Here is a 114,470-nt window from a genome sequence, read left to right on the forward strand (position 1 = left end):
ATCATTTTGGTAATGAAGAAATTCAGGAAGGCGCTGACGAGAAAGGATAGGGCGATAATCCACGTGCAGAGCTTCATGAGGTCATTGAACGAGGCTTTCTTGGCGGGCGTATCAATGCGGGCGTCGATCTTTTCCGCATCGAAGATGTCGGGGTTGTAGAGAAGAGCGTGGATCAGCGGGTTTTTCGTTTTTAGAGACACCACGACAGCAATGCCGATGAGCAGCGGCATGAGGGTTTCCTTAATCGCAAAATAAATTGGCGGCAGTTTGAATAGCCCAATGCTCCCAGTGAGCAAAACGCCCACGATGCCGAGGATGGAAATAAGATTCCGTTTCTTGCGCTTCTTTAGGTCGTAGAGGAAATAGCCGACCGGAAACGCCAAAGCAACCAACAGCACGCTTGTGGGGCTAAGGAAGGGCAGCCATTTGGCACCCTTGTTCAAGATCATAACAGGCAACAACAGATTGAAGCCCAGATTCAAAAAAAGGTTCTCGCGCGGTGGTTGCGACATGGGGGAGGGTGATTGGCCCCTCCGGCAGGCTAGTCAATCCTCAAATAGACGTTGCCTTGCGCCGCCTGACCGCAATCGTAATAAAATCATGAGCAAATTACGGCCTATCCGTTGCCTGATCACTGCCGGCCCGACTCGGGAATGGCTGGACCCTGTGCGCTTCATTACGAATCCCTCCAGCGGTAAAATGGGCTATGCAATTGCCGAGGCGGCGCGAGACATAGGCTGGGCAGTGGAGCTGGTTAGCGGGCCGGTGGCCTTGGCCGCACCAGATGGCGTCACGAGGGAAATGGTTGTAACTGGTGAGGATATGTTGTCGGCTGTGCAGCAGCGTTTCCCTGCGTGCGATGTGCTCATCAAGACTGCGGCGGTGTGCGATATGCGACCTCGACAGCGTGACGATCACAAAGTTAAAAAAAGGGACATGGCTTGGACGGTTGAGTTCGAGCCGACAGCGGACATTTTAAAGACCGTGGCCGCAAGCAAGCGCGCCGATCAGCTAGTCGTTGGCTTTGCCGCAGAAACGCAAGATGTGGAAGCCTATGCCCGTAAAAAACTGACCGAAAAGAATTTGGATTTTATTTGTGCAAATTCCGTTGCAGTTGGTGGCGCTTTTGAGTCGGACTGCAACGAAATCCTGCTCATTGGGGTCAATGGAGAAACCAGCAAACTCGGGCCAGCCAGTAAGATAGAAGTCGCCCGGTTATTGATCAGCCACTTGGCCGACTTTTTAGACCTTGTTTAAGAGGCGAGGCGCTGAATCATCTTCAGCATTTCCTGATAAACCGCATTTTCGTCGCCATTGATAATGGAGACCATCTGGCGGACAGCTTCTTCTTCTTCGGGAGCAATTTCGCCGTCGGAAATAAAGAGCTGATTGATTGCCTGAATGGCAAAACGGCGGTCCTTCTGGTCTATTATCAGGTTGCGCATATCGCGCAGTAGGCGAATGCGCTCGGCCTCGTAAATTGGCTGTTCGAGCATCGGCGAAAGGTCATCCCACGTTTGTTCTTCAATACCCGGCATGCGAGGAATGAAGTCCGTTAAAAATCGTTCTTCTTCGGGTTGAACCACGCCGTCCACCCAAGCTGCTGCTATTAGAACTTTGGCGACCGCTAACGATAGTTCTTTATTAATCATAAATGGGGGGGGAGACTTTTTTAACGCTACTAGGTTGCGGCTAAACTGCAACTGATAAAACTGATCATAAGATGGACGTGATTTAATACTTGGAGCCAAATGCCTCACGGTATTGGGAGAAATCATCACTGCTTTTTCTAAACGCGGCACCAGGCTGTACGGTGGGAGAAAAGCGGACCTCTTCGCTGCCCGTTTCAACGAGCTGCTGGCTCTGTACCGTTTTAGCCTTGGGGGCCGTGGACTCATCAACAGTTGGGAGGGTTTCCGTTAGCCACGTGCCAGCAATGTCGGGGTCTGTGCCGTCCACCATGAGGTACACGTTGTTGTAGAGAGCATGGGATGTGACAGTAGAGATGAGAAGAAGGCCGAAAACTGCGGGTAGGGGGAAGTATCTCGTGAAAGGCATGATTTAATAAATATCTTATTGTGGTGTACAGGCAATGCAAAATGCGTTCCGCCTTGCGCTACTCAGTGCAGTGCTTATTTTCCCGCACATGAACTCGATGACTGGTTATGGCCGCGCTCAAATTGAATGCCTCGGGCGCTTGGTGTCTTTGGAAATTTCTTCCGTCAACCGACGCAATTTGGAGATGACCTCCTCTCTGCCCCGAGAATGGCAAGGCATGGATCGTGTGATCGGTGAGCAGCTGCGTGCGCGATTCCAGCGAGGCAAATTCCATGTGCAATTGCAATTGCGGTCTTTGAGCGGTCCAGAGTCTCAGTGGGACGCCGCTGTCATCCAGCAGCGATTCAAAGAATTGAAGAAAATTGCCGGTCAGGATTTGGTTGCCGACGCCAGCTTCTGGTTGCGCTTGGCAACACACACTCAGGACACCCAGCAGGATATTGATTGGGAGGATGCTTGGAACGCCATTTCGGGAACTTTATCGGAAGCCTTGGACGCCTTGGCCGGTATGCGCGCTACTGAAGGACAGGCCTTGACCGAAGATATTCAGCAGCGTTTGGCTTTACTGGAAGGCTGGCGCACAGAGATTTCCGGGCTGGCGCAGCAATCGGTTATTAATTATCGCGAAGCCCTCATGGAACGCTTGAAAAAAGCCAACCTAGAGCTTCATCTTGACGACGAGCGCGTGCTCAAGGAAATCGCGCTGTTTGCTGATCGTTGCGATGTGGAGGAGGAATTGACCCGTCTGGCCAGCCACCTGATGCAGTTCAATCAAGCCCTGGAAAGTGATGAATCCGTGGGCCGGAAGCTCGACTTTATGTGCCAGGAAATAAACCGCGAGGTGAACACCATTGGCAGCAAGGCCAATAACCTGGAAATCACGCGATTGGTGATCGAATGCAAGAACGAGCTGGAGCGCATCCGCGAGCAGGTCCAAAACATCGAATAAGCGATGGCAGACCCCGTCATTGTTCTGGGCGGTGGGCTGGGCGGCCTGAGCGCCGCGATTCACTTGGCCTGCGCTGGCGAGCGGGTCACACTGCTTGAGCAGAACACGCGTTTTGGCGGCAAGTGCAACCTTCGTCAATGGGAAGGCTTTCAGTTCGATACCGGCCCTTCGCTGCTGACCATGCCCTTCGTTGTCGATGAGCTGTTCGCCCATGCCGGGCGTCGTCGGGAGGACTATTTGGAGTTCACGCGTGTTGCCCCGGCCTGCTGTTATTTTTTCCCTAATGGACGGACCTTCGACGCACCTGGCACACTGGAGGGATTCCGCGAAGCCGTGGCTCGGGATTTTCCGAAAGACCTAGCTGGTTTTGACCGTTTCATGAAATACTGCCGCAACCTCTGGGAGGTCAGTGGACCGTTGTTTTTGTTTAATCGATTGGAGCCCGCCATTGCGCTGAAAATTCGCCCTAAGCACGCCTTGGCTGGCCTTGCAGCCATGCGACCGTGGACGCTGCGTCAGGCGGTGGAACATTATTTTAAGGCCCCTGAGCTGCGTCAGTTGTTTTCGCGCTACGCAACCTACAACGGCTCCGATCCCTGGCGCACACCAGCGACGTTTAATGTGATCAGCTATGTGGAAATGGCCTTTGGCTCGTGGCACATTCAGGGCGGTGTTTATCAACTGGTTGAGGCGCTGGTTCGCTTGGCGGGCGAGCTTGGCGTGGAGCTTCGATCAGAGACCAAGGCGGAAGCGCTGCGTTTTAATACTGACGGGATGGGGGTTGCTGGCGTGGAATTAGCCGATGGGACTTTTCTGCCAGCGAGTCAAGTGGTGGTCAATGCAGACGGCGTTGCCGCGCTGACGGGGTCGCTGTTTGGTGGGCATCCAAAATCGGCCCAATGGCGTCGTCAATGGGAGGCGCGTGAAGCGTCCAGCAGTGGGGGCGTTCAGTTACTGGCGATCAAAGGAAATTGCGATGCGCTGGCGTGCCACAATATTTTCTTTAACGCGGATTATCGCCAGGAGTTCACGGATCTATTTGACCGACCACAGCCGTTGCGTGATCCGACGATTTACTTGTCTGCGCCGTGCAAGATCGATCCAACGCAGGCTCCGGCGGGGCATGAAGCGTGGTTCCTGCTAGTCAATGCGCCAGACTGTGGTCGATCGCCCGAATGGCCGGAAGATTACGATGCTCGCGTGCGCGAATCCTTGGCAAAGCAATTGCCTTGGTTTAACGATGATCGCGTGCTCTGGCGGGAAAGCCTGCCGCCCAGCTTTTTGCGTGATGCCTATGGTGCTTGGCGAGGGGCAATTTATGGGCCTGCTTCCAATGACCGTCGTTCCGCTTTTTTAAGGATTTCTCCGCGAGGGCCTGTTCCGGGAGTGTTCTTTGCGGGCGGGGCAGCACACCCGGGAGGGGGCATTCCGTTGGTGTTAACAAGTGGGCGTTTGGCAGCCGAGTTAGTAGCGAAGTAGGGTAGACCAGTAGTCTTTAATCAACAAAATACATGCTGTTGGCAATGCCTTTGCATTGGGCAAAGAACTGCTTGAATCGGTCTTCGGGTGCCTCAATGCGTAGTAGATAAGTTTCACCCTCCAGCTCTGCCCAGCTGTCTTGCACGATGATGCGCTTGGGCTCGCCATCAATGATGCGCTTGATGGCGTATTCGACCGTGATCGGCTTAGCTCCCAGGAAACGGATTTTTGTAGGGCCTGCATCGGATTCCGGCATGGTGATGATCTCGAAGTATTCCTGTTTACGGGCGGCGTCCTCGCTGCGTGTGCGCAAGTATTTGGATACGGTTTGTTGGCTTATGCCGCCCGATATTGCAGAATTAGGATACACCGACAGCGACATCTTGTTGTCGGGAAGTAGATTTTGCGTGATTAGAAACGATTCCTTATTCGGCTTTGCTAAATCAAAGAAATCGATGTAATCCAGCTGGATATTATGCTTACCCTCTAGCCGGATGCGCGGCATTTGCATGGTTTCCAGCAATTCGGTGACGACTTCCGCCTTAAGGGGATAGGCCGAATTTGGCTGGGTAAAGGCCAATGCAGGCAAGGTGAGGACGGCGCTCAATACGCCCGATAGAATCAGCTGTTTTTTCATTTAGGAACTGGTCAAGTTGGCTTTGATTTCGGCCACTGCGGCCTTGTATTCCTCTTCATTCAGATCGCGATAGTCTCGGCCACGATAGGTGCGAGTGCTGGGCGTTCCGGGGGGGTAGTAACCTTCGCCAAGCTTTTCGTGGAAACCCCAGTTACGGTTAGGCGCATCGTAAACATCGCCTTTACCCCAGCGCTCTTTGGACACTTCACTTTCAAAAAGCGCAACGATGGAGCCGCGAATGCGCAGTGTTTTGCCACTCCATTTTTCCAGAAATCGGGGAAAGTTTTCTACGCCGCCACTGTAGGAATTGGAGCCTGTTTCGCCGGATGGTACGATGCCTGCGAGAATGGCCGCAGAGACTTCTGTGAAGTTGGAGGCGACGCGGTTGCTGTCTTTGCTTTTCGTGCTGTTGGCGTCGTCCCAGTTCGTGCTGAGGAAGGTGATGGCGTCGGCGACCAGAGCAGAGGGTGCTTCCGCACCAGAGGACGCAAAATTACTAGAGGAATCCGGTTCGGTTGGAGAACCCGTATTGGGGTCACCATCAGCATTGTAATGACCGTCAATATACATCGCCTGATTGGTGGCGAAACTGGTACCGTAAATGCCGTTACTCTGCGCAAAGGTTGGGTTCGGGATTTCTTTGGCGTTGGTGATTTTAACTCCCCATCCTTCGATGGCGGGATTCACATTATCTGGGCGATTGGACGTGGCGTTTTGCTCGGGGAATTCGACGTAGACAACGCCGTTCCACCAATCGCTGGGTGCGCCGCCGGAACTCCAGTCATTAACGTCATTTTTATCCAAAATGGTTTTAAGAGCACCTACATCGACATTAACCATGTTGAGGTCCGCGCCTTCGCGTTTGTCATGCATGCCGGAGGTCACGGTTTCATTGCTGCCACTTCCGGTGCTGGCGAAGTTTTCTACCGTGATAAACGACGATTTTGGATGGATGTTGATCTTGTTTGGTTTACCGGTTTCGTCATACTTAATGCTCCCATCGGAATCACGCTCAAAGTAATGCATGCTTACATTTCCAGCAGAGTTTACGGAGACCGTTAAGCCTGCCTTGTAAGCGAACTTCTGTTTTTCAACTTCGTTGCGATCCACGGCGGCTTCATAGGCGGCTTGGCTAACGGACGGGTCCGGGATCGTCAGCTCGGTTTTTGTCAGAGTGGGTTGGATGAGTTGATAGGCGTAATTGAGCGACTCCTGCGCACTGGTGGAATCATCGGTGTCTTCCACGTATTCCATAACGCCCACGGGATTTTGTTGGGAAATGCCGTGTGATTTGTTCAGCAAGTTGCCATCAAAGAGTTGGCTGGCGATAGATTCCCAGTTGTTGGCCGTGCTTTCGAGCCAGTCACCGCTGTGTAGTTCTCTGGCGTCCTGTTCCCAAGTGTTATCCTCTTTCATTGAAATCAAGTCGCCATCACGATTGGTGAATTTGACTGAGCCGTTGCTGGTCGACTGACCGGACTCTGAACGTCGCCCGTGGAAAATGTCGCCGGAGGTCGTCACTTTTTCATGGAACGTGAGATCGCTACCGGCTTGGATAAACATATCACCGTTGGCGTGGACATTGCCGTAGATGTTCATCGAGGGCCCGGGCGCAATCTCCATCGGCAAATTATAAAAGATAGCATGGGCAAAAAGAGGCGCGTCACGCACTTCTAGCAGCTGACGTGTATAGGCGGTGGTGTTCTCGGCCCAGCCTTTGCGGGTGACGGTCGCCTTGGCCAGAATTTCGATACCACGGACAAAAGTCATGGTGCCAGCAAGCGGGTCGTTCTCATTACCAGGAACGTTCGGATCGATGAATCGCCAGTCGCCAGGAGGCACGGGGCCACCAATGATTTCCACGGGCTCACTCTCAAACTGATCCATGCTGGTGTACTTCGTTACGCTTGGGCTGACCAAATTGGTGTTGGCTTTAGCGCCGGATCCAATGTAGCGGGTGATAAACTCCGAAGGCACGCCAAGCGGATTTTTATCTGGCGACAATTCATCTTTGGGAAATGCAACGCTGCTATCGAAACGGTTCTGCAAGTCGGCGAAACTCGCCTGAAGCAAGGTCTCCGACGCCAACCGCGCTTCGTGGTATAGATTCGCTCGCTTATTGAGCGAGGACTCATGACGCACCAGACGTAAGGCGGCAAAAACGACCGCGCCTAAGGCAGTCGCGATGATCAGCACCAGCATGATGCTGTTGCCGTGACGATGATGATTTTTCATGGCTTATCCTCTTGGTGAAATGGATAAATTGTAGGTGTTGGTCACTTCCTTAACGTTGTTTCCGTGGAGGATTTCTCCGTTTACAACGGTGACCTTGCCCTGTTTGTAATTGGTGAAGAGGCGACCGTTAGAGACGCCCCTGGAAAGCTCAATGACTACTGGATAATCGCCGCTATCATCGTCAGCGATTTTAGTTAGCATGTCTTCCAGTGTGTAATTCGCGGTATCTAGAAAATCGCTGGCGCTTGTGGCATTCCACTCGAGGCGGTATACAGGCCCAATACCATCGTTATCTTCATTGGCTTTGCGAAAGTAGATGACTGCGCTGGTGTAGTGTTCGCTGTCATCGCTGTTAGGGTAGGGCTCTGTGTTCACGAGCACGAGGCAGTCTCCGCTCTGATTATCGTCGCGCCGGTCAGCACCCGCATCGCGGTCATCAGTTGCAAAGCTTTTATAGATAATTGCGGCATTCGATGAGCGTGCTTCAGCGGCCAGACGCATGGTGAAAGTACGGACGTCTTCTGAGATCTCAGCCTTTTCCGTGCCCCAAAATACGCCACGTGCGACGTCGACCATAAAGGCCATCATGCCAACGGAAAGCAGTGATACGAGGGTCAGCGCGATCAGCATTTCGGTCAGCGTAAATCCGCTCGCTGATTGCCGTAAACGAGTGTGATGTTGCAAGTTCATACGCCTTTTAGTAAGTTGAAATTTCGCTGCGGAAGCCACGCACCTCACCCGCATAGATGCGGTTGCTCGTGGGGTGTCTCCAAGAATAACCGACCTCCATCCAGTAGCCTTGCAAATCGGTGGCTTCGGTTACGGTGATGTTGACTGTGACGTCCAGCTCTTTCTTTGATTCGCCTTCGGCGTTTGAGATAATCGGCACGTTGATGACCACGTCATCGCCCAGTGGCACGGCCAGTGTCTCCCCAAAGCCGATGATGAACGTGTGATATTCCTTGCCTGTGCCATTAACGGGCGGCGCTTCGAGCGTCAGGTAGTCGATGCTCTTGGCCTGTTCGAGAAAGCTGATGGCGACGTTGAGGGCAGAGGACTCGTAGAGGTTATTCTCCGCGTCCGCTCGAACCGTAAATACGCCCGAAATGATGCCACCAGCCAAAATAACAAAAATGGTCATCGCAATCATCACTTCGGTTAGAGTCAATCCTAGTGACTGATGTCGCGGAAGCGATTGCGAGGCAGGTTGCAACTTGGTTTTCATCGTAAATTGCCAACATAATAGATGTTGACTCGATGTGGTCAATTGACAACTATTCTAGCGGAGTTGGTTTACTCTTTTTTCTCAGACAATATACGAGAAATTCGTTTTTTCCGGGTTCTTTGCCCCATTGCGAGGTCGATGGTTCCTGAGGTTGATCAAGGAACTGCCTTACAGGGACGTGACGATATTGAGAGATTGCTGATTTTTTGCTCAGATCTGTCCGCATTTCCTTCCCCCCCCCCCCCCCTTGGCGCGGAGTGTCGGTCCGTTAGCGCGTCGCGCTGAGGACTTGGAATTTGGCTCCGAATCCTCCAGGATGGAGCAGAGATTGCAATTGTTGGCGGTTGGCCTGATCAGTGTTGACTCGCTCGATTTCCGCCCATGCGCGTTTAACTAAAAACGCCTCCTGCCGTTCGAGCGGTTGCACCTTAAAACCAGCATCGCGTAAAACGCCCTCCAGCCGATCCCAGCAAACATGAGTCGTCAGGTCCTGCTGACCAGGCCGCGCGAGTAAGTCTGACTCTTGCTGATGCCGATAATACGCCCGGGCAGAGCCTTGCGGGGTCGCGGTCAGCAATTCAAGCCAAGGCTTACCGTAGTCAATTAGGATGACGCCCCCCCCCCAGTTCCCCGCGCACCAGCTTCGGAGGAGGGACTCAGCCTCCAGCGAAATATCGAGCCGATAGCCCTCGGGCATTCTGTGGGGCAATTCTGCGGCCAATTGATTTTGCACCGGCTGGCTCAGCGCGGACAACGGAACTTCCGTCAGTTCATCGTCCGTAACGAGGACTCCCCATTCGCGCCAGCTCCCCTCGTGAAACTCCAATCGATGAAAAGGCTGGGCGTCGAGGACTTCGTTTGCCGCAATTACGGTGCAATCGTCCGGGACGAAATCGGACCCGAGCGGAAACGTTTTTACAGTCCCAAAGCCAGTCGCTACGCCATTGAACATACCACCTTCGGGCTCAGCACCGATCTCAGTCAACGTATAGTCCGCTGGGTCTGAAGATGTAATTAACTGCCGTGCCGCTTCGCTGATTAGTCGGCCAAAAACACTGCCAACTGAGACCGAGGTGTAGAAATCGGTCGCTGTGCCTTTGCCAACACGCGGCCGGCTGCGGCGATAATAGCCCTCGGTCTCGTGATAAAGTGCGATGCGAGAGAAATCGGCATAGCTGACGCAGTCTTCTGAATCCGCAGCTGCGCGTAGGGCCATAAAGAGAGGTGAGGGGATTGTTTCACGGGTTGCCACGGCGGAAAAGATTGTGCCTGATAGCGGTTCGCGCAAGCATCTGCGCGGATAATTTTCATGAGATACATTGCGTTTGAAAGTTCCTGTGACGAGTCAGCGTTGGCGCTCTTTGACAGCCGAGAGGGCTTGCTGGGCGAGTGGGTACACTCCCAAATTGCGCTCCACGGCGAATACGGGGGGGTTGTGCCCGATTTGGCCAGCCGCGAGCACGTGTCGAACTTTGGCCCTTTGTTGCAGCGTGCCCGGCAGGAAGTGGCATTGGAGCCCGTGGATCGCATCGCGGTGACGGTTGGCCCCGGATTGGCGGGCTGTCTAGCGGTCGGTATTGCCGCGGCGAAGTCGCTTGCCCTCGCCCTTGGTGCGCCGTTGATCGGGGTTAACCATCTGCGTGGTCATGCCTTTTCACCATTTATCGCTCTGCATGCTGAAGCCCCCGAGGATTTCGAGGCACGCTTCCAGGCGCTGCTGCCTCATGTCGGGCTGCTCGTCTCTGGCGGCAATACCGTGCTCTTTCTGATCGATCGCGATCGGAGGATTTCCCTGCTTGCTCAGACCGTGGACGACGCTGCTGGTGAGGCAATTGACAAGGGAGCCAAACTGCTGGGCATGCCTTACCCGGGGGGGGTACAGATTGAAAATGCCGCCGCCAATGGTGAAACAGGTCAGTTTAATTTTCCAACCGGCATCCCGGATCGCAGCGATTTTCGTTTTAGTTTTTCCGGACTCAAGACCAGTCTGCGCTATCAACTGGAAGCCATGGGCGATGCGGTGCTTGCCGAACAACTCCCGAATATTTGCGCGGATTATCAGGCGGCAGTGGTCCGGCAGCTTGTCAATAAGACCCGCCATGTGCTGGAGGGGGGGGGGGCAGCTAGCCTTGGGTTGTCGGGTGGAGTTGCCAACAACACCTTACTACGAGAGGAGTTTGCGGCGCTGAGCCGTCGAAAAGGGCTCCCCTTGTTTATGGCAGAACGTCGTCATACGGGGGACAACGCGGCGATGATCGCTTTTGCGGCGTGGCTTGATCCCGAAGCGACGGAGCAGTCGTTGGCAACCATGAGCTTTAACCCCGCTGTGACCTTAGCTTAAAAGCAGCAAAAGACGATCCTTTACTTGACTATTTGACCCAAGATACTTAATTTATTGTCAGAATACAAAAATCAGACCTAATTTACACCATGGCCGAAACCATTGCACCGAAGCTTTCGAAAAACGAAACGATTAAGGAAAACAGCGCATTTCTGCGCGGCACGATCCTGGAAGGATTGGCCGATGTCATTACTGGCGCGTTGTCTGATGATGATACCCAGCTGACGAAGTTTCACGGGATCTACCAGCAGGATGATCGCGACGTGCGTAATGAGCGTCGGAAGCAGAAGCTCGACAAAGCATATAGCTTCATGGCCCGTGTTCGCGTGCCCGGCGGTGTTTGCACCAGTCAGCAGTGGCTTGAGATGGATCGCCTCGCGGATACCTATGCCAATGGCACGATCAAGCTCACCACGCGCCAGGCCTTCCAGTTTCACGGCATCATCAAGAGCAACCTCAAGCAGACGATCAAGGAGATCAACGAAGCTTGTCTGGACACCATTGCGGCCTGCGGCGACGTGAATCGTAACGTGATGTGCAACCCGAACCCACACCAGTCGGCAGTCCATGCTCAAGTGCAGAAGCTCGCGGAAGACATCAGTAACCACCTGACGCCCGCTACCCGCGCCTACCACGAAATCTGGCTCGACGGCGATAAAATGGCTTCGAGCGAAGAGGATGTAGAGCCCATTTACGGTAAGACTTACCTGCCGCGTAAATTCAAGATCGTGATCGCCGTTCCGCCAAGCAATGACGTGGACATCTTCGCGCACGACCTTGGCTACATTGCGATCATCGAAGACGGTAAAATTATTGGCTACAATGTCACTGTTGGCGGCGGTATGGGGATGACCCACAATAACTCCGCTACGTATCCACGTGCGGCCGACCATTTAGGCTTCATTCTACCCGAGGACGCGATCAAGATTGCCGAAGCAGTTGTCACCACTCAGCGCGATAATGGCGACCGCGCCGATCGCAAGCACGCCCGCCTAAAATATACCGTTGAAGACATGGGTCTCGATACCTTCCGCGCGGAGGTGGAGAAGCGTTCCGGCGTGAAGATTCAGAAGCTGCGGGATTATACGTTTGAAAGCACCGGCGACCGCTACGGCTGGGTCAAAGGAGTGGACGAAAAGTGGCACCTGACGCTCTTTATCCAAAACGGTCGTGTCTTGGACACCGCCGAATATTCGATGAAGACCGCCCTCCGTGAGGTGGCAAAAATCCACACCGGCGATTTTCGCCTGACTGCGAATCAGAACCTGATCATCGGTGCGGTGTCGGATGCGGCAAAGTCGTCGGTCGAAGCCATTCTGAATGAGCACGGCTTGATGGACCGCTTGAACACCAGCGGACTCCGCTTGAACTCGATGGCCTGCGTTGCTTTACCGACATGTGGTCTGGCGCTGTCTGAAAGTGAGCGCTACCTGCCGGATCTCATCACCGACATTGAATCGATTCTTGATGAAGCGGGTTTGCGTGACGACGAGATCGTCATCCGCATGACTGGTTGCCCCAATGGCTGCGCGCGTCCATTCCTGGCCGAAATCGGTCTGGTGGGTCGCAGCCCTGGCAAATACAATCTCTACTTGGGCGCAAGCTTCACGGGTAATCGCTTAAACAAGCTCTACCGTGATAGCGCGACTCAGGAGCAGATCATTGCCGAATTGCGGGAGATTCTGGTGCGTTACGCGAAAGAGCGCAACGAAGGCGAACACTTCGGAGACTTCACGATCCGCGCGGGATACGTGAAAGCTGTCAATGTGGCCAAGACGGATTTCTGGGCCGAGAATTAATTCTCAGCCTTGGCGAGTTTTTGCCGCTCTTGCTGAATACGCGTGTAAACTTGCGCGAAGTATCCAGCTTTGAGCCGTGCCCACATTACGCCACGTTTTCCGTCGCGCCAACCGCCCATGGCGAACAGACAACCGAGGAAAAATATCGGCGCTAGCAATGGCGTTCCCATCAGACGGTATTTGATCTTTTGCGGGTGGCTCCATTGGTGCTTGGCCGCGGGATCATTTGCCAAGGCCATGTAGCGCTTGGCCTCCCACGAGGCATACTCTGTGTGCTTACGCGCCCAGTGTTCTGGGCCACGCATGTCGCGATGGTCGATCTTCGCGTGGATGACGCCGGTTGAGCCATCGAGTACGGGGTGTTCATGGATTTCCATGTCCAGGGCGCTCCATTGCGCTTCATCAATGCGCTCATACTCACCGCTTCCCACGCGAAAGAGCGCGAGCTTGCGGAGGGGATAGCCGCCTTTCAGCGGTTGTCCTAAAAAATAAATGCTGTAGTTCAACCAGAAGCCAACATGCGGGGTATCAGCGAGTGCGGCGCGGAGTTCGGTTTTAAATTCTTCCGTCAACCATTCGTCGGCATCCAGAAAAAGAACCCATTTGGTTTTCGGTTTATGTTCGCGCAGGAACCAATTGCGCTTTTTGGGGAACTGGCCATTCCATTGAAAATTGATGACGTGTGCGCCGTGCTCTTGGGCAATCTTAACGGTGTCGTCCTCGCTATTGGAATCGACGACAACAATCGCTTGTGCGAGATCAGAACCAATCGACTGTAAGGCGGCACCGAGGTTTTCAGCCTCATTGCGCACGGGTAAAACGATAGTGAGATCTAACAGGCCGCTCATTTGGCGAGGACCTCCAAGAGTTCATTGATGGTCTGATCGAGCGAGAAGCATCGGTCATAGCATTGTCGTGCGGCAATCCGCATTTGGGCGCGGTCTTGCTCGGTGAGTGCGATGAAGCTCTTTAGCAATTTTTCAATGCCGGCAAGGTCGTCATTTTCGACAAGTCCAGCGTGATTGCTTTGTACCTCGCGCCAGATGTTGACCTTGTTAGTCATGAGCACGGGTGTTCCTACGGCGAGGGCTTCCGCCACCACGATGCCGAAGTTTTCCTGATGAGATGGGAGCACCATTGCTAGGGCTTCGGTGAGTGCGCCCCACTTGGCTGCGCCTGTCACCATGCCGGTGAAATGGATGGCATTATCGCCGTCGGCAGCGGTTCGAAGGTGGGCGGTGAAATCGTTGTCTTGTGCAGGGCCAGCCATGACTAAATCGGGCAATGCATGTCCCTCGTGCTTGAGCTTTCGGTAAGCGCGAATCAGCAGGTCGCCGCCTTTCTTTTCGTGCAGGCGCCCGAGGTAGAGCAAGTAAGGTTTTCCCGGTTTTACGGGTGATTGCTTGCGCCACGTCTCGGTGGAATCTTGTACTGTGAAGACCGAGGAGGGGATGCCATAATGGACGACTTTTTCATGGCAACGATAGAGCCAGAATGATTCCCGGGCGAGATTGCGCTCTTCCTCTGCGGTAAAGATTACTGCATCCGCATCACGCAAGACTCGATACTCTGCCCAAGGCCAGTAAAGCCATTTTTTAAGGTGCTTGAGCGGATAGGTTTTTTTGAACCATGGGTCGAGCATACCATGGGTGAAAACATAATAGGGCGGCGCACTATTTCCGAGGCGACGCTTTGCTTTCCAAAGAGAATAACCATGGTACTGCCAAATGCCCTCAATGATCACGCAGTCATATTCCTGCAAATGTTCGTCCAACCAAGCATCAAGCGCTGAGCAATAGCCATAGCTGGTTTTACCCGGCCCGACTGCGATGATTGGAATGGATAACTTGAAGCTGGCCGCTGCGTTAGCATCATCGACCGAAACGACAACAACATCGTGGCCACGCTTCAAGAGAGCCTCAGTGGTGGCGCGGACTCCTTCAAGAACACCGCCGCCCTCTGGATCAGCGGAATGTATGAGTCGTAGAATTTTCATCGGTTTGCGCTGATAATGTCGCAATAGAACTTATAGTAATGAGCGATCATTTGTTCGGCTGTGAAGCGTTCTGCATTCTTGAGGCCATCAGTAGAAAGTTGCTCTAGTCGCGGTTCATCAGCCAATAGCTCCGCCAGTTGCCGACCCGCAAGGGCTTCAGCCTTGGGGTCGATGAAAAGTGCATCCTTACAATTGGACCGCAATGGTTCGATGTCGGAGACGACGATGGGACAACCGCAAGCCTGCGCTTCTATGGGGGGCCATCCATATCCCTCAGCGAGGGACGGAAATAGCAAGCAGATTGCTTTGCGATACAAAGCTTCAAGCAATTCGTTGGATACATCCTGGATGAATGCGATGGAATTCTCCAGACCATGTGCGTTGCGAAGCATCTCCTCAGATGGCGGTTCGCCGACGAAAAGCATATTGAGGTTGTGTTCGCTGCATTCGCTAGCCGCCCGGAATATATTCAAGGCACCCGCGCGGTTTTTATACCAACTGTCATTGCCAACATGAAGCACCCAATTGCCGCTGATGGCGTTTCCAGATAGCGATTTTATTTCCCGGGATTCGACAATGCGTCGATCGGCCTCAGCTTCATCAATGCGTTGAAATGGGTAGTTCAGCCCCATCGGAATTACGCGAGTGTCCGCACTTATGTCGGGGGCCAACCGGCGTAAGTCATCATGGGTTTTTGAGGAGACACAGAGAATTGCAGGAGCTTTCTTGATGCCGCTAAAAATCCATTGCTGCTGAAGGCCGCCGGTTCGCGATTTACACTGTCCCGGAATTTCTCCAAGCCAGACTTTTATCGCTAGCAAATCATGACAGCAGAGCACACTTGGAAACTTCGAAAAGAGGGGGAGATACATCGCATTACTGTGATCGCAAATATGCACGATGTCCGGTTGGAATTCTTTAACGGCTTTCCTGGTTTTTGCCCATGCAAGAATATACTTATCGAGATAGCCCATCCATTTTCCCAAGCCCGATGCAGTGTTTCGGCCACGACCAAAGAAAACTGGTGGCGTTACAGTTGCAACTTCACAGCCTGATTTCGGAAGCGCGCGCTCCAGCATTTGTGCATAGGCTAGCATGCTAAATTGCCGGTCGGGGGCGTAGTTCTTTAACAGCAGAACTTTCATAAGGATAGAACTGCGTCCACGATTCCTTGGCGGTATGACTTCCAGGAAACCGTTGCTGCCTTAATGGGTGCCGCTGTTTTCATTGCTTTGAGTCGCTCGGGGTGCTGTTTCAATAGAAGTAATTTGTCCGCAATTGATTCAGGGGAGCGGATAGGCACTAAGAAGCCAGCTTGCCCATCTTCCACAAGATCAGGTGCGCCTGCATTAGCCGTCACGATAATCGGTAGGCCACAGGCCAGAGCTTCCTGTTGGACTAACGCGCGCCCCTCGACCAGTGATGGCAAGACTAGCACGTCGCATGTCTTCATCAGAGCAAGCACTTGATCGTGCGGGCGGGGGCTATAGTGGATGAAATTCGGGTAAGCTTGGTGATAAAATTCCATCGGTGCCAGCGGACTGCCCATAACATGTAATTCAAACTGTGCAGAATCTAGTAAGGACATTGCCGTCATCAAATCGCCTAGTCCCTTACGCTGGCTCATCGATCCGGCGAAGAGCACGCGAAGCTTATCATTTTCTGACTTAGTGCTCGTATGCGGAATGATTCCTGTTGGCGAACCAAATGGAATTACGCGCACTTGTTTGCCTTTGCGGATTTCCTCTGGGATGGAATCCGCTACGAATGTGCTGGGGCAGACGATGCATTCTGCCAAGCTAAGCTCTTCTTCTTTGCGCAGGTATTTGTCTTTCGAATCCTGAACCCCGCTGAGGGTTGGACGCCAGTTGGGCAATCGCTCTGCTTCCTCTTCCATTATCCGTCGGCTCGCTTGCCAATGTGCAATAGGCAGATCATAAACCCGCCGCAGGTCGCGTTTTTGAGCCACTCGAAAAGTCTCCAGTGCGCCGTCTTCATAAGCATACACGCAACTGATTTTATCATTCTGTTTTAATCGATTCGAGACTTGGCGGTCGAAGTGTTGATAACATGCATCCACGCTCGCCCAACCAAACTCATGTCGCAGCAGGCTTACCCAATGCATTCGTGAGGCGATCAGACGCACAGCTTCGCGCCATGGGTGTAAATGCAAAACCGGGGCGAGCTCCGCTGGATACGTGCGTCGCGCTAGTTCTGAGAATCCAGGCAATTTTGAGATTTTGGCGACGGCATTGTTTCCACATGCAGCAATGCTCAAGTGAAGCTCTTTAAGTAGGCTCGCGTCCTGAAGACCAATGGCTGCCTCGCGGACAAAGTTATTGCCGGTTGGATGTGCGAGCAGAACATTCATGCTTCTAGCAACGTGCGGTATAACTTTGGATAAAACGACATCGGCGTTAAATGTGTTTCCAATGACGTCATCGTGGCATGAGATCGCTCTAGGTATTCGGCAGATGACATTTGCGTTGCTCGCTCGATTTCAGTTGAGAGGCTATCGATATTTCCAGGTTCGCAGAGGAGAGCTTGGTCGCCCGCAGATTCAGGCAAGCCTCCGTCACGACTCGAGATAACTGGGATGCCGTTTGCCCTGGCTTCGAGTGGTGTTAGTCCCATGTCCTCTCGGGTGTTTGGAGGGGCTACTAACCAACGTGCGGCGCGTATTCGCTCGCGCTTAATTCTCTCCGAAACAAAGCCATGTATTGCTATTTTTCCAGGAGATTTCCGGGCAAGCACTTCTAATGAATCACGGAGCGGTCCGTCGCCCAGAATATGGAGAGGCCAGGCATTGTGGTCAATGTTTGCAGCTTGGTATGCCTCAATGAGGGTTTCCGCACCTTTGTTTGGAATCAGTCTTGAAACGAACACAAACCCGCGACGATTTTCGATAGGAGAAAAGTCTATGGCCATCTGCGAGACAGTGGGGATGACCTGACTGTCAGGTCCATCACAGGTGCTCCATGATTGCTGAACAAATTTGGAATTATAGAGGCGATAATGCGCCAAACTCGCACCAAATTTCCAGCTGGCTGTGCGTATACGTCCACGATCGAGCAAATGATTATGAATTGTCTGAACTAGCTTGCCACCGGAAAGCCGCGTCATCAATGCAATGTCTGGCGATGCATTTTGCGCATGGACTAAATCTGCCGTCGCGATTTCATGAAATAAAGCAGGAGACGCTCGCTGAACAACTGAATATGGCAAGCCAGAGGAACGAAGGATTTCTTCGAGGCGTTCATCGATCTTAGCCGACTTTACCAGTTTTAGACATACCTTTACAGAGAAGGATTTTTCTTCGGAGAGGTAGCGTCCGAGCTCGAGGACAAATGCTTCAATGCCTCCATAAGCGCCCTGGGTTGGACTGAGTATCAGCACGTTCTTCACAAATGCATGTCCATAATGGGGGTGAATGACTGCCTATAAATGAGCATGCGAGTTTTTTAGAATGAACGAATACGGAAGCGTCGACCAAATCTCATCAGCTAGCCAGAATCTTTAGTAGTTGCTGAGCAACATGCGGCGTCAAATTTTTGACGGGAAATGATGGAGGATCTCTGAATAACTGAGAATTCAAATCCTTCAGTTGTAGGATCTGGCCAGAGGGAAATAGTTCTGGGGCAATTCCAATTGTATCAGACGAACCATGGGCAATTACTGGTTTGCCGCGTTCGAGTATTGCGATCGAAGTGCTGCTTTTTCCAATGCTTTCCAACGGCGTTGTTGCTAGGCCGAAATCTACTGCCTGAATTAATTTATCGATATTATCTGAGGAGAGTTCGCCTAGACGTAGGTATTCTATTTGTTCTGTTGGTGCCGATTGAAATGCCTCCCAAGCACCCTCACCGCGATCAATTTGACCAGCAGACAGGATGTATGCCCGAAGACCAGCTTGCTTGAGCATTTTATCTAATGTAAGAAGAAACTCATCAGCTGGAAAGTCAGCAGCAATACGGCCAAAGAGTAGAATGAACAAATCCTCAGCTGAAGATTTTGAAGCTAGATTTAGGCGATAATCTGCAATGGTTTTATCACTGATTGGGGCACGCAGGGGAATATTACTGTAAATGGGAAGCAGATGGACGGGGGTGGCGATTATCTTTGAAAGAAGCGTCCGGTAATATGGAATACTGGTGCAGACACTTTTTGCGCCTTTAATGAAATGTCGAAGGAGTGCCTGCTGAGCAATCCCAAGCAATCGTTCCTTGAGTTTACATTCACGGCCTAGACCGCACCAGGTTTCGTGGCACATCCAATGCAATGGTATTGAGCCGATAGACTTTTTGAGCTGGCTAAGTGTCGTCCACGGGAGTCCTTTATAATGATAAGCAAAAGGCACGTATTGAAGAATCAACTGCCGAGGTTGATTGGTATCGAGCCAGGAAGTTAGATGAGCTTTTCGTTCTCCTTTGGTGAGCTTCTCTGGCAGTCTCAGAACCATAATGCCGTCTTGAAGTTCTTCAGTAGGTGTCTCGACGTAAGGGTCAGCCAGGGCCAGTATGATAGTGCTTTCTCCAAGGGTATTCAAAGCTTGAGCTAGGCGACGAGAATAATCTCCAACGCCGTTACGGTTTGGCTCTAACGATCCGCATATTAGGCCGATACTTCTCATCGACGTTTGAGGAATTTGAAATTCAAGTAAGGAGCTAGTAATACCCTCGGGTGAATTATTCCACGTGCAGCATGGCGTATTCTAGTTATTAATGACCTCGGAGCTTGAGGAGCTTCGGGATAATCGGTTCCAAAAATATCCCTCCAGCATTCTCGACTTTCCACTAACCGAACATCATCCATGGTTTCTGATTTAGACAATGGGTGAAATCTGTAATATCCTAAAAATTGATTAATGAGATGGATTGGATATTTTGCATAAATTCGGCAGAAGAAATCTAGATCCAGGGCAAACGAAAGCGATTCATTGAATCCTCCTAGTTCGTCAAATGCCTGACTCTTCCAAAAGGCAGTTTCGGAGTTGATGTTATAGGGTGTCTCATCTGGATTAAAGGGAATGCTATGGCTCCAGCCAGCAACGTTGTCTGAAGCATCAATCAGAATACGTTCGCCGTGCACCAACATGGATTCAGGGTGCTGGGCGAATGTTTTTACAATACGGCTTATTGCGCCTTGAGCTAGCATGTCATCACTATTAAGAAATGACATGATGTCGCCGGTTGCTCTTTGAGCACCTTCATTAACGGCTGCAGATTGACCATTGTCTGAGTGGCTACGAGCATAGGCTAGGGCAGACCTGTAATGCTCAATGATCTCAGCTGAACCATCTTTACTTCCGCCATCAAGCACCAAGCACTCTACATTCGGATAATCCTGACAAAGGACCGACCGAATCGCAGCTTCCAAGTAATCAGCTTGATTGAAACTCGGAATAATAACGGATACCCGTGGAGTCTCTGATTCAATGCCGGTCAGTCGATTGACTCGACATTGAAACGGCCAAGCCTTTCTGGGCTTGAGAATAGGTATGTCAGTTGGCGTTGAAAGACTCATACCAATTTTCATAAAGTGATTCCGTTTGCTGCACGTGATTTTCAAGCTCGAATGTCTTAACTGCAAACTCACGTGCGGCACTTTTTAAGCGAAATAAGAGCGACGGATTTGAAATGAGTCGAGAAATTGCAGCGTGAAATTCCTCGGAAGTTAAGCCCTCAACCAGCAAGCCAGTTGTTTCGTTTTTAACCATGTCAGGAATGCCACCGATTCGATTTGCGATGACTGGCACACCACAAGCCATGCTTTCTTGGATGATCAGTGGCAAGTTATCCCCGCGAGATGAAAAGAGAGTGATGTCCGCTGAACTGTAAGCACGAACTTTTTCGGTATCACTGGCTAGATGGCCTAATGCCGTAACGGGAATTCTGGCATCAATGCTGTTGCGCAAATCGCCGTTGCCGAATGTGAGCACTTGAAGTCGATCAGGATGCTCATGAGCAACAGCGTTGATTGCATGGCAGAGAATGTCTTGTGGTTTTCGGGGATCGCGTAGGTTTGCGCTCGCGAGCAAAATGGTGAAACGCTTTGGCTCTAACGCTAGCTGTTCTTTACACTTGGCTTGATTGCTTGGGGAATAGGTTTGGGTGTCCAGCCCATAGGGCAAAACTGACACCGGTAAATCGCGCCCAATGCCTTCTCGGACGCAATCAGCGAGCCATTGGCTTGGAGTGATGACATGGATGCGTGAGCGGCTGAGCGCCCAGCGTTTAAGCTTCCATTCCGTTGAAGTCCAATCATGGGAAACGCCGGGATAGGCATTTAGATAGGGACACTTGCCGCATCCACTTCTCCATCGCTCACAGTCGATGCTGAATCCACAATGCCCAGTGATTGGCCACATGTCGTGTATTGTCCAGACTACTGGCTTTGCTTTAGATAGACTCGGGAGGGTCAGGAAATTGAAATAATCGGGATGGAGATTATGCAAATGAATGATTTTTGAATCCTTGAACTGTGCCTCCCCCTTTAAAGAAAATGTCTGTGTTCGGAGGGGCGAAATCGTCAGCCGATCTTTACTTGGTAGGGCCAATAATCGATCAAAAAGTCTCGGCTTGATTTGGCTGTAGTCAGAGGGATAGTCCGCAGTCGCTACACCAATATCTTTGACCATCCATGTTACATCATGGCCTTTGGAGCGCAGTCCCGCTGCTAGGCGTTCCGCCGCAATTGTTGCACCGCCACCACCGAACCTTGTGTGATTTATGAAAAGTTGCTTCAAGGGCGACGGCTTGTTTGCTCGATTGCTTCAATGTAACGTGCAGCCATTATTTCATCGGTGTACTCACTGGACTTCATCGATTGGAAGACCTGCTCCTGAAGATTTCTTCGGGTGCTTTTTTCATTAACGAGCTTATGGATAACCTGCGCCATAGATTTCGTGTCACTGATCTCAACAACGAGCTGCTTATCCAACTTTAGAATGAAATCAAGAGGCTCGCCCACTCCGCTGTAGACAATTGGAATGCATCCTCGCCCCATCGCTTCTAAGAGAGCCATGGGGGTGCCTTCATATTCTGATGTCATCAAGATCACATCAGCCGCATCCATTGCCTCCCAGACTTTCGTTCGAGAAATTGATCCCGTCAAAGTAACACGATCACCAGCAACGGAAAAATTCGATCGTAGCTTTTCACGCAACGAGCCTTCCCCGATAATTTGCAAGTGGAAATTAATGTTTAGCGATAGCAGTCGATTGACCAGTGGAACCAAATCAGATGCTCGCTTTTGCTGATCCTCAAGCCTGCCACACCAGATGATTTCAATGGGGCCGTCTTGCGTTTTGCTGGATAGTTGGGAGGGGAGCGTTACGCCATTTGGAATCACTGATACTGAATGGTCTGCATCTAGCTGATCACACATAGCCTTGGCTTCTTTGCTAACCGAAATAACCGGTTGCCAGTAATCGCGATGATTTTTCCAGCGCGTCAGATTATCACTATCGGGTGAATGGACGACGCCGACCTGTTGAATGCCGGGCACATTACAGGGCCGCAAATAAGTTAAATGCCCACAAAAATAGATGGCTGGAGCCAAGGACTTGAGAATTCGTTTACACTGCCGATGCAAGTGAAGTCGCTGGAGGCGGGACCAATCACGTCCTCTTGGTACAAGAACACGCAGGATTTGAGGAAGCGGATGGATACACTGCCGGGGGGTGAACAGTAGTGATTCATTACTCATCCGGGTCTTGCTTTCTAGCGAGAGGAACTCCACTCGATGACCCATTCGTTTAAGCCCTTGAGCTAAGAACCAATGGACGGAATCAACACCGGTAGGATCATCCGGTGAGACTGCAAAGATAAATGTTTTTACGCTCAATTCGTTTAGTATTGGAAGCGCCGCTTCAACTTAAGAATTGGTTTTTCAAACCAATGCCACGAAGTGGTGGCTAATAGAAGCGTGAACACCGTCCATATCGGAATAAAGAGCCACGGATTTGTCATGGAATCGGAAGTGCCCGAAAGTGAAATAAATTTATATACGAAAAATAGAGAGATAAAATGGTATAGATAGATCCCATAGCTTATTTTTCCAAGGTAAACGAGTGGCTTGCAGTCTAGTATTTTCGGAAAGCGGCTCGTGCGCCCTTCGGTCGAAGTTGCCCAAGTGATACAGCCAATAAAGAAGATGCTGGATGCAAGTAGCCCTAAGGTCGGTCCTTGCAATGACCATATGGGTGCATGCATCGATCCGATGTATACAATTGCAGCGATGGCCATCACCCCGATAAATATCTTATTCCACTGCTGCGCAATTCGCTGAAAGTTTCCATTGGATATCTGAGCGAGTATAGATCCACCGATGAGTGCGTCGAGTTGGCTAGTGGGCAAGTTTCTAACCGAGAGGTAGTCCCAGCCTATGGAGAGTAATATGCCCCGAGATAAGACTGATAAGACAATGAGCAAAATGCTGATTTGCAACAGACGATTTGGTGATGGGAGAAGAACGATCCATGGCCAAATGAGGTAAAATTGCTCTTCAATACAGAGGCTCCAAATATGCCCAAGATATGGATAGTCGCCATTTGGCGAAACTGCTTGCTGGATATTGAATACGTACAGTAAGGCGCTGGCAAAAACTGGCAAGGTATACGTGACCCCAAATGCAAGGCACGTGAATAGCATTGCATAGTAAGGTGGGAAAATACGTAAAAATCGCCGTGCGAAGAATGAACGTATTATGGATGAAAAAGAGGATCCTCGCTTCTTGGATTCCAGCAAAATGCCGGTTATTAAATAACCACTGAGAACAAAAAAACATTGGACTCCCAATGCGCCCCATGAAAATAAGTGCACGAAGGATGCTGCTGGTATATAATGTTCTACTAGAACACCAGTGACAGCGAGGGCACGAATCCCATCCAATTTCGGATAGTATTTCATCTTAGAATTGGCCGGATGGAAGCGGCATTAATCTAATTTCTTCAGGCAATCCGTGGAGACTCCGATTCGGCCCAGCATTGCGTCGATGAGCACTTGGTGCCGATCATATTGATGTATGATTGGTATAATCGAGCCATCAAAATTTCTAACGAGGCCTTCTTCGTCCGGGAGGAAATTATCCACTGGTTCGTAGCCAAGAGTTAAGATCGGGCCGGATCCATTTTCCCAAATACGGTAATTCGAGACCTTCTCATTAACGATCATACCATTATGAGCGGCTTGGTCTGTTCCGTCTACATTAGTCATTCGGGCATTGGTGGCAGTGAGTTCGTCCGTCATGCTACGCAAATAATCTAAGATGCCCTCAGTTGTCCCTATCGTTGTGCCCGAACAGGATACGCGCCTCTCTGAATGGCGTTTAAGATCCTCTTCGCCATATAGTCCACGAAACCAGAAGCTGTTGACGGGGCACGAACCAATCCGGGCATTGGGGTGCTCTAGGAAAAAGTTTAGCTCCGAATTCGTTGGGTAGCTGAAGGGATCAGCTTGAAAGAAAACATCACGGACATCAGTCAATAGGACATTGCTGAAGCGGTCCTTATTCGCAGCGATATAGAGGTAGTAATACAAATACCGAGCACTGGTAATTTTCAGGTAATGCACTCCAACAAAGTTGCGGAAGCGCCGTTTTTGATCCTGATTGCCTGGCCAGTATTGAGAAAACGGCACATAGCTATGCAGCGGGATATTAATCCAATGCCGAGTGAAGCGTTTCTCGACAACAAATTGCGGCAAGAACTTCTTGAACTTTTCAACCTCAACTAAATTTATTTGATAGCCGTAATCCTTGGTCTCTAGAGAGGAAAGGCTATCGTTGATTAGAAGGCAGACTTCACCTGAAAAGTTTACTTGCTTGAGGCTTGTCAGAAACGGGCGAACATTCGCCTCAGTCAGATTGGTTGTACAACCAATGATCAGGTTTTTCATTATTTAATCGGTTGAGAGTTTCTCAGTCATGCTGGAAATAACTGTTAATAGCTGATCGACATCAACGACCAGATCTGCCTTTAACTCGCTCACCTCCTCTGGCGGGAAGTGTGGGCAGTAGGTATAGTAGTAATCTAAATCTAGTGAATGCGCTAGGCGGAAGAAACAGGATGCCCAGTCGTTCAATTTTTGTATTTCAAGCACTTTGGCATCTGGTGGCAAAAAGAGCATGTTGGACAAGCCAGCTCCATGGATTCCAACAAAAAGCTCGGCATTCGCACAGAGCTTCATCTGTTCCAGTAGGCTGTAGTCTTCGAAATAGACAGTTTGAAACCCGAGAGGCTTTAATGCCGATTCGACTTCGTCCTCGTTGATTATTTTTCGTTTGGGAGCTTTTTTTCGACTAATGAATAAGCGAGTTCGTTTCTTTGGGTTACGCTTAATGCCCGCCTGTTGAATGAGGTGGTCACGCAAGGCCTTCATGAGTGGCGGGTTAAATTGGTAGCCGCTTCCCATTTGGGAGACCCATCGCATTTTTTTGAATTTACTGCGTGATGCGGGCTTCATCATATCGAACCGAACATCTGGAAAAAAGTTCAATGACTCATGGACGAAGCTTAACGGCTGGAGGCAACCTGGCAGGTAAATATGAGGTTTCTCTTGGAGCAAGCTTGCTAGGTAAATACGCGGTAGCGCCTCGACTAACCAATGATAGAAACCGATAGAGTAGGTGTCGGTGCACCAATAAACCTCGTTGTTAACGCGCTCCAATTTATACAGCAGGAAATCTCTCGCCCAGCGTCTTAGACGATGATCAGCGTAGAGGGCGGTCACGTTTTTCATCTCATCGTGGTCAGGCTGAAAGTAAAATGGATGTGATTCCAGTAGCGGCTGGAAGCGCTTGTAGATTATGCCCGTCGAAGAAACTAGCACATTGTGGAGCGTCTTGAGCTCCATCTGTGGGAGTGGTCGCTCAAAGTATGATTGGTAAATCCCACGGTGCTCATCATCCACATTACGCGGCAGCCAAGGGAGCATTGTACCGTGGCAATCGAAAACATTTTGAACTAAATCAGAACTATGCATCCGTTGATGACTGAGCGTTTTTTATTTGAATGACAGCAGGAACTCCAACAGCAGTAGCTCCAGCTGGAACGTCGCACAACACCACGGCATTTGCGCCAATTTTTGCACCATCTCCAATTGTTATATCACCGAGCACTTTTGCGCCGGCACCAATAAAGACATTATTGCCAATCGTTGGGAGTTGGCCTGGCGCAAGATAGCCAACCGTCACTTGTTGATTAATCCAACAATTCGTGCCGATTTCGCGCGCGGCTATTATCGTGGAGAAAGCATGCTGGAGGAACATTCCGCCGCCAATTTTGTTAGCAGTTATATAGAGAGAGGTCTGTGGCGGTGTCATGCGATTGCACCAAGCCAAGAGGCATTTTTTAACGAAGTTATTTGGCGCTCCAACGCGATAGTAGAACAGACTACGAAATTCCGGGAAGTTGTGGAAACAATTAACGAAAGATTGCCGACTAAAAGTCGCGGAGTTGGTCCAGCGAAAAAGATCTTGGGCAATGACATCACGGCGGCTTGATTTTTGGAAAAGAAGCCAAGCGGGGTAGGCGAACGCTGCCGCTAATCGGCTAGTCGTCGGCGTATGTATTTCAGGCTGCATGACGTGTCACTGGCGAATTGAGCTTCTGGTCATTCATTTTCAATTCAAGAGCGCTCCAATGCGCGGCGTAGTTGGGCGATGCTGTTATTATAGTAGTTGTGGTAGAGCAACCGAGCGGTATTGGCTATCTTCGGTATTTCGTCGTATGAGTTCGCTAGATGGGTAATCTTATTGGCCATTTCTTGAGCGGAATCGACCACCAAATATGCTTCATCTCTGCCAGAATCAGGGAGGCCCTGTGCGCCGATTGTGGTTGTTAAGAGCGGACGAGCGTAGGATAGAGCCTCAACTGATTTGATGCTTAATCCTGATCCAGTCTGCGCGGGATTGATTACCAAATCGCAGGCAGCATACGCTTCCATTAATGAATCAACATGACCTAGGCTCACAACTTGTTCAGCGGGCCTTACATTTTTGCTAATCGAACCGCCAACCTTTAGCAAAATACTTGGGGAAGATTGATGGACTTTAGGCCAGACTCGATTGAGGAACCAATCAAGCGCTTGTCGGTTAATGGAGTTATCTGAGCCGAGAAATAAGATGGAATTAAGTCCTGCGGGTGGGGGGAGTGGATTTGGCTCAGCTAAATGTCCAACGGTGTAGATGGCAGCTTTTCCTTTACCTATTTCGTTTAATTTTTTTGCCTCCCAGCCTTGGATTGCCAGAACTGAATTCGCTCGCCCAATGCCTTTTCGTTCTTCTGTTTTTGTCGTAAAAAACCATTCAGGAATCAGGCCCGCCTTGAGGAATGACTTATGCCGGTCCGAAAAAATGTCGTGTGTGTCGATTACGCGATGAACAGACGAAGGAAATGCAGAAAATGCGCGGGAGAAAAACACGTATTCAATCAGGACGACAGAAGGCTTGAACGAATTGTTAATGCTGCGAATTGAGTCCAGTACATCGTCGTTAAAGAAATAATCAATGTGCATCGAAGCCCAACCACGGGCGGCAAGTTGCCGAGTAAGCCTATCGGGAAGTGGAATGCCAGCGACGCGAATGTGTTTCCAAGGTTTATTGTATGGTAGCACTGTCAGTTTGTCGCCCCAGTATTTGCGCATTGCATCAAGATCGCCTGCTTCGAATGGGATGTAGGCCAAATGGATGTCATAGCCTAATTCGACGAGGAGGCGATGCATGGCAAGAATCCGTTGTGCATTGCCACTGCCTACCGGATGAGTGGGGACCGGAGTGATGATTAAAAGTTTTTTCACTCCTTACCGGTATCGAATCATCGCATAGAGCATTCCAAGGCGCTGGTAGGCTTGCATTGCACGTTCGAGTTGCTCGAAATCGTTAATTTCACGAAAACGAAAATACCGCAAATCCTGCCTGATAATTTGCTTTAGCAGTTGTACGAACCTGCGCATTGATTTCGTCTGGCGATTCAAATGCAATTCTTGGATTTCATAAGAAACACCAGACCAGAAATTTCGCTTGAGCATCCAGTTGGATGAACGTGTACGCTCTTCAAAAACAATATGAGAGACTAGCATCTTGGAGGTATACCAAATCTCATATCCCTTTGCTTCAATTCGTTGGCGTAGTTCATTGCCCTCGTTGGAGAGCAATTGATTTTTTTTCCGGCCGAGTCGGACAGTGAAGCCGCCAAATTCCTTTATCCGCGAAAGCCAATAGGCACAGTTGCCTTCTCCCAACCATTGATTTGAGGATGTCAGTTGAAAATCTCCTTCTCCCCAATGCATGCCGCTGTAGCAGCCGATGAAGCGCGGATGATACCAGGAGGGGGGGGGGGAGTCCCAGTGTAGATTGATCGGCCCACCGAGCAGCCCCATGGTGCGATCGGTGTCAGCTTCAAAACGCTCTCTTAGGCTTGGCATCCATGTTGCATCAACCAGACAATCATCATCTAAGAAGGCTAGCACATCGCTTTTGGCCGCGTTGATTGCGGCATTACGCGCATGGGAGACACCGGCTTGTGGTTCGTAGACATGGATGATGGGGTTGCAACCAAATGACTGGCTTGCCAAACGTTCGGTCTCGAGATCAAGGCCGTTATTAATGATCAATATTTCAACATCTGAGTCATTTCCAAAGTGCTCATGCCATCGCTTCAATGTTCGTTCCAACATCTGTGGGCGTCGATAGGTGCAGATGGCTACTGTGTAGGTGAGGGGCATGGGATATTTAGTCAGTAACTGCTAGTTGAATAGATTCTGCTTTAATCTGCGTAACCAGTTCAGGTCTTTGTGGTCATGGAGCATTAGTCGTAGCTGCGTATAGCGGTCATCCGGCTTGACCATCCATGATATCGCTTGGCGGAAACAGCGGTTGTGGAAAACCGATTTGGTCGAACATTGGCTGCTTTTAGCAATTGTTTGCGCAATTCGTTTGAGGATTGGGTATGCCCGATCTTGTTGCCGACATCGTAATGAGTAGGCATTCTCTGCACTGATGCCATACGCATCCATGGCGTTTTCAGCGAAGTTCCGAATAGCAAAATCCTGATTGCCTGGATCAACGCCATAGGCCTCGCTCGTGCTGGCTGGATGTCGTCGATATTCAACCGTTGATTCTGGCATATTCTTAATGGAGTGGTGGGCCGATATCCGCACTTGCAGATCGTAGTCCTCGCACTTCCTGTCGCGGAAATTTCCAACAGACTGAACCGCTGACTTTTTAAGCATTATGGTATTTTGCGCGTAGGCATTTGCGCGCAATAACGTGCATCGAATATCCAAATCGGTGAGCGGGACGCCAAATGCTTGGTTGATTGGTGTTCCCGTATGATCAATCAAAGACACACTTGAACCGAAAAATGCGAGCTCGGGATATTTTTCCCAGAATGCCAATTGTCGTTCAAATCGATTTGGCAAACAGCGGTCATCGGCATCCATCAGAGCACAAGCTTCGGTTGGAGATTCATCAATGAGCGCTGCGCGACTTAAGCCAAGTGGAAGTGGTTGGTTGAGAAAAACCTTACCTGGTAGTCGATTCGGTATCCAATGCTTCAGGCATTCACGTGTGCCATCGGTCGAGCCGTTATCCCATACGTAAACATTGAAGTTCGTGATGCTTTGTTTCGTGAAGCTGTCCAGACATTCTTCTAGAAAGGGCATGGCATTCAGCACCGGCATGAGCACCGTGAAGGCAGGGGTCATCGAGCGTTTTTATTCGGTTTAATGCCGTAAATCATGCCAGACGTTTGATCGTCCGTCCACTCGGACTTGAGTAAGATGAATCCGGAATCGAGTAATGTTTGGGCGATTTGCTTGGGATGCTGGTCCTTGTCGACGACGTGCCACTCCATCATAATGCAAGCGATCCTGTCCCATGTTGCTGAGTTGCTTAGCTCTTCGAGGATCGCGTATTCACTGCCCTCGGTGTCCAGTTTCATGATCACCGTTCGTTCGGGATGCGCTGAAATTACTTCTTGAATCGCCGTTGATGCCTGCCTGACCTCGATGGTGATTTCTTCGCAATCGTCGGCATGGTCCCGCTCTGTCAGCACCATTGATGAACGACCGCGGCGGGAATGGTTTAGTAAGAATGTATGCTTTCCGTCTTCATGGTAGAGACCAAAATTATGGAGATGAATCTTGGCTTCCACATGTTGATTGAGTGCTAAATTGCATTGCGCTCGTTTATAGGTTTCCGGCGCGGGTTCAAAGCCATGAATGATGACATCATCCAGTTTGTTGGCTAAGTAAATCGATGAATAGCCGACATTGGCACCGACATCAAGGATCAGAGCAGGACCCGCAAGGTCTAGGTCGTAATCCTTGGTCATGAAAACTTCATAGAGGACATAAAATTCTTCGCTGGTGCCGACGTTGAACCGGCAGGCATTCACGGTTGCGATAAATTCATCATTGGCGGAAAGCTGGATTTTTACTCCATTTAGCACTAGCTGGTGGATCCAGTTATAGCCTTCCAATATAATGCTGATGGCAGCCTTAGATTTCAGCTCGAGCCCAAATTCAGGAATGGAGATTCCGTTGTCCTGCACGGAAATGGAACCCAACGGAATATGGTTCTTGAGGATCGTTTCTCGCCAAGGCTCAAGATACGCAGGGAAACGATTTCCCTCGGTTTTGAAAAGCTTCCGGAATAGTTTGCACATCATCTGCTAGGATTGAGGATTGTGGTTTTGGCGAAATTCAAATGGCACCGTTAGCAGTGCATTGAAGCCCGATGAACGGCATTCCGGGTAATCTGCTTGTGCGATTACACTGATGGCTTTGATTCGATCTACCTGTAAAAGCGGGCCGAGCTGTGGGTGATGGACATAAACCGTCGCGAAATAGTCGCCCGGTTTGAGCGGTGAGCATTCTAAGGTGTAGGTAATGCTGACGGGCTTGTCGCCCGTGCATTGGGCAGAATATTGATGGGGCAGACTGACTAGCTGTAGTACGCGGACGTTCTCCTGAGTCTCAAGCGCCATATCGATGTAAAGCTCTGGAGGGGCAGCTTTGGCATCGAGAAGTATCGTAAATTCAATCCGGCAGGTTGAGCGATCAATATACTGATAGGTGGCGTTGAAAGAGGTTAGTTTAAGACGTCCATCGTTAATTATGACACGTCCATCAATTTTCATTTCCTCCGATTGGAGGTAACGGCGCATGACTTGATGAGCTGGCCCGTCGGCAACGATCTTTCCCCTTTCTAAGAGAATAGCGCGGGTGCAGAGGCTTTCGATCGCAGAGCTGTTATGGCTGACAAAGATGATGGTGCGGCCATCCTCTTGGATGCTACGTATCATATTGAGGCACTTCTCTTGGAATCGCGCATCGCCGACGGCTAAGACTTCATCGACAATCAGGATGTCTGCATCCAAGTGGGCAGCGACCGCAAAACCCAAACGGACAGTCATCCCCGATGAGTAGCGTTTAATAGGCGTATTAATGAATTTTCCAATTTCTGAAAACTCAACGATACGGTCGAACTTCTGAGCGATCTCGTCTTTGCTCATCCCCAGGACCGCCCCTGAAAGGAAAATATTATCACGGCCCGAAAGCTCGGGGTGGAAGCCGGTGCCGACCTCAAGGAGCGAAGCCACTCTCCCGCGAAGAGTTGCCTCACCCGATGTGGGTTCGGTGATGCGCGAGAGGATTTTGAGCAGCGTGGATTTACCGGCTCCGTTATGGCCAATGACGCCAAGGATCTCGCCCGTTTTCACCTTAAAACTTACGTCATCCAAGGCGCGTAATTCATTACCGTTCTTATCGGCTGTTTTACGCGAACGACCGCGCAGTGATTGCCATACAGCGCTCAATTCCTCGCGTAAGCTGCCCGCTCCAATTTGACCAAGCCGGTAGCGTTTGGAGATGTGGTTTACCTCAATGATGGGTTCCGTCATTAGACCGTGTCGATGAAAGTTCGCTGGACGCGTTGGAAGAAATAAAGAGCGATGACCAAAATGATCCCGGTCGCAACGGTGGAAAATATGAGCGGTATGCCGGGTGCGCTGCCAGCATCAAGCAGCATCCACTTCGCCGTGCTGATTGGGGCAGCCATAGGATTCAGCCAGACCATCCAGCGCCATTGCTCGGCGATCGATGAAACGGGATAAATGACTGGTGTTGCGTAAAGGCCGAGTTGTACTAGGAAACCGAGAGCATGTTGCAGGTCGCGGTATTTCGCAGTAATCGCGGAGAATCCTAAACTGATGCCTAAGGATAGAGTGATTACTAGGATTAGAAGAAACGGAAACCAGAGCAACCGTTGCCAGTGGAATACCGCGGTCTCGCTTCCTGTGAAATACCAGATGCCGAAGCCTGCATAGATGAGTAGCTGAATGGTAAAAGGAATCAGCTGCGAAATCTGCGTCCCGAGTGAGGGGATGATCCGAGGAAAGTATACCTTGTTGAAGAGTGACGCATTGTTTTGCAGAGAATTACCGCCCGCTAACACTGAGCCGGAAAACAATTGCCAGAAGAGCATTCCAGTCAGGTAAAAGAGGAAGGGGGGGGCACCGTCTGTTGGTATTTTGGCGACTTTTCCAAATATCACGGTGAACACCAAGGAGGTCGCCAAGGGTTGTACAATCGCCCATGCTGGCCCGAGAATGGTTTGCTGATAACGCGCAACGAAGTCGCGGCGTATGATTAGCAAGAGCAGATCTCGGTAGCCGCTCAGTTCCTTCCAATTTAATAGCGTGATCCGGCTAGCTGGTTGGATCTTGATTTCGTAAGATTTATCCATGGCGCGTATTTACTTCGCGAGATTTGATGTTGTTGGTGACACATGCCGATAGCACCAGACCGGCTGAAAGTATGCTAAACCCGAGCGTGGTTTGCTGTCCCCATTGCCCACTGAGAACGAGAAACATGCACGAAGAAAATATGAGCCAGGGCAATATGTTACCCTTTTTGAGAGCTCCCAGCGCGTATATGACGAGCATCACTACGAGCGAGAAACGCAGCATAATGTAGAGATAGCCGAACAGGGGGCCAATTTCCGCCATGATACGCCCCCATTCACTTTCGCCGCCAAGGAACTGGCGTTGGCCCACGGACATTTTGGCACCAACGTTTGTTCCAATGCCTAGGCCCAAGCCGATTGGCGAACTGAAATCCGGATTAATCAATGGCGTGAGCAGCTCGCCGAACGTGCGCTCCATCAGTGCTTCCTCCGCGGTATCTTCACCACCCTTGGCTTGCTCCCAACGCGCCATAAACGTTTCGACTCCATCTGAGAAGTAGGTGAATTGTGAGGCGATTAGGAAAAACACGATCATCGCCAGAGCGACCTTGAAGGTATTGTGGAGTTTACTTCCGTTAATGATCAAGCCGATCACACCGAAGACAAACACAAGTAGTACTGACAGAGCAAGCAGTCGGCTGATTGATCCGTAAATCGCCATCACAAATGAAACTCCAGTCGGGATCAAGAGCCAGAGAGGCAGGGTCCGCCGGCTGATGTACTGTGCCATGAAGAATGCGAAAGTGAGTGTGTAGTACTGGGCCACGCCTGTAATAAAGCTAAACGTACCGGGTGGGCGGAATCGACCTAACGCTCCGGTAAAACCGGCACCTTCGACGCCCCCCACGCTACGATTTACCCATGCGGTTTGTGGCGCATAAAACTGGATGCTGATCAAAACTGTCATCGGTATGACCATGAATAGTAGAAAGCGTCCGATCTTTTCCGTATCGTCATAGTCGAGAACTTTGGGAAAGATAAAGATTAACGGTATGGCGAAATAATTGACCATAGTTCCGTAGATGGCCACGGGTATGCTGCCATGGGCTACGAGGGCCATCGGCATGGTAATGAGCGCCAGTAAAAGCGTTACCATCACGAATCCATTGACCACGAATGCTCGCGCTGGAATTGCTAGCAAATAGATGGCGGCGATGACGGGCATGCGCGAAATCAACAGCACGTCTGACAAACCCGGCAGGAACCATTTGCGCAATGATCCATCGAACATCAGCAGCAGAATATAAAGCCAAATGAGGTATTTGAGCAGTGATATGATGCCTGGCTTACGCGGTTGCCTGGTTGGTTGTTCATCGGCTTGAGGTTTAGCTGGCAAACCAAGCCCGTCCGACCCTTGACGCCGTGGCTTTTTAATCAGGGACATCAGCTCAATCCCCCTTGGATGGCAGGAGACTCTGCGCCGTATCGCTTGAGAAGTCTCCAAAGCCGCCGCGCATTCCAATAGCGTGACACGTAGCGCTTGGGATCATGGAAAATGCGCAATAGCCACCCGAGAAAAAATCGGTCGCCCCAACTCGGAATATTGGCTTGTTCGCCGGTTAGAAAAGCAATCGCGGCACCGGTGCAGATGATCGCAGGGCGGTATGGCAAATTCTCCATCAGCCAAGCGCCTAGGACCTCTTGTTTGCCACCCGCGACGTTGATCATGATCAGTCGTGGCTGTTGTTGGCGGATGCGTTGCAGTAACTCTTGGTCTTCTATTTTCCCCGTGGGATAATATGGAGCCGTATAAAAGCAATCCGGTGAAAGCGTGACGCCTTGGTCAGCCAAGTAAGTGCGGGTGCGCGTTGCAGACTCCATGGTCGGCATGACCCACAACTGTTCGGATTCACTTTGAAATGACTGACTCGCCAACATTGTTTCCACAAGAAGAAGCCCGGAAAGCCGCGAAAGCCGCTGCCCCTGCTGCATCCGCCAGCACAAAACGAGAAAGCCGCTATCGAGAACGATCAAGTCGGCCTTGTTCAAAGCGTGATGATACATCGGCGCTAGATCCATCTCTGCCAGATTGGGGCCAGAAGGTGCCACGGTGAGACCGCCCTTGAGCGCAAGTTCGATCGCCGAGGACGCCGTCCCTTGGTAAAAATCAATGCCGAGCACTCGTGTCATTGCCAATTATTTCTTCCACATTCACCCATCGGAGCACGCTGCCGCCTTTGGCCGGATGCGTTGTAACGCAAAGCCAATCGATTCTAAGCGGAACTGTGGGTAACGCCCATCGGGGCGGAGGGTCGCTTTAGGAAAGACGACTGAAATTTATATTATTGACCGGACAGTGGGTTTTCAAACATGCGCTCTATCGAATCCATTGGCAGGACGATTTCTTGTTCGCGGCCTAAGATTTCCAAGAGCACTTTGACTCGCTCGGCGGATGGCGCGAGGCTGATGATTTCCGCCTCAGTGCCGGAGAAAATACCTTGGATCAGGCGGACTCGTTCGCCGGGCATGAGCGGGCGCGGTTCGAGGTCAAGCACCCCATCGGGAGCGAGCAGGCGAATCTCATCGATCAAGCTTTGGGATATGGACACGAGTGCTTCGCCCCGCTTAATGATGTAGGCTACGCCTTGAGAATACTGGACCGAGCGGCAGGCTAAGACCGGCGCGAATCGACAAAAAAGGTATCCAGGGAAAATCGCTTCGCTGGTCACCCGTTTGCCTTTGTTAGTCTGTCGTGGATAGCGAACGAGCGGGAGGAAAGACTCGACTTGAGGTAACGTGAGCAAAGTCTTGTAAGCATTGCGTTCACGTCGAGGCTGCGTCTTCACGCAAAACCAAAGTGCTTGATCGCTGCTGGGGGGAATTAACGGCATGCTTTAGAAATTAATGAACCGCGCGATGGCTGGCGTTAGTCTGCCTGCGATGCTGTGCAGACGGCGCAATTTGTCAATCCGCGCGCGGTAATGGATGGCGTCGGCTTCGCTGGAGCTCTCGGCCAAGCGCGTCATATGGTCAATGGCGTCTCGGCCCACTTCAATATGAGGGCTTAATTGGTCTTCAATGAAATTAGCAAAGAGCTTTCGGAACTCAGTTTCTGGCAGATAATGGTCCTTACGCTCACCGGGGATATAGGTCACACGGATTGCTTTGAGGGTACGCAGTTGTCGTAAGCCTTGGCTGGCAGAACCCAGACTGATGCCTAGGCGCGAAACAATGTCATCCATCGTTAATGGGCGAGGGGAGATGTAAATCAAGCCGTATATCTGGCCAATGGACTTCGGCAGGCCCAACAGTTGCACAAGGCGGACAAAAAGCGCCACTGCCTCCGATTCGAGCTCGGATAACTCAGTCTCTGCGGGAGCATCATCCATTTATTAGGAGAATGCCCCATTTTTTCGTTTTTTCAAGTTTTTTTGAAATAAGTGATAAGAAGCCAAGATGATCTCGGTCGGTTTTTGACGTCCTAGTCTGGACATTGACGCGGAAAATGCTTTCCTGCCCCAAACACAGACTAATGACCATGATTCGACGCTTTGCTACTTTAACCATTCTTTCCATGCTCTCCCTGTTTGGGGCAACTAGCCTGTTTGCCGCTGGTGGCGGGCATGGAGCAGAGAGTGACATTGTTTTTCCAGAGCCTTTGGCTGGCTATATGGATAAAGAAGCCGATATGGAAGCCGAGCTGGGCCGTCCGCTAACTTTGGTGGAGATTCTCAAGGAGCGCATCGCCTCCGATCCCATTAATCTGGTCGCATCGATCATCTTCTTCTGCGCGATTCTCCATACCTTCATGTGCGCCAAGTTCAACAAGATGGCGCATAACTACGAGCATGCTCACAAGGAGAAGCTGAAAAAGGATGGTCACAGCTATCCTCCCGGCAAGGAGCCCGTCTGCTTCAAGGCGACTCTGTTTCATTTTCTCGGAGAAGTGGAGGCGATTTTTGGCATCTGGGTGGTGCCGCTGGTCATCGCGATCTGCATTACGCCGAACCATGGTTGGGATTATGCGGTGGAATACGTGAACAACCGCAACTACACGGAGCCGATGTTCGTGGTGGTCATCATGGCAATTGCTTCGACTCGTCCAGTGATCAAATTTGCCGAGAGATGCCTGAAGATGGTTGCCAGCCTTGGTCATGGCTCGCCGCTGGCCTGGTGGTTGGCCATTCTGACCGTTGCGCCGCTGTTGGGTTCGTTCATTACGGAGCCTGCCGCGATGACAATTGCTGCCATGTTGCTCGGCCAGCAGTTTTACAAGCTCAAGCCTTCGGCCAAGCTCTGCTACGCCACGCTCGGCCTACTTTTTGTTAATATTTCAGTTGGCGGCACCTTGTCGCACTTCGCCGCACCTCCCGTGCTGATGGTTGCTGGTAAATGGAACTGGGACATGATGTTCATGCTTACGCATTTTGGCTGGCGCGCGATCTTGGGTATCATCATTGCCAATGCACTTTATCTGAGCATCTTCTTTAAGGAACTGAAGAGCCTCAAGGCAGAGCAGAAGGTCGAGAACGAAGCGAATTTCGAAGAGCCCGTGCCGTTTTGGGTCATCATTGTGCATTTAGGCTTTCTGGCTTGGACAGTGATGACGCTGCATGAGCCACCGTTCTTCATTGGTGGTTTCTTATTCTTCCTCGGCTTTACCAAGGCTACGGATCATTACCAGTATCAACTGAACATCAAGAGCCCGATGCTCGTGGGTTTCTTCCTTGCTGGTCTGGTGATCCACGGTGGTTTGCAGGGGTGGTGGATCGCACCGATCCTCTCCAGCCTCTCCGAAACGATGTTGTTCTGCATTGCGACCGTCTTGACGGCCTTTAATGACAATGCCGCGATTACGCTCTTGGCCTCTGAGGTGCCTGCCTTTGGCCCGCTAGACATCCATGGCGTCGCCAAATCAGCCGAAGCATTGGTTACTGCTCGCGCGCTCGAATACGCAGTCGTTGCAGGTGCTGTTACCGGTGGTGGCTTAACCGTGATCGCCAACGCCCCCAATCCGGCTGGTCAGAGTATCTTGAGCAAGTATTTCCCCGAAGGCATTTCTCCGATCGGGCTCTTGCTGGGCGCTTTAATCCCGACGCTGATCATGGCCGTTTGTTTCATCGTGCTCCCTCACTAGGGAGCCGGTTTTCGATTCCATGTAGGCGGGGAGATGGTCATTTTTATCTCAAGTCAGCTTTTACTTTCCTGGAGCTAGCTGGATGAAGCGTCCACCAGTATCGAGACTCAAGTTCAGCTTCCAGGCCTCTGTTAGCCAGTAATCGGGGACGTGCTCCGGCCATTCGATGGCCAGCATCCAGGGCTCTTGACGCAGGTCTTCGATCAGCAGAGCTTCTGCGTCGTCGGGTTTATCCAGCCGATATGCGTCCAAGTGCAACAGTTGACGCTCACCTTCGTAGCAGTGGAGCAGGTTGTAGGTCGGGCTGGTGATTGGCTGCGTGATACCCCAGGCCCGCGCTAAACCGCGAACAAACGTGCTTTTGCCCGCACCGAGGTCGCCATAGAGCGCCAGCACGCTGTTGGCGGGCAGCACCGTGGCGAAACGCCGGGCGAGGGCTTCGGTTTCATCGGGGGAACTCGTGTGGACCCCGGTCTGTAATTGAGCGATAATCTCCTTCATGTGGATTGACTGGTGAACGAAGCAAACGTTTCATGAGGCCAGTGACGAGACTTTGCTGCATTGCATGGATCATTCTTTCCGCCGCGACCCTCTCGGCGACCACTCGGACGTGGACCGATACCAAGGGACGCCAAGTCGAGGCTGAGTTTGTTGAAGTGGATCACGACCACGTAAAGATCAAACGAGTGCCTGACGGAGATGTTTTTTCAATTCCCATCGCTTTACTGAGCAAAAATGACCAAAATTTCATTCGTCAGCAGACGATACCCCCCCCCTCAGCGCAGCCAGCAAATGAATCCAGCCCCCCCCCCTTTGATGGCTTGGTCTGGCCTCGTCGGGTTGATCTGCCCGATGATTACGAGGTGGAAGTTGTCCGAGAGGACAGCCAGACGGGCGAATACATCTACCGTACGCCGCACTTTGAGTTTCACTCGGACGTAAAGCTAGCACGTAAGGTCGTCCGAGAGTTTGGCAAAATTTTTGAAGGCACTTATGCAGCAATGCAGGCCTTCCCGCTGGAATGGAAGCCGCAGCCTGGTGAAACGCATTTCACGACACGCCTTTTCGCGATGAAAGAGAGCTACTTGGCCGCTGGCGGTTTGCCGAACTCCGGTGGTGTCTACTTACCATCGAAACGCGAAATTTGGACGCCGCTATCGAGCTTGGGTGTGAAGAAATCGTCGAGTAGCTTCACCTTGGATGATTCTGATGACTACGCCACACTGATTCATGAGATTACCCACCAAGTGCATCACGATTGGCTGCAATTACTCCCGCAGTGGATTGTTGAGGGGATGGCGGTCTACATGGAAAGCGTGCCTTACGACGATGGCCAGTTCCGCTTTGATAAACGAGATGTGGAGGACTTTGTTTATCAGCGCAGCGGAATGCGTCTGCAAAAAGGCAACCCCGTGCCGATGGTCCCCGTGGAGCGCCTGATGACGATTTCGCATGCGGAATGGAACCGGAATTTCGAGGATGAGCCGGAACTGCTGAGCCAGTATTACCTGTCAGCGTTTTTATTGCTTAACTACTACCTGCATTTCGATGGAGAAGGTGAGGGACGGTGTATTTACGCTTATTGCCGGGCTTTGGAGTCAGGGGTGACTCCCGATGACGCACAGGCGTTCTTGCTTGATGGACGCACCTACGCAGAGATTTTTGCCGAGTTAGTCGCTGCTTACAAGCGGGAGGACCTGGAAATCGTAATTTGGCGTTATTAGCGAGATTGTTACGGTGAAAGCACGTTTTTTCAGCTTTGCCTTATTGAGTTAGTCAGTTTCAGAATGGCGGTATGTCTACTCCGAATATTCTCTTCATCTTGGCTGATGACATGGGTGCCTGGGCACTCGGCTGTGCTGGCAACAGTGAAATCAAGACCCCGAACCTCGATCGTCTGGCAGCGCGAGGCGTACGTTTAGAAAATGCATTTTGTGTGTCTCCGGTTTGTTCACCGGCGCGGGCTTCGTTGATTACGGGGCGTATTCCATCTGCGCATGGTGTGCACGATTGGATTAGCCGCGGGAGCACCGTTTCAAAGTCATCGAATGATGATAGCGTGTTGATCACCTACATGGAGGGACAATCGACTTATACGGACATTCTTGCTCAAAATGGCTACGAAGTCGCCCTCAGTGGTAAGTGGCACTTGGGCAACTCCCCCCAGCCCCAACAAGGGCACGGTTTCTGGTATGTACATGCGGGGGGGGGCAGTGCTTATTACAACGCGCCCGTAATCGAAAATAGCGAAGAATCCACAGCCGATCAGTATATCACGCACGCCTTTACGAATAAAGCCCTTGATTTCCTCGGCCAGCAGAAGGATTCGACAACACCGTTTTATTTGGGTGTGCATTACACGGCACCCCATAGTCCTTGGGAACGCGAACAGCACCCGCCAGAGTATTTCGACCCGTATTTCAACGAGTGTCCCTTTGAATCAACACCGAATGAGCCGATGCATCCTTGGCAGATAAACAGTGCGCCTTGGGGCGGACGCGATCCAGAATTTCGCCGAGAGCAATTGAGCGGCTATTACGGTTCGATTACAGCAATGGACGCCGATATCGGCCGGTTGCTCGAAGAACTCGAGCGCCAAGGCAAGCTGGACAACACCATCGTCGTCTTTACCAGCGATAATGGGATGAACATGGGCCATCACGGCATTTACGGAAAGGGCAATGGCACCTATCCGCAGAACATGTACGACTCCTCGGTCAAGGTGCCGTTCATCATTGCAGGGCCGGGGATAGCTGGTGGGCACGTCTCGGAAACTTTGTTCAGCCATTATGATTTCCTGCCGTCGTTGCTGGCCTTTGTCGGGCTGGAAAGCAAGATTCCTGCTGGTCTGCCTGGACAGCCATTGACAGAGATCTGGACGGGTAAGCCCTTGGAGCGCGATGAACCTCTAGTTGTTTTTGACGAATATGGCCCTGTCCGCATGATCCGCAATCAGCGTTACAAATACGTGCATCGCTTTGAAGATTTCCCGTGCGAATTTTACGATTTGGAGAGTGATCCCGGTGAAACCAACAATTGCATTGATGATCCCACATATGCGGTGCAAGTCGCCGCATTACGTGGTGGCCTGGAGGATTGGTTTGCCCGTTATGTGATCCCAGAAATGGATGGCGCGCACTTGTCCGTAAAAGGGAAAGGGCAGCTCGATCGGCTCGATGGCCCTCTAGGAGAAAAATTTGCACAGAACTGGCATTACACAAAAGACCAAATGGCGCTTTAAATTAAGCGCAATTCAGCTCAGAAACAGGCCTGTGTTGCAAAGAAAAGCATGGGAAAACGCCGTTGACGGCGAACACTTGGCGAGTCAGGGTGTCTGATTCGCAAAATCGCCCTTTGCCAATGATCGGATCAATTCTTAAGAAGTTCTCGGGTAACCATTACCGCAAGTTCTACAAGCGGGCTCAGCCCATTGTAGAAAAAATTAATCAGCTGGAGCAGTCTTACCAGTCGCTCACGGATGAGCAACTGCAGGCTAAGACGCCCGAGTTGATGGCTCGCTTTCAGGAAGCGTGGAAGGCCGGTGTGGCCGCTCTTGGCGGTGATGACGCCAACCCGGAGAAGCTTGTCGAGCTCAACAAAAACATCTTGGATGATCTCTTGCCGGAGGCATTCGCCGTGGCCAAGAACGGTGCTCGACGCCTCTGTGACCGCGAGATCGAATATACTGGCACCAAGGACGTCTGGCGGATGGTCCATTACGATGTCCAGTTGATCGGCGGCATGGCGCTTCACGACAATAAAATTGCGGAAATGGCGACCGGTGAAGGTAAGACGCTCGTTTCCACACTGCCGCTTTACCTCAATGCGCTTTCTGGTCGGAATTGCCAACTTGTAACCGTCAACGAATACTTGGCTTCACGTGATGCCGAGTGGATGGGCGCGTTGTTTAAATTTCTGGGCCTCACCGTTGGCGTGCTCCGCAACCAGCAGCCCAATGACGAAAAACGCGCTGCCTACGAGTGTAATCTCACCTACGGCACGGCGTCGGAGTTCGGTTTTGACTACCTGCGTGACAACGGCATGGCCTCGACCAAGGAGCAGCAAGTCCAGAAGGATCACTATTTCTGCATCGTTGACGAAATTGACTCCATTCTCATTGACGAAGCTCGCACGCCGTTGATCATTTCCGGCCCGATTGCGGAGGACCGCGAAGCGCCGTTTGAAGAACACAAGCCTGGCATTCTGAAGCTCGTTTCGGCTCAGGTCAAAATGTGTGAACAACTTGTGCGCGAAGCCAAGGAAGAGCTGGAAAAGGAAGATGGCGACGACGCAGCAGCCAACGAAAAGCTTTTGCAGGTCAAGCTTGGCATGCCGAAGAATCGTGAGTTTATGCGCCTCATGGAAAAGGGCAATATTCGCATGAGCTTCGAGAAATACGACCTCGAGATGCACTCGGACTTCAACAAGGCGCAGTTGTTCACGCTCAAGGAGCACCTTTACTACACGATCGACGAGAAGCAGCATCAGGCCGACCTTACCGAAGTAGGCCGCAGCACCTTGCGTCCGGGCGACCCCGACGCCTTCGTCATGCCTGACCTACCAACCGAGTTTATTGAGATTGATCGTGACGAAGACCTCGATGACGCCGCCAAAATGAAGGCGAAGCAGGAGGCCGAAGCCAATTTTGCCCAACAGAGCGAAGACCTACACTGCATCAGTCAACTCTTGCGCGCCTATTCGCTCTATGAGCGCGATAGGCAGTATGTGGTCAGCGAAGAGGGCAAGGTCGTCATCATTGACGAAAATACCGGTCGCCCTATGCCTGGTCGCCGTTGGTCCGAAGGCCTTCATCAGGCCGTTGAGGCCAAGGAAAACGTCAAGATCGAAAAGGAATCGAAGACCTACGCCACGATCACGATTCAGAACTATTTCCGTCTCTACGAAAAGCTGGCGGGGATGACTGGTACCGCTGAAACCGAAGTCCAAGAATTTCACGACATTTACAACCTCGATGTAACGGTCATCCCGACCAATAAGCCCTGTCTGCGTATTGACGAGAATGACGTTATCTATAAGACTGAGCGCGAGAAGTTTGCTGCGGTGGTAGAGAGTGTCGCCGTTGCACATGAGCGTGGCCAGCCAGTGTTGCTGGGGACGGCCTCCGTTATCGCCTCGGAAGAGATCGGTAAGTTGCTCAAGCGTCGCAAAATTCCGCACGCTGTTCTTAATGCGAAATACCACCAGCAGGAGGCGGAAATCGTGGCCAATGCTGGTCAACGCGGAGCGGTCACTGTGGCTACTAACATGGCGGGTCGCGGTACTGACATTAAGTTAGGTGAAGGCGTACGTGAGCTTGGCGGCTTGCTTGTGTTAGGCACAGAACGCCATGAATCGCGTCGTATTGACCGTCAGTTGCGTGGCCGTTGCGCCCGTCAAGGCGATCCCGGCATGACGAAGTTTTACGTCTCCTTGGAAGACGATCTGATGCGCTTGTTCGCCAACGCTGGGCCGATTTCAAAGATTCTCCAGAACACCTTCAACGAAGGCGAAGTATTGGAGCACCCGCTCTTGAATCGCTCGATTGAATCTGCGCAGAAGAAAGTTGAGCAGCAGCATTACTCGGTGCGTAAGCGCCTGCTCCAGTTCGACGAAGTGCTCAACCGCCAGCGCGAAGTCGTTTACGGCATTCGCAATGACGCGCTCCATACCGACATTCCGCGTGAGATCATCTTTGAGATGATCGAAGAGGAACTTGAAGAGCGTTGGGAGGCGATTGCACCCGCCGGTAAGGATCCAACAAACGAAGACTTAGAGAACCTGCTGAGTTGGCTGAACAGCCACTTCCCGGTTTCCTTGAAGTCCGAGGATTTGGCGAACAAGGATAGTGCTGCGATCGTGCCACATCTCATGGAGCAGGTGAACAAGGTTTACACGGAGAAAGAGTCCCTAGAGGATCCAGAGCGTATTATTGGTCTACAGCGCACGCTGATCACTGTGTCGATCGACAATAACTGGCAGGACCATTTGACCGAAATTGAAGACCTCCGCCGTTCCATTTATCTGCGTGGTCACGCCCAGAAGGACCCGTTGATGGAGTTCAAGGCCGAGGCTTTCACCTTTTTCACGGAAATGATGGGGCGCGTGCGAAACGAGCTGTGCCGTCGTTTGTTCCGTAGCTCCACTTCTCTGGAGGCGCATGTGCGTTCGCAGCAGATGATGCAGCAAAAAGCGCAGCTAACCGGCCCTGACGAAGGTGCAGTTGCGCAAGGGCAGGGTGTTGGATCCGGCGGACTATCAGTCGCTTCCGGCCAGCAGGCGAAGTTGCCCAAGGTTGTTAAAAAAGCACCTCCTGTGGTCAATCTGCCCAAAATTGGTCGTAATGATACGGTTACGATCCGGCGTGGGCCTCAAACCCAGACCATGAAATTCAAGAAGGCTGAGCCGCTTATCAGGAATGAAGGCTGGGTGCTTGTTGAGCCAGTCCAGAAGTAATATCTAGTTTGGCGCGAGGAGAGGTGAGCGCGGGCTAATGAGTCCGTTTGAATTGTTAAGTCTGGTGCCCTTGTATAGGCACCAGATCATTGCGTGCCTAAGGGGATAATCAGGGGACAAGCATATCCGTATTGTACGTTAGCTTAAAGAAGTTCCACGGGCCCTCAGCTTCTAGGTGATTCCTATTGTGGATCACAGGTCTAGGAGTGCTGCGTGGAATATGGGGGGAGGGATGCGGCGCAAATCTCTCTGTTTTGGTAGAGAGCAGCTAGCCAGCGGCCTCAGGAGTGTTTAACCAATCAGCCAGCGATCAATTACAAGTGCGCCCAATAAGAACGGTAGATAGGCAATGGAAGCTAGGAAGAGTTTTCGTGAGGCAGGGGTGCGTTGTTCGCCGCCAACTCGCCAGAAACGAAAGGCTGTCCAGAAATAACCTAGGCCGCAAATGAGGGCCACCAAACCATAAAGCAGCCAACTGGTGTAGCCGAGTAATGAAGGCAAAAGACTGATTCCGAGCAGAATCAAGGAGTGAGCGAGCGATTGGCGTGCCGCAGCTTGACCACTCGGGTCGGTCACTGTGCTCATGACAAATCCGCCTTGGGCATAATCCTCACGATAGAGCCAGGCAATAGCCATGAAGTGTGGAATCTGCCAACAAAAGAGGATGCCAAAGAGAATCCAGCCAAGGGGAGCGATTTGCCCTTGGGCGGCAGCCCAACCGATGAGGGGGGGGAGGGCACCGGGTACGGCACCGATCAGGGTGTTCCACGCCGTTACGCGCTTCAGCGGTGTGTAGACCAGCAAATAGGAGACTAACGTGGCCAAAGTAAGTGCGCCAGCGAGTGGGTTTGCGCCTAGCCAAACCAACGTCACGCCTGCAATACCAAGGGCTAGGCCAAAAGTTAATGCTGCTTGTGGGGAGATTGCTTCACTGGGCAGAGGGCGATCGCGCGTGCGTGCCATATGGCGGTCGACTTCACGCTCTAGCCATTGATTGAGGGCACCAGCAGCGCCTGCTGCCAAGGATGTGCCAATCAGCAAGGAAAGGAAGACACTGCCATCACGCTGGGAATCAGCCGCCATGTAGCCCACGAGGGCCGTAATTACAGAGAGCAGGCTTAGTCGTGGCTTGGTGAGTTCCCAGTAATCACGCAGCGCCATACGGTCCGCCCAAGATGCTGGGGAGACACGGTCGATACTGGGGTTACTAGGCGATGATCTCATCTTGAAACTGGCTCGGGCGCACTTTAAGTCGTAGTCTGAGCCTGCTTGGTTGAAGGTAAACGCCTATTCGTTAATTCTTGTGAGCCTTTGGGCAAGCGGAAAGTTTGCAATGTGAGCGTCCAGACGCTGGCAAGCAACAATGCGCCGACCAACATGTGGGTAGATGCCATGACTGGATTCTTGTAGGTCCACACGGTTGCTGCCCCCAGAAAGATTTGCAAGGCAAGTAGCATGATCACTCCGATGATTGATCCTAGGAGTGCGCGTCGTGTGTTTGACCGGCCATAAAGCATCCCTAAAAAGCCAAGAATTGCGATGGTGGCAATAACAGCACCCAGGCGATGAAGCCAATGCAGGGCGACAGGTGTGCTCCAGACTGCTGGCAATACCCCCCCCTCCGGTGTCAGTGGAAAAGTCGGAATTGCGAGGCCCGCGCCGGCGTGCCGCATAAGTGCGCCAAGTGTGATTTGAATGACCAGAGCCAAGACGGCCGCGATACCCCAAGAGCGAACGGAAGACGGGACTGGGCTTTGCAAATTGCATTGGCGTTCTTTCCAGCGGCGAGACAGCACCAGCGCGAGTGCGGCCAGAGCGCATAAAGTAAATTCAGCCCCAAGCGCGTGGAGAATACGAAATGTGTAGCCTGCCACATTGGTCTCAGCACCGGTGTTTAATTTGTCATAGAGAACTCGCAGGCCGCCAAGTAGACCTTGGGCAACCACGAGCGCGAGTAGCCCGTAAGCTAATTGTCGCACACGCTTCCTGTCCACCCGTAGAAAGGCCCAGATCGAGAGGATAATCGCCAAGTAACCAAGAGTCGTCGCTAGTAAGCGATGGCTGTGTTCGGCCCGCATGTCTTGATTTTGCCACCAGCCCTCGGGCATGATTGATGAGTTGGATAGGGGCCAGTCTAGGAATACCATACCCGCTGAAATACTCGTGGTATAGGCACCTGCGTAGAGCAGCACCAGCGTCCAGCATAGCGTAAAAACGGCAAACCAGAACAAAGCTGGCTGGTAATGGTCATGACGTTGGATGAAGCGCGATAACATTCTCGGTTGCTAAAATGACAATATCGGTAAACTGGTAATAAAGGATGAGCAGAAGGCAAACGACAATCTTCTTTACTACGGCACTGTGTTTACTCGCCGGGAGCTTGGGGGCGCAGTCCATCACCGCGACCGTAAAATCTGTGGACAAGGAGGCGCAGACTCTGACTCTGGGCGATGGGCGCGTGGTTCGTGTGGGAGCGGGAGACGCCCGTATTGGCTATGTTGGCGAAGAGATTCGAGGCGAACTGGAGCCCATGACAGAGCCGCCGACGCTTTATGCTATTTGGCCCAATGATTCCATCGACCGCCAGATTGAAAAGTCGGTTAATGAGTCGCTGCATACGGAAACGATTACGCAGGGGCGCAAGGCCTTTCGATCGTTGGGCGATTATCTGCCGGATTTCGCGCTCTATGATCAAGAGGGCAACCTCGTACGCAAAAGCACATTCCGCGGTAATAATGTCGTTTATAATTTCATCTTCACTCGTTGCCAAATGCCCAATATGTGCCCTGCGACAACCGCCCGCATGTTGCGTCTGCAAAAGCTAGTCGACGAGTCACAACTGAGGGATGTGCAACTGGTTACGATTACTTTTGACCCCGAATACGACACGCCAGGCGTTCTTAACGAATACGCCGTGCAACGCGGGGCGCATTTCAAGAACTTCAGTTTGCTCACAGGCGATCCTGACGCCATTGAGGACATGATGAAACAGTTTGGTATTTTGACGGTGGATGAGGATGGAACCATTAACCATACCATGGCCACGGTCATGGTCGATGGAAATGGTATGGTCGTTTACCGAAAAGAGGGTTCTCTCTGGACACCAGAAGAGTTCCTTGATCGGCTCGTCGAGCGGGAGGCAGGAAAAGGCTCATGAACCGGTTGATTCAGTGTAGCTTGATTACAGCTGCGGCATTTGGGCTGTTCGTGGGGTTGCGATCGCTGCCTGACGCGGAGTGTGGATTCCTGCATTACGAGCCGCCAGTAGTGGACGGTGATGGCATCCAGTTCTGTGGCTCCGACCAACCGGTCTTCATCGAAGTGCGTTCCCTACAATACCCGGTGGACTTCAAGCTGATGACTCAGCAGGAAAACCATCAAGTTGGAGAGCCGGTCAATGTGACCCTTGAAATCGGGGCTAAAGGTGGGCGCGCCATTACGCCAAATGACTTGGCCGTGACTCATACGGAGTTAATGCATGTCTTGGTCGTTGATCCATCACGGGAGGATTATCACCATATTCACCCGACACCCGTTGGTTTGTCGGGGCAATGGCAGTTTTCGTTCACGCCGCGTCGCCCTGGGCCTTACGAAGTCTTTGCGGAAATAGTTCCTTTGAAGACACGTCAAGTGGTCATTGCGGTGGGTCAGATAGAAGTAGCGGGTGCGCCCGCGCCCGAGGTGCCCATTGGCCTGCCTGGCGGTTGGACGGCTGCGCTGTTAGTCGAGCCTGCTGTACCAACGGTCAATAATGAAGCGCGGCTCCAGTTGTCAATTGCTCGGGAAGATGGAGTGGCGGCGGTGTTGGAGCCAGTGATGGGGGCCTACGCTCACTTAGTTGCCTTTGATGAGGGCGTGTCTGGGTTTGCCCACTTGCACCCCAAATACACGGGGCGGGAAAAGAACGCTGCGCCCCAGTTGGACTTCGTGCTCAACACTCATGTGCCCGGTGATTACCGTGTTTGGGCGCAAGTCAAGGTAGACGGGGTAGAGCGCTTTATGCCCTTTTCGGTTCGGGTTAATTAATCGACCAATCGCAGCGAATTTATTTGTCCCCTGAACTCAAAACGTATTGAATTAGCCTGCCATGATCGAATTTATCAAAAAAGGAATGCTCGCAGGAGTTGGTGCCGCCGTTGTTACGAAAGAAAGTGCGGAGAAGGCTTTGAGTGAGCTGGTGGATAAGGGCAAGATTTCTACAGGTGAGGCCAAGGATCTTGCCGATAAAATTGTCTCTGATGGTCGTGCCGAGTTTGAAAAATCTCGCAGCGAATTAGAGAACTGGTTTGAGGACATGCTCCGCAAGGCGAAAGTTGCCACTCAGTCAGACTTGGCGCAACTGGAAGCCCGTGTTGCTGCGCTTGAGGCCAGTAACAAGACCGGCGAATAAACTTTGGCCAGCCCGCTCAAGACGCTCGACTTGTTCAGCAATGTCGCCCGTGCCAAGGAAATCTTCACGGTGCTGGCGAGGCATGGCTTTGGCGATTTGTTGGAGACGGTGCGACTGCCCAAGGGGCTGATCGAGAAGATTATTCCGCCGACTGATCATAATTTAAATGTCTGGCAGCGGCTACGGATAACACTGGAAGATTTAGGGCCGACTTTCGTTAAGTTTGGGCAGGTGATGAGCACGCGCCCGGACGCGCTACCCGAAGGACTGATTGAAGAATTTAAGAACCTGCGCAGTCGAGTCCGCCCCATTTCTTTTGAGGATATTGAGCCGATCATATGCGCAGAATTGGGCTGTGAAGATTATCGAGAGTACTTTGACGACTTTGATACGACGCCAGTTGCCTCAGGGTCCATTGGTCAAGTTTATAAGGCTAGGCTCAAAGGAGGCGAAGATTGGGTTGCGATCAAGGTTCAGCGTCCGAATATCAAAAAGGCTATCAAGGCCGATATCGAAATCATTGGCTGGCTGGTCAAACAATTGCACGCCAAGGTTGAGGAGTTGCAGCCCTACGACTTGCCTTCGATCGTAGAATCGACGGGCCAAGGCATTATGCAGGAGCTCAATTTTACTATTGAGGCCAACAATGCTGCGCTTTTTAACGCACTGAATCCCTACGAAGATGTTTTCTCACCCAAAGTCTACGATCAATTTACCCACGAGCGATTGACAGTGTTTGAGTGGGTGGAAGGCCGCCCGCCATGGGATCCAGAAATTCCGGAAGATATCCGGATCAAATTGGCTGCAGCTGGTGGAAAAAGCATATTTGAGCAGATTGTCATCAGTGGATTTTTCCATGCCGATCCGCATGGCGGCAACATCCTGATCACGGAAGATGGGCGGCTTTGCTTTATTGATTGGGGGTTGGCTGGCCAGTTGACCCGCGATATGCGCTATTTTCTAGCCGACCTGTTCAGCGCGATTGCCCAGAGTGATCCGGAAAAAGTGGTTCGGGTTGCAATGATGATGGCCCTCGGGAAAACACGAATTGACCAGACTAAACTAGAGCAGGAGGTCGGCTTTGTTCTGCGTCAATATCGCTCGAAGTTCGATCAGAACGAAGCGATCGGCAAGATCGTCATCGAGTTGCTCTTTGTTTTCGGCTCCAATGGCATACAACTGGCGCGGGATTATTCGCTGCTGGCCAAGGCGATCATTTCCATTGAAGAAGTTGGACAGACGCTGGACCCAAAGTTCGATATCCGGGAGGTCGGCAAGCCCTTCCTACGTAAGCTGGAGTGGGAGCGTTGGAATCCAGCGGGTGTCATGTCCCGTGCTTGGTGGAATCTGCAAGGTCATTTGCACAAGCTGCGCGAGTTGCCCGGAGACGTTCAGCGCTTTTTCCGCCACCTTGAAGATGGTGAGATCAAGGTCACCATGAAGCATGAGGGTTTGAGTGAGGTCGGCGACGCTTTTGACATGGGCGTGAACCGGTTAACTCTGGCCATTATCACGGCTTCGATCATTCTTTCCTCGGCAATTGTAGTGGGCACGATGGCACCCAAGGATGCGACTTTTAGCGACATTTACAACGGTGGCAATGTCATCACCTTGTTGGCCGCCTTTGGATTCAAGCTCGGTATCGTTTTCGGCGGCTGGATCATTTGGGACATCGTTCGCCACGGGCGACACAAATAGCCCGAAATGAATTGCCAATCTTCGCATTGGAGAATTTTCCAAGGCGCTTAAGAGGGGGGGGGCTAGGCTAGCTACGGGCAAAAAGCCGAGTTAGGCCTTTGCGTTTTTTGGGCTCAAGCTCGACACCAGGGGGGGGGGGCATGCCTTCTGGACGTTCTTCTACGGCGACTTCCGATGGGGTCTTGTCCTCATCTTGAATGCCGAGCAGGCCAGAGCCTTTTTTCTCTGTCGATTCAGGAACTGGCATCGGGGGCATCGTTTTCTTGCGACGTTTGTCCGGCGCTAAAAACGGTCGCACCACCTGATCGAGCAGGATCGGTTTTTTAAGGATTTCAATGCCGCACATTTGCAGTTGATTGAATTCCGACCGTAGAATTGATGGGGTAAGCACGACAACATGTAGCTCCGGATCGGTCGCCTTGGCTCCCATAATGAAGTTCATGCCGTCTTTCTCGTCGATTTTATAATCTGCAATAAAGAGATCAACCGGCGCGTCTTTGTCTTCCAGCGCGGCCTTGCAATCTTCAAGAGTTCGCGCTGGAACAACTTTGTGGCAGAGTTTCACGAGTTTTTTGGTAACATTCTCGAGTACTGCTTCTGAATCGTCCCAATAAAGTATCTTCACAATGATTAACGGTAACAAGCTATCGCCATAAATCAAGAGGACTTTTGGCCCTTGTGTGAATTTACAAGGGAATTACATGAAGCCTTTATTTTCAGAAAATAAGGAAAGGCCGTCGATTTATCGTTTGGTTAATACAGCCAATAGGCTTGGCTACGTTGCTGAAAGGCTTTTGCTTGGCGCGACCACTCCTGCAGAAAGAGCTCAACCCGGGCATTCGCGCCTCGGGTAGATAGCTCATCTAGCCATGCTGGATCACCCATGTGAATGAGGAAACCGCGTCGTTTTTCGCCGATATTTGCAAAGGGGTTGCTCGGGCTCCATTGGCAGGCTAATCGCATCATATAGGCGCTGATGGCGCAGGGGTCCAGTGCCTGCCAATTGGTGACCGTTAGATAAACACCGGGCACGCTCGCACCGCGGGTGGTTTTCCCGTCAGTTAGTTCGTAGCCGAGGCCGGGGATGCGCTCTGCTTCCAGCGCACGCTTGATAAACGCCGGGGAACGCCCAGGGTAGGTCAGTAGGCGGAAATTATACTGCGTGCCAACGCCGTGGCGCCAATCGCCTACATAGGTGCCTAATCCCGTCATTGAATAGCCCATAGCAGCGGATAAGTCGGGGATTGCGGGCGAGGTCGGCACCCACTTCAGTCCGGTGTCGGGCCAGAGCATTGAGCGTTTCCAGCCGCCCATCGGAACGACGAGTAATTTGCCTTTCCGGCGGGTTTCGTCGCTTACATCGAGGACGCCTGGTTGCTTCTTTGCCATTATTGCGAGTTCGCCAATGGTCATGCCGTGAACGTAAGGCACGAGAAATTCGCCGACGTAGGATTTCCATTGAGGGTCCAGCGGCGGGCCATCGACTTTGAGCCCGCCAAGCGGGTTTGGGCGGTCGAGCACCATAACCTCCACGTCTTGCTCGAAACAGGCCTCCATGGCCTTTTTCATTGCGCTGACATAGGTATAGCTACGCACGCCCAAGTCCTGTAAATCGATAACCATGATGTCGATGCTGTTGAGCATCTCAGGGGATGGCTTCCGGTGTTTGTCGTAAAGGGAGTAGGCGGGCAGGCCGGTGGGCCCGTGTGTGGTGTGGGCTACGTATTCGTTGGCGGCGGCATGGCCGTCGATGCCATGTTCGGGGCCGTAGAGGGCGACGAGGTTCACCTCGGGCGCATCGGCGAGTACTTTCCAGGTTGGGCGTCCATATTTGTCCACGCCTGCGGGGTGGGTCAGTAAACCAACGCGTTTGCCTTGTAGTTTGGCGTAACCAGACTCGCGGAGGGTGTCGATGCCGAGGTCGATCATGGGCGCAGCGTGGGCGTTAGTCAGGATGGCGAGTAGGAAGAAAAGCAGCAGTGGGCGCGGCATAAAATCAGGTTTTGGGCTTTTGGGTAGACTTCAGGGCTTCAGCGGCTTTCAAGGCTTCGGCCTCGCGGAGGCGAACTTTGTGGTACTGGGTCCGTAGGTCAAACATCCGTGCATTGGCGCGACGGGCGGTAAATTGGTAGATCAGGCTCAAGAAGAAGCCAATGAAGTAGCCGATGATCGTCCCGCCCACAAAAGTTGCCTTAAAGCCCAAGCCTACGATTTCTGGTAAGGACATTTGCGTTTGCTGGGCAAGCTCTTCCATTGAGCCACGCATGGTGCTGGGCCCGACAATGCTCAGAAAGGCGTCCTTCAGATTGTGTGTGATCAGCATAGCGAACTCATAAACGGAGTCGCCTGGAATCGGTGCACCCAGAAAATGGAAAATCTGGAGACCAACATAGCACGCCGCTAGATAAAGCGGCCCGGCTGTAATCGGATTAGTAATGAACTGCGTAGCGACCATCACCATCAGGTTGCAGCGGAAAACCATTGCGACCAGAAAGGCGGTGGGTACCTGAATACCATAGATCGGCAGCATCGATAGGATACAGCCAATGTAGATCGCCGGGACAACATCTTCGCGCCGGAATGACCAGAGATAAGAGCGTTTGCGTGCGGTATCGGCGAACCAGCCCAACACCGGATAACGGTGGATTGTTGCACGGCGGGGTAGCGGACGCAGCCAGCGTTTCACCCGCCGAATGCGCCTAAAATACTCATGCTTATGTTTTTCGTCCGCCGTCACAAGGTGTTGAGAAAAGGATCAGTGTGGTGTGGTTCCATGAGCTTTGACAACACTTCTGTGAAAGTTTCATTAATTGTCTGTATAAACGGATGGCCGATTGGCTGGATATGCTGCGGGAAACTCAGGCGATTTTTGCTACGACATCTTTTTCAGCGAAGTGGGACATATTTACTTAGTTTTCTATTGGATGGATTACCATATCTTGACCGTCGTCACGTTCCGGCAATTACGTCAGTATGATATGTCGTTTGCCCAGGCCGCTGACATCAGCTTTTGCCCTTGCAAACAGACGGGCCGGGTATCAGCGTTCCTCGCTTCTCATGAGCCAGAAACAGCCCGATCAAGACAACTCCCATGACCTTTTCGCCGTGCGCCGCGACAAGCTCGACAAGCTGCGCGCCGTTGGCCGCGATCCGTTCCGCACGAACTGGGACCAGACGCACACCAGCAAGCAGGCCTTCGCGCAATTTGAAGCCGAAGAAGCCGCTTTCTTTGACGCCAACCCAACGGTGAAAGCCGAGCTCGCGGTTTACGAGGCAGCCGCGGAGAAATTTAACGCCGCCAAGATGGAGCGTCGGGCAAAGATCCAGGCGGGGGAGATTACCCAGCAGGACCCGTTTGAACTGCCGGAAGTCCCCGAAAAGCCAGAGGTGCCGATGGGTGCAGAGGTATCGGTGGCGGGTCGCGTGGTCATGTTTAACGTCATGGGCAAGGCCAGCTTTTTGAAGCTGCTTGACCGCGACGGCATCATCCAGATTTACGTGACACGCGACGATCTTCCGGAAGGGGATTACAATGCGTTCTTCAAGAAAATGATCGACCTCGGCGACATCATTGGCGCGAAGGGGAAGGTTTTCCGCACGTCCACGGGCGAGATCACGGTCCACATTACGGACTACGCGATCGTCTCCAAGTCGATGCGTCCGTTGCCGGAAAAGTTCCACGGCATGAAGGACCCCGAGCAGATTTATCGCCAGCGCTACCTCGACCTGATCAGCAACGAGGAGAGCCGTAATCGCTTCCGTTTGCGTAGCGAGATCATCAAGGAAATTCGCCGCTACCTGTGGGACCGCGATTTCAACGAAGTCGAAACGCCTTGTTTGCACAACGTGGCCGGCGGTGCTGCGGCGCGCCCGTTCGTGACGCACATGAACGCGCTGGACTGCGATTTCTACCTGCGGATTGCGCTGGAGCTGCACCTCAAGCGCATGCTTGTGGGCGGTGTGGATCGGGTGTTCGAGCTAGGCCGTGTTTTCCGCAACGAGGGTCTTTCGCGCCGCCACAATCCGGAGTTCACGATGCTTGAGGTTTACCAGGCATACACCGACCACCGCGGCATGATGGACCTCATTAAGGGCCTGATCCATCACCTGTGCGAAAACGTTTTGGGCACGTTCCAGATCCCCGTGCACGGCAAGGACGAGGTGATCGATTTCGCTGCCCCATGGCGCGAGGCTAAGTATAACGACCTCGTTATCGAAGCCACCGGTGATGCCGATTGGTTTACGCGCAGTCGTGAAGACAAGCTGGCCGCCTGCGAAAAGCTGGGCATCAAAGTTGACCCTGAAGCGGCGGACTTTGAGGTGACCAACGACGTCTTTGAAAAATTGATCGAGCCCACGCTGATCCAGCCAACCTTCGTCACTCGGATCCCGAAGGAGCTTTGCCCTCTGGCCAAGCTCAACGAATCCGGCGACGGCTCACTGGATGTGTTCGAGTTGTGCATCAATGGCCAAGAAATCGCCCCGGCTTACAGCGAGCAGAACGATCCCTTTGTGCAGCGCGAGATGTTCGAAGCGCAAGTTGGCGAAGAGACGCAAGACCTCGACGAAGACTTCCTCGTCGCCCTTGAGCACGGCATGCCCCCAGCTGGCGGCATGGGTGTCGGCATCGACCGACTGGTGATTTTACTCACGGCCGCAGGGAATATTCGCGATACAATCCTGTTCCCGACATTGCGAAACAAGAGCAGTGCGGAGTAACTTCAGCGCATTTCTTACAAAAAAAAGGCCGGACTGATCAGTCCGGCCTTTTTATAAGAAATGCTCAAAAACCTTAGGCCTTGGCTTCCTTTGCTCTATTCGCCTTTGTTCGGCGCGCCCAAAGAAAGACCCCGAGAATAACGAATCCTGTCATGGCAATATAGGTGGAGGGCTCAGGAATTATTGCTGCATTAGGAATTAGGACTAAGTCATCAATACCGCCATCTGAGACAAATGCTGTGATGGTCACTGAGCTTAAGCCTGTCCAGTTCAGTACTAGATTCTGTGCGGTCAATAGACCAAGGCTGTCCGACGTTAGGTTAGGCATTGATGGACGAAATCCAACAATTGAGAAATCGGAGGTTCCCGAACCTAGATCGCTCGGTCCTATCTCTAGAGAAATGAGGTCGAAGGAGCCTGAATTATAGGTTAACGTAAAGGTATTATTACTGGCAAAGCCCAACCAAGCACTTGTGTCGCCAATGAGTACCTGTCCAGATCCGGCTCCAAAAACAGCGGCGTCAGCATTGATCGGAGTTAAGACAAAGCCTGAATTGGTATAGGGAGCTCCTGGGGAAACATTCGTAATTGAGCCATTCGGCGCTTCTTCGAAATTGATTATAATAGCACCCTCAGTTGTCGCAGCAGTAATGGCCAGAAGGCCGATTACTGAAATGTTTTTAAGATTTGTCGGTATCATAGTATTATTGGATGTAAAGCTGACATTATTAATCTTTCATTTTTACCTTATTACAAGCCTTAATTGTTCGGTTGAGTTGGAAATAACTTTTTATCAATTATGGATGCTAAGAATTGATTGCTTTGCCAATTTTATTAGCGCCTTTCACGTGGAAAAGGTGGCGCTGAGCGTATTGTTATTTGATGGAGTGGCAGCAGTTGGCTTTGGGTCAAATTGGCGCAATTTTCGTTTTGCGCCCGGTGAAGTGATCTGGCAGGTTGGCGGACATGTTGCACAGTCTCCTTATTGTTGACGACGAGAAGCATACGCGGGATGGACTTATGGCGGCCTTTGAGGACGATTATGAGGTCTCTGTCGCCCGGGATGCTGAAGAAGCCTTTCGCCTGCTTGATGCCGATGAATTTACTGTCGTGCTGACGGACTTGCGGATGGCTGGCCAGAGCGGGCTGAAGGTCATCGATAAGGCCGTCAAAATGGCCTATCACCCCATTATCATTATGATGACTGCCTACGGTAACGTGGAAACGGCGGTCGAGGCAATGAAACGCGGGGCCTATGATTTTGTCACCAAGCCACTGAATTTGGAGAAATTGGAGATTCTGATTAAGCGGGCGATTAAGACCCGCAAAATGGAGGCGGAAAACGTTGAACTGCATCAGCGGCTGGATCGTAAATTCAGCTTTCAGGGGATCATTGGCAATAGCGCGCCCTTGCAGCAAGTGCTGGAAGAAGTTAAGCAAGTCGCGCCGTCGAAGGCCACGGTAATGATCTACGGTGAGACTGGGACGGGCAAGGAGTTGGTCGCCCAGATGATCCATCAGAACAGCCCGCGCAGCCGAGGTGCCTTCGTGCCAGTGCACTGCGCTGCCATCCCCGCCAACCTCCTCGAAAGCGAACTCTTTGGCCACGAAAAGGGTGCCTTTACTGGTGCGAATGAACGGCGAATTGGTCGTTTTGAAGCTGCTGACGGCGGTACGCTCTTTTTAGATGAAATTGGGGAGATTGACGCGCCCACCCAAGTCAAGCTACTGCGTTTCCTGGAGACACGCACCGTGGAACGTCTAGGCAGCATGAAAGCGATTCCGGTCGACGTGCGCCTGGTTTGCGCCACCAACCGTGACCTGCGAACAGAGGTTGAAGCCGGGCGCTTTCGGGAAGATCTTTATTTCCGCCTGAGTGTGGTACCGCTCACACTCCCCCCCCTCCGGTTCCGCCGAGACGATATTCCAATGTTGCTCGATCATTTTATCCAGCAGTTTGCTGCGGAGAATGAAATGCCGCCGCCGAAGTTGGCTCCGAGCGCGCTCAAAGCTCTCCAGCAATTCAATTGGCCGGGCAATATTCGCGAGCTGCGTAATTTTTGCGAGAATGCCGTCGTGATGAAGCGGGGAGGGGAGATTACGGAATACGACTTGGATCCGCGTTTCCTCGGTAGTGGTGAAGCCGCCGCACGGGCAACGGATGGGGGCGCTACTTTGGCACCGAAGGGCTCAGGCAATCCGCCGCCATTGTCCAAGGCCGAAAGCGAAAAGCGTCTCTTGCGTCGGGCTTTACAGGAGTCTGGCGGTAATCGGACGAAGGCCGCGGAGCTTATGGGTATTTCCCGCCGCACGCTTCATCGCAAACTGGCACGTTGGCCGGAACTGGATACTTCTAGTTAGCGCATGCAGAAATTCATTCACTGGCTGGAGGAGGGGCGCGGAGACACGCTTTTACGCATCTCCACGGCAGCGCTGTTTATCATTCTGTGCTCATTTTATTTGAGCGGCCTCCGTTTCGTGGGGCCAGCGAATGAGAAGGTGCTTGAGCGTGCTGTGCTGGCGCAAAATCTGGCCGATGGCAACGGCTTCACGACTCCGGTTTGGCATCCTCAGGCAGTTCGAGTCATGGAGGACAGAAACGATTGGCGCTACGGCTCGGATGTGCTTTTGCCTGATCTTTACACCGCTCCAGCCTATCCAGTGGTGTTGGCATTCGTTTTGAAAACCATGCCAGACAAGTTTCGCGCTTGGGTGGAAAGCGAGCCGTTTCGCACGTATTACATGGCCGATTTTTTCCTGCTCGGGGTGAGCCTTTTTTTCTTCTGGGTGAATATTGCGCTGATCGCGGTCATCACCAAATCGCTGTTTGGAGCCAGAGCAGCATGGCTGGCAGCAGCGGGCTACCTGCTGTCGGCAGGAATTTGGGAAGGCGTATTTTCGGTCAATGGCGGCTTACTGCTGACTTTCCTGGCCTTGCTGTTGTTGTTTGTCGTGCTGCGTTTTGAGCAAGCGTTGATGGGGCCACGTCGCTGGATGTGGGCCGTACTGGCGGGGCTTGTTAGCGGAGCCTTGTTTTTAACAGATTACCCAGCCGGGCTAACGATCTTGCCAACCGCGATTTACGTGGCGTTGCGGGCGTGGATGAAGTCCCCGAATAAGCAACCTTGGACTACGGGGATACTGTCATTGGCTCTGACCTCGACGGGCTTTCTGGCGGTGACATTGCCTTGGCTGTGGCGCAACTACGAATTGACCGGCCACCCCTTGGCCTTGGCCGGGCAAGAGATTGCTTGGAGGGCAGGGGACCCGACTGCCGAACCCGCGAATTTCCGTAACGATCTCAGCTCGGAAACGGCATCAGTAAATTTCCGTAAGCTGGTTAATAAAGGGCTGGATGGTATGGGCTCCGGATTGCGGACTGAGCTTTGGCAGGGGGGAGGGCTACTGTTTGTGGGATTCTTTTTGGCATCACTTTTTTACCAGTTTCGGCGAGGGAGCACGAACGCGCTTCGCTGGTATGCACTGGCCTTGATTGCATTCCAAGGCATTGGCGGGCCATTCCTGGATTCAGGAGAGGCACCCCTGCATGCAGGCATCTGGTTGGCACCCTTGTTTCTGATTTTTGGGACGGGTTTTTTCTTCGTTCTATTAGAGAGCTCGGGGGAACATTCGATTTGGAAAAAACGAGTCTGGATTGCGGCAGTGTTGATTTTGCAGGCTTTGCCGGTGGTTCACTGGGTGCTGCAACCAGGCGTGCGCGGTCACTATTCCTTTCCTCCGTACGCACCCACGGTTTTTCGGGCGATCAAGCTCAACATGGCGGACAAGTTTTACCCAGATTACGGGCTGATGTCCGATGCGCCAGCTGGCCTTGCCTGGTATGGCCGCACAACAGTGTGGGGACAACCAACGCAAATGCGCGACTTTGCCGCGGTTCTGGAACATCAACCAATTGGGGCGCTGTTGCTCACGCCTCATCGGTTGGATCAGCCATTTTATACGGAGCTACTGAACTCCGACAGCGCCAACCCGAACCACGATGCGACGAAGAGCTACGGCTGGGGTGCCTTGTATTATGGCCTTGCTGTTGGCCGTGTTCCGGCCTTTTTCCCCTTGCAAAAACCAGTGAAGATTTGGGAGAATATTTACGTCTGCTTGGACCCGCTTGCTTATCAACCGGGTGCAATCCGATAATTCAACTAACCTGCTCTGCGTATCCACTCTGACATAAACATATCATGAAGCCACTGCTGCTCGGCTCACTTACTTTCCTGGCCGCCACGCCGGTTCTTTTTGCGGTTTATGCGCCAATACCATCACAGGAGCAGGGGGAAGCCTTCTCGGGATCCATCACCAGTGGGGCGTATTATGACTCCAACATCTTTGGGTCACAGAATGGCCGTGTGTCGAGCGTGGTTGGTGAAATCAGCCCGCATCTCGATTATAATCAGTCGCTGACTGATCAGACTTTTTTCGCGGTCGATTATGACTTACAGGTTCTCATCTTTGAGAATCGCCCAGGCAGCGATGACGTGCTGACCAATAATTTTCTGAACGCACAGATCGACCACACGTTTGCGCCGAACATCTTCGCGAGCATCAGCGATAATTTTTCCTATACGCAAAACCCGGAGTCCGCCGTCATTGCTGGCGCACCACTCCAGACGGACCAGTCCTATTTCTATAATCGCGTCGATTTGGAAGCACTCTGGAATATCACCGAAATCTGGTCGCTGGAAGGCAAGTTCCGCAATCAGTTCTGGTTCTACGATGACAATAGACTGGCCGATCAATTGGACCACATCCAGTACCTCTTCGGCGTGGAGGTTGGTTATAACTTTCTGCCTGAGCTTACGCTGATCGGCGAATATCGCTTCGAGTACAACGACTACACCAACGACTCCCCCCCCAAGAGCAACTACAGCAATTATGCGCTGGTAGGCTTTAATTACGAAATGTCCGAGCGCTTGATTATTCTGGTGCGTGGTGGCGCGGAATTCCGTGTGCGCGAAAGCGCCCCGAATCGTAATTCGCCTTACGGAGAAGTCACCGCAGTCTATCAATTGACCGAGCGTTCCTACGTTTCTGGCGCGGCGACCTACGGCATTTTTCAGACCACGGATACGAACTCATTCCTCGACCAAGAAAACTTGGATCTGGAATTGAATTTCGAATACTTCGTCTTCCCTAAAATTGCGGTGTCTGGCTCGCTTTTCTATCAATACGCCCAGATGAACGGTCGCGGCTTGGTGGCCGATGCCAACGAATACACCTACCGCGCTGGGGTGGGGGTCTCTTATTTGATTACCGACAATTGGGCGCTGTGGGTCGACTACGACTATGATCTGGTTGACTCCCAAGTGCCGGGACGCGACCAAGTGCGTAACCGAGTGGGCGGCTATTTTCGCTACACTTTCTAATGGTTTAGCGGGTTGAGAGACTCGGGCCATCATAAGATTGCCTGTGCACAGCAACACGCTTAGTGTGCGCGCTTTTATTCGTTATTCATGGCTTCGCCTACTCAATCTGAAGATAGCAGTTCGCTCAGCTTTTATTTGCGAGCGCTTTATTTGCGCCGCTGGCTGATCCTCACCATTGTCGCGTTGACTTTGATTACGGCGATCATTGTCACTTGGGCAATGCCTCAGTGGTACCGTGCCACAGTGGTCATTAAAGTGGATAAGCCCGAGGAGCAAGTCGCGTTGTTTTCGCGTGAAGGCAGTGGCTACGACCCGTTCTTTTCGCAAGAGCAAGTAGAGATCCTGACCAGTAAGCAAATCCTCTATCAGGTGATTGAGGCGCTGGACCTCCAACAGAAGCTGGGCGACATGTTTGCCGACGGGCAAAAGCTTTCACCCGGCCAAGCCTATATGTTTTTGGCCGAGAGAGTGCCATTATCCAAGGGACCACCGTTGGCCCGGCGAATGATTTCCGTCCGCTCCACGCAGCAGGGCACATCGCTCATCGAAATTTCCGCTTGGACGCTTGGCGACCCGCAACTCGCTGCCGCGATCGCCAACGCCATTGCCGTGATTTACTCGGAGGACCGCATCGCCTTCGCCACGGCCAATCAAACTGAGGGCATTGCTCGTTTAAGGGAAGAACTTGAGAAGCAGGGACGCATCGTTTCAGATCAACGTGATGCGGTGGAGAATCTTCGTAGCGAGTTGAGTATTTCCGGCGTTGATCTCGACATGGCTGTCCTCAATCAAGACGTAGAAAATCTGCGTTCGATCGAGCGTTCGCTCATCCAACTGCGTGTGGAGGCCATTGGCCGTAAATCGCGGTGGGAAAATTTTAAGGCAATTCCGGAGGAGGATCGCCTGTCGTTGGTGAATTCCGAACTCATCACGGACGTTAATTTGCAGGATTTGCTACAGGCTTACATGCTTCAGCAGCAGCAATACGCGAAACTGGCAGCGCAATTGGGAGACGAGCACCCTGAGTTGAAGGCTTCCAGGCGAAGCATCGAAACCATTCGCGAACAGCTGGATAACTTACTCAACGGCTATCAGCGCTCGCTTGAGTTGTCTTATTTAGAGGCTAAGGCGCGCATGGAGGAGCTTCAACGCCAGCTTGGAGAAATGCGTTCGGCGCAGATTGACTCTGAAACGAGCCGTATGCGCCCCTTTGAAGATTCAGTGGAAAAACTTCGTGAGGAAGAGCGCATTTATCAAACGATGAAGCTAACCCTGCGCCAGCGGGAAATTGATTTTCAGGCACCCAAGAAAAGCATCGAAATTCTTAGCCAAGCTGAGGCACCGGTGCAGAGTGCATGGCCAAATTGGTTTTTAAACATCTTCTTGGCGCTTCTCTGTGGTTCGGTGTTGGGCATCAGCGTGGCGCTTATCGTGGACCTCTGCGACACCAGTTTCCGCGGCGTGGAAGAGATCGAAAAACTAACTGGCTTGCCGGCCTTAGGGATCATTCCCCGTGGGCTGCATCTGATCAACGCCAGCTCTTACGAAACGACTCAGGCAGAGCCTTATCGGGTGCTACAGACCAATCTCGAACTCGTCAGCGATCCGAGCAAGTCGCGTGTTCTCGCGCTCCAGAGCGCAGGCCCGGGGGAGGGCAAGTCCACCACTTTGCGTAATCTGGCCGCCGTGATGGCGCTTTCTGGCCAGAAGGTGCTCATCATCGATACTGACCTGCGGCGCCCGGTCCAGCATCGCCATGCGAAACTCTCCGTGGGGCCCGGCCTCGCCAACGTGCTCGATGGTGGCATGGCGCTAGACGAGGCGATCCGCCCAACCGATGTCGCAGGCTTGGATCTGCTTACCAGTGGGGAAACCGGACGTGCGCTTAACCGGATCGCAGTTAAAAAGCTGGAGGCTGAGCTGCATCATCTACGCCAGCGCTACGATGTAATTTTCCTCGATTCGCCACCGGTGCTGGGCTTGAGCGATGCTGGCCTCATTGCTGGTCTGGTCGATACCGTGGTTTTGGTGGTGCAGCATCGTCGCCATCCGCGCCGGATGATCCTCCGCGCCAAGCAGACGATCGATACTCATGCCAATGAGTTGGCCGGGCTGGTCCTCAATCGCGTCCCCCTGAGTGCGGAGGGCGACTATCAATACTATCACGCAAATTACGCCTACTACCGCGGACAAGACAAAGCCCGCATGATCAAGAGCCCGAAGTCTGATATGGCAGATGAAGAATCCGCCGAAGGTATTCGCCTAAAAGAATAGAGGAATATTCCCTGCGCGATTGCTGTTGATTCGTGGAGGCGGATTGATTGACTGTCGCCTTATGGATTTGACCCCTGAACAGAAACAGCAAGTTGCCGCTTGGGTGAACGATGGTGAAAGCCTCGCTGAAATCCAGCGTCGGATTAACAACGAATTCAGCGTACCAATGACCTATATGGATGTACGCTTCCTCGTCGACGACCTCGAACTGGACCTCGTGGATAAAACTCCCAAAGTTGATCCCGCAGATGCCACTAAGCCAGCTGTGGACGCCGAAGCGAGCATTGTGGACGATGCACCAGAAGGTGGCGTATCCGTAGAACTCGACGCAATCATGCGCCCAGGTGCCATGGTCAGCGGTTCAGTGACATTCTCCGATGGTGAAAGCATGGGTTGGCAGTTGGACCAGGCAGGTCGCCTAGGCCTCATCCCTGGCCCCACCGAAGGTTATCGCCCTTCTGAGGCAGATGTCATGGCTTTTCAGGCCGCCCTCGAAGAAGAACTACGTAAGAAGGGGATGTAACTTTTGGACGAACTCACACAGCTGCCGGGCGAATCGGTCGAGATTACCGTGTCGCCTCAGGCGGCTGGTGGTCGAGTAGACAAAGTTCTTGCCGACGCCTTGCGCGATTGGAGCCGCGAACGCCTGAAAAGCGTTTTTGAAGCTGGTATGGTGACGCTTAATGGCGCGCCGACCGTTAAGAAAACTCGTGTTGCGGAGGGGGATGTCATTGCCCTGATTCTACCAGATCGGCCCTCAACCAAGGTTGAGCCGATGGACGTCCCGCTTGATATTTTATTTGAGGACGAGTATCTCGTCGCGATTAACAAGCCTTGTGGTATGGTGACTCATCCTGGCGCTGCCGTAGAGCCGCCCACGCTCTGCCACGCGCTTCTACACTATACAGACGGCAAATTGGCTAAAGCTGGCGGGGAAGAGCGCCCCGGCGTTGTGCATCGGCTAGACAAGGCGACAACCGGCGTGATCGTCTTTGCCAAGACCGACGAGGCATATTACGCGCTGGTTCAGGCCTTTTCCCAGCGACTCACCAAAAAAGAATACTTGGCCATCGTCACTGGCAGTCCACAGCTGGAGGCTGGCAGTATTCGTGAGCCGATTGAGCGCGACTTACAGTATCGTACGCGAATGGCCGTCCGCGAAGATGGAAAGCCTGCGCATACGGACTGGCATATTGTTGAGCGATTGGACGAGCGTCATTGCTTGGTCCATTGTCGCATCCATACCGGACGTACGCACCAGATTCGCGTCCATTTAAGCCATCTGGGCATGATCTTGCTGGGTGACTCGACTTATGGCTATCGCCCGCGTCAGGGACAAGATTGGCATGAAGATTTTTTCCTCCATGCAGCTAGTTTAATTCTGCCGCATCCCATTACTGGTGAGCCATTGGAAATTACGGCAGAATTGCCCCCTGCATTCCAAGATCAGCTAGTCAAATTACGCGCATAAAAATAGGGGGTTTACCTTTCGGTGAGCCCCACTGTGACTTTCTATTGTCCTTATTATGCCCAATGAGTGCTTTAAGGACCTTGCCAATAGGGGCTTTAGTACTGGTATCTCAATTTTTAGAGAATACAGTATCGATTTTTTCTTGTATAGGGTTTAATCATCATACAAGAATGAATGCCTCCCCTTTGATAAACCTCTATTTCTCATTCCCCTATGTCCTACGTTCGCCGTCGTAATTCGGTCCATTTCCACATCAACGGTTATCGCATCCGCAAAGGTGTATTCTGGCGCTGGATTGGAGCGAGTTCACTGATTGTGCTTCTAACGATCGTTGCCATGGCTTGGACCTTTTACAGCAAAGACCACGTCATCCATCAGGCTGCCTCGCAACTGCTAGAGCAATTCTCTGGGCGCTAGTTTCTTCCCAACCCTACCCCAAAAAAGAAGGTCGCGGCTTGTATTGAGTCGCGGCCTTCGCTTTTGAATGCACTCAAGCAATCCCGGCGATCAGCTCATCAGCTTTGGCGCGTAGGGCAGCGACAGCTTTTTCGGGCTCATTGGGATTGGCGGCGAGGCAGTTGACCAGTGCGCTGCCCACCACGACACCGTCTGCAACCTGACCAATGGTCGCAACGTGCTCAGCTTGCGATACGCCGAAGCCAACTACGAGGGGCAAGTCGGTAATCGAGCGGATCTGCGCAACGGAGTCGCTCAGGTCAGCAGAAAGGTCGGCGCGTTCGCCAGTTACACCTGTCCGCGACACGTAGTAGAGGAATCCAGTTGCGGTTTCGGAAATTTTCGCAATGCGATCAGGTGGTGTTGTTGGTGCGATGATAAACACCGTGCCCAGCTCCTCATCCGCACAAACCTTTTTCCAAGAGGCGGCTTCTTCTGGTGGCAAATCGAGCACGAGAAAGCCGTCAACCCCGGCTTCTTTGGCTTGGCGGGCGTAGTTGGCCTCGCCGGGTGCAAAGACGAGATTGTAATAGGTGTAGAGCACGATTGGAACTTCGCTGAATTCGCGAATCGCACGGACGAGCTCCAATACACGTGTCTGCGTCATCCCGTTTTCCAGTGCGCGTTGGGCGGCAAGCTGATTGGTGAGACCGTCAGCCAGAGGATCGGAGAACGGCGCGCCAAGCTCCAATAGATCGGCACCAGCATTAATCAAGGCGCGGCAAGCGGCTAGGGAGACATCAAAGGTAGGGTCGCCTGCGCACAGATACGAAACGAAAAGCGGGCGTCCCGATTGACGGCCCTTGGAAAATGCTTGGGATATACGGCTATTCATGGTCAAAGTTTTCGGCCTTAACGACATGGCTCTGGCTGCCATCTGACAATTGTTTTTTCCTTATCGGTGAAAATTTGCACTATATAGGTATAAAACACACATATCGCCTTGCGCCGCGCGGTCAGCGTTGCGTAGATAATCAACGCCATGTCTTGGGATCGCTTTAAACAACACTATCTTTTCATAGAAACGCTCGATTTCGCACTCGATATCAGCCGCATGGATTTTGCGGATGATTACCTCGAGGTGATGAAACCGAAAATTGACCAGGCCATAATAGCCATGGAAGAGCTGGAGGGTGGTGCCATTGCCAACCCTGACGAGAACCGCATGGTCGGTCATTATTGGTTGCGCGATGCCAGCCTTGCGCCGACGCCTGAGCTAAAGAAAGAGATTTCTGACTGTGAATCCGCCATCAAGGCTTTCGCGGCCAAGATTCATTCCGGCGAAATTAAAGGTTCGGACGGCAAGTTCGAGCATCTGCTGTGCATCGGTATCGGTGGGTCCGCACTCGGTCCCGAATTCGTCAATCAGGCGCTGGGTAATCCAACCAACGACCCGATGACCATTCACTTTTTCGACAATACAGACCCGAACGGGATGGACAAAGTCCTCGCCCAGCTCAAGGGCAAGCTCGGGAAGACTCTGGCCGTCGTTACCTCCAAGAGCGGTGGTACTCCAGAAACCCGCAATGGCATGGTTGAGGCAGAAAATGCTTGGACCAAGGCTGGTCTCAAGTTTGGCCCGCACGCTGTTGCTGTGACTGGATTGGGCTCCAAGCTCGACAAACATGCGGTTGCTGAGGGCTGGCTGACGCGTTTCCCAATGTGGGATTGGGTAGGCGGGCGTACGTCTGAGCTGGCCGCCGTGGGCCTTGTTCCGGCTGCGCTGTCTGGCTTTGACATCGATGCGATGCTGAAGGGGGCCAAGGAAATGGACGCTGTCACCCGCGTAAAAGACTTTCGACAAAACCCAGCCGCGCTGATGGCGCTCATGTGGTTTTATGCAACTGATGGCGTGGGCAAGAAGGATATGGTCATTCTGCCTTATAAGGATCGCCTGGAATTATTTTCCCGCTATCTTCAGCAACTCGTTATGGAGTCGCTCGGTAAGGAATTGGACCTAGACGGCAATACTGTTCACCAAGGCATCGCCGTTTATGGCAATAAGGGTTCGACGGACCAGCACGCATATGTTCAACAACTTCGTGACGGTGTATTGAACTTTTTTGCGACATTTATTGAAGTCCACACGGATCGCGCCGGCGAATCGCCGTTTGTGGAGGAAAAATTCACCTCGGGCGACTTTTTGCAAGGCCTGCTACTGGGCACCCGCGATGCACTTTATGAGAAGGGCCGCGAGTCGATCACGATTTCGGTCCGAGACGTGAGTGCGCATACAATCGGCATGCTCATTGCCCTCTATGAGCGCGCAGTCGGCTTCTACGGCTCACTCGTCAACGTTAATGCCTATCATCAGCCAGGCGTTGAGGCGGGTAAAAAAGCAGCCGCCAGCACGCTGGAACTACGTCAGCAAATTCTGGATGCGTTGTCCGCCAAACCCGGCGAAGCCTTTACCGCAGAACAACTTGCTTCGGAATTAGGTCTTGTATCGAAAACAGAACTCATTTTTAAATTGCTAGAACACATGGCAGCTAATCAAAATCGCCCCTTACGCAAATTGATTGGCGACCCATTCTACGAATCTAAATACCTGATGGAGCAATAAGCTCAACGCTGACTCCCCAAAACTGTAAATATATCTCTCTCAATCTGACATTATGAAAGGTCTTTCCATAGCGCTTCGCGTCATCGCGATTCTCGGTGCGGCTGCTGCCGCCTTATTCTGGTACCAAACGAAGGGCAAAGTCCAAGCGGCAAATGACCAAATTGCGGAGCTACAAACGCAAAAGGCGAACGTAGAGTCCCAGGTTGAAGACCTTACGAACGCCAAGACTTCGATTTTGGGCAAAGCAAACGAATTCGAGCGGCAATTGGCTGACGCCAATTCCAAGATTTCATTTACCTCGAATGAGCTTAGCAAATACAAGCGCGACATTGGCCGTACAGAAAAGGACAAAGAAGAGCTTCAAGCCAAATACGACAGCCTGAATCAGGACTTTGACCAATTGAAGAGTGATGTTGCGAACATCAAAACAGTAGATGCTGGGGCCAAGGTTGATCCCGCTCTCCTCGCAGAAAAAGAAGAGCAGGTTACACAGCTTCAGACTCAACTCAGCGACTTAAAGGACAAATTGGCTGTTGCCGTTCTCCGCACACAGGGGGCCGCATCTGGCGAAGTTGGTGTCAATGGTTCATCAGCGACTGGCGGTCCTGTCACGCTGAAGGCTGTTAAGGAGCAAGATGCTTCCATTCTCCGCACCGATCCCGACAAGGGCATTGTCATCATCAGCCGTGGACAGGTCGATGGCTTGCAGCGCCAAATGGAGTTCAATGTTGCCAAGGGTCTTGAGCGGAAAGTTCGCGTCAAGGTTGGCACCGTGGCACCCACTTACAGCGTAGCTTACATCTTGCCTGGTCAGGAGGCTTCACGCCTGCAAGAGGGCGATTCCGTTAAGATTACTCAATAACCTCTTGTCGCCTGCTGGAAAACAGCTAGCGTCTTTCTTTGATGAGAGAAAACAAGCGTATCCAGTTGCGGCTGATCATCGCCGCAGCCTTCCTGACTTTTACTGGTTTATTCCTGTCTGGCTGTGAATCAGCCAATCCGGACGAGAGTAACCTCCCTTGGGCGCGTCCAGCTACTTGGGAAGGCGGAGCTCCCGGTATGGGTGGCGGCGGTGGCTTAGGCGCTGGGCGTACTGGTTACTGATTTTTTTGAGGCCCTGGTTGCGCTCCGCTCCGAGGCTACGCTCACTATGGATGATTCTGCGGCAGAGAAGCTGGAGTCAGCGCTATACGTTGTCTCTACGCCAATTGGCAACCTCGGCGACTTGTCTGCCCGTGCGGTGGATGTGCTGTGCCGAGCAGATGTAATCGCCTGTGAGGACACCCGCACGACTGGCCGTCTGCTGGGCCATATTGGCAGCAAACGTCCTGCAATTTCCTACCACGAGCACAACGAGCTGGCCCGTGCAACTGAGTTGGCGGATAAAATCACCGATGGGCAATCTGTGGCCTTGGTTTCAGATGCGGGCACACCTACGCTGAGTGATCCCGGGTTCCGCGTGGTCCGTGAATGCCGTCGTCGCAGTCTAACTGTTGTGCCAGTGCCGGGTGCATCTGCGCTTCTTGCGGCGTTGGCTGCCAGTGGTCTGCCGACTGACGCGTTTTTTTACGCGGGCTTTTTGCCGCCCAAGTCTGCCGCACGCCGCACTTTTTTAGAGCGACATCGGGATTTCCCGCACACGCTTGTGGTTTACGAATCCTGTCACCGCATCACTAAATTCCTTGCGGAGATGTTGGATGTCTTGGGCCCGGATCGTGTTATCTGTCTCTCGCGCGAGATCACCAAAAAATTCGAGTCAATTCAAACCGCGCCGCTTAAAGATCTTGCGTCTGATCCGAGTAAAATTAGCATCAAGGGAGAATTTGTCGTACTGATTGCTACTGAAGGGTTTGTGTTATGAGATTAGGCGTTATTGATATCGGGAGTAACTCGATTAAGTTGCTTGTTGCTGAAACCGGATCGACCATGGCGATCCACTACGAAACGACTTGGGAAACTCGGCTTGGGACTACACTGGGGACTTCTGACCTTCCGATTTTGACCCGTTCAGCGATCCAAAAAGCCTGTGAGGCCGTGCAGTCTCTTATTGCGGAAGCAGCGGGCTATAATGTGGAAGAGTTTTTTGTCGCAGCAACGTCTGCTGTGCGCGACGCGGTTAACCGCGAGGAATTCATTGACGAGATTCACCAGGCAACTGGCCATCGGCTCAAGGTGCTTTCGGGGGACGAAGAGGCGGCCTACATTGCTTGGGGCATCACCACAGATCCCGTTCTCACGCAGTATCAGGAGTTTTGCTTGGCGGATCTCGGTGGTGGTAGTTTGGAGTTGATCCATGTGCGCAATCGCGAAATCGTGGCGAAGGTTAGCCTGCCACTCGGTGCGATCCGTCTGTCCCAGCAGTTGCTGGCCGATAAGGGCGAGCCCATGAAGTCTGTCGAAATGCGTCGTATTGTGCGCCGTGTGCGCAACACCATCGATGAATCCGGCTTTGTATTTCCTCGGGAAACAAACATTCTAGCTGGCACAGGAGGTGCCTTAACGGTGTCTCGAGCGGTTCGCGCGGCTTGGCTTGGCCAAACCCAGAGTGAGGCTGGCAATTCCCTCAGCTTGGCGTATCTGCGCTTCCTGTATGTCGAATTGGCGGCGATGAATCTTGAAGAGCGCAGCAAAATTCCAGCACTGCCATCTGAGCGGGCAGACATTATGCCTGTGGGACTCTTGATCTTGCTTACTGTTGCAGAAATGGCCGGTGCCAACTCGTATATCTACTCGTCGCATAATCTTCGCTACGGCATTGCGGCCAAGTATTTCTCAGGTGATTCGGGCGATAGCCCAATTGCAATTAAGGCAGCGCTTCCGGGGCAAACATCGACGGATAAGTCCGCGCTCGCTGCCATGGCAAAGTCTGCTGTCGATCAAGGCCACGAAAAAAAAATGTAGGGCAGCGGTGGTTGGACGGGCTCCAACTGCGAAATTTATCCACATGATATTGGTTAATTTTTCTGAAGACTCGAAAGGTTTTTCCTGTAACGTGGATTCTGCTGCGAGCTAATACGATTTTTTCGTGATAAATGGCATTGAGCGTTAGTCACTAACGTTCATTGGCGTCGGACATCGCAAAAGGCACGAAACATTTGCCCAACCCAACCAACTGAGCCAGCCCAGCCAACTGAACCAGCCGAGTCATTGCGCGGTATCGGATTCTCTGATAAAATCATCGGCATGAAACCAGTTTTTACCAATAACCGCATTTTAGACATACGCTCTATCAGATTCTTCAAATCCCTATTGCGCCTTCGCGTGGGCCACCACTATCTTGGCAATATCCAAATTAAATCCACAACTGACCACCTCTCTCATGTCTACTGACCTTTACGGCTGGAAATGCCACACGCTCAAATCCGGTGATGCCACGCTTGCCATGCCGACAGAGATCGGTCCGCGTATCGTGTCGTGCACGATCGATGGTGCCGATAATTTATTCCATGTTATCAAGGAAGAGCAGGGCGGTTTTGGTGAGCCTGATTGGATGCTGCGTGGTGGCCATCGGCTCTGGCATTCACCCGAGCAAAACCCGCGCAGCTACGATCCAGATAATACGCCAATCAAGGTTGCCGAGATCGACGAAGGCCGGGAGTTCCTTTTGGAAGCCCCAGGTCCCGATCATTCCGGCATGGTGAAGTCCATCCAGATCGCCGCCCTCGGTGCCGAGACTTTCAAGCTCACACACCGCATCCGCAATACCCTACAATGGCCGGTCCAGTTTGCTCCCTGGGCGTTGACCGTTATGGAGCGCGGTGGGTATTCCACCATTCCGCTTTTGCCCAAGGGCGACCACGAAACTGATTTATTGCCCAACTACACAATGGTGCCGTGGACTTACACCGACTTCTCCCGCCCAGAATGGGAATTTCATCAGGATTTCATCGGTATTGATACGACAAAGACTGCCGTTGCGCAAAAGCTTGGTCTGACGAATTACCCGGGCTGGGCGGCCTACTGGCAACCAGCGGGCACCTTTGTGAAGGCCGCCCACGTCGAGCTGCGCAAGACCTACCCGGACTTCGGCTGCGTGTATGAAACCTTCTGCAACGACTTCATGATCGAGCTGGAGACCCTCGGGCCGCTAACAACCGTTCCCGCTGGTGGTGCCATTGAGCACGTCGAATACTGGGGCGTCTTCGCTGGCCTTCCCAAGCCCGACTCCGACAAAGTTTTCAACGAAGAATTCCGCCCCATCATCGAAGGCTGGCGCACGGATTTGATTTCGTAGAGCGAATCGATTATTTATGTTTGAAATACGTTTTGTCGGCATTTGCGTTTCATCCGCGTTCATCCGTGGCTAAATAAACCCGTTCTCACTTTAACCTTTAACCTCCCAACTTTAACCTTCCCTCCCCCCATGAACCTCGTCTTTTTCGGCTCAGACCCGATTTCCCTACCTTTGCTCGACTGGCTGCGCGATACGCCGCCAGCAGGCTCGCGCTTGGTCGGTGTGGTCAGTCAGCCGGATCGTCCGAAGGGTAGGGGGAAGAAGCTTGCGCCGAATGAAATTTCCGCTTGGGCGTTAGCAAATAACATTGAGCTGCTCCGCCCAGAAAAGCCTGGCACCGAGCTGGAGGATTGGCTGCGTTCACATGACATCGCGTTGGCACTCGTCATGGCTTATGGGCATATTTTGAAGAAATCGCTGCTCGCGACCCCCCCCCTGGGCTTCGTTAATTTTCACGCCTCGTTGCTCCCCGCCTATCGCGGTGCCTCGCCGATCGAAACTTCGGTCGCCAACGGCGAAGCCGAAACCGGCGTCTCCCTGATGCGTATTATCCCGAAGATGGACGCTGGCGCTGTCTGCGATGCCGAACGAGTTGCAATTGAGCACAACGACACCGGCGGCTCGATGCGGGAAAAATTGGCTGTGGCCTGCGTCCCGCTGATCGAGCGTGGTCTCCCAGCATTGTTGGAGGGTAGGGCAGAGTTTACCGAACAAGACGCCGAGGCTGTCACCTATTGCCGCAAGTTGGTGAAGGCCGACGGCGCGCTAGACTTCAACGCCAAAGCCGACGAACTCGCGGCTCGGATTAACGGCCTCTTTCCTTGGCCCGGCGGGTTTTGCGATTACCAAGGCACACGTCTCAAGGTAAAGAGCGCGGTTGCGGAAACAGGCCACGGTGCCCCAGGGGAAATCCTCGCCGCCAATGTCGATGGTCTGACGGTTGCCTGCGGTGAGGGTGCAATCCGCATCTATGAGCTGCAACGCCCTGCTGGAAAAATGCTGTCCGTGGGCGATTTTTTGCGCGGATTCCCATTGGATAGCGGAACATTTCTCGATGGGGGCGAACTTACCAAATTAGTGTCAAAAGCCCCTTTTCCGCGTCATGTGTAACCCCGGAGAGCTGATTTTGCTTTTGTTGATGAGGCCACTTTTTTAAGACTTTATTATGTATCGTATTTTTTTCCTTTTTCTTGGCCTGATCTGGCCGATTTTCGCATGTGCGCAAAATTCGTCCTTTGCGCGCATGAACCAAGACATGCTGATTCTCAGCGAACAGGTGGGCCAACTGCGTTTGCAGGTAGAAGAACTCCAGCGTCAGCAAGTTCAGATGATGAAGAATTACGAGCAACTGCTCAAGCAGCAGTCCGCATTGAGCCTGAGCGTGAATAGCTTCGTGGCCGAGACCGAAACAAAGCTCAGTGCTTTGCCTGAGCGCGAAGCCGCCCTCAAACGCGAAATCGGTGCCGAGGTTTCCAAGCAAATCGAAAAGCTCGCCACAGAGACCCAGAAAGCGATCAATCTACTGGCCCAGGCCAAGAACAGCACACCGTCGGTGTCGCCACAGATGAATTTTTCCGAGGACTATCCTTCGACTGGTTTTTCACACGTAGTGAAGTCCGGAGAGACGATCTCCGGCATTGCGCGCCAATATGGCTCCACCACACGCGACATCATGAACGCCAACCGCATCGCCAGCGCGACCTCCCTCAAGGCAGGAGAGACGATTTTCGTGCCAGTTAAGCAGGAATAACGCTTCTGATGGAAAATGGTTTTGTATTTACACTCTCAACTGTGCTGAAATAGCCCATGGCAGTATCGAAAAGCAGACTAGGCCGCGGCTTAGGCGGTATCATCGCCGGCGGCGGCGCGAAAACAGCAGTCAAAAAGACTGCGGTTAAGACAGCCCCCCCCCCCCCCCCGGCCCCCATCCCAGCGGGCCCATATCGGGAGATCCCCGTTGCCGCCATTGTCCCGAACCCCTATCAGCCGCGCCGGGAGATGGACCCCGCGCACATTGAGGAATTGGCCAACAGCATTGCTTCCGAAGGGCTGCTCCAGCCAATCGTGGTGCGACCTTTGGAGAAGGACCAGTTTGAGCTGATCGCCGGTGAACGCCGCTGGCGAGCTCATCAAAAGCTTGGCTTGAAAACCATTGCCGCCCGAGTGATGGAGGCCAGTAACGCGTCTTCCGCCGTCATTTCCTTGATCGAGAATCTCCAGCGAGAAGGACTCAACCCGATCGAAGAAGCCCTCGGCTACGCCAGTCTGATGAAGGACTTTGACCTGACCCAGGAAGCTGTTTCGGATCGGATTGGTCGCCCCCGCGCCTCAATTGCCAACACCCTGCGCCTCCTCGCGCTTGACCGCGAAATTCAGGGATATTTGTCCAAGGGCATGCTCTCCACCGGACACGCTAAGGTGCTGCTCGGCGTGGAGGACCCGGCTCAGCGCTTGATTCTGGCCCGGCGCGTCATTGAGGCCGGAATGAGTGTCCGCGAGGCAGAGCGCCAAGTTCGCCGCATAAAAAGCGAATCCTCCTTGCGTGGCGATCATCGCGATCCGGATACCGCCGCCGAAACCGTGGTGCGCGATCTCGAAAAGCAACTTTCCAGCCGCCTCAATACTAAGGTCCATCTGAAGCACACGCCGAAGAAGGGTCGCATCATAATTGAGTATTTTGGCAACGACGACCTGCAGCGCATTCTCGAACGCACGGGATTGCAGTAAACGATTACTAAAAAATTAACCTTGAAGCGCAGGGCCAGAAGGCTCATGTTGCGCGGTTTTCCAAGTTTCTCCGACATGAGTTCAATAATCTTTGGCCTTCTTACTCTCCTGCTGATCCTTGTCAGCGGCTATCTTGTGCTGATCATCTTGATGCAGCGTGCCAGCAGCAATTCCGGCATGGGCTCCGCCCTTGGCGGTGGCGCGGCAGAATCCGCCCTCGGCGCAGGTGCAGGCAACGTCCTGACCAAAGGCACGATCATGGGCAGCGCAGCCTTTTTCATCCTTTCGTTTACTTTGTATCTGGGGCTGCTGTCTCAGGCTGAGGACAACAAGCCGACCAACACGCTTCCCGTTGAGGTAGCTGCTCCCGGTTCTGAATCGACGCAGGACGATGCTGCTAACAAGCCGCTGGTTAACTTGCCTGAAGGCATGGACTTGAGCACGTTGACCCCGAAGGTGAAAGTCGATGGTCCGGCGGGCACCACCACCCAAGTGTCGACTGATCAGGGCACCATGATTATCACTGAGGACGCCATTGACGTAAAGCCTGCCGCTGAAACCACGACCGAAGAAGCCGCTCCAACTGACTCTGCTGAGACTGCAGTTGAAGCCGCTCCTGCTACATCGACTGAGGCAACTGCTGAAACCGCTCCAGTGGAAGAAGCTCCTGCCGCGACCAAGTCGACCGAAACAAAATCGGAATAGTCCTGTCAGCATTGCCCGGCGACATGCCGCACCCTATGCGATTGGCTATTTTCAGTTTGGCACTTATATTTTGCGCTCCGTTGGCTTGGAGCGAAAGACCCGGCGAACGCGCCCACGGCCCCGCAAAGGTCGAGGGCATTGATCAGGAAGAAGGCCGTCGGATTATGGAAGAATTTCGCCACCAGCGCTTGCGCGGCGATTTCGTTTTCCTTTTCGACCTAGTGCACCGTCCCCGCCGCGACAAGGATGTCGTTTATCAGGGTATTATGTGGGGCACATGGAATTCTGAAGGTTCCTTGAGCCGCGTCTCCGTCTGGCCCAAGGGAAAACGTGAGACTAACACGCGTGAGCTGATCGTGCAGGGTGGACCGGAACCCGAAGTCTGGATGCTGCGCGACGGTAAAGTGGTCGAATTGACCAAGGAAGAGCAGGGGGAGCCGTTTTTCCCAGAGATGGTTTACACGCCTTATGACGTGGTCATGCCGTTTGCCTATTGGGATCTGTTTGAATACACCGATTCCAAGCGTTTGGCGCGTGGTCGGCCGGTTCACATGTTTATGCTCTATGCTCCGGCAGATGTTGCCCAGCGTATTCCTGAGCTCGCCGCGGTCGAATTGGCGCTGGATGCCAGCTTCAATGCCCCGTTGACGGCCAAGATGCTGGATATTGATAGCAAACCACTGCGCACACTCGACGTAGGCGGTTTCAAGGAAATCGACGATCAATACATCGTTAAAGAAATCGATCTTATCGATGAACGTTCGGGTGATAAAACACGCTTTCGCGTGACCGGTGCCGCCGTGAATCTCGATCTTTCCCCGCAAATATTTAAGCCTGAAGAACTCAAGCAGGGTGAACCCGACATCACGAAGATCATCTTCGAGCCGGTTTAAGGGGGGGGCTATCGGCCCAGTGCGGCGAACAGCGCACGCAACTTAGCGTGATCTTTGATTCCTGGCTGGCTCTCAACGCCGCTGTTGACGTCGGCAGTTTCCGCGCCGGAAACACGCACTGCTTCGGTGACATTGTCTGGATTAAGGCCACCTGCGAGGACGAAGCGCTTGTGTGCATAGAGGGTCGCCCACTCAGCAAAGAGCTCCCAGTTACCAGTCTGTCCGCTGCCGCCGTATTTATCGGCATGGTAGGCATCGACGAGAATTGTGTCCGCAAACTCTAGCATCGTCTGGGGAAAGGCTTCACCAGGCGGAATCTTCGGCGCTAGCCAGAGTTGCTCCTTGCCGACAATACCTCTCCACGCCGCGAGTGTGGCCAGATTGACGTCGATGTCGCAGTGAATTTGAAAATGATCGAAGCCCAAGTCGGCCCAGTTTTCCAATTCATCAGCGCCGGTATTGACGTCGACCATCACGCGCTTGCCAGCCGGAATACGCTGACAGAGTTCCCATGCCTGTTGGCGGGTTGCGGCGCGCGGCGACTTCGGATAGACGATGACCCCACAGTAATCGGCACCTAGCTCAAGGGCGAGCTCGGCGTCTTCCCAGCGGGTTAGGCCGCAGACTTTGATTTTTAATTCGGAGTTCAAATGAGGGGGGGGCAAAAGTTACTTCGCAAGTATTCTAACTCCAGATGCAAAAACTCACAACCCGGAAGTCACCTCAAAACGCGTTCCATATCGCGTCGATGTCGACGTGGTCCAAAATCAAGTTGCGAATGATTGGAATTTTATCGGTGTCTTGCGGCTGGGTCTTGACCGTCATCGAGTTAATGCGGCTGGCGACGGAGTAGCTTTCCTCACTGCAAATCACACAGGGGATCTGCGTTTGGGCGAGCATTTCCATGAGCTTGGGGTGGGGGAGGATGTTGCGGGTTAGTACGATGCCGCTAACCACTTTTTTGCCAGAGATGCCAGCGCTGGCAATGGCAGCGAAAATGATGTCGTCGCGGTCGCCGGGGGTGATGATCAGCACACCTGGCTGGAGGTAGTCGATGACTCCCTTGGCTGTCATGGCACCGATGACGACGCGTAGGATGCGTTCGTTGGCGGCTTTTTCACGTCCGTTAATCCAGCGTCCACCGATTTCGTCTACGATCTGGGAAAGGTTAGGCGCGGCTAGTTGTTTGGCCAGCGGGAGAACACCCAGCAGGGGGACGCCGAGGCGGCGTAGGCCCTCGCCCGCATACTTGCGCACGGTGTCCATTTTGTCCGGCAAAACTTTGTTAAGGATCGCTCCGATGACTTCCACGCCGTGCTTGTCGAAGAGGGCCTTGTTGATGGCAACTTCGTCTACGGGCCGCCCAATACCGCCTTGAGCGACGATGATCGCCTTGGCTCCAAGGAGCTTGGCAACTTGGGCATTGGAGAGGTCAAACACGGCACCGACGCCAGCATGGCCACTGCCTTCGATGATACAAACTTCCTTCTGATAGGATGAGCGGTCAAAGGCGCGGCTGATGCGGTCTTGGAGAATGCCGAGATTCTCATCAGGATTGTCGAGAAATCGTCGGGTAAAGGTGCCATCAACTGCCACCGGACTCATTGCGTCGATGGGGGTCTGGACGTCGAAAATCGAGTCCAACAGCACGGAGTCCTCGTCTACCTTGTGCCCGTCTTTTTCGACAAAGCGTTGGCCGACTGGCTTGATGAAGCCGACCTGTGGGGTACGAGTGCGCATGGCACCATACAGGCCGAGGCAGGTCGTCGTCTTACCGTCATTTTGACGGGTTGCGGCGACGAATATGCGCTTGGTGGTGGTGTTACGTGGCCCGCTGAGTAGGGTTACGGTGTCGTCGTCGCCGGGGAAGGGGCGTGACGTAAGAGTGGTCTTGGATTTTTTAGGCGGCATACGGCTCACTCCATCGGAAAGAGATACTTCGGGTCAACGGCTTGCGCGGCGACGATTACCGAAGCACCAAAAATATCGTGTGCGCTTGCGCCGCGGGAGATTTCAGCGGCTGGTTTGGAGAGGCCAGTGATAATTTGGCCGTAGGCGCGGCAGTCGGCGACGATCTGAGCCAGTTTAGCGGCGATGTTGCCAGAGTTCAAATCCGGGAAAATGAGGACGTTGGCCTTACCGGCGACGGAGCTCTTGATGCCCTTTTGCTCAGCGACACCGGGGACGAGGGCGGCGTCTACTTGAAGTTCTCCGTCGATATCGACGTTGATGTCCAGGCTCCGAGCCTTGTCTCGGGCGAGTGCGGTGGCGGACTTCATTTTCATGAGCGAAGGGTGTTTGGTGCCTTCTTTTTTACTCGCGAAGCTGAGCATGGCGACACGCGGTTGCTCATTGGTCAGGTGCTGAGCGAGCAGTGCTGTTGTGATGGCCATATCGGCGAGCTGATCCTGATTCGGATCCGGTATAACGCCGCAGTCCGAAAGGAATAGTGCGCCATCAATGCCGAGACGGTCATCTTCCTTTTCCAAAATAAGGATAGAGGACGCTGTTTCCACGCTTTTCTGCATAGGGATGATGCGGAACAAGGGGCGCAGGGCGCTGGAGGCGGTGGCAGTGGCACCGGAGACAAGAGCATCCGCCGAGCCCGTGGCCAGCATCATGGTGGCGAAATAAGAGGTATTGAGCAGGTAGTCGCGGGATTCCTGTTCATTAAAGCCACGAAAACGGCGCAAGCCCTGAAACTTATGAACGAAGCCTTCCATCTCATCGCTGTCCGATGGGTCCACGATGCGGATGCCATCTAGCTTGATGTCAAGCTGCTCGGCGCGTTGCTTAATGACCGCGCGTGCGCCCAGTAGAATGGGGACGCCCAGACCGCGATTTACATAGAGCCGCGCAGCCTGGATAATGCGAGGATCGGCACCTTCAGCGTAGACAAGGCGCTTGGGGTGGTTTTGTAGGCGAACGGATAGACGGTTGATGAGTGACATCGCTAAAGTTTCAGGTTGTCGGGGAATGACTTGTGGAATTGATTAGCAAAGACAAGTCCGACTTGGAAGCAAACTAAAACCCAACTGTGTCCCAACGTCTCAAAAGCATCCTTACCGTCTCCGCCAGTGTGTTAGGCTCTCGCCTGCTTGGACTGCTGCGGGATTCTATGACGGCGGCGTTTCTTGGCGTGTCGGTGGCCAGCAACGCATTTATTTTCGCTTTTATGGTGCCCAACCTCTTTCGTCGGCTATTCGGCGAAGGGGCGCTGACCTCGGCCTTTGTGCCTGTGCTCTCAGACCAAGTTCGGGTCGCTGATGACCAACGTGCTTTCCGTTTCGTCAATCAGGTGCTTCTCCGGCTGATCATGATTACCGTTGGGGTGAGTGTGGTGCTTTGCCTGTTGTTCGCTTTGGCGGCGGTTGTAATTGCTGCAAGGTGGAAAGGTGAGGGGCAGTGGACCGCCTCGATTGCCGAACAGTGGTACCAAGGCTCATTGCTGAGTATCCTGATGATGCCCTACATGCCGATTATTTGCGTAACGGCGATTCTGGGTGCTGTGCTTAATGTGCGAAACCGTTTTGCTGTTCCTGCACTGTCCAACGTGCTCCTCAACGTGGGGATCATCGGTGCGCTTCTGATCGGGGGGCTGTGGATGAAGTTGCCGGCGGAAGAACTTGTCTGGCTCTTGAGCGTTGGTGTGCTGGTTGGCGGTGTGCTGCAGATATTCTCCGCGTTGTGGGCGCTGTGGCAGGAGGGGTGGCGCCCGAGAATCGAGCGTGGGCCAGTTGACGGTATGGAAGAACTGAAGCGGTTGTTCATCCCGGGCCTGTGGGGCGCGGCGATTCTTCAGGTCAATACCTTCGTTTCGCGTTTGTTGGCATTTGGTTTGAATGAGTCAGCTACGACGACGCTCAATTACGCCAATCGGCTCATCGAGCTGCCGATGGGGATGTTTGCGGTTGCCATTGCCACGGTGATCTTTCCGCAAATGAGTTTGATGGTCTCCGCCAATGACCGTGAAGGCCTGGTAGAAAGTTATGGGCATGGGCTACGAATGACACTCGCGCTGACGGCCCCTGCCGCTGTTGGTCTGATTGCGCTGAGTGAACCCATCTTGACAATGCTTTTCCAGTGGGGGCGCTTCAGCGCTGGTGATGTGGCTATGACAGGGCCGTTGCTGATGATTCTTGCCGCTGCTGTGCCGCTCTTTGCGATGAATGCCTTTATGACGCGGGCCTTCCATGCCTTCAAGGATACGCGAACGCCGGTTGCTTATGCCGGGGTTACCTTTGTCGTTAATCTTGTCTTGAGCCTTGCGCTGATGATTCCATTGGAGGCCAAAGGGCTGGCACTGGCGAACCTTCTAGCTTCGGTAACACTATCTGTGCTGATGGTGCGCGGTATCCGGAAAAAGCGCCCGGAGCTGACCAATGTCCACATCGGTCGTTCGGTCCGAACGATTCTTTTATCGTCCATTGGCATGGCCGCAGTCGCGATCTCAGTTTCTTATTTGATCGAGATGATGATGGGGTCGACGAAGGAGGCTGCCTTTGTCACTTGTGCGGTGGTCATACCACTGGGCGCAGCGGTCTACTTCGGGCTGTTGTTTGCCTGCAAGTTTGAAGATAGCGCAGAAGTTGCGAAACTGCTCAAGCGCTTGATGCGCCGTTGATTGGGGCTTCGGGTGGTCTTCAAAAAACAGGGCGCAGTCACTAATGACTACGCCCTGTGGAAATTAAATCGATCTGAGCTTAGGTCGCTGCACGCATGGAAGCGACGCACTCCTTGAGGGCTGGAACTGGATTTTCCGGGTCGCCTTCATATTCGATGACCGTCATGCCGTCGAAGCCACTGTTTTCGAGGGCTTTGACGAATGCTGGGAGGTCTAGATTACCCGTGCCGACTACGACATCGTTCCACTGGCCATTACTCTCGAAGGTGAAGTCCTTGTAGTGAATACCATAGATCTTGCCAGCAAATTTCTTAGCCCACTCTACGGGCTTACCGTTGCGAGGGCCAATCTGCATGCACCAGGCCGTGTCGATGCACAAGCCGATTTGTGGGCCACCGAGGGAGATCAGATATTCCAGTTCGTCAGGGCTGCCGCCGAACATGTAACCACCGTGGCAATGGATGCCAACGCGGATGCCATATTCTTCGCAAAGCGCACGTGTCTTAGGCACAGCGTTCATGAATGTGCCGATTTGGAAGTGTGCGGAGATGTGTTTGGCACCAGCGATTTTGGCGCATTCAAACCAGTCGCGTTCGTTGTCGTTGCCAGTGAAGGTCTGGACGCCGATCGAGCAGATCGACACACCAGCATTCTTGTAAATCTCAACGATTTTTTTCCAGCCTTCAATGTCGTGGAAGTCAGCATGAACGGCGCAAACTTCGATTTTGTTCAGGCCGATTTCTTTCACCTTGGCGGCGACATCGGCGTTGTCCTTTATGGTGCGGAAGCAATAGCTTTGGACACCAAAGTCCAGTGCAGGAGATAAACTCATAATTTTTGAATATTCGGGTTTTCGATTAAATGATTACAGTGTAACTTCTTTGCCAGTGGCGCTGGATTCCTGAATACCATCAAGGATCTTTTGGACGATCAGCGACTGCTGAGGCGGAGTGCAGAGCTCTTGCTTGCCGAGAATGACGTTGGTGAAGTTCTTGAAGCGGCAGCAACCTGGATATGCCAGTGGTGCTTCGACATTTTCAATGATGTCGTAGTCCGCACGAATTGGGTCATTGCGGAAGACCTTACCCGAGGCAACGTCGGCACCTGCGTCGGTTCCGTAGAGTTGGACGCCGTTGCGATTCGCGTTTTCCTGATGGCAAGCCCAGCTGGCGTCGAGTGCGACAGTGGCACCATCGGAGAAGCGGATTAACGCAGAAGCGAAGTCATCAACATCGAAGGTTGTTTCGGTCTTGTCTGACTTGCCCCAGCCACCATAGCCCAAGCCACGGTTGCCAAATTTCGTGTAGGTCGCGCCGTAAACGGAGACCGGATCGAAGCGATTCATTGTGTAGAGGCAAAGGTCGAGGAAGTGCACGCCAATATCGTTGAGGCAGCCGCCGCCAGCGAGGGCCTTATTGCCGAACCAAGTGCCCTTGCCGGGAATGCCGCTGCGGCGGTTCCAGAAAGCCTTAGCATGGTAGATTTCACCAAAGACGCCCTGACGCTGCAGGCTCGCGATCTTTTGATGCTTGTCGACGAAGCGCTGGTTCATGCCCACGGTGAACTTTTTACCAGCCTTTTCGGAGGCAGCGATGACAGCGGCACCTTCTTCCTCGCTCATAGCGAAAGGTTTTTCCAAAATGACGTGCTTGCCAGCTTCGAGCGCCTGAATGGCGAGCGGTGCGTGGAACTTATTGGGGACGGCGATGTAGACCGCGTCCACATTCTTATCAGCCAATAATTCTTCCGTAGTTGCGTAGCTGTTCGGAATGTCGTTTTCCTCACAAAGCTTTTTTAGCCGCTCTGCGCTAAGGTCGGTTGCGGCAATGACGGTCGAGTCATCGTATTCATTGATATTTTTGCAGGCGGACCAGGCAATGCCACCTGTGCCGATGAGGCCATAACGAACTTGAGACATAATTTAATCTAGGGTTTGGTTTAATAAACGTCGGGTTTTGTTCTTAGGAAAGGCGATTGATAGTGGATTGCTAGTTAATAGAGTTTACAAAAGCTATGTTTTTTTATTGTTTTCTCTACTTGTCGCCTTGAACCAAGACAATCTCTTATAAGTCCGTGCTTACTGGAATTCGCAATTTGCAGCTGTCGTCAGTCGCGCATTATCACCAACCTGCTGGTGTGCATCCTAGGGCTCGAGCCCAGACTTCAGGTCATATATGCATCGAACTGGTAACCGGCGGGCGTGGCTGGGTCTGGCACGAGGATGAGTGGGTGGAGGTGTTGCCTGGCTCCTTGGTTTGGCATGGGCCAGGGGACCACACGATTGGTCGAAGCGAATTTGATGATCCCTACCGTTGTCTGTCGGTGCGCATCCGTTTTCAGGGAGGCTTTCAGCGACCCTTTCCGCGTGTGACGAAGTGGGAGGATTTGGACGCCGTTGCTCAGTTCACCGAACAGGCAGTGAAACTTGCTTATGAGGAAAGCTTCGATTCACAACTGTTGGCCGAGCGGCTTTTCGCTGAGCTTCAATTTCGTGCCGGACATTACGCTTGGGCTGCTGGTCGGCGACGAGCACCAGAACCGCTTCTACTGGCGCAGCAGGCCATTGAACGTGATTACGCGAAATCAATTTCGGTCGAGGACCTCGCTAAGCTTAGCGGATGGTCCGTTCCGCACCTGCATGCAGAGTTTCGCCGCTACTATGGTAAGCCGCCGCATCAGGCGCTGATTACTCGCCGCATTCGTGCAGCCAAAGTGCAACTTGCGGCGACGAATAACCCGATTAAGCAGATTGCCGTGGAATGCGGTTTCTCCGGCGCTTCGGCCTTTTGTACTGCTTTTAAGCGTCAAACGGGAGTGAATCCCGCAGTTTTTCGTCAGGAACGTCAGCTCGGTGCCGGGTAGGGGAGATTTTATTGGGCGGGAAGCATTTTTCACGGAAAAAATGCGAGATTTTATACGCCAAGTGATATGTATCTCTAGCGCTTGTTACTTAAACTAATTAAAACGGAACATGCTGCGGGGCCTCGCAGGTTCTTTAAATAGAAAGACCTGCAAAATATGAAAAAACATCATGCTGGTTTCACCTTAGTGGAACTGTTAACCGTCATCGCGATCATTGGTATTTTGGCTGCTATCATAATCCCGGCAGTGTCCGGGGCGATGAGAAAAGCCCAACAGATGGCCGCGATGACGAACGCCACTGGCATCGCCGATGCCCATCAAGCCTACCTGACTGACCGGGGCCGTGCCCTGAGCGCTGATCAGATCAAGTCCGTTGGTGATTTCGCGGCCCTCATGGTCCGCTATGGCTACTTGGAGAGCGCTTCGCCTTTCTTTGCAGTGGATGACCCCTTGGCACCCGATCCCATTCCAGTTTCGCTCGCCATCAAAAGCGGTGACGCCTGGGAGCCGTCGCCACAGTTCTCTGCCTGTGATGCTTATAGCGTAGACCTCGCGATCGGTGTCTCAGGCCAGGGGCCAATGTCCACCACGCCCATCGTCTGGTCTCGCGGCCTGACCTCCGATGGAGAATGGTCCGATGACGGAGTTTGGGGCAAGGGCAGCGGGTTCGTGATCTACGGTGATGGCCACGCAGAGCTCTTGGATTCGATTGGGAAGGGTGATGAGTCTCGGCTCCTTCATTACGAGAACCGCACGCCGACGAGTAACGTGCTCGAAGCGTTGCCTGGATCGGCCAAAGTCCGAGGCAAGGGCGCAGGTTCTCTAGACGGCCAGTCAGGCTCTGGTTCCTGACAAAATAACAGCGCACAGCGGCGTCTTGGCGACAGGGCGCCGCTTTTTCCGTGGTCAGGAAATGGCGCTGGCGTCCATCGTCGCAAACTCATTGACACTCATAGCGACCTGCCTTTCATCGGAGAGCATGATTCAACGAGACCTCCTGTTAAAATTGGCCAAGCTAGTAGTCGCCGCCTCTTGGGCTGACGGCAAACTGGAGGTGAGTGAAATTAACGTGCTCAAAGACCTCATTTTCTCATTTGATGATCTTGACGAACGCGATTGGCAGACACTGGATCTTTACATCGAATCGCCCGTCAGCGAGGCCGAGTGCAATGAATTATTGCAGGACTTAATTGACGCGGTTGCGAGCGAGGCAGACAAGGCCGTGGTCATGGACAAGCTACGCGAACTTGTAGAAGCGGATGGCATCGTTACCGAAGATGAATCTCGCCTGCTCGCCGAGGTGAAGTCTTGTCTGGATAACAAAAAGACTGGCCTGCTGACCTTCCTGAGTAGCCTTAGCGGAATTGGCCGTCAGCGACGTTCGAGCCGTTTCAATCGCGAGGAGCGCATTGACGATTTCATTAAAAATCGCGTCTATTTTAACATTCTAACCGAGCATGCTGCTTCGGTTGCCGTTACGGAAATGCCTGAAGACGCGATGCGCCGCTTGTGCCTTTATTCGTCGCTGTTCGCCTTCGTGGCGAAAGGCGATGAGGTAATCTCGGATGAAGAAAAAACTGCGATTACTCAGGTTATCCAAACCGCCTACGGTCTCACGGATGAACTCGCGTCCATTGTCTGCGCTGCAAGTTTGCAACTGGTGCAGAAGAACACGGACAAATATGAAATCACGCGGAGCGTTTACCAGCAGACGAGCTATCCCGAGCGGGTAACGCTGGTCAAGGTGCTGTTTCAGATTGCCAATGCGTGTGATAAAACCAGCAACGACGAGATCAACACCATCAGCCAAATTGCTGATCTGTTACGACTTCAGCGGACAGATTTTATCGCGGCTAAATTTTGCATTGCAAAGGAAGATCGCAAAGGACTCTAGTCTGAACGTGAGAGGGCTTGTGCGTGTCTAGCCGCGTACTCTGTCTTTGGAATCGACATCGCGGTGCGGATCCGTCTGACTAATTACCTATGAATACCTCCCCGCTCGGCGTCCAGCGTCTCGCCCACGCTTGCATTCATGTGGCCGAAATCGACCGCTCGTTGACCTTTTATTGCAATACGCTCGGTTTTGCCAAGAAGTTCGATTTCATCGACAAAGCCGGTAAAATCTTTGGTGCTTACGTCGAGCTCGCCCCTGATACGTTTCTGGAAATCTTCGAGAATCCGGATTCCGCGAAAGGGCAATGCCCAGTGAACCATTTCTGTCTCGAAGTCGCGGATATCGATGTGGCGGTTGACTTCCTCAAGGCGCAGGGCGTCGAGCTGTTCGTGGATAAAAAAATGGGCGCGGATCAGTCGTGGCAGGCCTGGTTTGGTGATCCTGATGGCGTGCGCATCGAGCTGCATTGCTACACCGCAGATAGCTCACAACGCACGGGTGCCGCTTGCAAAGCTACTTGGCGCTAAAGTTGGGCCGCTAAGAACAGATTGCTACTGTTTGATGTAATTTTCCAGTAGAGTGACTGCGCGGGCGGGGCCGTCTTCTTTTTGTAAGGTGGTTGCGGCATTTTCAGCAGTTTGGCGGAGAGCGGAGTCACGTTCGATTTGATCGACCCAACGGGCTAATTGTTTCGGCCAGACGGCGCGTTTGCCCGTCATCGAAAGGCCGAGTTTCTGGCATTCATTCGCCCAGAAAAACTGGTCGGCGATGTGCGGGATAATTATCTGCGGCCGTCCGCTGTGCAGAGCCGAAGCCGTGGTGCCAGCGCCGCCATGGTGGATGACCACTGACGCTCGCGCAAACAATCGATCATGGTTGGCGTGGCCGATAATTTTTATTTCCTGGCGCTCTGCTCCGGGTGCTTGGCGAAAGCCAGCCCAGCCACTTTGCACGATCAGTTTTTTACCTTTGGGCCAATGGCTGAGCAGTTCGGCGAAATCATTTTCCGCGCTGTCCCAAGTGACGCTGCCAAAGTTGAGCACGGGGACTTCTTCTCCGGCGCAAAAATCGTCCAGCTCGCGCTCAATGGTCTCATTGATTGGCGTCTGATAACGCCAGTAGCCGGTGAAGGTAAAGCGCGAGTCGAGGTGCTCGCGGGGCGGCGCGAACAGCTTTTCTGAGACCGTTACCAAGGCGAGGGGTGCCGGTGTGCGGAAGAAGCTCCGCGCCTTGGGAATGTTGCGGGCGCGGAGCACATCGTAGACCACGCCATTAAGCGTGCGGGTCACGGTGAAATCAGCAATGCCCCACCAGGCATTGCGCCAGGCCCGCCCGAGCGCGCCAGGCAGGAAGGGGGCAGACAGTCCCGGTAAGGGGGCGTTGACGGCAGTGGGCACAGAGTTATGGGCGAATGTGGCCACAGCGAAACGCGCGCCCTTTTGTTCGGCCACAGTCTGCAAAAAAGGATACAGATAGGACGAGACCAGGAGGTCTGCACCCGTCAATAATTCCTCCAGAATGTCGAGATATTCGTGGTAGTAGGGCAGGCCAAATTGGTAAATTCGCTCTAACTGCTTGAGTGGCTGGTTGACCCGGGACAGGGATTTCATGGCCTCACTGCCGTCTTGAACTGACCAATCTGGCGGAACGCTGCGAAACGGCACGCCAGAGCCTTCAATCAGCTCCTGGAACAGCCCTGACGCCGCGAACACCGTTTCATGCCCCGCAGCCATCAATGCTCGCCCGAGCGCAATCATCGGGACAATGTCGCCCGTGGAGCCATGGCTGGTGATGACAACACGCATCGGGCGCTGGTGAATGATTGGCGGGTTAATTGAGGTCCTCTAGGATGGAACGTAACTCTGCAGCAGGGTCGTCATGATGCTGCACCACAGCGAGCTGCAACGCGTCCTCCAGAATGGGTTTGGCAGCGGCAGTATCTCCGGTTTCGAGCAGGACCTTGCCCAATAAAATGCGCGGCATCATCCAGTCGTCCCGACTGTTTACGCATAACTCTAAATGCTCTTGCGCGTCGGCGTAAGCCTTCTCATCAAAGAGTGCCTGGCCCAGACTGTAGCGGAAGAGTGTGTTGTGCGGGTCTTTGGCGACCCGTTCGCGAAAGATTTCGGAACGCATAGGTGATGTTGGTGTGTTCTAAGTTTTAAATTTGGATTGTGGAGTCAAGTCGGGCTAACGGCGTTTCTCAACTCTTAACTCAGAACTCCGCATTCTGCCACTAATTTAGCTTTTCACACTTGGCATAAGTCTTTTACCTAAGGTGACATTGGACGGGAAAGCTGCACGACTAAAATCGACACTGCGCTGGCTGTGGCAGGCTAATCAGTTGGATTTCTTCCCGCTGCGCAAGCACCTGCGCGGCTACAGCTTGGGTGCTGCCCGGGGGGATTTTACGGCGGCTTTTAATGTGGCGTTGCTGGCGTTCCCGCAGGGGATGGCGTATGCGCTGATTGCGGGCCTTCCGATTCAGTATGGTATTTACGGTTCGGCGGTAGCAGCACTGGCAGGGGCGTTTTTTGCGGGTTCACGCTTCATCACGCTTGGGCCGACGAATGCGACAGCAGTCACTTTTGCCTCGGCAATGGCGGCGCTATCGATTGTGGACGGCGAAATGCGCGCGGCGATGCTGCCTTTGTTGCTGCTAATGATCGGGCTGTTTTTGGTCGTGGGTGCTTATATGCGCGTGGCCAGCGTGATCCAGTATATTTCGCGAACCGTGGTCACTGGCTATATTACCGCTGCCTCGCTGCTAATCATCGTTGGCCAGTCCAAGAATGCGCTCGGCATTACGTTCTCTCCCGAGGAGCGAGAGCGTGCGACGACCTTTTTTGAGAAGCTGATCATCACGGTTAGGCATTTGCCTGATTTGCACGTCGAGTCCGCGACCCTCAGCATCATGACGGCGGTGCTCTATCTACTGCTCAATAAGAAATTTCGCACCCTGCCGAATGTCGCGATCACCATGGTCACGGTCTCGGCAATCGCAGTCGGGTTGAGTGCGTTATCGGCGAATGAGTCCCTGGCCGGCTCGTTTTTTGCCCGCAATTGGGATGCGAGCGATATTCATTGGCTGCATAAAATAGACGCCAGCAACTGGCCCGTGACCGTGCCGGCTTTCGATTTTGACGCGATTGCTCAGCTTGCCAATGTCGCCTTGGCCATTGCGTTGCTCTGCGTGCTTGAGGGCACAAGTATCGGCAAGAGCCTGGCGGCGCGTTCGGGCGAAAAGCTGGACGGTAATCAGGAAATTCTGGCCATTGGAGCGGCAAATATCGCTTGCGGCTTTTTTGGTGGGATGCCAGCCTCGGGCTCCTTGACCCGCTCTCAACTGTCGTGGAGCAGCGGTGGGCGCACTCCGGTGGCCTCTCTGATCAACGGACTCATGGTCGTGGGGAGCGCTTTTTTGCTAGGCCCGCTGATTCATTACATCCCGCAGTCGGTGTTGGCGGTGCTCGTTATTTTCATTGGTCTTGGGCTATTCAATCGTCACGCAATCAAGATCGTGACCAAGGCTACGCGCAGCGACGCCGCAGTGTTTTACACTACCTGTATTGCCGGTTTGCTGATTCCTTTGGACACTGCGATCTACTTGGGTGCGGGCCTCAGCATTGTCCTGTTTTTACGTAAGGCCGCGACGCCTGAGCTGGCCGAATACGGCTTTACTGATGGTGGGGAACTGGCCGAATTGGAAAACCCGAAACAGCGTCGCAATGCCGAGATTTCCATTGTCCACGTTGAAGGTGATCTGTTCTTTGGAGCCGCCGAAATTTTCGACGAACAAATGCGCCGCGTATGCGAGCAGCCCAACCTGAAAATCGTTGTCCTGAAAATGCGCAACGCTCGCCACCTAGACGCCACTTCCGCGATGGCGATTGAAGAGCTTGTTGGCTACATGAACGAGCGCGACCGCACGCTCATCCTCAGTGAATGCCGTGATGCGTGCATGCGCACGCTGACAGAATCTGGCGTTTTAGAGGTGCTCAATGAGAAAAATGTTTTTCGTGACAATCATAGCAACGCCACGCTCTCAACCGCAATGGCGCTTGGGCGTGCTCAGGAAATTCTCGGTGATCAGGAGATCGACATCAAAATTTACGTCAACCCCAACAAGCGCAAAAAGGTCGGAGAAGAGTAAACTACCTGATGCAGTTGTGGTTTGTTTGGAAGTAAATACGTATGCCTGAGCTTGCAGAAGTTGAATATTTTCGCCAGCAGTGGAACGCTGGAATTGGCAGAAAAGTGAGCGCAATAGAGGTCCATGCCAATGCGCGCATCTTTCGGGAATGCCCAGCGGAGATTTTAGTCAACGGACTTGCTGGAGCCACGTTGCGTGGCTCTGATGCGCAGGCCAAGCAAATGCTGTTTGAGTTCTCAGGCGGGCGTTGGTTGGGCCTGCACCTTGGCATGACGGGCCGTCTGCTCTCTGAGCCAAAGCAATATGCGGCTGGGCCGTGGGATCATTTTATGCTGCGTCAGGCGTCGGGCACGCTGGTTTTCCGTGATCCGCGGCAATTCGGTTTACTCAAGTGGCATGTGGGGAAAACGCCGCCTGATTGGTGGGTTTCGTTGCCGCCAGCAATCCTTTCCGAGGCGTTCACCGTGGAGGCAATGGCGGCCTTTCTGAAGCGTCGTGGCAAGTCGCCGCTCAAGGCCGTGCTACTCATGCAGGAGCGTTTTCCTGGCGTCGGTAATTGGATGGCGGACGAGATTCTCTGGCGGGCAAATTTGCACCCTCAGACCAAAGCTGGTGCCTTGACCAATGCTGAACAAATTACTTTGCATTGCAAAGTTTGTGAGGTGTGCGCCGATGCGTTACGGGCGATTGCCGGGCAAGGTGGGGCGCTCCCGCCGGACTTAAATGTCAACATCCCTGAGAGTTGGCTATTCTGGCATCGTTGGCGTGATGGCGGGCATTGCCCCCGTGACGGTCAGGCCTTGCAGCGTGAATCAATTGGCGGACGCACTAGCTGTTGGTGTCCGCAGTGCCAAAATGGGTGACTCTTACCCGGATCGCGTCAGCTTGACTCTATTTTTTATCAGGTATTTGCCTTAAATACATTTGCCATGAATTGCTGAGTTGTGTCATGGTGACCGTGTCATTGACGTCATCGCCATGGCGTCACCCACATTTCTTCTGCTGAGACGATGAACAAGGATATTAAACTCTTTGCCTGCCTGTGCATTGGCAATGGTGTGCTTGACGTAAGAGCCTGTCAGAAGCTCAAGCGATTGCTCCCCGACGATGTCGAACTGCTGGATTTTGCCCAGGCGATCCTGGATAACGACATTTATGAGGATTTCGACGCGATGCAGGAATTACTCGATCAGGCTGTCGAGATGGATGAGGCCAACGACGAGCCGCCTTTTGACCCCTTTGTTGAACTGAAAAAAAAGCCCGGCGGAAGCCGCCCTAGCGTGGTAGTCGGCACCTTGCCCAAAATTCCAGAGCCGAAAATTTCTGAGCCCGATCCGGAGCCGAATAAACGCCCATCGATTAGTTTGCGTTCCCATACGCCAACGCCGGAAAAACAGCCCCCCCCCTCAGCTCCAGAAGAGGACGAGCCGGAATCGTCGGATTTGGCTGCTGCTGTCAGTGCTATCTGGCAGGCGACTGGCTCAAAAGCGCCCGAAGACGCCATGGCTGGCGTTGACATGTCCAAAGTCACCCCGGCACCAGAGTTGTCCACTGCCGAGGCCAAGCAGGCCGTTGCCGCAATGGCGGCTCAGGCCCAGCAGATGCAGGATACGCACACGGATTCAGGTGAGCCCGTTGAGCGCCCCAAGCCGCGTGAAGCCACGGTGAAGACCGAGGGCGTGAAGCCAATTTGGCCGGACCCTGGCCCGCTCGATCCAGACAATACGAACCAGATGCGTTTTGCGCTGATTGGGCTGCTGCTCAAGGCCTCAGAATACGGGGCGAGCGATGTCCACATTTCCGCTGATAGCCGCTTGTTTATCCGCCGTAACCGGAGCGTGGAATATGTGTCGCAGTCTGTAGTGTCGCGCAAGCTCGCCAACGCGATGAATCTTTCCGTGCTCAGCGCGGAGCAAAAGGAATATTTTGCGGCCGAACAAGATTACGACTTCGCCATGCCCTTCGACAAAGGACAGCGTTTTCGTGTTAATTTGATGCAGCATAAGGACGGCGTAGCGGGCACGTACCGCATCGTTCCATCGGAAATTCCGACGCTGGCTGATCTGGGATTCGATTCTCAAGGCGTGGACACCATCACCAAGCTTTTGGCCTACCACAACGGCTTGATCCTCGTCACGGGGCCTGTGGGTGCGGGTAAGACAACAACCCTCGCCGCCTTGGTGAACATTCTTAATCAGACACGGCAGGACCACGTAATTACCGTCGAAGAGCCGATCGAAGTCATTCAGGAGTCGGTTCAATGCCAGATCACTCAACGTGGCGTCGGCCCGCACACGAAGTCCTTCAAGAGCGCACTCAAGGGTGCCTTGCGTCAGGACCCGGATATCATTGTCATCGGAGAAATGCGTGACTTGGAGACGATCGAAATGGCCATTAGCGCCTCAGAAACCGGGCACCTCGTTATCGGAACAATGCACACGAGTGACGCATCAACGACGCTCAACCGCCTCCTCGACGTATTCCCACCCGCCCAGCAGCCACAAATTCGCGCAATGGTCGCCGAGAGCTTACGCGGCATTCTTTGCCAACGCTTATTGCCGGATCAGCAGGGGGCTACGGCGATCGCCTACGAGCTTCTCCTTAAGAACACGGCGGTGTCGGCGCTCATTCGCGACGGCAAATCCGAGGGACTGTCCAATATCATCGAGACGGGGCGCCGTGACGGCATGGTGCAGATGGATAATTCCATCATGGGTCTCTGGCAAGAGGGGCGTATTGACGCCGATACCGCCATTGCCAACTTACGCAGCGATCCGCTCAAGAACCAGATCCGCAACGGAGGTGCCGCCTCGCCGAGCATGACGCCCCCTCCCGCATCTGATGCCGGAAAGAAAAAGGGCATGTTTGGCCGCTAAGATTTACTCACCTACACACTTACCAATTTTTATACACGTCCCCCCCCATGGCTGAAATCGACGCACTTCTCAAAGGCATGTTGGATAACGACGGCTCGGACCTGCACCTCGCGGTGGGCTCTGTACCCAAGATTCGCGCGTCGGGTGCGATGCAGCCGCTGACCAACGAACCCGTCACCGCGAAGCAGATGGCAAAGCTGCTGAGCCAGATCACCAATGAGACACGCTGGAATCATTATCTGGAAACGCGTGACCTCGACTTGGCTTATGAGATCAAAGGCTTGGCCCGTTTTCGTGGTAGCTTCTTTTACAATCACTGGGGGCAAGCGGCGGTGTTTCGCCAAATTCCGGCGGAAATTCTCTCTTTCGACACGCTGAAGCTGCCCGAGGTGTTGCGCGATGTCTGCGCCTACAAGGAAGGCCTGGTTTTCGTTACCGGGCCAACCGGTAGTGGTAAATCGACCACGCTCGCGGCGATGATCGACTACATCAACGAGAATTACCAAAAGCACATCATCACGATCGAAGACCCGATCGAGTTCGTGCATCCGAAGAAGAAAAGCGTCATCGTGCATCGTGAAGTTGGCGAGCACAGCGGCTCGTTTGCCAACGCCCTTCGTGGTGCCATGCGGGCTGACCCAGACATCATTCTCGTTGGTGAAATGCGCGAGTTGGAAACGATCAAGCTGGCTCTGGGTTGCGCCTCCATGGGTATGCTTGTCTTTGGCACGCTGCACACCAACAACGCCCCGAAGACCGTGGACCGCATCATTGACGCCTTTCCGGCGGAAGAGCAGGGACAGATTCGCATTATGCTCGCGGGCTGTCTCTCTTGCGTGGTGTCGCAGCTACTTTGCAAAAAAGTGCCCAAAGGCCGTGTCGCCGTTCACGAAATATTGCTCAAGCACGACGCACTCCCGAACACCATTCGCAGCGGTCGCACGAGCGCGATCCGTGGCATCATCGAGAGCAGTATGGCCCAAGGCATGACGATGATGGACTTCTCGATCAAAAAGCAGCTCGAGGCTGGCAACATCACTGGCAACGAAGCCTACATGAAAGCCGCCGACAAAGAAGCCTTCAAGCAATACCTCGACGATCCCGTCGTCTAGCCAACGTCCCGTTGGATCGAGAGTTTTTGCACTGCAAAAATGCGGAGAGGCACTCGGCTCTAGTAAAGAAGTGAGCTAGAGAATTTGGATTTCGTATGGGAGAGGCGGAGGGGCACTGGTGTGCCTAATGTCACGGTAGCCCGATGGATACATCGACTGCCTCCACGTGGCCGTCAAAAAACAGCGTGTTCCGCACGCTGCCGTGGATTGGCTTTGCGGGGGTGCTGGAGGCCCAGCCTTTGCCCGTGACGTCGGGGTGCTGCTGATCAGCGTCCATGACGGCCCAAGTGCGTGAGGGATCGATGATTTGATAGACATTGCCCGCGACCGTCTCGCTGTCGTTCTTTGCCAGGGCGGGATGAACGCCCCAGACGTTGATAATTTCGGCCGAGTTGGGGTTTTCCGCCTTGGTGTTCATGACGAATGTCCGCGGCTCGCTGCCAAGCTCGTCAATGGGGAAGGCGGGGGGAATAAGCGCCTCCACGCGATAGGGCGGCGTGGCGTTGGCTGGGACGTCTAGGTAACTAGCCAGAAAATTGCTGAGCCGACCGTCTTCCTCGTCGCGATCAGGCTCGTAGATGGGAATTTGGCCTGGCCAGAGCGGGCCGGGAAACGTTCCGTTATGTTCTTGTGTAAAGAGGTTGATCGCTGCGCCTGTTTGGCGAAGGGCATTGACGCCGCCGGATTTCTGGGCCGAGGTGCGGACTGCGCCTACTGCCGGGATGAGCAGCGCCGCGAGTATGCCGATTATGGCAACGACGGTGAGTAATTCGATTAGAGTAAAGGCGCGGGAAAACCGGCGGTAGTTTAGCATGACGGCATACTGATAGGGACTTCGATTAACCTCAGAAATTGACTGAATGCCTTCCTGCATCCCACATAAACAAAGGAGGCTGTTTTTAAACAGGGGGTTAATCGAAGTCCCCTTAGGTTGCATGTGGACTAATGGTTGGACGCGTACGGTTCATCTTACTTCTTCAATTTCTCCTCAACTGATTTTTGAAATTGCGGGTCTGTCATTTCCGAAAACATTTCATCATCGACAGGGATCTCGACATACAATCCCTGATCAGTATCAAACGCATTCGTGATAGGCGAACTTCGACCTAGTTTCAACAAATAACCATCAGAATCTCTCTCCCAGATTAAAACTTTATAAGAATCAAAATCTATAACGATATTGTTCTTCCGGCAAAATTGCTTAATCTCGTCAACATCAGCGGGAAGTCTTCCATATTCGACATAGTATCTGCCTGAAAGATACATAGCTTCTTCGCCTGGCTCTCCCGCTAATTCAAGAGGGCCATTTCGGCATCCAGAAAACAACAAAGCAAACGCTAAGCTAAATATAAATATAAGACCTGAGATTCTCATGTTTATGCGGGATGCAGGAAGGCATTCAGTCAATTTCTGAGGTTAATTGAAGTCCCCTGATATAACTTAGTCGGAAATATTTCAGCCCAATTCAGCAAATCGTTACGATAAACGCAAAACCCACTCCATCTGCGCCCAAAGAGTTTCCTTGGTCCCAGGGAGGCGCCTGCGCTACCATGAATGAGCATATCGCTAAATTGCCGCCGAGACCAAAGAATTGCCGAAATGAAGGTTTTTCGTTGCCTCATCCCCCAGCATTCCGCGAAATCACGCGCTATGCCCAAGCAAGCCCTTATTTCGGTCAGTGACAAAGCCGGCGTGGTGGACTTCGCCACCGCCCTTGTGAAGGAGCACGATTACGTGATCCTCTCCACTGGCGGCACCGCCAAGATCCTCGCCGAGGCGGGACTCCCCGTCACCGAGGTCGGTGACTACACCGGGTTCCCGGAAATGATGGAGGGGCGCATTAAGACGCTCCACCCGAAAATTCACGGAGGGCTGCTCTGCCGCCGCGACAAGGAGGACCACCTCGCCCAAGCTAAGGAGCACGGCATCGACATGATCGATCTGGTCTGCGTGAACCTTTACCCGTTCGAGGCCACCGTTGCCCGACGTGACGCCACGTTCGAGGACGCCATCGAAAACATCGACATCGGCGGCCCATCCATGCTTCGCAGTGCGGCCAAGAACCACGCCAGCGTGAGCGTTGTCAGTGATCCTGCCGACTACGATCGTGTCCTTGCTGCAATGAAGGAAGGCGATGAGGCCCTGACGACACTCCGCCGTGAATTGGCGCTCAAGACCTTCCAGCGCACTGCGGCTTATGACGCCGCGATCAGCAACTATTTGGATGGTAAGCTCGCCCCGGAATTGGAAGGCGGCACCCTTGGCCTGCCAACGCAGCTCAACATCAACCTGAAGCGCGCGCAGAGTCTGCGTTATGGTGAAAATCCGCACCAGAAGGCGGCGCTCTACGGGCGTTTCCACGAGTGCTTCGAGCAGCTTCAAGGCAAAGAACTTTCCTACAACAACCTCATCGACATCACCGCTGCGGCCTATCTGATCGGTGAATTTGAGAAACCCACGCTGGCGATTCTCAAGCACACGAACCCGTGTGGCGTTGCCTCGCACATGAACCTGACTACCGCGTGGGAACAGGCTTTTGCGACCGATCAGCAAGCGCCTTTTGGTGGTATCATCGTGATGAATCGCACGCTCGACGCCGAGCTGGCGACGATCATTTCCAAGATTTTCTGCGAAGTCATCATCGCGCCGGACTTCACCGCCGAAGCCCGCGAAATCATGGCCAAGAAGAAGAATCTGCGTCTCATGATTGCTCGTGACTGGATGCGCGCTGAGTCCTTGCAAGAGGTCAAGAGCGTGATCGGCGGCGTGCTGCTACAGGATCGCGACAGCAAGCGAATCGACCCGCGCGAATTCAAGGTTGTCACCAAGCGTAAGCCGACGGAAGAAGAGTGGGCCGCGCTGCTCTTTGGCTGGCGCGTGGTGAAGCACGTGAAGTCCAACGCAATCGTTTATGCCGCACCCGAGCGCACCATCGGTGTGGGCGCTGGCCAGATGAGCCGCGTGGATTCCAGCAAGATCGCCGTTTGGAAAGCGGGCGAGGCGGGGCTGCCGCTTGATGGCAGCGTCGTTTGCTCGGATGCCTTTTTCCCGTTCCCCGACGGCCTCATTGCCGCCGCGGAAGCAGGCGCGAAGGCAGCGATCCAGCCCGGCGGCTCAGTCAAGGACGCGGAAGTCATTGCTGCCGCCGACGAGCGCGATATGGCCATGGTCTTCACTGGTACACGCCATTTTAAGCACTAATTGAGATTGGGGGGGATGCCGTGAATAAACCTTCGCGGCGTCAGGCCCCATGATCCATTTTTTTGCGCGACTCTACTAAAAGGATAGAGTGTTGGTCAGTTAATGCTCTTGCGGAACGAATAAACTAGCGCTCTGGGGGCCTTTTTTGCTTTGCCCGTCTAATGAAAAAGAGCATTTTGTCCAGATCATGCCGAAACTCCGTGTTACCATTTGGAACGAATTCGTTCACGAAAAGAAAAACGCCACCGTCAAGTCCATCTATCCGGACGGTATTCATGCAGTCATTGCTGAAGGCCTCAAGGAACTTGGCGCTGATGAGTTCGAAATCACCATTGCGACGCTCGACATGCCTGAGCACGGGCTGACGGAAGAAGTCCTCGCCAGCACCGACGTGCTGATCTGGTGGGGCCACTGCGCTCATGGCCAGGTGGAAGACGTCATCGTTGATCGCGTGCAAGCACGTGTGCTGCAAGGGATGGGCTTCATTGTGCTGCACAGCGGCCACTTCGCCAAGCCATTCAAGCGCCTGATGGGCACAAGCTGTGCGCTTAAGTGGCGTGAGGCTGGCGAAAAAGAGCGTCTCTGGGTTTGCAATCCTGGCCACCCGATCGCTGCTGGCATCGAAGACGGCGTTATCGAGCTTGATCAAACCGAGATGTATGGCGAACCCTTTGGCATTCCAGCACCCGACGAGCAGGTCTTTATTTCCTGGTTTGAAGGCGGCGAAGTCTTCCGTTCGGGCAATTGCTGGATTCGGGGCAATGGCAAAATTTTCTACTTCCGCCCAGGCCACGAAACCTATCCGATCTACCACAATACCACAATTCGCCGCGTCATTTATAATGCCGTGAAGTGGGCGGCACCGCAGGGGTGGTGGGAAGGCGTCATGAAGGCCCCCAATGTACCAGCGGACAAAGCTCCCGAGCCGATTAAGGCGAAAGGCAAATCAATCCACGAAGCGGGTCAAGAAGGTTTTCACTAAGCCGACTTTAAATTTATTGGGCTGGATTTTGCCTTAAACTAAGGCCTTGTCACGCGAGGCTGTGGGGCTATGTTGCCCGTTTTAACGAACAAAAAGACCATGGAAAAAACCTTCATCATTCTCAAACCCGACTGCATGGAAAAGAAGCTGTGGGGCAAAGTGCTCGACCGCTTTGCTGACGCTGGCTTCGAAATCGCAGCGTGCAAGATGGCTCAGTTGGGCTCTGAATTGCTCCGCACCCATTACGCTCACGTTGCTGATAAGCCTTTCTTCCCTGAGATTGAGGCGTTCATGAGCTCACGGCCAGTGATCATGGTTGTGCTCAAGGGCGATGACGTGATCAACAAGGTCCGCGATCTACTTGGCCCGACGGACTCCACCAAGGCACCTGCGGGCACCATTCGCGGAGACATGGGCGAGAGCATGATGATCAACGTCTGCCATGCGTCCGACGGCCCCGAAACTGCTGCTGCGGAAATCGCACGCTTCTTCAAGCCAGAAGAAGTGCTCGGCTAATCCAGCTGACAGCAAAATCTTTCCAAGGACGCTCCATTCGGGGCGTCCTTTTTATTTGCGTTTTTTGCCGCGCACCAAGCGCATCACCGCATAGCCGAGCAGCACCAGAAACACCGTCGCGAAGACGACATTTCCGCTCGTGCGACCGGGGCCAACGAGGATTTCCACGCACAGCAAAACCAGCAACACCGCGCCGACGAGACTCAGGCCGATTTTTGCGCAATCTCCCAGTCCGGCCATCAGCTTTCCTTGCGCATCAGCATGCACACGGCGTGCGCGGCAATACCGGCGCAGCGACCGAGGTCACCGATCTTTTCGTTTGTCGTAGCCTTCAGGCCGACTTCTTCCGGGGCGATCTGCAAGCTGGCTGAAAGCACGGCCTTCATCTCGTCCAGGTGCGGGGCAATCTTCGGCTCTTCGGCAATCAGAGCGATGTCCACGTTGCCAACGCAATAGCCGCGCTTGTGGGCTTCGTCAACGGCGCGGCGGAGGATGTCTTGCGAGTCCATGCCTTCGCACGTTGGATCATCATTCGGGAAAAAGTGTCCGATGTCGGGCAAACCAAGCGCGCCGAGGACGGCGTCCGCCAGCGCATGCGTCAGGCAATCTGCGTCAGAATGGCCATCGAGCCCTTTATCGTGAGGGATATCGACGCCGCCCAGCACGAGACGGCGGGCGGGCGCGAAGCGGTGAATGTCGTAACCAAGACCGATGCGAAAAGGGAGGCTCATTGTGCGTATTGTTGAAGGAGGAATTCCAGGTAAGGAAGGTCGGCGGGGGTGGTCAATTTGGGGTTGGGAAATGGGTTCTCCACGAGGGTAACCGAATGGCCTTCGCGGGCAACTGCGGCAGTATCATCGGTGACGGATAGGCCCGCCAAGCGCAGACGCCGATAGCATTCCATCACGGTTTCGCGGTGGAAGACTTGCGGCGTTTCCATAGCCCAGAGATTGGAGCGGGGCACATCTTTCAGCTTGCGCGCGGTCAGTTTCCGCTGGGAGCCCGCTGCGCGCTTGATGGTATCGGCGACCCGGTGGGCGAGCACGGCGGCACCATTTTCAAGGGCTGCTTGATGGAGGGCGTGTAAATTTTCGATGCGGATCATTGGACGGGCGCAGTCATGGATGAAGACGTAGTCTACGAGCAGGGAAGTTTCGCTAAGCCCGTTAAACACCGAATCCTGTCGCTCTTTGCCGCCCAGAGCCCACGAGATTTCCCAATCGACATTGGTTTCGGTAATGACTTTTTCCAGCGCTTCGCGTTGCTCGTCATCGCGATAAACGACGACGGCGTGCTCGATGAGTCCGCTGTCTTCAAAGGCCTTGATCGAATGCCAAAACACCGAGTGCCCGCCCAAGGGCGTCAGAACTTTGTCCGCCACTTGGCCGCGCATCCGCGTGCCGCTGCCCGCGCAAAGAAAAATTGCCGCATTTGCCATAGTCTAATTGTGAAAGGGCAGTAGCATGCAACAGGCCATTCTGAGAGCAAGCGTCAATGCGCACGAGTGCCCTGAGTTTGAATTAATATGCAATATGCGTGGACATGAAAAACGGCGCTCCCTGATAGGAGCGCCGTCGAAAGTTGCAGACGTGTAAGACTGGCCGTTACTTGGTGGGCACTTCGGCGATGGTCTTAAGAACGCGGGAGCAGATCTGGTAAGGATCGCCAGCCGAGTTCGGGCGACGGTCTTCCAGATAGCCCTGGTACTTGTCACCCTTAACGAAGCTGTGCGGAACACGGATCGAAGCACCGCGGTCAGCAACGCCCCAGGAGAACTTGTCGATCGACTGAGTTTCGTGCAGACCGGTGAGGCGCAGGTGATTGTCCGGGCCGTAAGCTGCGATGTGCTCGTCAATGTTCTTCTCGAATGCATCCATGAGCTTGAGGAAGTATTCCTTGCCGCCGACTTCACGCATGTACTTGGTGGAGAAGTTACAGTGCATGCCGGAGCCGTTCCAGTCGCCCTGGAAGGGCTTGCAATGCAGCTGAACGGTAATGCCATACTTTTCGCAGAGGCGAGACAGCAGATAACGAGCAACCCAGATGCCATCGGCGCAATTTTTGGAGCCCTTGGCGAAGACCTGATATTCCCACTGGCCCTTGGCCACTTCAGCATTGATGCCTTCGTGGTTGATGCCGGCGGCGATGCAAAGGTCGAGGTGCTTTTCGACGATTTCGCGACCGACGTCGCTCACGTTCTGGTAGCCAACGCCACAGTAGTAATCACCTTGTGGGGCAGGGAAGCCATCGGTTGGCCAGCCGAGTGGGCGACCATCCTTGTAGAGGAAGTATTCCTGCTCCAAGCCAAACCAAGTGTCTGGCTCATCCATGATGGTGGCGCGATAATTGGTTGGGTGCGGTGTGCCGTCTGGCAGCATGACTTCGCAGAGCACGATGTAGCTCTTGTCGTCACGAGCGAGGTCAGGATAAAGTGCTACTGGCTTGAGCACGCAGTCGGAGCTGTGACCTTCGGCTTGTCGCGTGGAGCTGCCATCGAAGCCCCATTCTGGGAGATCTTCAACGGACTTAGGACGCTCACTGGCGAGGCGTGATTTTCCACGCATATTTGGGACGGGGGTGTAACCATCGAGCCAAATATACTCGAGCTTGTATTTAGTAGGCATAATCGGTATTTTTATTTTAGATGACGCATTACGGCCTTCCTGTAAGGAAAGCAGCTCTGACTATCGGGTTTACTTGTGAAAACGCACGTCGAAAAGCACCTCATGTGCCAATAAGGTCTATTTTCCTCTCTATGGCGGGATTTTCGTTCCAATTGAACAAATTTTGCCAATATTCGGCTTTATGATGAATTTCGCTCATGGCTTGAGAGTCGGTAAGTGGGCATTTTTCGCCGTTTAACGAGTGCAGTCGAGGAAGAATTTTTCACTGGCTTCGCACGCTCCACAATCAATAGTCTTTAACTGATGTTGGATGGTAGTAAGGACAGTAAGCAGGCGAGGGTGCACGTGGGATATGATGGCCTGGTGCGCAAAACCTTTGTCGGGCCCATGGCGAAAGAACGCTTTGAAAACGAGCGGCGCGTGCTGACCTATCTGGAAGAGAAGGGCTGCGAATTCGTCCCCCGCATCATCGAGTGCGACCCATCCCGCGTTTATATGGTCACCACCAACTGCGGCAAAGTTGTGGAAAAAATCAGTGACCAGAAACTCGATCAATTATTTGCCGAATTGGAAACTTACGGTGTTCGCCACGAAGACCGTTTTCCGCGCAACGTAACCTACAACGCCCAATTGGGCCGATTTTGCCTGATCGACTTCGAGTTCGCCACTATCTTGGAGTCCGGCGAAGGATTGACGGTGGAGGAGGTCACGGAACACCGCATGGAACTGCGCGCGGAAGAACGGAAAAAACTTCGCGGATAAATGAACCCCGATTTACCCAATAAACCCAACGGCCTGCGCTGGTGGGCCATGACCGATAAAGGCCGATTTCGCGCCAATAACGAAGACTCATTCCTCGGACTGGAGGTCGATGGACGAGAGGTTTTCCGCTTAGGAAAAATCGGTGAGGCGACTTTTGAACAAGGCGATTTTATCTTTGCTGTCAGTGACGGCATGGGCGGTGCCAATGCGGGGGAATTTGCCAGTAATATTGCGGTAGAGAAAATCACGCAGCTTTTGCCCAATGCCTTCCGTCTGCGCGCAACTGGCTTCAGCCGTGGAGGTGTGGATTTCCTCGCCGAAGTCATTGAACAGATACACCGGGCAATGCGCTATCAGGGCCTTGCCTATGAGGAAACCAGCGGGATGGGTGCCACGCTCAGCCTCTGCTGGTTTACGCCGGAAAAGGCGTATTTTGGCCACGTTGGCGACAGCCGTATCTATCACTTGCCCAATGGAGGCGTTTTCAAGCAGATGACGCATGACCACACCCACGTTGGCTCACTCGTCCGCGCTGGCAAAATGACTGAAATTCAAGCCCGCCTGCATCCCAGTAAGTCTGCGCTACAGATGGTCCTCGGTGGCCGTATGGAGAGCGTCGACCCGCAATTGGGCCAAGTGATTTACGAGCCAGGGGATTGGTTTGTTTTCTGCACAGATGGGATTTCGGACGGCGTCAGCTCCCGAAAAATCGACGACCTCGTCCGTACACCATCCATCCCAGCACAGAAGTTTTTGCCCGCCGAACGCCTCATCCGCGAGGCATGGGACATCTCCCGCGACAACATGACAGCCGTTGTCGTGGAGGTGTTTTAACGCCGCTAACCAGCAACTAAAAGGTTGCCAATGGGCGGCTTCGCCAGATTTCCGTCAGCTCAAACTTTGCTGTAGTTTCCATTTCTGGCCGTCAATTGCCCCAAAAAGAGCATAAAAGTATCAGTTTGGTTTTGACTGAAAAGTAGCCCTGAATCCGCCGCAACCAGCATGGTCATTGGCTTGGAGGCGGTTTGGGGCGGTTTTCCAGATCGATACCCCCCCTCAAAGCGCAAAGGCGCATTTTTCACTCACCCAATCCTTGCCCTTAGAGCTTGATTGCGGACCCCATCGCGCGAGGATTAAGGGCATGAACGGAGGATCAAAATGAGCAATATTTCCCCAAAACCCCGAACCCGTCTTCACGAAAAACTCGCCCGTGGAAGCGGCATTGAGCGCCTAATGCAGGACCTGGGCCGCGCCATGGCTGAAGGGGCAGGGCACGTTCATATGCTCGGTGGCGGCAACCCTGCACCAATCCCAGAAGTCACTGCCCGCTGGCGAGATATGATGTCAACCATGCTGGAAAAGTCCCCTGAGCGCTTCGATCGCATGCTTGGCGTCTACGACCCTCAGCAGGGCAACCGACGCTTTATTCAGGCCGTTGTGCGCCTCTTCAACGAAGCCTATGACTGGGGTTTGACCGAGGAAAATGTCGTCATTACAAACGGCGGCCAGACGGCGTATTTTTACCTGTTTAACTTGTTGGCAGGCGAGTCTACAAGCGGCCTGCGGCGGATACTGTTCCCGCTCATGCCAGAATACATCGGCTATGCCGAGCAGGGCCTCCATCCGGAGACCTTTATTGCTGCGCGTTCGACGATTGAGGAGCTGCCTGGGGGCATGTTCAAATACCACGTTGATTTCGACAACCTGCCCTGGGATGAGTCCATCGCAGCAGTGTGTGTCTCTCGCCCAACGAACCCAACGGGTAACGTATTGACTGATGCAGAGATGCGCCGCTTGCATGGCCTTTGCCGGGAGCGTGGGGCCTACCTCGTGGTTGACAATGCCTATGGCGCACCCTTCCCAGACATGATATTTACTGACGTCCAGCCCTTTTGGGGAGAGGACACCGTGTTGACTTACAGCCTTTCCAAGGTCGGTTTACCGGGCACGCGAACCGGCATTTTAATCGGCCCGCCGGAAATTTGCCGCGCCATCTCATCAATGAACGCTGTGGTCGGTTTGGCCAATGGCAATGTGGGTCAGGCGTTGACGCTGCCGCTGTTTGAATCCGGCGAGATCGTCCAACTTTCACGAGATGTCATACGGCCCTTTTACCAAGAGCGTAGCCAGCGAGCTGTCGCGGCAATAAAGGAGGCATTTGCAGGCCTGCCGTGCCGCATTCATGTCCCCGAGGGCGCGCTGTTTCTGTGGTTGTGGTTTCCCGGCCTGCCGGGGGGGGGGGATGCATTGTATGAGGACCTGAAAGCCGCCGGTGTGCTCGTCGTGCCCGGACATTTCTTTTTTCATGCCCTGCCTGAAAAATGGGACCACGCCGAAGAGTGTATTCGCATCAATTACGCAATGAATGCAGGGGCTTTTCCCGAAGCTGCGCGGGAGATGGCGGCTGTAGTAAAAGCGCGCTACGAAGCAGGTTGAACCCGCTTAAAATATGGGCTGTCAGCGACCCGGATTGGTTTATGCCGCAGTGCAATTTGACACTGATTATGGTCTTTTCGAAAAAATAAAAAAAACACTTGCAAAGGCAAAGTTCGAGTGGCTTTATACTCCACTTTCTCACTGAGAGCGGGGCTAGCTCAATTGGATAGAGCACCTGATTACGGATCAGGAGGTTGGGGGTTCGACTCCCTCGCCCCGTACCACTCTGATAGATAAGAAACCTCTGATATACAGGGGTTTTCTTATGTACGGCTATGATGACCCAATCAAGTTCATCCGTTCGATCAAGGTGTCGGTGTTATCATCGATCAGGATCTTCGCTAAGGCTCAAAAAGCAGAACATTAGCCAGTCTGCTAGACTAACAAATACTGCGATCTTTAGAGCGCTGTTGTTTCATTGGATAAGGAGTTAACTTACCAGATTTTTGCCGTTTTATAGCCTATAAGGATATTCCGACATTGCCTTTCGGGAATAAATCGTAGGATAATATTCTCATCTCTCCTGAACCCGCCGATACTGCTAATCGCCTCCTGAAACTAGTAAGATAACTCCCATATCTAATGAATATAAGACTACTATTGGATTCGGTGTCATATAGAGATGCCGACAAATCTGGCTTTATAAAGTTACTACGATCATTCACTCTTATGCTGCTGGCGCTATTTGCGGCGAATTCATCACAGCTGCACGCCCTAAGCTATGAGGAATGGGTTCAAGGCTTTGACTTCGGTGCCTTGGATGATACGCCCATGGGCAATGCGGATAACGACCCTTACAGCAACGGCTTGGAATTCGTTTTTGGCACAGATCCCTTGGCCCCAACTTCCGCGGTGGAGGTCGGTCCTTGGGTCGAGCCAACCGAAGGTGGCAGTGCTTTTATTTTCCAAATCTACAACGATCTGGACGCCGAAGTAAAAGTGGTTCTGGAGCGGGCGACTGGGTTGTCACCTAACGATTGGAATGTCATTGCTCGCGAAGATTCGGGGCGCCCGGATCCGTTGAATCCCGACATTACCTTTTTCGAAGAGCTAATTCCATCGGGTGAGCCGCGGTATTTTTACCGACTGAGCTTCACCATCCCGTTCTCCAATGACCGCGAGGCAAAGATTTCTGTCGGCAACATGGTTGGCCTCGGGTGGGATGGTATTACGCAGATTGACACGGCTTACATTTACCAAGACAATCCCGCCGTTCTCGGCACGGATCCCGCGGTAGAAGACGATAGCAAATATCCGCGCGCAATTGGTGCTACCCAGACTGCCTTCACGGAGAACCTGCTGAAGGATTTTCAAGGCGAGCGTCCCCGTTTACGCAGTTGGATGGGTTGGTTCCTTTGGGGCAATGGCACGCCGCCTCCCGGTCGCAAGGCAGGCTTTGATTTCAACTGGGACAGCACTGTCAAGGATCCTTGGGATTACTTTTCTTACCAACAGACGCTCGACGATAACAACGAGCTGATTTCGGCTTCATGGACCCCGGTTCGCGTTGATCAGCAGCCGCTATACATGCACCCGCTGCGGCTGAACTATAATTGGGCTCCGGGCCGCTTTGGTTTCGAGACAAAGCCGCTGCTCCATTTCCCCAATAATGTCTTCTATTACAAAGAAAAGACGATCGTGCGCGGAATTAACCTGTCGCCGAATTATCCCTATTTCATCCAATACGGCGATAAAATCGACACCAACGAGCAGCCGAATTATCCGGAAGCATGGGCCGAACGCTGGCTTCGGATGAAGAATCGACCATTGGAAACGCTAGTGCTCGTGCCTTCGGTTATCCCCCCAGCTGACATTAATAACAATGGTGAATATCTATTGGCCAATGGCGCGTGGAATGATGTGGAGACGGGGTCGGCCACCAATTATCAACCATTCCCATACCCGGTGTTTAACACCGATCTACCACCGCAGGATCAAACGCCGTTCACCGTTCTCACGGACAAAATGGGTGATTGGCATGCTGACTTGGTTTACGAAGGCGGCCACCCAGGCTTGTCGAATTACAACCCAGTTCGCTATTTCCGCACGAATTATGATCAGATGGCGGATGGGAATTATCTGAAGATGACGGTTGCGCAGGGATCACCGTTTGTCTGGTGCGAATACGGCGCGAGCGTCACGGGTCCACAGGACAACGATCGCTACATGATTTTCTATAATCTGATTCGGCAGAATCTGAAGGGATCGGTCGACAACAACAGTGGAACTGGCGCGGAAACTGTTACGCAAATTGACGGTATGGCTGGCCCATGGGAAGTTCCTGGGGTGGACGGAGTCAGCTACGTGCTGCTTTATGGCAACCAAAACAACCCGAATCAATTTTATCAGGAAGTCGAAGCGGACTTCAAGAAGTTGATTGATCCGGATGCCCCCCTACCGGGCATGGATCCAGGTGGATTCAACCAACCGGGCGATCAGAACAATCAGAGTTATTTCGCTGTATTTTATCGGACGGACTCCGTCGAGGCTGTCACATTAGGTAATGGTGGTGTGGATTCCGCTGACAACAATGGCACGGATGCTCAAGGGAATCCCTATTTCTTCCTGAAGTTTGACACTAGCGATCCGACCTATCAGAAGACCGGTAAGGGCTGGTTTGTGGTGGGGCAGGTCCCAGTCATGCGCTACTACCACACTGATGTCCCACGTGACGATCGCTCGCTATGGGATAATGCCGCTAAAGCATGGGCTGACGAAATGGGAAAATACGCCTTCAATTTCCTCACTGACACAAGAATTGATTACAGCGTGCAGAACATGAACAAGGTGACGACCGAGTTCCATGCCACGTTTGGCAACCCCTATGAGGCCGCAGGTGCTGTTGGTGGTGCAAGCATGACGGCGGCAGCTGACAAGACTGTTTGGGCGCTGTTCCCGCACCATTACCAACCTCTCACGCTGGGTCCCGACTTGACTAAGGCCAGTCAGGATCAAGTGGTCTGGAATCCACTCAAAACGACGGGCATCGATTTTCCATCCGTTACTTCGCCGCCCAATGCCAATAAGAGCACGCCGACGACGGAGGCCCGTTGGGACTACTGGCATCCGCGGGGGACGCTCAAGTCGGTGGTGACTGGTAGCTTCACGGTCGAGTATCCATTTCAAAACTTTCTCCCAGCCATGCCGCCACCCAAATGGGAGCAAAACTACGAACAGATCGGCGTGCAGTATATCACACTGGACAACGTGGATAGCTACACGATGATTACCGAGGAGCCGACGGCGACTTTGGTGGACAAGCGCATCGTTGGTGTCACACCCGACGCGTATGGTAACCCGATAACCCAATTGGGTAGCGGGGCTACCTTTAAGGTACTGCGCGAGCCGCAAACCGGTCAAATTTTGCAAGTCGATGTGGTTACCCGTGGCACTGGCTACCCGGAAGGCAACCCCCCCCCCGCGGATCAACTGGAGCTAGTGATTTCCGCGCCACCACTCTCGAACGATCCGAATGATCAGGCTACTGCGCGAGTTCAGGTCAACGGCGTTGGCCAAGTGCTGGCCGTCTTCATGAACAACAAGGGCGATGGCTACCGCTCCACGGTTAAGGTCACGCAGGCGGGTAACGAGAATCTGGACCCAGCGCTCGTTCTACCGCGCTTTGAAGATCCCGATCATAATAATCCAGACGCTCCGCGGAAGATGTTGTCTGGTCAGGCCCGTATTCTCTCGGGAGGCGCAGGCTACGATTTCGATGACACGGTAAATCCGGTTGTTGCAACGGTTATTGGTAATGGCTCGGGTGGCACCGCAACGATTGCTGCCCCAGGTCAGGTATTTGGTATTCGCAACGCTGCGATTGGCGGCTTCGATGCTAATGGCCGTTATCCGGTGATTGGCGACGACCCAGACCCGGCGGTTAATTTGCAGCTCACTGCGGCTAACATTGTGGCAGAGTTACCATCACCCGTTGAACCGAGTAAAAATGCGCCGACTCTAGTCCCGCAATTGGCTTTAAACAAGGCGGACCCATTCTTGCCCTTAGTTACCGATGGCGGTCTCTACTCTGCGTTGCCTACGGCAAGCTATCTTGACGATGCCAGCCAATCGCACAATCTCATTGTTGAGTCGCGCTTGGTTGATGGTGGCACCCAAATTACTAAGTTGAATTTTGATGGTCCCATCGGCGAGGTCTCTACAGCTAGACCGGTCAGCTTCACCGGTGGAACTGCCATCAGTGAGGCTTCTGCCCAGATACTGCCATCGGCTTCTTTGTCAGGTCTGATACTTCAGTCCGACCCAAATACAGGCACGTATGACACGCCAGTGGAAGTCGCCTTCGCCGGTGGTCAAGCTGGCGCGGGTTCCGATACTGGAACCTTTGAGATGCCCACTTTTGATTGGAGCGTTGATGCGCAGGGCAAACTGGTCGTCACGGATTTTGCGCCGGATGGGAAGGGCAAGGGCTTTTGGGCTGACGCTCTTTTTGAAGTGCGTGGCGGTCGCGGGTTCGATGCGGCATTCCAAGTCTTCGTTGAGCCCACCAGTGGTGTTTCGGGGGAGGGTGTCCCATTGGGCAAGATTTCTGAGGTCAAGGTGGCACGTCGCGGTTCCAATTATCCCAAAGAGCCGGGCGCTGTTGGTGCCCTCATCCGCCAAGGGGATCCCGTCTTAACGCAATCCGCCTTGCTGGAGGTAATTGTGGGTGACGATGGTGGCATAGACTCTGTTAATGTAATCAATGGCGGCGATGGTTATCTCTCCAACAATAGTCGCACGGTCGAGCTCGTTGGCATTGGTATCGGGGCCACTTTTGATGTGACTGTAGTCGGTGGCGAAATTACCGATGTCGCCGTTACTGACGGTGGCTCAGGCTATTCCATTCACCCCAATACCCTTCAGGGAATTGCGACCGGGGCAGGGGCTGGCGCGCTGTTTGGCGTCAATGTCAATTCAGGGACTGGCGTGATCGAGAGTGTGGTGGTTCAGAATGGGGGTAGTGGATATCTTGATGATGATTCGACGCAGATCCTCATCATCCCTGGCCCCGACGCGGCAGGTGTCGTGAATCCCCCACGTGGCGCATTCGCATCCATCGACCTGAAATTTAATACCGCCACGGGGGAGCTGGAACCGCGTAATCCCGGTATCTTTGTGAGAAATAGTGCAGTGCAGCGCGGGTATTTGCCCAATTCCAATGGCACGACCAGCAACTTGACTCCTCGTTTGAATCTATATTTTCAGGGTGTGAATACGCGCCAAGTGCTCCAACCATCGCTAGCGGCGGGTTTCCTGACGCAATCGGTACCAAAGAATATCAATGTTGAGCAGGTGATGTACGACAACGTCATTGGCCAATACAAGGTGGATATGTCTGATGGGCAGCGTCCTTTTGGTGGTGCCTTCGGCGGCAATTCGGCACCCGATGGCTATGGCTTGGGTAATCAACTTTCGGCGACGACTAAATGGGTGAATGTGCTCTACCACCTGCAGCAGCAATACGAGGATGCCGACGTGCCATCGGTCACGCCGTCTCCTTGGGCCTTTGTTGTGGGGAGCACGCCTTATGCAGCCTCGGAGCCTTATACTTACGAGCGCGGCATCCCGATTTTGGCCGATCATAATCCTCTCTTCACGCTCACGGGAGCGTTGGAAACCTCCGTGCAAATGATGCAGCGCACGCTGAGTCTGTTGCACGTAGATGTAAATGGTCGTCCTTACACGAACGAGGTTACGGATCAGTCCCTGACGTGGACGATGGAGTATTTTTCGTCCTACGATTATGGCGTCGGGCGCATCGTGATTAATCCGACCGCCACAATTCCGGCGAACGGCATTGTCAGCTCAGTTTCCACCCCCCCCCCTCCGCCTGCTGATCAGAACGATCCGAAAAGCGGTTTACTCTCTTGGCAGGAGGGTCGTTTATGGAGTGGGTTTGGCGTATCTGACCAATGGAATGACCAACACTATTTCTTTGGTTACTACCTCGGCGTTGCAGGCTGGGCGGCGATCTTTGACCATTCTTGGGATAAGACCATCGATGCGAAGCCTACTGGCCTTTGGGCGAGTAGTTCACAAATGGGCACTGCGCTGGACCAATGGTATCTTTCCGTCGCGTATGATCCGGATAATGCAGCGCTCGTGAATGACATTTATACCAAGCCCGAATTTACCTATCAGAAACTGCCGTTCTTCGACCAGTGGACCGGCCACGGATGGGCAACAGGTGCTCAGCCCGGCCCGGCAGGCTCTGATCTTCAGGACTCCTCGAATTGGAGCAAAGCGCAAGGTTCAGGCACGAGTAACTTCAAATACGGCGACGAAAACGAAAACTCGGTATGGGAAGGTCTTCAGGCCTTCAGCGCTGCGATTCTCTGGGGTGCTGGCACGGATCGTAAGAGTTTGACTGATGTTGGGGTGTATATGCTCGCAACGGGCATGGCAGCCAACGACATGTATTTCGCCGACAAGAACTACAACCTGTCCGAGTCTGCTCGCAACGAATACTCTTGGGTGCCAGTCACAACCACGCCTGCTTCGGAGGTCGCCAACAACGGCGGCAACACCTACCCTCAGAATGTAAGTTTCGTCTCGGCCAACCCAAGCGCTTACTACGATGCGCCAGAATATTTCGGTGGTGAAGCGTCTACGGGCGTTTCGCTAATTCGTAAATATGGTCCCGAGTTGGAGAATTTTTTCTACGCGTTTCCAACTGGATCGAAGTTCATTACGGCCTATCCGCCCACGGCTTGGACGTTGGGTATTGCGCGCAATACCGACTACATGCGTCGCTTTACCGGTGCAATGATGCAGGAGGATTGGGCAGCCGCGCGCAATTCAGATCTATATCAAGCCGGCAATTGGCTGGGTATGGCGCTCACCTCTGCACTGTCTGGTGTTCCCTATAATCCGGGAGACCTGCCGCTTAACGCCGAGGGCACTGAGCTCAAACCGGTACAAACCCGACCTAGGGAATACGTAGAGCGGCTATGGTCGAGCTGGACTTCGCTGAACGATATCGCTGGTATTCAAGCCGCTCGTCAGCCCGCTTTCAGCAGCACTTCGGCGATGCACTTCCTACACGCGACCGATGCGTATGGCACACCGGATTGGACTTATATCGGCCGTGCTACAAATGCGGGAGGGGCGGATGATAATAATGCCATCCTTTTCCAAGCCGTTTTCACCAAATTGTCCGATGATGGATCTACGGTCGAAACGACCTTCGTAGCCTTTAATCCAGGTTGGGAAACGCGCTACAGCGTCTTTGATCGACTGGCGAGCGATGGCTCTGTGGGTAGCATAAGTGTATCGGGTGTCATGGAAGTGAAGCCAAAGAAAATGGTGGTTAAGACCATGATTATTCCAGTGAATTAAATCTGGCTTCTACGAATTTTTAATCTGCGCCTGAACCGATTTGGTTCAGGCGCTTTTTATGCCTAGGTGATTGCTGGTGTCGGATTGTCGGCCAGCAAGAGAAAGAGGGTAGCGGGTTCGCCCGAGAAGGAGAGGGCCTGCAAGTGCGCTGATCTGGCTCGCCAAGCTGGTCGAAAGATTCGTCTGGGACTGCCTGTAGGACCACGCAGGGACTAAGCCCGCCTCATACGTATGGGTTTGAATATAACGTCTCTATTCGAATGAGTGCACAAGTTCGGCTTACATCATTAAGAAGCCTCGAAAAAACAAAAAGTATTGTCTCTGATAAATGTGACAGTTTTTTGCAGCTAGTTTAATTTCTATCGGCACCGATTCCATTTTGTCCATGTGGCCTAGTATGTTCAGAGTGGATAAGGACATTACACATCCGCGCTGTTCGTGCCCTATTTTCTCGAATCGAGAAAACATTTGAAATCCCGGCTAAACTCACCGATTGTCTGACGATTCACAATGTCTGATTTATTGCGCAAACCCGATTGGCTCCGCGCCAAGCTTCCTAATGGCCCTGGTTACATGGCCACACGTCGCAACGTAGACGAGCACTCGCTGCACACTGTCTGCGAGAGCGCGAAGTGCCCAAACATGGGTGAATGCTGGAGTCGCGGAACGGCCACGGTAATGATCCTGGGTAACGTTTGTACGCGCGCCTGCACGTTCTGCAATATCGCCACCGGTCGCCCGCCCGAGCTCGACCTCGGCGAACCCGCACGCGTGGCTGACAGTATTGCGAAGATGAACCTTAAGCACGTAGTCATCACGTCTGTGGCTCGTGACGATTTGAAGGACGGCGGAGCGAGCGTCTGGGCGGCCACTGTCCGCGCGGTGCATTACAAGTGCCCGAATACGACAGTGGAGATTCTACCGGCTGATTTTCGCGGTAAAGCCGAATACCTAGATATTGTCCTCGACGCCAAGCCTGACATTTTCAACCACAACATGGAGACCGTTGAGCGGCTCCAAAAACCGATTCGCAAGACTGCCCGCTACGACCGTTCACTGTGGGTACTTGAGCACGCTAAGTCCCGTGACTTCATTACGAAGAGTGGTATCATGCTGGGCATCGGTGAGAGGGAGGGTGAAATTGAGCAACTCCTGCGCGACCTGCGCAAGATCGACGTCAATATCTTGACGATTGGCCAATACCTTCAGCCCACCAAAAAGCACGAAACGCTGGACCGCTGGGTTACTCCAGAAGAGTTCAATCACTGGAAGCAATGGGCGCTCAAGCTAGGTTTCGACGTCGTCGAAAGCGGCCCCTTGGTCCGTTCAAGCTACCACGCCGATATGCAAGTGGACTTGTTTGGCCTCCTCGAAAAGCGTCATGCTGAAAAGGCCGCCGAGAGCGCCTGATTTTTGGCACCACCCGTAATAATAGCTTTGCTCTATTAGGGGGGATAGGGGGCTTGGAAAAGAAAGAGAGCGGTTATCGAAATAATTCCCTGAAAATTGTTTCACTTCTGCTTTTCTCTCAGTGGAGGTATGCTTATGGTAAGACATATGCACCCCTATATCGCAAAAACCCTTGATACCGTTAAGAAACGTAACAACAGCGAGCCAATTTTTTTGCAGGCCGTGGGCGAAGTTCTGACTACGCTCGACCCGATGCTGGAAGAGCATCCGGAGATCGCAGACCTTAATTTACTGGAGCGCATGTGCGAGCCAGAGCGACAGTTGATTTTTCGTGTGGTTTGGAAGGGGGACGACGGCAATGTCCACGTAACGCGTGGTTTCCGCATTGAGTTTTCCAGTGTGCTCGGTCCTTACAAGGGCGGGCTGCGTTTCCAGCCCGTAGTGAACATGGGGGTTATGAAATTCCTAGGCTTTGAGCAGGTCTTTAAAAATAGCCTGACTGGCCTCAATATCGGCGGCGGCAAAGGTGGTGCCGAGTTTGATCCTCACGGCAAGAGCGACGACGAGATGATGCGTTTTTGCCAAGCGTTCATGAGCGAACTCTATCGCCATATCGGAGCTCAGCGTGATGTGCCAGCGGGAGACATGGGCGTGGGTGCACGGGAGATCGGGTATCTCTTTGGCCAATACAAGCGCCTCACCAATCGCTACGAGCTCGGTGTGCTCACCGGCAAAGGCGTTGGCTGGGGGGGCTCTCAGGCGCGTACTGAGGCAACTGGCTATGGCGTCATTTATTTCGCACAGGAGATGCTAAATGCGGCGGGTGACGATCTTAAGGGCAAGCGGGCGGTTGTCTCCGGTGCCGGGAACGTCGCGACCTATGCGATCAAGAAGCTCCAGGATATGGGTGCTAAGGTTGTTGCCTGCTCCGATTCCACTGGCACGCTCTACCACGAGGAGGGCTTGGATGTCTCCACGATCAAACATTTGGCCGAAGTTGAGCGTAAGCATATCGATGCCTATCTTGCCGTGCACAAGGACGCCGTTTTTCGCCCCAATACCAAGGTATGGAATGTTCCGTGTGATGTCGCTTTTCCGTGTGCAACGCAAAACGAGCTTGATGGAGATGATGCGAGGGTGCTTATCGATAATGACGTACGTTTGGTCTGCGAGGGTGCCAATATGCCATGCACGCCTGAAGCCATGTTAGCCTTCCGAGAAGCGGGCGTTCTCTTTGGCCCGGCTAAGGCTGCCAATGCGGGCGGTGTCGCTGTTTCCGCCCTTGAGATGCAGCAGAATGCAGGGTTGGAGCGTTGGACTTTCCAGCAAGTCGACGAGGAATTGCACAAAATCATGCGTGGTATTTTCACGCAGTGCACACACTGCGCGAAGAAGTATTCTACACCCACGGACTATGTCACTGGTGCCAACATTGCTGGCTTTCTCCGTGTCGCCCAAGCCATGGTCAGTCACGGACTGATTTAGGCCTTACTTGCGTTCATCGGTCAAAAAGTTGGATAACGTAGGTGTCCCAATATTGATCGCCGTGTAGCAATCCGCCTAGCATGATTGGCTTCAGGCTCTCGCTAGGGGTGGTTCGTTCCAACGCCTTAAGGGTGCCAGTAATGACAAAAGTCAACGATCAACCCCGTTTGACCCCGCTCAATGCCGTTATGTCCCTAAGCTGTTAGGCGACCAGAACTCCGCATGAACGCTGGGATTCGGCATAAATAAAGGCCTCAGAGTGATCTGAGACCTTTAATGTTGGTCGGCCTGCGGGGATGTATTTCATAACTTTCTCGTACGAACTTTGTCCCCGCAGGTTCGCCTGACGTGATCTATTTCATAAAATCAATTCTGAGTCGTTTGGGCGCAATTGTTGCCCGTCTGCATCAATAAGTGAAATTTGGTTCGCATCTTCAACCTCCAGCGTCTGACGTTGACTGAAGGGCAGGGTGGTTTTCAGCTTGAATGGACATAGCGTGAATAGTCGCGCTGGTCGAGCTTACGTGAATGAGTCCACTTGAATCGTTAGTCTGGCGCTTTATTTGACCCGCTCCCAATCTTTGACCCGCTCCCAATCTTCATGCCATAGGCAGTGCTAGGATTTTCCGCTTCGATTGGGTTGTTGTTGTCTTGGCTACAGCTTGCTGGGCGTATTCGGCCGGAGGC

At 53.0% G+C, this 114,470-nt stretch carries 102 protein-coding genes and 1 tRNA gene (1 of these 103 cut by a window edge); 51 read left to right on the forward strand and 52 right to left on the reverse strand.

Going from position 1 to position 114,470, the window contains the following annotated elements:
* Nucleotides 1-512 carry the 5' portion of a VC0807 family protein gene (locus IE065_RS04395; protein WP_189512227.1) on the reverse strand. 214 nt of this gene lie to the left of the window's left edge, so only the first 512 of its 726 coding nucleotides appear in the window; it begins with the start codon at nucleotides 510-512; its stop codon lies off the left edge, out of view.
* An 88-nt stretch (nucleotides 513-600) separates the two neighbouring features.
* On the opposite strand from IE065_RS04395, the gene IE065_RS04400 reads away from it, so the two are divergent.
* Nucleotides 601-1,257, forward strand: coding sequence for a phosphopantothenoylcysteine decarboxylase domain-containing protein (locus IE065_RS04400; RefSeq protein WP_189512229.1), 657 nt, complete (start codon nucleotides 601-603; stop codon nucleotides 1,255-1,257).
* Here IE065_RS04400 and IE065_RS04405 read toward each other — a convergent pair.
* Nucleotides 1,254-1,652 (reverse strand): tellurite resistance TerB family protein, encoded by a 399-nt coding sequence (locus tag IE065_RS04405; RefSeq protein ID WP_189512231.1) that lies wholly within the window; start codon nucleotides 1,650-1,652, stop codon nucleotides 1,254-1,256. The two genes, IE065_RS04400 and IE065_RS04405, sit on opposite strands and share 4 nt — an antisense overlap.
* An 82-nt stretch (nucleotides 1,653-1,734) precedes the next feature.
* On the reverse strand, nucleotides 1,735-2,058 hold the full coding sequence (locus IE065_RS04410; protein ID WP_189512233.1) for a hypothetical protein: 324 nt from the start codon (nucleotides 2,056-2,058) through the stop codon (nucleotides 1,735-1,737).
* Between the two features lie 34 nt (nucleotides 2,059-2,092).
* Here IE065_RS04410 and IE065_RS04415 point away from each other — a divergent pair, with 34 nt between their 5' ends.
* Nucleotides 2,093-3,007 carry a YicC/YloC family endoribonuclease gene (locus tag IE065_RS04415; RefSeq protein WP_189512235.1) on the forward strand — a complete coding sequence of 305 codons (915 nt, stop codon included), beginning with the start codon at nucleotides 2,093-2,095 and terminating at the stop codon, nucleotides 3,005-3,007.
* Nucleotides 3,008-3,010: 3 nt separating this feature from the next.
* Nucleotides 3,011-4,486, forward strand: coding sequence for a phytoene desaturase family protein (locus tag IE065_RS04420; protein WP_189512237.1), 1,476 nt, complete (start codon nucleotides 3,011-3,013; stop codon nucleotides 4,484-4,486).
* 16 nt (nucleotides 4,487-4,502) lie between these two features.
* On the opposite strand, the gene IE065_RS04425 is transcribed toward IE065_RS04420, so the two are convergent.
* The 5 genes from IE065_RS04425 to IE065_RS04445 all read right to left on the reverse strand — a co-directional run bounded on the left by IE065_RS04425 (nucleotide 4,503) and on the right by IE065_RS04445 (nucleotide 9,835).
* Nucleotides 4,503-5,123: a DUF4148 domain-containing protein gene (locus IE065_RS04425; protein WP_189512239.1), complete on the reverse strand. Its 621-nt coding sequence runs from the start codon at nucleotides 5,121-5,123 to the stop codon at nucleotides 4,503-4,505.
* Nucleotides 5,124-7,358 (reverse strand): hypothetical protein, encoded by a 2,235-nt coding sequence (locus tag IE065_RS04430; RefSeq protein ID WP_189512241.1) that lies wholly within the window; start codon nucleotides 7,356-7,358, stop codon nucleotides 5,124-5,126.
* Nucleotides 7,359-7,361: 3 nt separating this feature from the next.
* A complete protein-coding gene (locus IE065_RS04435) occupies nucleotides 7,362-8,048 on the reverse strand; it encodes a PulJ/GspJ family protein (protein ID WP_189512243.1) in 687 nt (228 codons plus the stop codon).
* A gap of 7 nt (nucleotides 8,049-8,055) precedes the next feature.
* A complete protein-coding gene (locus IE065_RS04440) occupies nucleotides 8,056-8,583 on the reverse strand; it encodes a PulJ/GspJ family protein (protein WP_189512244.1) in 528 nt (175 codons plus the stop codon).
* A gap of 268 nt (nucleotides 8,584-8,851) precedes the next feature.
* A complete protein-coding gene (locus IE065_RS04445; protein WP_189512245.1) occupies nucleotides 8,852-9,835 on the reverse strand; it encodes an SAM-dependent methyltransferase in 984 nt (327 codons plus the stop codon).
* A gap of 57 nt (nucleotides 9,836-9,892) precedes the next feature.
* Between IE065_RS04445 and tsaD the strand changes: the two genes are divergently transcribed.
* Together tsaD and IE065_RS04455 are read left to right on the forward strand one after the other, a co-directional pair.
* Nucleotides 9,893-10,924 carry a tRNA (adenosine(37)-N6)-threonylcarbamoyltransferase complex transferase subunit TsaD gene (gene tsaD, locus IE065_RS04450; RefSeq protein WP_189512246.1) on the forward strand — a complete coding sequence of 344 codons (1,032 nt, stop codon included), beginning with the start codon at nucleotides 9,893-9,895 and terminating at the stop codon, nucleotides 10,922-10,924.
* Between the two features lie 89 nt (nucleotides 10,925-11,013).
* A complete protein-coding gene (locus IE065_RS04455; RefSeq protein WP_189512247.1) occupies nucleotides 11,014-12,723 on the forward strand; it encodes an NADPH-dependent assimilatory sulfite reductase hemoprotein subunit in 1,710 nt (569 codons plus the stop codon).
* Here the strand turns inward: IE065_RS04455 and IE065_RS04460 are convergent.
* The 23 genes from IE065_RS04460 to IE065_RS04570 all read right to left on the reverse strand — a co-directional run bounded on the left by IE065_RS04460 (nucleotide 12,720) and on the right by IE065_RS04570 (nucleotide 35,796).
* Nucleotides 12,720-13,571, reverse strand: a complete 852-nt coding sequence (locus IE065_RS04460) for a glycosyltransferase family 2 protein (protein WP_189512248.1) — start codon at nucleotides 13,569-13,571, stop codon at nucleotides 12,720-12,722. The two genes, IE065_RS04455 and IE065_RS04460, sit on opposite strands and share 4 nt — an antisense overlap.
* Nucleotides 13,568-14,719 (reverse strand): glycosyltransferase, encoded by a 1,152-nt coding sequence (locus tag IE065_RS04465; RefSeq protein WP_189512249.1) that lies wholly within the window; start codon nucleotides 14,717-14,719, stop codon nucleotides 13,568-13,570. Before IE065_RS04465 ends, IE065_RS04460 begins: the two co-directional genes overlap by 4 nt.
* Complete coding sequence (locus IE065_RS04470; protein ID WP_189512251.1) at nucleotides 14,716-15,864, reverse strand: glycosyltransferase family 4 protein; 1,149 nt, start codon at nucleotides 15,862-15,864, stop codon at nucleotides 14,716-14,718. The genes IE065_RS04465 and IE065_RS04470 overlap by 4 nt, the downstream gene beginning before the upstream one ends.
* Nucleotides 15,861-17,090 (reverse strand): glycosyltransferase, encoded by a 1,230-nt coding sequence (locus IE065_RS04475; RefSeq protein ID WP_189512253.1) that lies wholly within the window; start codon nucleotides 17,088-17,090, stop codon nucleotides 15,861-15,863. Before IE065_RS04475 ends, IE065_RS04470 begins: the two co-directional genes overlap by 4 nt.
* The gene (locus tag IE065_RS04480; RefSeq protein WP_189512255.1) at nucleotides 17,087-18,124 is read right to left on the reverse strand and encodes a glycosyltransferase family 4 protein; all 1,038 of its coding nucleotides are present in this window, start codon (nucleotides 18,122-18,124) and stop codon (nucleotides 17,087-17,089) included. Before IE065_RS04480 ends, IE065_RS04475 begins: the two co-directional genes overlap by 4 nt.
* Nucleotides 18,125-18,218: 94 nt before the next feature.
* Nucleotides 18,219-19,349 (reverse strand): glycosyltransferase, encoded by a 1,131-nt coding sequence (locus IE065_RS04485; RefSeq protein WP_189512257.1) that lies wholly within the window; start codon nucleotides 19,347-19,349, stop codon nucleotides 18,219-18,221.
* A complete protein-coding gene (locus IE065_RS04490; protein ID WP_189512259.1) occupies nucleotides 19,346-20,254 on the reverse strand; it encodes a glycosyltransferase family 2 protein in 909 nt (302 codons plus the stop codon). The genes IE065_RS04485 and IE065_RS04490 overlap by 4 nt, the downstream gene beginning before the upstream one ends.
* Nucleotides 20,220-21,464 (reverse strand): glycosyltransferase, encoded by a 1,245-nt coding sequence (locus IE065_RS04495; protein ID WP_189512261.1) that lies wholly within the window; start codon nucleotides 21,462-21,464, stop codon nucleotides 20,220-20,222. The genes IE065_RS04490 and IE065_RS04495 overlap by 35 nt, the downstream gene beginning before the upstream one ends.
* A complete protein-coding gene (locus IE065_RS04500; protein ID WP_189512263.1) occupies nucleotides 21,461-22,564 on the reverse strand; it encodes a glycosyltransferase family 4 protein in 1,104 nt (367 codons plus the stop codon). Before IE065_RS04500 ends, IE065_RS04495 begins: the two co-directional genes overlap by 4 nt.
* Before the next feature lie 5 nt (nucleotides 22,565-22,569).
* Nucleotides 22,570-23,628 carry an acyltransferase family protein gene (locus IE065_RS04505; protein ID WP_189512264.1) on the reverse strand — a complete coding sequence of 353 codons (1,059 nt, stop codon included), beginning with the start codon at nucleotides 23,626-23,628 and terminating at the stop codon, nucleotides 22,570-22,572.
* Nucleotides 23,629-23,655: 27 nt separating this feature from the next.
* Entirely contained in the window at nucleotides 23,656-24,615 is a 960-nt protein-coding gene (locus IE065_RS04510; protein ID WP_189512266.1) for a hypothetical protein, read from the reverse strand.
* Nucleotides 24,616-24,618: 3 nt separating this feature from the next.
* On the reverse strand, nucleotides 24,619-25,701 hold the full coding sequence (locus IE065_RS04515; protein ID WP_189512268.1) for a glycosyltransferase family 61 protein: 1,083 nt from the start codon (nucleotides 25,699-25,701) through the stop codon (nucleotides 24,619-24,621).
* Nucleotides 25,694-26,041 carry a serine O-acetyltransferase gene (locus tag IE065_RS18250; RefSeq protein ID WP_189512269.1) on the reverse strand — a complete coding sequence of 116 codons (348 nt, stop codon included), beginning with the start codon at nucleotides 26,039-26,041 and terminating at the stop codon, nucleotides 25,694-25,696. Before IE065_RS18250 ends, IE065_RS04515 begins: the two co-directional genes overlap by 8 nt.
* A gap of 305 nt (nucleotides 26,042-26,346) precedes the next feature.
* Entirely contained in the window at nucleotides 26,347-27,516 is a 1,170-nt protein-coding gene (locus IE065_RS04525) for a glycosyltransferase (RefSeq protein WP_189512271.1), read from the reverse strand.
* A gap of 3 nt (nucleotides 27,517-27,519) precedes the next feature.
* Nucleotides 27,520-28,443: a glycosyltransferase family A protein gene (locus IE065_RS04530; protein WP_189512272.1), complete on the reverse strand. Its 924-nt coding sequence runs from the start codon at nucleotides 28,441-28,443 to the stop codon at nucleotides 27,520-27,522.
* Between the two features lie 21 nt (nucleotides 28,444-28,464).
* Nucleotides 28,465-29,424 carry a glycosyltransferase family 2 protein gene (locus tag IE065_RS04535; RefSeq protein ID WP_189512274.1) on the reverse strand — a complete coding sequence of 320 codons (960 nt, stop codon included), beginning with the start codon at nucleotides 29,422-29,424 and terminating at the stop codon, nucleotides 28,465-28,467.
* Entirely contained in the window at nucleotides 29,421-30,389 is a 969-nt protein-coding gene (locus IE065_RS04540; protein WP_189512275.1) for an FkbM family methyltransferase, read from the reverse strand. Before IE065_RS04540 ends, IE065_RS04535 begins: the two co-directional genes overlap by 4 nt.
* 3 nt (nucleotides 30,390-30,392) lie before the next feature.
* Nucleotides 30,393-31,622: an ABC transporter ATP-binding protein gene (locus tag IE065_RS04545; RefSeq protein WP_229792055.1), complete on the reverse strand. Its 1,230-nt coding sequence runs from the start codon at nucleotides 31,620-31,622 to the stop codon at nucleotides 30,393-30,395.
* Entirely contained in the window at nucleotides 31,622-32,467 is an 846-nt protein-coding gene (locus IE065_RS04550) for an ABC transporter permease (RefSeq protein WP_189512276.1), read from the reverse strand. The genes IE065_RS04545 and IE065_RS04550 overlap by 1 nt, the downstream gene beginning before the upstream one ends.
* Nucleotides 32,460-33,851 carry a hypothetical protein gene (locus IE065_RS04555; RefSeq protein WP_189512277.1) on the reverse strand — a complete coding sequence of 464 codons (1,392 nt, stop codon included), beginning with the start codon at nucleotides 33,849-33,851 and terminating at the stop codon, nucleotides 32,460-32,462. Before IE065_RS04555 ends, IE065_RS04550 begins: the two co-directional genes overlap by 8 nt.
* On the reverse strand, nucleotides 33,851-34,597 hold the full coding sequence (locus IE065_RS04560) for a WecB/TagA/CpsF family glycosyltransferase (RefSeq protein WP_189512278.1): 747 nt from the start codon (nucleotides 34,595-34,597) through the stop codon (nucleotides 33,851-33,853). The genes IE065_RS04555 and IE065_RS04560 overlap by 1 nt, the downstream gene beginning before the upstream one ends.
* Before the next feature lie 152 nt (nucleotides 34,598-34,749).
* Nucleotides 34,750-35,298 carry a transcription termination/antitermination protein NusG gene (nusG, locus tag IE065_RS04565; protein WP_189512279.1) on the reverse strand — a complete coding sequence of 183 codons (549 nt, stop codon included), beginning with the start codon at nucleotides 35,296-35,298 and terminating at the stop codon, nucleotides 34,750-34,752.
* A 3-nt stretch (nucleotides 35,299-35,301) separates the two neighbouring features.
* Entirely contained in the window at nucleotides 35,302-35,796 is a 495-nt protein-coding gene (locus IE065_RS04570; RefSeq protein WP_189512280.1) for a GbsR/MarR family transcriptional regulator, read from the reverse strand.
* Nucleotides 35,797-35,981: 185 nt separating this feature from the next.
* Here IE065_RS04570 and IE065_RS04575 point away from each other — a divergent pair, with 185 nt between their 5' ends.
* The gene (locus tag IE065_RS04575; RefSeq protein WP_229792056.1) at nucleotides 35,982-37,544 is read left to right on the forward strand and encodes a putative Na+/H+ antiporter; all 1,563 of its coding nucleotides are present in this window, start codon (nucleotides 35,982-35,984) and stop codon (nucleotides 37,542-37,544) included.
* A gap of 60 nt (nucleotides 37,545-37,604) precedes the next feature.
* Here IE065_RS04575 and tsaE read toward each other — a convergent pair whose 3' ends face one another.
* A complete protein-coding gene (gene tsaE / locus IE065_RS04580) occupies nucleotides 37,605-38,045 on the reverse strand; it encodes a tRNA (adenosine(37)-N6)-threonylcarbamoyltransferase complex ATPase subunit type 1 TsaE (protein ID WP_189512283.1) in 441 nt (146 codons plus the stop codon).
* A 41-nt stretch (nucleotides 38,046-38,086) separates the two neighbouring features.
* Between tsaE and IE065_RS04585 the strand changes: the two genes are divergently transcribed.
* The 3 genes from IE065_RS04585 (at nucleotide 38,087) to secA (ending at nucleotide 43,997) form a co-directional block, all read left to right on the forward strand.
* Nucleotides 38,087-39,268, forward strand: coding sequence for an SHD1 domain-containing protein (locus tag IE065_RS04585; protein ID WP_189512285.1), 1,182 nt, complete (start codon nucleotides 38,087-38,089; stop codon nucleotides 39,266-39,268).
* Between the two features lie 71 nt (nucleotides 39,269-39,339).
* Nucleotides 39,340-40,785, forward strand: coding sequence for a sulfatase family protein (locus tag IE065_RS04590; RefSeq protein WP_189512287.1), 1,446 nt, complete (start codon nucleotides 39,340-39,342; stop codon nucleotides 40,783-40,785).
* A 119-nt stretch (nucleotides 40,786-40,904) separates the two neighbouring features.
* Nucleotides 40,905-43,997 carry a preprotein translocase subunit SecA gene (gene secA, locus IE065_RS04595; protein ID WP_189512289.1) on the forward strand — a complete coding sequence of 1,031 codons (3,093 nt, stop codon included), beginning with the start codon at nucleotides 40,905-40,907 and terminating at the stop codon, nucleotides 43,995-43,997.
* Nucleotides 43,998-44,288: 291 nt separating this feature from the next.
* Here the strand turns inward: secA and cyoE are convergent, their stop codons facing one another.
* Both cyoE and IE065_RS04605 read right to left on the reverse strand, forming a co-directional pair.
* Nucleotides 44,289-45,221, reverse strand: coding sequence for a heme o synthase (gene cyoE, locus IE065_RS04600; RefSeq protein ID WP_200163207.1), 933 nt, complete (start codon nucleotides 45,219-45,221; stop codon nucleotides 44,289-44,291).
* Between the two features lie 23 nt (nucleotides 45,222-45,244).
* A complete protein-coding gene (locus tag IE065_RS04605; RefSeq protein ID WP_189512291.1) occupies nucleotides 45,245-46,273 on the reverse strand; it encodes a COX15/CtaA family protein in 1,029 nt (342 codons plus the stop codon).
* 44 nt (nucleotides 46,274-46,317) lie between these two features.
* On the opposite strand from IE065_RS04605, the gene IE065_RS04610 reads away from it, so the two are divergent.
* From IE065_RS04610 to IE065_RS04625, 4 genes are all read left to right on the forward strand, one after another.
* The gene (locus IE065_RS04610) at nucleotides 46,318-47,154 is read left to right on the forward strand and encodes an SCO family protein (RefSeq protein WP_189512294.1); all 837 of its coding nucleotides are present in this window, start codon (nucleotides 46,318-46,320) and stop codon (nucleotides 47,152-47,154) included.
* Nucleotides 47,151-48,023: a hypothetical protein gene (locus IE065_RS04615; protein WP_189512296.1), complete on the forward strand. Its 873-nt coding sequence runs from the start codon at nucleotides 47,151-47,153 to the stop codon at nucleotides 48,021-48,023. The genes IE065_RS04610 and IE065_RS04615 overlap by 4 nt, the downstream gene beginning before the upstream one ends.
* A 61-nt stretch (nucleotides 48,024-48,084) precedes the next feature.
* Entirely contained in the window at nucleotides 48,085-48,387 is a 303-nt protein-coding gene (locus tag IE065_RS04620; protein WP_189512298.1) for a phasin family protein, read from the forward strand.
* 3 nt (nucleotides 48,388-48,390) lie between these two features.
* Nucleotides 48,391-50,085: an ABC1 kinase family protein gene (locus IE065_RS04625; RefSeq protein WP_189512299.1), complete on the forward strand. Its 1,695-nt coding sequence runs from the start codon at nucleotides 48,391-48,393 to the stop codon at nucleotides 50,083-50,085.
* Between the two features lie 67 nt (nucleotides 50,086-50,152).
* On the opposite strand, the gene IE065_RS04630 is transcribed toward IE065_RS04625, so the two are convergent.
* From IE065_RS04630 to IE065_RS04640, 3 genes are all read right to left on the reverse strand, one after another.
* Nucleotides 50,153-50,650 carry a response regulator gene (locus tag IE065_RS04630; protein ID WP_189512302.1) on the reverse strand — a complete coding sequence of 166 codons (498 nt, stop codon included), beginning with the start codon at nucleotides 50,648-50,650 and terminating at the stop codon, nucleotides 50,153-50,155.
* A gap of 188 nt (nucleotides 50,651-50,838) precedes the next feature.
* Nucleotides 50,839-52,077: a DUF1343 domain-containing protein gene (locus IE065_RS04635; RefSeq protein ID WP_189512304.1), complete on the reverse strand. Its 1,239-nt coding sequence runs from the start codon at nucleotides 52,075-52,077 to the stop codon at nucleotides 50,839-50,841.
* Nucleotides 52,078-52,081: 4 nt separating this feature from the next.
* Nucleotides 52,082-52,771: a DUF2062 domain-containing protein gene (locus IE065_RS04640; protein WP_189512306.1), complete on the reverse strand. Its 690-nt coding sequence runs from the start codon at nucleotides 52,769-52,771 to the stop codon at nucleotides 52,082-52,084.
* A 371-nt stretch (nucleotides 52,772-53,142) separates the two neighbouring features.
* Here IE065_RS04640 and lysS point away from each other — a divergent pair, with 371 nt between their 5' ends.
* Nucleotides 53,143-54,804: a lysine--tRNA ligase gene (lysS, locus tag IE065_RS04645; protein ID WP_229792057.1), complete on the forward strand. Its 1,662-nt coding sequence runs from the start codon at nucleotides 53,143-53,145 to the stop codon at nucleotides 54,802-54,804.
* Nucleotides 54,805-54,877: 73 nt separating this feature from the next.
* Here the strand turns inward: lysS and IE065_RS04650 are convergent, their stop codons facing one another.
* Nucleotides 54,878-55,504, reverse strand: a complete 627-nt coding sequence (locus IE065_RS04650; protein ID WP_189512308.1) for a hypothetical protein — start codon at nucleotides 55,502-55,504, stop codon at nucleotides 54,878-54,880.
* A gap of 266 nt (nucleotides 55,505-55,770) precedes the next feature.
* Between IE065_RS04650 and IE065_RS04660 the strand changes: the two genes are divergently transcribed.
* The 7 genes from IE065_RS04660 to IE065_RS04690 all read left to right on the forward strand — a co-directional run bounded on the left by IE065_RS04660 (nucleotide 55,771) and on the right by IE065_RS04690 (nucleotide 64,347).
* The gene (locus tag IE065_RS04660; protein ID WP_189512312.1) at nucleotides 55,771-57,165 is read left to right on the forward strand and encodes a sigma-54-dependent transcriptional regulator; all 1,395 of its coding nucleotides are present in this window, start codon (nucleotides 55,771-55,773) and stop codon (nucleotides 57,163-57,165) included.
* Nucleotides 57,166-57,168: 3 nt separating this feature from the next.
* Nucleotides 57,169-58,959 carry a glycosyltransferase family 39 protein gene (locus IE065_RS04665; RefSeq protein WP_189512314.1) on the forward strand — a complete coding sequence of 597 codons (1,791 nt, stop codon included), beginning with the start codon at nucleotides 57,169-57,171 and terminating at the stop codon, nucleotides 58,957-58,959.
* 44 nt (nucleotides 58,960-59,003) lie between these two features.
* Complete coding sequence (locus tag IE065_RS04670) at nucleotides 59,004-60,185, forward strand: transporter (protein WP_189512317.1); 1,182 nt, start codon at nucleotides 59,004-59,006, stop codon at nucleotides 60,183-60,185.
* 87 nt (nucleotides 60,186-60,272) lie between these two features.
* Nucleotides 60,273-62,459 carry a GumC family protein gene (locus tag IE065_RS04675; protein WP_189512319.1) on the forward strand — a complete coding sequence of 729 codons (2,187 nt, stop codon included), beginning with the start codon at nucleotides 60,273-60,275 and terminating at the stop codon, nucleotides 62,457-62,459.
* A gap of 61 nt (nucleotides 62,460-62,520) precedes the next feature.
* The gene (locus IE065_RS04680; protein WP_189512321.1) at nucleotides 62,521-62,982 is read left to right on the forward strand and encodes a hypothetical protein; all 462 of its coding nucleotides are present in this window, start codon (nucleotides 62,521-62,523) and stop codon (nucleotides 62,980-62,982) included.
* Nucleotides 62,983-62,985: 3 nt separating this feature from the next.
* The gene (locus IE065_RS04685) at nucleotides 62,986-63,930 is read left to right on the forward strand and encodes an RluA family pseudouridine synthase (protein WP_189512323.1); all 945 of its coding nucleotides are present in this window, start codon (nucleotides 62,986-62,988) and stop codon (nucleotides 63,928-63,930) included.
* A gap of 213 nt (nucleotides 63,931-64,143) precedes the next feature.
* Nucleotides 64,144-64,347 carry a hypothetical protein gene (locus tag IE065_RS04690; protein ID WP_189512325.1) on the forward strand — a complete coding sequence of 68 codons (204 nt, stop codon included), beginning with the start codon at nucleotides 64,144-64,146 and terminating at the stop codon, nucleotides 64,345-64,347.
* Between the two features lie 73 nt (nucleotides 64,348-64,420).
* On the opposite strand, the gene trpA is transcribed toward IE065_RS04690, so the two are convergent.
* Nucleotides 64,421-65,221: a tryptophan synthase subunit alpha gene (trpA, locus tag IE065_RS04695; protein WP_189512327.1), complete on the reverse strand. Its 801-nt coding sequence runs from the start codon at nucleotides 65,219-65,221 to the stop codon at nucleotides 64,421-64,423.
* A gap of 147 nt (nucleotides 65,222-65,368) precedes the next feature.
* On the opposite strand from trpA, the gene IE065_RS04700 reads away from it, so the two are divergent.
* The 11 genes from IE065_RS04700 to IE065_RS04750 all read left to right on the forward strand — a co-directional run bounded on the left by IE065_RS04700 (nucleotide 65,369) and on the right by IE065_RS04750 (nucleotide 75,508).
* The gene (locus tag IE065_RS04700) at nucleotides 65,369-66,949 is read left to right on the forward strand and encodes a glucose-6-phosphate isomerase (RefSeq protein ID WP_189512329.1); all 1,581 of its coding nucleotides are present in this window, start codon (nucleotides 65,369-65,371) and stop codon (nucleotides 66,947-66,949) included.
* A gap of 52 nt (nucleotides 66,950-67,001) precedes the next feature.
* Nucleotides 67,002-67,811, forward strand: coding sequence for a hypothetical protein (locus IE065_RS04705; protein WP_189512331.1), 810 nt, complete (start codon nucleotides 67,002-67,004; stop codon nucleotides 67,809-67,811).
* Nucleotides 67,812-67,852: 41 nt separating this feature from the next.
* Nucleotides 67,853-68,053 (forward strand): hypothetical protein, encoded by a 201-nt coding sequence (locus tag IE065_RS04710; RefSeq protein WP_189512414.1) that lies wholly within the window; start codon nucleotides 67,853-67,855, stop codon nucleotides 68,051-68,053.
* Between the two features lie 46 nt (nucleotides 68,054-68,099).
* A complete protein-coding gene (rsmI, locus tag IE065_RS04715; RefSeq protein WP_189512333.1) occupies nucleotides 68,100-68,810 on the forward strand; it encodes a 16S rRNA (cytidine(1402)-2'-O)-methyltransferase in 711 nt (236 codons plus the stop codon).
* Nucleotides 68,807-69,850: a Ppx/GppA phosphatase family protein gene (locus IE065_RS04720; RefSeq protein ID WP_189512335.1), complete on the forward strand. Its 1,044-nt coding sequence runs from the start codon at nucleotides 68,807-68,809 to the stop codon at nucleotides 69,848-69,850. The genes rsmI and IE065_RS04720 overlap by 4 nt, the downstream gene beginning before the upstream one ends.
* Before the next feature lie 418 nt (nucleotides 69,851-70,268).
* Nucleotides 70,269-71,183, forward strand: a complete 915-nt coding sequence (locus IE065_RS04725; RefSeq protein WP_189512337.1) for a hypothetical protein — start codon at nucleotides 70,269-70,271, stop codon at nucleotides 71,181-71,183.
* 129 nt (nucleotides 71,184-71,312) lie between these two features.
* Nucleotides 71,313-72,293: a methionyl-tRNA formyltransferase gene (gene fmt, locus IE065_RS04730; RefSeq protein ID WP_189512339.1), complete on the forward strand. Its 981-nt coding sequence runs from the start codon at nucleotides 71,313-71,315 to the stop codon at nucleotides 72,291-72,293.
* A gap of 55 nt (nucleotides 72,294-72,348) precedes the next feature.
* Complete coding sequence (locus IE065_RS04735) at nucleotides 72,349-72,933, forward strand: LysM peptidoglycan-binding domain-containing protein (protein ID WP_189512340.1); 585 nt, start codon at nucleotides 72,349-72,351, stop codon at nucleotides 72,931-72,933.
* Between the two features lie 56 nt (nucleotides 72,934-72,989).
* Nucleotides 72,990-73,910: a ParB/RepB/Spo0J family partition protein gene (locus tag IE065_RS04740; RefSeq protein ID WP_189512341.1), complete on the forward strand. Its 921-nt coding sequence runs from the start codon at nucleotides 72,990-72,992 to the stop codon at nucleotides 73,908-73,910.
* A 75-nt stretch (nucleotides 73,911-73,985) separates the two neighbouring features.
* On the forward strand, nucleotides 73,986-74,615 hold the full coding sequence (gene secG, locus IE065_RS04745) for a preprotein translocase subunit SecG (protein ID WP_189512342.1): 630 nt from the start codon (nucleotides 73,986-73,988) through the stop codon (nucleotides 74,613-74,615).
* Between the two features lie 56 nt (nucleotides 74,616-74,671).
* Nucleotides 74,672-75,508 carry an outer membrane lipoprotein-sorting protein gene (locus IE065_RS04750; protein WP_189512343.1) on the forward strand — a complete coding sequence of 279 codons (837 nt, stop codon included), beginning with the start codon at nucleotides 74,672-74,674 and terminating at the stop codon, nucleotides 75,506-75,508.
* 8 nt (nucleotides 75,509-75,516) lie between these two features.
* Here the strand turns inward: IE065_RS04750 and IE065_RS04755 are convergent, their stop codons facing one another.
* The 3 genes from IE065_RS04755 to IE065_RS04765 form a co-directional block, all read right to left on the reverse strand.
* Entirely contained in the window at nucleotides 75,517-76,158 is a 642-nt protein-coding gene (locus IE065_RS04755) for a phosphoribosylanthranilate isomerase (protein ID WP_189512344.1), read from the reverse strand.
* Nucleotides 76,159-76,231: 73 nt separating this feature from the next.
* Nucleotides 76,232-77,419, reverse strand: coding sequence for a phosphotransacetylase family protein (locus IE065_RS04760; RefSeq protein ID WP_189512345.1), 1,188 nt, complete (start codon nucleotides 77,417-77,419; stop codon nucleotides 76,232-76,234).
* A 5-nt stretch (nucleotides 77,420-77,424) separates the two neighbouring features.
* Nucleotides 77,425-78,459: a phosphate acyltransferase gene (locus tag IE065_RS04765; RefSeq protein WP_189512347.1), complete on the reverse strand. Its 1,035-nt coding sequence runs from the start codon at nucleotides 78,457-78,459 to the stop codon at nucleotides 77,425-77,427.
* 86 nt (nucleotides 78,460-78,545) lie between these two features.
* On the opposite strand from IE065_RS04765, the gene murJ reads away from it, so the two are divergent.
* Nucleotides 78,546-80,132, forward strand: a complete 1,587-nt coding sequence (gene murJ, locus IE065_RS04770; protein WP_189512348.1) for a murein biosynthesis integral membrane protein MurJ — start codon at nucleotides 78,546-78,548, stop codon at nucleotides 80,130-80,132.
* 79 nt (nucleotides 80,133-80,211) lie between these two features.
* On the opposite strand, the gene IE065_RS04775 is transcribed toward murJ, so the two are convergent.
* Both IE065_RS04775 and IE065_RS04780 read right to left on the reverse strand, forming a co-directional pair.
* The gene (locus IE065_RS04775; protein ID WP_189512350.1) at nucleotides 80,212-80,964 is read right to left on the reverse strand and encodes a sugar phosphate isomerase/epimerase family protein; all 753 of its coding nucleotides are present in this window, start codon (nucleotides 80,962-80,964) and stop codon (nucleotides 80,212-80,214) included.
* 33 nt (nucleotides 80,965-80,997) lie between these two features.
* A complete protein-coding gene (locus IE065_RS04780) occupies nucleotides 80,998-82,050 on the reverse strand; it encodes a Gfo/Idh/MocA family protein (protein WP_189512352.1) in 1,053 nt (350 codons plus the stop codon).
* A 155-nt stretch (nucleotides 82,051-82,205) separates the two neighbouring features.
* Here IE065_RS04780 and IE065_RS04785 point away from each other — a divergent pair, with 155 nt between their 5' ends.
* The 4 genes from IE065_RS04785 to IE065_RS04800 all read left to right on the forward strand — a co-directional run bounded on the left by IE065_RS04785 (nucleotide 82,206) and on the right by IE065_RS04800 (nucleotide 85,415).
* Nucleotides 82,206-82,994: a helix-turn-helix domain-containing protein gene (locus tag IE065_RS04785; protein ID WP_189512354.1), complete on the forward strand. Its 789-nt coding sequence runs from the start codon at nucleotides 82,206-82,208 to the stop codon at nucleotides 82,992-82,994.
* 156 nt (nucleotides 82,995-83,150) lie between these two features.
* Entirely contained in the window at nucleotides 83,151-83,846 is a 696-nt protein-coding gene (locus IE065_RS17985; RefSeq protein WP_200163213.1) for a type II secretion system protein, read from the forward strand.
* A 25-nt stretch (nucleotides 83,847-83,871) separates the two neighbouring features.
* On the forward strand, nucleotides 83,872-84,888 hold the full coding sequence (locus IE065_RS04795) for a tellurite resistance TerB family protein (protein ID WP_229792058.1): 1,017 nt from the start codon (nucleotides 83,872-83,874) through the stop codon (nucleotides 84,886-84,888).
* Nucleotides 84,889-84,977: 89 nt separating this feature from the next.
* Nucleotides 84,978-85,415, forward strand: coding sequence for a VOC family protein (locus IE065_RS04800; RefSeq protein WP_189512358.1), 438 nt, complete (start codon nucleotides 84,978-84,980; stop codon nucleotides 85,413-85,415).
* Nucleotides 85,416-85,439: 24 nt separating this feature from the next.
* On the opposite strand, the gene IE065_RS04805 is transcribed toward IE065_RS04800, so the two are convergent.
* Together IE065_RS04805 and IE065_RS04810 are read right to left on the reverse strand one after the other, a co-directional pair.
* Nucleotides 85,440-86,693, reverse strand: coding sequence for a glycosyltransferase (locus tag IE065_RS04805; protein WP_189512360.1), 1,254 nt, complete (start codon nucleotides 86,691-86,693; stop codon nucleotides 85,440-85,442).
* Between the two features lie 25 nt (nucleotides 86,694-86,718).
* On the reverse strand, nucleotides 86,719-87,024 hold the full coding sequence (locus tag IE065_RS04810) for a tetratricopeptide repeat protein (RefSeq protein ID WP_189512362.1): 306 nt from the start codon (nucleotides 87,022-87,024) through the stop codon (nucleotides 86,719-86,721).
* A gap of 142 nt (nucleotides 87,025-87,166) precedes the next feature.
* Here IE065_RS04810 and IE065_RS04815 point away from each other — a divergent pair, with 142 nt between their 5' ends.
* From IE065_RS04815 to IE065_RS04830, 4 genes are all read left to right on the forward strand, one after another.
* Nucleotides 87,167-89,041 carry a SulP family inorganic anion transporter gene (locus tag IE065_RS04815; protein ID WP_200163214.1) on the forward strand — a complete coding sequence of 625 codons (1,875 nt, stop codon included), beginning with the start codon at nucleotides 87,167-87,169 and terminating at the stop codon, nucleotides 89,039-89,041.
* A gap of 41 nt (nucleotides 89,042-89,082) precedes the next feature.
* Nucleotides 89,083-89,904, forward strand: coding sequence for an Fpg/Nei family DNA glycosylase (locus IE065_RS04820; RefSeq protein ID WP_189512365.1), 822 nt, complete (start codon nucleotides 89,083-89,085; stop codon nucleotides 89,902-89,904).
* A 147-nt stretch (nucleotides 89,905-90,051) separates the two neighbouring features.
* Nucleotides 90,052-91,917 carry a type IV pilus twitching motility protein PilT gene (locus IE065_RS04825; protein ID WP_189512367.1) on the forward strand — a complete coding sequence of 622 codons (1,866 nt, stop codon included), beginning with the start codon at nucleotides 90,052-90,054 and terminating at the stop codon, nucleotides 91,915-91,917.
* 47 nt (nucleotides 91,918-91,964) lie between these two features.
* Nucleotides 91,965-93,029, forward strand: a complete 1,065-nt coding sequence (locus IE065_RS04830) for a type IV pilus twitching motility protein PilT (RefSeq protein WP_189512369.1) — start codon at nucleotides 91,965-91,967, stop codon at nucleotides 93,027-93,029.
* 130 nt (nucleotides 93,030-93,159) lie between these two features.
* On the opposite strand, the gene IE065_RS04835 is transcribed toward IE065_RS04830, so the two are convergent.
* On the reverse strand, nucleotides 93,160-93,843 hold the full coding sequence (locus IE065_RS04835; RefSeq protein ID WP_189512410.1) for a type II secretion system protein: 684 nt from the start codon (nucleotides 93,841-93,843) through the stop codon (nucleotides 93,160-93,162).
* 155 nt (nucleotides 93,844-93,998) lie between these two features.
* Nucleotides 93,999-94,403: a hypothetical protein gene (locus tag IE065_RS04840; protein WP_189512371.1), complete on the reverse strand. Its 405-nt coding sequence runs from the start codon at nucleotides 94,401-94,403 to the stop codon at nucleotides 93,999-94,001.
* Between the two features lie 276 nt (nucleotides 94,404-94,679).
* On the opposite strand from IE065_RS04840, the gene purH reads away from it, so the two are divergent.
* From purH to ndk, 3 genes are all read left to right on the forward strand, one after another.
* Nucleotides 94,680-96,230 (forward strand): bifunctional phosphoribosylaminoimidazolecarboxamide formyltransferase/IMP cyclohydrolase, encoded by a 1,551-nt coding sequence (gene purH, locus IE065_RS04845; protein WP_189512373.1) that lies wholly within the window; start codon nucleotides 94,680-94,682, stop codon nucleotides 96,228-96,230.
* A 187-nt stretch (nucleotides 96,231-96,417) separates the two neighbouring features.
* Nucleotides 96,418-97,212: a ThuA domain-containing protein gene (locus IE065_RS04850; protein ID WP_189512374.1), complete on the forward strand. Its 795-nt coding sequence runs from the start codon at nucleotides 96,418-96,420 to the stop codon at nucleotides 97,210-97,212.
* Nucleotides 97,213-97,311: 99 nt separating this feature from the next.
* Entirely contained in the window at nucleotides 97,312-97,728 is a 417-nt protein-coding gene (gene ndk, locus IE065_RS04855; RefSeq protein WP_189512376.1) for a nucleoside-diphosphate kinase, read from the forward strand.
* Nucleotides 97,729-97,779: 51 nt separating this feature from the next.
* Here the strand turns inward: ndk and IE065_RS04860 are convergent, their stop codons facing one another.
* The 4 genes from IE065_RS04860 to IE065_RS04875 all read right to left on the reverse strand — a co-directional run bounded on the left by IE065_RS04860 (nucleotide 97,780) and on the right by IE065_RS04875 (nucleotide 100,352).
* Nucleotides 97,780-97,968 carry a hypothetical protein gene (locus tag IE065_RS04860; RefSeq protein WP_189512379.1) on the reverse strand — a complete coding sequence of 63 codons (189 nt, stop codon included), beginning with the start codon at nucleotides 97,966-97,968 and terminating at the stop codon, nucleotides 97,780-97,782.
* Complete coding sequence (gene ispF, locus IE065_RS04865; protein WP_189512381.1) at nucleotides 97,968-98,459, reverse strand: 2-C-methyl-D-erythritol 2,4-cyclodiphosphate synthase; 492 nt, start codon at nucleotides 98,457-98,459, stop codon at nucleotides 97,968-97,970. Before ispF ends, IE065_RS04860 begins: the two co-directional genes overlap by 1 nt.
* Nucleotides 98,456-99,166: an IspD/TarI family cytidylyltransferase gene (locus tag IE065_RS04870; protein ID WP_189512383.1), complete on the reverse strand. Its 711-nt coding sequence runs from the start codon at nucleotides 99,164-99,166 to the stop codon at nucleotides 98,456-98,458. Before IE065_RS04870 ends, ispF begins: the two co-directional genes overlap by 4 nt.
* A 166-nt stretch (nucleotides 99,167-99,332) precedes the next feature.
* Entirely contained in the window at nucleotides 99,333-100,352 is a 1,020-nt protein-coding gene (locus IE065_RS04875; RefSeq protein ID WP_189512385.1) for a glutamine synthetase beta-grasp domain-containing protein, read from the reverse strand.
* 303 nt (nucleotides 100,353-100,655) lie between these two features.
* Between IE065_RS04875 and IE065_RS04880 the strand changes: the two genes are divergently transcribed.
* The 7 genes from IE065_RS04880 (at nucleotide 100,656) to gdhA (ending at nucleotide 113,783) form a co-directional block, all read left to right on the forward strand.
* A complete protein-coding gene (locus IE065_RS04880) occupies nucleotides 100,656-101,114 on the forward strand; it encodes a BUD32 family EKC/KEOPS complex subunit (RefSeq protein WP_200163215.1) in 459 nt (152 codons plus the stop codon).
* On the forward strand, nucleotides 101,115-101,948 hold the full coding sequence (locus IE065_RS04885; RefSeq protein ID WP_189512387.1) for a PP2C family protein-serine/threonine phosphatase: 834 nt from the start codon (nucleotides 101,115-101,117) through the stop codon (nucleotides 101,946-101,948).
* A gap of 324 nt (nucleotides 101,949-102,272) precedes the next feature.
* Nucleotides 102,273-103,550, forward strand: coding sequence for a valine--pyruvate transaminase (locus IE065_RS04890; RefSeq protein WP_189512389.1), 1,278 nt, complete (start codon nucleotides 102,273-102,275; stop codon nucleotides 103,548-103,550).
* 147 nt (nucleotides 103,551-103,697) lie between these two features.
* A tRNA-Arg gene (locus tag IE065_RS04895) sits at nucleotides 103,698-103,774 on the forward strand.
* Nucleotides 103,775-104,219: 445 nt separating this feature from the next.
* Nucleotides 104,220-110,888, forward strand: coding sequence for a hypothetical protein (locus IE065_RS04900; protein WP_189512391.1), 6,669 nt, complete (start codon nucleotides 104,220-104,222; stop codon nucleotides 110,886-110,888).
* A gap of 510 nt (nucleotides 110,889-111,398) precedes the next feature.
* Complete coding sequence (gene lipA / locus IE065_RS04905; protein WP_189512393.1) at nucleotides 111,399-112,298, forward strand: lipoyl synthase; 900 nt, start codon at nucleotides 111,399-111,401, stop codon at nucleotides 112,296-112,298.
* A gap of 147 nt (nucleotides 112,299-112,445) precedes the next feature.
* Nucleotides 112,446-113,783, forward strand: a complete 1,338-nt coding sequence (gdhA, locus tag IE065_RS04910) for an NADP-specific glutamate dehydrogenase (protein WP_189512395.1) — start codon at nucleotides 112,446-112,448, stop codon at nucleotides 113,781-113,783.
* Nucleotides 113,784-114,470 lie beyond the last annotated feature (687 nt).

Source organism: Cerasicoccus arenae (assembly GCF_014651635.1).
Classification (GTDB): Bacteria; Verrucomicrobiota; Verrucomicrobiia; order Opitutales; family Cerasicoccaceae; genus Cerasicoccus; species Cerasicoccus arenae.

Excerpts from the sequence above, each read along its gene's own strand:
- IE065_RS04400 (WP_189512229.1), top strand. The coding sequence starts at position 601 with ATGAGCAAATTACGGCCTATCCGTTGCCTGATCACTGCCGGCCCGACT.
- IE065_RS04405 (WP_189512231.1), bottom strand. The coding sequence starts at position 1,652 with ATGATTAATAAAGAACTATCGTTAGCGGTCGCCAAAGTTCTAATAGCA.
- IE065_RS04410 (WP_189512233.1), bottom strand. The coding sequence starts at position 2,058 with ATGCCTTTCACGAGATACTTCCCCCTACCCGCAGTTTTCGGCCTTCTT.
- IE065_RS04415 (WP_189512235.1), top strand. The coding sequence starts at position 2,093 with ATGCAAAATGCGTTCCGCCTTGCGCTACTCAGTGCAGTGCTTATTTTC.
- IE065_RS04420 (WP_189512237.1), top strand. The coding sequence starts at position 3,011 with ATGGCAGACCCCGTCATTGTTCTGGGCGGTGGGCTGGGCGGCCTGAGC.
- IE065_RS04425 (WP_189512239.1), bottom strand. The coding sequence starts at position 5,123 with ATGAAAAAACAGCTGATTCTATCGGGCGTATTGAGCGCCGTCCTCACC.
- IE065_RS04430 (WP_189512241.1), bottom strand. The coding sequence starts at position 7,358 with ATGAAAAATCATCATCGTCACGGCAACAGCATCATGCTGGTGCTGATC.
- IE065_RS04435 (WP_189512243.1), bottom strand. The coding sequence starts at position 8,048 with ATGAACTTGCAACATCACACTCGTTTACGGCAATCAGCGAGCGGATTT.
- IE065_RS04440 (WP_189512244.1), bottom strand. The coding sequence starts at position 8,583 with ATGAAAACCAAGTTGCAACCTGCCTCGCAATCGCTTCCGCGACATCAG.
- tsaD (WP_189512246.1), top strand. The coding sequence starts at position 9,893 with ATGAGATACATTGCGTTTGAAAGTTCCTGTGACGAGTCAGCGTTGGCG.
- IE065_RS04455 (WP_189512247.1), top strand. The coding sequence starts at position 11,014 with ATGGCCGAAACCATTGCACCGAAGCTTTCGAAAAACGAAACGATTAAG.
- IE065_RS04460 (WP_189512248.1), bottom strand. The coding sequence starts at position 13,571 with ATGAGCGGCCTGTTAGATCTCACTATCGTTTTACCCGTGCGCAATGAG.
- IE065_RS04465 (WP_189512249.1), bottom strand. The coding sequence starts at position 14,719 with ATGAAAATTCTACGACTCATACATTCCGCTGATCCAGAGGGCGGCGGT.
- IE065_RS04470 (WP_189512251.1), bottom strand. The coding sequence starts at position 15,864 with ATGAAAGTTCTGCTGTTAAAGAACTACGCCCCCGACCGGCAATTTAGC.
- IE065_RS04475 (WP_189512253.1), bottom strand. The coding sequence starts at position 17,090 with ATGAATGTTCTGCTCGCACATCCAACCGGCAATAACTTTGTCCGCGAG.
- IE065_RS04485 (WP_189512257.1), bottom strand. The coding sequence starts at position 19,349 with ATGAGAAGTATCGGCCTAATATGCGGATCGTTAGAGCCAAACCGTAAC.
- IE065_RS04490 (WP_189512259.1), bottom strand. The coding sequence starts at position 20,254 with ATGAAAATTGGTATGAGTCTTTCAACGCCAACTGACATACCTATTCTC.
- IE065_RS04505 (WP_189512264.1), bottom strand. The coding sequence starts at position 23,628 with ATGAAATACTATCCGAAATTGGATGGGATTCGTGCCCTCGCTGTCACT.
- IE065_RS04510 (WP_189512266.1), bottom strand. The coding sequence starts at position 24,615 with ATGAAAAACCTGATCATTGGTTGTACAACCAATCTGACTGAGGCGAAT.
- IE065_RS04515 (WP_189512268.1), bottom strand. The coding sequence starts at position 25,701 with ATGCATAGTTCTGATTTAGTTCAAAATGTTTTCGATTGCCACGGTACA.
- IE065_RS18250 (WP_189512269.1), bottom strand. The coding sequence starts at position 26,041 with ATGACACCGCCACAGACCTCTCTCTATATAACTGCTAACAAAATTGGC.
- IE065_RS04530 (WP_189512272.1), bottom strand. The coding sequence starts at position 28,443 with ATGCCCCTCACCTACACAGTAGCCATCTGCACCTATCGACGCCCACAG.
- IE065_RS04535 (WP_189512274.1), bottom strand. The coding sequence starts at position 29,424 with ATGACCCCTGCCTTCACGGTGCTCATGCCGGTGCTGAATGCCATGCCC.
- IE065_RS04540 (WP_189512275.1), bottom strand. The coding sequence starts at position 30,389 with ATGATGTGCAAACTATTCCGGAAGCTTTTCAAAACCGAGGGAAATCGT.
- IE065_RS04545 (WP_229792055.1), bottom strand. The coding sequence starts at position 31,622 with ATGACGGAACCCATCATTGAGGTAAACCACATCTCCAAACGCTACCGG.
- IE065_RS04550 (WP_189512276.1), bottom strand. The coding sequence starts at position 32,467 with ATGGATAAATCTTACGAAATCAAGATCCAACCAGCTAGCCGGATCACG.
- IE065_RS04555 (WP_189512277.1), bottom strand. The coding sequence starts at position 33,851 with ATGTCCCTGATTAAAAAGCCACGGCGTCAAGGGTCGGACGGGCTTGGT.
- IE065_RS04560 (WP_189512278.1), bottom strand. The coding sequence starts at position 34,597 with ATGACACGAGTGCTCGGCATTGATTTTTACCAAGGGACGGCGTCCTCG.
- nusG (WP_189512279.1), bottom strand. The coding sequence starts at position 35,298 with ATGCCGTTAATTCCCCCCAGCAGCGATCAAGCACTTTGGTTTTGCGTG.
- IE065_RS04570 (WP_189512280.1), bottom strand. The coding sequence starts at position 35,796 with ATGGATGATGCTCCCGCAGAGACTGAGTTATCCGAGCTCGAATCGGAG.
- IE065_RS04575 (WP_229792056.1), top strand. The coding sequence starts at position 35,982 with ATGCTCTCCCTGTTTGGGGCAACTAGCCTGTTTGCCGCTGGTGGCGGG.
- tsaE (WP_189512283.1), bottom strand. The coding sequence starts at position 38,045 with ATGAAGGAGATTATCGCTCAATTACAGACCGGGGTCCACACGAGTTCC.
- IE065_RS04590 (WP_189512287.1), top strand. The coding sequence starts at position 39,340 with ATGTCTACTCCGAATATTCTCTTCATCTTGGCTGATGACATGGGTGCC.
- secA (WP_189512289.1), top strand. The coding sequence starts at position 40,905 with ATGATCGGATCAATTCTTAAGAAGTTCTCGGGTAACCATTACCGCAAG.
- cyoE (WP_200163207.1), bottom strand. The coding sequence starts at position 45,221 with ATGAGATCATCGCCTAGTAACCCCAGTATCGACCGTGTCTCCCCAGCA.
- IE065_RS04605 (WP_189512291.1), bottom strand. The coding sequence starts at position 46,273 with ATGTTATCGCGCTTCATCCAACGTCATGACCATTACCAGCCAGCTTTG.
- IE065_RS04610 (WP_189512294.1), top strand. The coding sequence starts at position 46,318 with ATGAGCAGAAGGCAAACGACAATCTTCTTTACTACGGCACTGTGTTTA.
- IE065_RS04615 (WP_189512296.1), top strand. The coding sequence starts at position 47,151 with ATGAACCGGTTGATTCAGTGTAGCTTGATTACAGCTGCGGCATTTGGG.
- IE065_RS04620 (WP_189512298.1), top strand. The coding sequence starts at position 48,085 with ATGATCGAATTTATCAAAAAAGGAATGCTCGCAGGAGTTGGTGCCGCC.
- IE065_RS04635 (WP_189512304.1), bottom strand. The coding sequence starts at position 52,077 with ATGCCGCGCCCACTGCTGCTTTTCTTCCTACTCGCCATCCTGACTAAC.
- lysS (WP_229792057.1), top strand. The coding sequence starts at position 53,143 with ATGAGCCAGAAACAGCCCGATCAAGACAACTCCCATGACCTTTTCGCC.
- IE065_RS04650 (WP_189512308.1), bottom strand. The coding sequence starts at position 55,504 with ATGATACCGACAAATCTTAAAAACATTTCAGTAATCGGCCTTCTGGCC.
- IE065_RS04660 (WP_189512312.1), top strand. The coding sequence starts at position 55,771 with ATGTTGCACAGTCTCCTTATTGTTGACGACGAGAAGCATACGCGGGAT.
- IE065_RS04665 (WP_189512314.1), top strand. The coding sequence starts at position 57,169 with ATGCAGAAATTCATTCACTGGCTGGAGGAGGGGCGCGGAGACACGCTT.
- IE065_RS04670 (WP_189512317.1), top strand. The coding sequence starts at position 59,004 with ATGAAGCCACTGCTGCTCGGCTCACTTACTTTCCTGGCCGCCACGCCG.
- IE065_RS04675 (WP_189512319.1), top strand. The coding sequence starts at position 60,273 with ATGGCTTCGCCTACTCAATCTGAAGATAGCAGTTCGCTCAGCTTTTAT.
- IE065_RS04680 (WP_189512321.1), top strand. The coding sequence starts at position 62,521 with ATGGATTTGACCCCTGAACAGAAACAGCAAGTTGCCGCTTGGGTGAAC.
- IE065_RS04690 (WP_189512325.1), top strand. The coding sequence starts at position 64,144 with ATGTCCTACGTTCGCCGTCGTAATTCGGTCCATTTCCACATCAACGGT.
- trpA (WP_189512327.1), bottom strand. The coding sequence starts at position 65,221 with ATGAATAGCCGTATATCCCAAGCATTTTCCAAGGGCCGTCAATCGGGA.
- IE065_RS04700 (WP_189512329.1), top strand. The coding sequence starts at position 65,369 with ATGTCTTGGGATCGCTTTAAACAACACTATCTTTTCATAGAAACGCTC.
- IE065_RS04705 (WP_189512331.1), top strand. The coding sequence starts at position 67,002 with ATGAAAGGTCTTTCCATAGCGCTTCGCGTCATCGCGATTCTCGGTGCG.
- IE065_RS04710 (WP_189512414.1), top strand. The coding sequence starts at position 67,853 with ATGAGAGAAAACAAGCGTATCCAGTTGCGGCTGATCATCGCCGCAGCC.
- rsmI (WP_189512333.1), top strand. The coding sequence starts at position 68,100 with ATGGATGATTCTGCGGCAGAGAAGCTGGAGTCAGCGCTATACGTTGTC.
- IE065_RS04720 (WP_189512335.1), top strand. The coding sequence starts at position 68,807 with ATGAGATTAGGCGTTATTGATATCGGGAGTAACTCGATTAAGTTGCTT.
- IE065_RS04725 (WP_189512337.1), top strand. The coding sequence starts at position 70,269 with ATGTCTACTGACCTTTACGGCTGGAAATGCCACACGCTCAAATCCGGT.
- fmt (WP_189512339.1), top strand. The coding sequence starts at position 71,313 with ATGAACCTCGTCTTTTTCGGCTCAGACCCGATTTCCCTACCTTTGCTC.
- IE065_RS04735 (WP_189512340.1), top strand. The coding sequence starts at position 72,349 with ATGTATCGTATTTTTTTCCTTTTTCTTGGCCTGATCTGGCCGATTTTC.
- IE065_RS04740 (WP_189512341.1), top strand. The coding sequence starts at position 72,990 with ATGGCAGTATCGAAAAGCAGACTAGGCCGCGGCTTAGGCGGTATCATC.
- secG (WP_189512342.1), top strand. The coding sequence starts at position 73,986 with ATGAGTTCAATAATCTTTGGCCTTCTTACTCTCCTGCTGATCCTTGTC.
- IE065_RS04760 (WP_189512345.1), bottom strand. The coding sequence starts at position 77,419 with ATGCCGCCTAAAAAATCCAAGACCACTCTTACGTCACGCCCCTTCCCC.
- IE065_RS04765 (WP_189512347.1), bottom strand. The coding sequence starts at position 78,459 with ATGTCACTCATCAACCGTCTATCCGTTCGCCTACAAAACCACCCCAAG.
- IE065_RS04775 (WP_189512350.1), bottom strand. The coding sequence starts at position 80,964 with ATGAGTTTATCTCCTGCACTGGACTTTGGTGTCCAAAGCTATTGCTTC.
- IE065_RS04780 (WP_189512352.1), bottom strand. The coding sequence starts at position 82,050 with ATGTCTCAAGTTCGTTATGGCCTCATCGGCACAGGTGGCATTGCCTGG.
- IE065_RS17985 (WP_200163213.1), top strand. The coding sequence starts at position 83,151 with ATGAAAAAACATCATGCTGGTTTCACCTTAGTGGAACTGTTAACCGTC.
- IE065_RS04800 (WP_189512358.1), top strand. The coding sequence starts at position 84,978 with ATGAATACCTCCCCGCTCGGCGTCCAGCGTCTCGCCCACGCTTGCATT.
- IE065_RS04805 (WP_189512360.1), bottom strand. The coding sequence starts at position 86,693 with ATGCGTGTTGTCATCACCAGCCATGGCTCCACGGGCGACATTGTCCCG.
- IE065_RS04810 (WP_189512362.1), bottom strand. The coding sequence starts at position 87,024 with ATGCGTTCCGAAATCTTTCGCGAACGGGTCGCCAAAGACCCGCACAAC.
- IE065_RS04820 (WP_189512365.1), top strand. The coding sequence starts at position 89,083 with ATGCCTGAGCTTGCAGAAGTTGAATATTTTCGCCAGCAGTGGAACGCT.
- IE065_RS04825 (WP_189512367.1), top strand. The coding sequence starts at position 90,052 with ATGAACAAGGATATTAAACTCTTTGCCTGCCTGTGCATTGGCAATGGT.
- IE065_RS04830 (WP_189512369.1), top strand. The coding sequence starts at position 91,965 with ATGGCTGAAATCGACGCACTTCTCAAAGGCATGTTGGATAACGACGGC.
- IE065_RS04835 (WP_189512410.1), bottom strand. The coding sequence starts at position 93,843 with ATGCTAAACTACCGCCGGTTTTCCCGCGCCTTTACTCTAATCGAATTA.
- IE065_RS04840 (WP_189512371.1), bottom strand. The coding sequence starts at position 94,403 with ATGAGAATCTCAGGTCTTATATTTATATTTAGCTTAGCGTTTGCTTTG.
- purH (WP_189512373.1), top strand. The coding sequence starts at position 94,680 with ATGCCCAAGCAAGCCCTTATTTCGGTCAGTGACAAAGCCGGCGTGGTG.
- IE065_RS04850 (WP_189512374.1), top strand. The coding sequence starts at position 96,418 with ATGCCGAAACTCCGTGTTACCATTTGGAACGAATTCGTTCACGAAAAG.
- ndk (WP_189512376.1), top strand. The coding sequence starts at position 97,312 with ATGGAAAAAACCTTCATCATTCTCAAACCCGACTGCATGGAAAAGAAG.
- IE065_RS04860 (WP_189512379.1), bottom strand. The coding sequence starts at position 97,968 with ATGGCCGGACTGGGAGATTGCGCAAAAATCGGCCTGAGTCTCGTCGGC.
- ispF (WP_189512381.1), bottom strand. The coding sequence starts at position 98,459 with ATGAGCCTCCCTTTTCGCATCGGTCTTGGTTACGACATTCACCGCTTC.
- IE065_RS04870 (WP_189512383.1), bottom strand. The coding sequence starts at position 99,166 with ATGGCAAATGCGGCAATTTTTCTTTGCGCGGGCAGCGGCACGCGGATG.
- IE065_RS04875 (WP_189512385.1), bottom strand. The coding sequence starts at position 100,352 with ATGCCTACTAAATACAAGCTCGAGTATATTTGGCTCGATGGTTACACC.
- IE065_RS04880 (WP_200163215.1), top strand. The coding sequence starts at position 100,656 with ATGTTGGATGGTAGTAAGGACAGTAAGCAGGCGAGGGTGCACGTGGGA.
- IE065_RS04885 (WP_189512387.1), top strand. The coding sequence starts at position 101,115 with ATGAACCCCGATTTACCCAATAAACCCAACGGCCTGCGCTGGTGGGCC.
- IE065_RS04890 (WP_189512389.1), top strand. The coding sequence starts at position 102,273 with ATGAGCAATATTTCCCCAAAACCCCGAACCCGTCTTCACGAAAAACTC.
- IE065_RS04900 (WP_189512391.1), top strand. The coding sequence starts at position 104,220 with ATGCTGCTGGCGCTATTTGCGGCGAATTCATCACAGCTGCACGCCCTA.
- lipA (WP_189512393.1), top strand. The coding sequence starts at position 111,399 with ATGTCTGATTTATTGCGCAAACCCGATTGGCTCCGCGCCAAGCTTCCT.
- gdhA (WP_189512395.1), top strand. The coding sequence starts at position 112,446 with ATGCACCCCTATATCGCAAAAACCCTTGATACCGTTAAGAAACGTAAC.